This window comes from Bacteroidota bacterium, from assembly GCA_016699695.1.
Classification (GTDB): domain Bacteria; phylum Bacteroidota; class Bacteroidia; order Bacteroidales; family UBA10428; genus UBA10428.
The window spans coordinates 1,095,757-1,211,099 of the sequence record CP065006.1 but is presented as its reverse complement, the minus strand read 5'-3'; the positions used below and the strand labels follow the sequence as shown (position 1 = coordinate 1,211,099).

The 115,343-nt window shown below is 42.1% G+C and carries 113 protein-coding genes and 2 tRNA genes (2 of these 115 only partly in view); 83 read left to right on the top strand and 32 right to left on the bottom strand.

Annotation, left to right across the window (positions count from 1 at the left end; all coding sequences use genetic code 11):
• On the top strand, nt 1-303 hold the 3' portion of the coding sequence (locus IPM71_05150) for a YkgJ family cysteine cluster protein (GenBank protein QQS52784.1). Its footprint begins 165 nt before the window's first position; the window shows 303 of its 468 coding nt (coding positions 166-468); its start codon lies beyond the left edge, outside the window; it ends in the stop codon at nt 301-303.
• Here IPM71_05150 and IPM71_05145 read toward each other — a convergent pair.
• Nucleotides 300-1,211, bottom strand: a complete 912-nt coding sequence (locus tag IPM71_05145) for a diacylglycerol kinase family lipid kinase (GenBank protein QQS52120.1) — start codon at nt 1,209-1,211, stop codon at nt 300-302. The genes IPM71_05150 and IPM71_05145 overlap by 4 nt on opposite strands.
• A 113-nt stretch (nt 1,212-1,324) precedes the next feature.
• On the opposite strand from IPM71_05145, the gene porQ reads away from it, so the two are divergent.
• The 6 genes from porQ (at nt 1,325) to IPM71_05115 (ending at nt 8,514) form a co-directional block, all read left to right on the top strand.
• Nucleotides 1,325-2,392, top strand: a complete 1,068-nt coding sequence (gene porQ, locus IPM71_05140) for a type IX secretion system protein PorQ (protein QQS52119.1) — start codon at nt 1,325-1,327, stop codon at nt 2,390-2,392.
• A 74-nt stretch (nt 2,393-2,466) separates the two neighbouring features.
• A complete protein-coding gene (locus IPM71_05135) occupies nt 2,467-3,162 on the top strand; it encodes a (d)CMP kinase (GenBank protein QQS52118.1) in 696 nt (231 codons plus the stop codon).
• A gap of 9 nt (nt 3,163-3,171) precedes the next feature.
• Nucleotides 3,172-4,032: a 4-hydroxy-3-methylbut-2-enyl diphosphate reductase gene (locus IPM71_05130; GenBank protein QQS52117.1), complete on the top strand. Its 861-nt coding sequence runs from the start codon at nt 3,172-3,174 to the stop codon at nt 4,030-4,032.
• Nucleotides 4,029-6,521 carry a primosomal protein N' gene (priA, locus tag IPM71_05125; protein ID QQS52116.1) on the top strand — a complete coding sequence of 831 codons (2,493 nt, stop codon included), beginning with the start codon at nt 4,029-4,031 and terminating at the stop codon, nt 6,519-6,521. The genes IPM71_05130 and priA overlap by 4 nt, the downstream gene beginning before the upstream one ends.
• 84 nt (nt 6,522-6,605) lie before the next feature.
• Nucleotides 6,606-7,619, top strand: coding sequence for an agmatine deiminase family protein (locus tag IPM71_05120; protein QQS52115.1), 1,014 nt, complete (start codon nt 6,606-6,608; stop codon nt 7,617-7,619).
• Entirely contained in the window at nt 7,576-8,514 is a 939-nt protein-coding gene (locus IPM71_05115) for a carbon-nitrogen hydrolase (protein ID QQS52114.1), read from the top strand. Before IPM71_05120 ends, IPM71_05115 begins: the two co-directional genes overlap by 44 nt.
• A gap of 60 nt (nt 8,515-8,574) precedes the next feature.
• Here the strand turns inward: IPM71_05115 and IPM71_05110 are convergent, their stop codons facing one another.
• Entirely contained in the window at nt 8,575-9,807 is a 1,233-nt protein-coding gene (locus tag IPM71_05110) for a hypothetical protein (GenBank protein ID QQS52113.1), read from the bottom strand.
• Nucleotides 9,808-9,878: 71 nt separating this feature from the next.
• Here IPM71_05110 and IPM71_05105 point away from each other — a divergent pair, with 71 nt between their 5' ends.
• The 3 genes from IPM71_05105 to IPM71_05095 all read left to right on the top strand — a co-directional run bounded on the left by IPM71_05105 (nt 9,879) and on the right by IPM71_05095 (nt 14,777).
• Nucleotides 9,879-10,877, top strand: a complete 999-nt coding sequence (locus IPM71_05105; protein QQS52112.1) for a bifunctional hydroxymethylpyrimidine kinase/phosphomethylpyrimidine kinase — start codon at nt 9,879-9,881, stop codon at nt 10,875-10,877.
• Between the two features lie 23 nt (nt 10,878-10,900).
• Nucleotides 10,901-10,974: transfer RNA gene (locus IPM71_05100), tRNA-Pro, on the top strand.
• Nucleotides 10,975-11,252: 278 nt separating this feature from the next.
• Nucleotides 11,253-14,777, top strand: coding sequence for a CotH kinase family protein (locus IPM71_05095; GenBank protein QQS52111.1), 3,525 nt, complete (start codon nt 11,253-11,255; stop codon nt 14,775-14,777).
• 102 nt (nt 14,778-14,879) lie between these two features.
• Here IPM71_05095 and IPM71_05090 read toward each other — a convergent pair whose 3' ends face one another.
• On the bottom strand, nt 14,880-17,621 hold the full coding sequence (locus IPM71_05090) for a T9SS type A sorting domain-containing protein (GenBank protein ID QQS52110.1): 2,742 nt from the start codon (nt 17,619-17,621) through the stop codon (nt 14,880-14,882).
• Nucleotides 17,622-17,771: 150 nt separating this feature from the next.
• Here IPM71_05090 and feoB point away from each other — a divergent pair, with 150 nt between their 5' ends.
• The 5 genes from feoB to IPM71_05065 all read left to right on the top strand — a co-directional run bounded on the left by feoB (nt 17,772) and on the right by IPM71_05065 (nt 23,728).
• Complete coding sequence (gene feoB / locus IPM71_05085; protein QQS52109.1) at nt 17,772-20,261, top strand: ferrous iron transport protein B; 2,490 nt, start codon at nt 17,772-17,774, stop codon at nt 20,259-20,261.
• Between the two features lie 25 nt (nt 20,262-20,286).
• A complete protein-coding gene (locus IPM71_05080) occupies nt 20,287-20,520 on the top strand; it encodes a FeoB-associated Cys-rich membrane protein (protein QQS52108.1) in 234 nt (77 codons plus the stop codon).
• Nucleotides 20,521-20,608: 88 nt separating this feature from the next.
• The gene (locus IPM71_05075) at nt 20,609-20,854 is read left to right on the top strand and encodes a hypothetical protein (GenBank protein ID QQS52107.1); all 246 of its coding nucleotides are present in this window, start codon (nt 20,609-20,611) and stop codon (nt 20,852-20,854) included.
• A 128-nt stretch (nt 20,855-20,982) separates the two neighbouring features.
• Nucleotides 20,983-22,188, top strand: a complete 1,206-nt coding sequence (locus IPM71_05070; GenBank protein QQS52106.1) for an FprA family A-type flavoprotein — start codon at nt 20,983-20,985, stop codon at nt 22,186-22,188.
• 79 nt (nt 22,189-22,267) lie between these two features.
• Nucleotides 22,268-23,728 carry a M48 family metalloprotease gene (locus IPM71_05065; protein ID QQS52105.1) on the top strand — a complete coding sequence of 487 codons (1,461 nt, stop codon included), beginning with the start codon at nt 22,268-22,270 and terminating at the stop codon, nt 23,726-23,728.
• 18 nt (nt 23,729-23,746) lie between these two features.
• Here the strand turns inward: IPM71_05065 and IPM71_05060 are convergent, their stop codons facing one another.
• From IPM71_05060 to IPM71_05020, 9 genes are all read right to left on the bottom strand, one after another.
• Nucleotides 23,747-26,824 (bottom strand): hypothetical protein, encoded by a 3,078-nt coding sequence (locus IPM71_05060; protein ID QQS52104.1) that lies wholly within the window; start codon nt 26,822-26,824, stop codon nt 23,747-23,749.
• Between the two features lie 13 nt (nt 26,825-26,837).
• Nucleotides 26,838-28,226, bottom strand: coding sequence for a hypothetical protein (locus IPM71_05055; GenBank protein QQS52103.1), 1,389 nt, complete (start codon nt 28,224-28,226; stop codon nt 26,838-26,840).
• Between the two features lie 2 nt (nt 28,227-28,228).
• The gene (locus tag IPM71_05050; protein ID QQS52102.1) at nt 28,229-31,375 is read right to left on the bottom strand and encodes a hypothetical protein; all 3,147 of its coding nucleotides are present in this window, start codon (nt 31,373-31,375) and stop codon (nt 28,229-28,231) included.
• A 300-nt stretch (nt 31,376-31,675) separates the two neighbouring features.
• Nucleotides 31,676-32,197, bottom strand: a complete 522-nt coding sequence (locus tag IPM71_05045) for a shikimate kinase (protein QQS52101.1) — start codon at nt 32,195-32,197, stop codon at nt 31,676-31,678.
• A 15-nt stretch (nt 32,198-32,212) separates the two neighbouring features.
• Complete coding sequence (gene aroA, locus IPM71_05040; protein QQS52100.1) at nt 32,213-33,478, bottom strand: 3-phosphoshikimate 1-carboxyvinyltransferase; 1,266 nt, start codon at nt 33,476-33,478, stop codon at nt 32,213-32,215.
• A 214-nt stretch (nt 33,479-33,692) separates the two neighbouring features.
• Entirely contained in the window at nt 33,693-34,157 is a 465-nt protein-coding gene (gene bcp, locus IPM71_05035) for a thioredoxin-dependent thiol peroxidase (protein ID QQS52099.1), read from the bottom strand.
• Nucleotides 34,158-34,245: 88 nt separating this feature from the next.
• On the bottom strand, nt 34,246-34,899 hold the full coding sequence (gene mnmD, locus IPM71_05030; protein QQS52098.1) for a tRNA (5-methylaminomethyl-2-thiouridine)(34)-methyltransferase MnmD: 654 nt from the start codon (nt 34,897-34,899) through the stop codon (nt 34,246-34,248).
• Between the two features lie 68 nt (nt 34,900-34,967).
• Nucleotides 34,968-35,318, bottom strand: coding sequence for a DUF3127 domain-containing protein (locus IPM71_05025; protein QQS52097.1), 351 nt, complete (start codon nt 35,316-35,318; stop codon nt 34,968-34,970).
• 150 nt (nt 35,319-35,468) lie between these two features.
• On the bottom strand, nt 35,469-36,122 hold the full coding sequence (locus IPM71_05020; GenBank protein ID QQS52096.1) for an NAD(P)H-binding protein: 654 nt from the start codon (nt 36,120-36,122) through the stop codon (nt 35,469-35,471).
• Nucleotides 36,123-36,575: 453 nt separating this feature from the next.
• On the opposite strand from IPM71_05020, the gene IPM71_05015 reads away from it, so the two are divergent.
• From IPM71_05015 to IPM71_04980, 8 genes are all read left to right on the top strand, one after another.
• Nucleotides 36,576-37,481, top strand: a complete 906-nt coding sequence (locus tag IPM71_05015) for a UbiA prenyltransferase family protein (GenBank protein ID QQS52095.1) — start codon at nt 36,576-36,578, stop codon at nt 37,479-37,481.
• A 2-nt stretch (nt 37,482-37,483) separates the two neighbouring features.
• The gene (locus tag IPM71_05010; protein QQS52094.1) at nt 37,484-38,584 is read left to right on the top strand and encodes a type III polyketide synthase; all 1,101 of its coding nucleotides are present in this window, start codon (nt 37,484-37,486) and stop codon (nt 38,582-38,584) included.
• Nucleotides 38,574-39,278: a methyltransferase domain-containing protein gene (locus tag IPM71_05005; GenBank protein QQS52093.1), complete on the top strand. Its 705-nt coding sequence runs from the start codon at nt 38,574-38,576 to the stop codon at nt 39,276-39,278. Before IPM71_05010 ends, IPM71_05005 begins: the two co-directional genes overlap by 11 nt.
• Nucleotides 39,279-39,282: 4 nt before the next feature.
• Complete coding sequence (locus IPM71_05000; protein ID QQS52092.1) at nt 39,283-40,878, top strand: FAD-dependent monooxygenase; 1,596 nt, start codon at nt 39,283-39,285, stop codon at nt 40,876-40,878.
• A gap of 335 nt (nt 40,879-41,213) precedes the next feature.
• Complete coding sequence (locus IPM71_04995) at nt 41,214-42,266, top strand: T9SS type A sorting domain-containing protein (protein QQS52091.1); 1,053 nt, start codon at nt 41,214-41,216, stop codon at nt 42,264-42,266.
• 96 nt (nt 42,267-42,362) lie between these two features.
• Nucleotides 42,363-42,830: a MaoC family dehydratase gene (locus IPM71_04990; GenBank protein QQS52090.1), complete on the top strand. Its 468-nt coding sequence runs from the start codon at nt 42,363-42,365 to the stop codon at nt 42,828-42,830.
• A gap of 333 nt (nt 42,831-43,163) precedes the next feature.
• Nucleotides 43,164-43,949: an SDR family oxidoreductase gene (locus tag IPM71_04985; protein QQS52089.1), complete on the top strand. Its 786-nt coding sequence runs from the start codon at nt 43,164-43,166 to the stop codon at nt 43,947-43,949.
• A gap of 127 nt (nt 43,950-44,076) precedes the next feature.
• Nucleotides 44,077-44,319 (top strand): CDGSH iron-sulfur domain-containing protein, encoded by a 243-nt coding sequence (locus tag IPM71_04980; GenBank protein QQS52088.1) that lies wholly within the window; start codon nt 44,077-44,079, stop codon nt 44,317-44,319.
• A 36-nt stretch (nt 44,320-44,355) separates the two neighbouring features.
• Here the strand turns inward: IPM71_04980 and IPM71_04975 are convergent, their stop codons facing one another.
• Complete coding sequence (locus IPM71_04975) at nt 44,356-44,964, bottom strand: DUF502 domain-containing protein (GenBank protein QQS52087.1); 609 nt, start codon at nt 44,962-44,964, stop codon at nt 44,356-44,358.
• A gap of 171 nt (nt 44,965-45,135) precedes the next feature.
• Between IPM71_04975 and IPM71_04970 the strand changes: the two genes are divergently transcribed.
• Entirely contained in the window at nt 45,136-46,023 is an 888-nt protein-coding gene (locus tag IPM71_04970; protein QQS52086.1) for an EamA family transporter, read from the top strand.
• Between the two features lie 36 nt (nt 46,024-46,059).
• On the opposite strand, the gene IPM71_04965 is transcribed toward IPM71_04970, so the two are convergent.
• Nucleotides 46,060-46,848: a hypothetical protein gene (locus IPM71_04965; protein QQS52085.1), complete on the bottom strand. Its 789-nt coding sequence runs from the start codon at nt 46,846-46,848 to the stop codon at nt 46,060-46,062.
• Nucleotides 46,849-47,036: 188 nt separating this feature from the next.
• Here IPM71_04965 and IPM71_04960 point away from each other — a divergent pair, with 188 nt between their 5' ends.
• A complete protein-coding gene (locus IPM71_04960; GenBank protein QQS52084.1) occupies nt 47,037-47,603 on the top strand; it encodes a hypothetical protein in 567 nt (188 codons plus the stop codon).
• A 220-nt stretch (nt 47,604-47,823) separates the two neighbouring features.
• On the opposite strand, the gene IPM71_04955 is transcribed toward IPM71_04960, so the two are convergent.
• Nucleotides 47,824-48,168 (bottom strand): hypothetical protein, encoded by a 345-nt coding sequence (locus IPM71_04955; GenBank protein ID QQS52083.1) that lies wholly within the window; start codon nt 48,166-48,168, stop codon nt 47,824-47,826.
• 151 nt (nt 48,169-48,319) lie between these two features.
• Between IPM71_04955 and lysS the strand changes: the two genes are divergently transcribed.
• The 4 genes from lysS (at nt 48,320) to IPM71_04935 (ending at nt 55,651) form a co-directional block, all read left to right on the top strand.
• Nucleotides 48,320-50,041 carry a lysine--tRNA ligase gene (gene lysS / locus IPM71_04950; GenBank protein QQS52082.1) on the top strand — a complete coding sequence of 574 codons (1,722 nt, stop codon included), beginning with the start codon at nt 48,320-48,322 and terminating at the stop codon, nt 50,039-50,041.
• Between the two features lie 300 nt (nt 50,042-50,341).
• Nucleotides 50,342-52,183: a type IIA DNA topoisomerase subunit B gene (locus IPM71_04945; GenBank protein QQS52081.1), complete on the top strand. Its 1,842-nt coding sequence runs from the start codon at nt 50,342-50,344 to the stop codon at nt 52,181-52,183.
• Between the two features lie 36 nt (nt 52,184-52,219).
• Nucleotides 52,220-54,862, top strand: coding sequence for a DNA gyrase/topoisomerase IV subunit A (locus tag IPM71_04940; GenBank protein QQS52783.1), 2,643 nt, complete (start codon nt 52,220-52,222; stop codon nt 54,860-54,862).
• A gap of 318 nt (nt 54,863-55,180) precedes the next feature.
• Nucleotides 55,181-55,651, top strand: a complete 471-nt coding sequence (locus IPM71_04935; GenBank protein QQS52080.1) for a hypothetical protein — start codon at nt 55,181-55,183, stop codon at nt 55,649-55,651.
• 7 nt (nt 55,652-55,658) lie between these two features.
• On the opposite strand, the gene IPM71_04930 is transcribed toward IPM71_04935, so the two are convergent.
• The gene (locus IPM71_04930; GenBank protein QQS52079.1) at nt 55,659-56,522 is read right to left on the bottom strand and encodes a histidinol-phosphatase; all 864 of its coding nucleotides are present in this window, start codon (nt 56,520-56,522) and stop codon (nt 55,659-55,661) included.
• 125 nt (nt 56,523-56,647) lie between these two features.
• On the opposite strand from IPM71_04930, the gene IPM71_04925 reads away from it, so the two are divergent.
• The 14 genes from IPM71_04925 (at nt 56,648) to IPM71_04860 (ending at nt 71,128) form a co-directional block, all read left to right on the top strand.
• A tRNA-His gene (locus IPM71_04925) sits at nt 56,648-56,723 on the top strand.
• 198 nt (nt 56,724-56,921) lie between these two features.
• Nucleotides 56,922-59,054: a TonB-dependent receptor gene (locus IPM71_04920; protein QQS52078.1), complete on the top strand. Its 2,133-nt coding sequence runs from the start codon at nt 56,922-56,924 to the stop codon at nt 59,052-59,054.
• Nucleotides 59,055-59,072: 18 nt separating this feature from the next.
• The gene (locus tag IPM71_04915) at nt 59,073-59,723 is read left to right on the top strand and encodes a hypothetical protein (GenBank protein ID QQS52077.1); all 651 of its coding nucleotides are present in this window, start codon (nt 59,073-59,075) and stop codon (nt 59,721-59,723) included.
• 55 nt (nt 59,724-59,778) lie between these two features.
• Complete coding sequence (locus IPM71_04910; GenBank protein QQS52076.1) at nt 59,779-60,834, top strand: histidine kinase; 1,056 nt, start codon at nt 59,779-59,781, stop codon at nt 60,832-60,834.
• On the top strand, nt 60,831-61,586 hold the full coding sequence (locus IPM71_04905; GenBank protein QQS52075.1) for a response regulator transcription factor: 756 nt from the start codon (nt 60,831-60,833) through the stop codon (nt 61,584-61,586). Before IPM71_04910 ends, IPM71_04905 begins: the two co-directional genes overlap by 4 nt.
• Before the next feature lie 111 nt (nt 61,587-61,697).
• Nucleotides 61,698-62,879 carry a GNAT family N-acetyltransferase gene (locus tag IPM71_04900; GenBank protein ID QQS52074.1) on the top strand — a complete coding sequence of 394 codons (1,182 nt, stop codon included), beginning with the start codon at nt 61,698-61,700 and terminating at the stop codon, nt 62,877-62,879.
• 184 nt (nt 62,880-63,063) lie between these two features.
• A complete protein-coding gene (locus IPM71_04895) occupies nt 63,064-63,330 on the top strand; it encodes a type B 50S ribosomal protein L31 (protein ID QQS52073.1) in 267 nt (88 codons plus the stop codon).
• 130 nt (nt 63,331-63,460) lie between these two features.
• The gene (locus IPM71_04890) at nt 63,461-64,633 is read left to right on the top strand and encodes a GlmU family protein (GenBank protein QQS52072.1); all 1,173 of its coding nucleotides are present in this window, start codon (nt 63,461-63,463) and stop codon (nt 64,631-64,633) included.
• Nucleotides 64,634-64,735: 102 nt separating this feature from the next.
• Entirely contained in the window at nt 64,736-67,186 is a 2,451-nt protein-coding gene (gene lon / locus IPM71_04885) for an endopeptidase La (protein ID QQS52071.1), read from the top strand.
• 109 nt (nt 67,187-67,295) lie between these two features.
• Nucleotides 67,296-67,832, top strand: a complete 537-nt coding sequence (locus IPM71_04880; protein ID QQS52070.1) for a hypothetical protein — start codon at nt 67,296-67,298, stop codon at nt 67,830-67,832.
• Nucleotides 67,832-68,473 carry an HAD family hydrolase gene (locus IPM71_04875; GenBank protein ID QQS52069.1) on the top strand — a complete coding sequence of 214 codons (642 nt, stop codon included), beginning with the start codon at nt 67,832-67,834 and terminating at the stop codon, nt 68,471-68,473. The genes IPM71_04880 and IPM71_04875 overlap by 1 nt, the downstream gene beginning before the upstream one ends.
• A gap of 90 nt (nt 68,474-68,563) precedes the next feature.
• The gene (gene coaD / locus IPM71_04870) at nt 68,564-69,052 is read left to right on the top strand and encodes a pantetheine-phosphate adenylyltransferase (GenBank protein QQS52068.1); all 489 of its coding nucleotides are present in this window, start codon (nt 68,564-68,566) and stop codon (nt 69,050-69,052) included.
• A 46-nt stretch (nt 69,053-69,098) separates the two neighbouring features.
• The gene (locus tag IPM71_04865; GenBank protein ID QQS52067.1) at nt 69,099-70,448 is read left to right on the top strand and encodes a TlpA family protein disulfide reductase; all 1,350 of its coding nucleotides are present in this window, start codon (nt 69,099-69,101) and stop codon (nt 70,446-70,448) included.
• A gap of 107 nt (nt 70,449-70,555) precedes the next feature.
• Nucleotides 70,556-71,128, top strand: a complete 573-nt coding sequence (locus IPM71_04860; protein ID QQS52066.1) for a DUF4136 domain-containing protein — start codon at nt 70,556-70,558, stop codon at nt 71,126-71,128.
• 137 nt (nt 71,129-71,265) lie between these two features.
• On the opposite strand, the gene IPM71_04855 is transcribed toward IPM71_04860, so the two are convergent.
• The 6 genes from IPM71_04855 to IPM71_04830 all read right to left on the bottom strand — a co-directional run bounded on the left by IPM71_04855 (nt 71,266) and on the right by IPM71_04830 (nt 76,220).
• On the bottom strand, nt 71,266-73,413 hold the full coding sequence (locus tag IPM71_04855) for an elongation factor G (GenBank protein ID QQS52065.1): 2,148 nt from the start codon (nt 73,411-73,413) through the stop codon (nt 71,266-71,268).
• A gap of 192 nt (nt 73,414-73,605) precedes the next feature.
• The gene (locus tag IPM71_04850) at nt 73,606-74,085 is read right to left on the bottom strand and encodes an HIT domain-containing protein (protein ID QQS52064.1); all 480 of its coding nucleotides are present in this window, start codon (nt 74,083-74,085) and stop codon (nt 73,606-73,608) included.
• A 105-nt stretch (nt 74,086-74,190) separates the two neighbouring features.
• The gene (moaA, locus tag IPM71_04845; GenBank protein ID QQS52063.1) at nt 74,191-75,195 is read right to left on the bottom strand and encodes a GTP 3',8-cyclase MoaA; all 1,005 of its coding nucleotides are present in this window, start codon (nt 75,193-75,195) and stop codon (nt 74,191-74,193) included.
• The gene (locus tag IPM71_04840) at nt 75,170-75,586 is read right to left on the bottom strand and encodes a molybdenum cofactor biosynthesis protein MoaE (protein QQS52062.1); all 417 of its coding nucleotides are present in this window, start codon (nt 75,584-75,586) and stop codon (nt 75,170-75,172) included. The genes moaA and IPM71_04840 overlap by 26 nt, the downstream gene beginning before the upstream one ends.
• A gap of 47 nt (nt 75,587-75,633) precedes the next feature.
• A complete protein-coding gene (locus tag IPM71_04835) occupies nt 75,634-75,876 on the bottom strand; it encodes a MoaD/ThiS family protein (GenBank protein QQS52061.1) in 243 nt (80 codons plus the stop codon).
• Nucleotides 75,876-76,220: a winged helix-turn-helix domain-containing protein gene (locus IPM71_04830; protein QQS52060.1), complete on the bottom strand. Its 345-nt coding sequence runs from the start codon at nt 76,218-76,220 to the stop codon at nt 75,876-75,878. The genes IPM71_04835 and IPM71_04830 overlap by 1 nt, the downstream gene beginning before the upstream one ends.
• 175 nt (nt 76,221-76,395) lie before the next feature.
• On the opposite strand from IPM71_04830, the gene upp reads away from it, so the two are divergent.
• From upp to IPM71_04815, 3 genes are all read left to right on the top strand, one after another.
• Entirely contained in the window at nt 76,396-77,016 is a 621-nt protein-coding gene (upp, locus tag IPM71_04825) for a uracil phosphoribosyltransferase (GenBank protein ID QQS52059.1), read from the top strand.
• A gap of 67 nt (nt 77,017-77,083) precedes the next feature.
• Nucleotides 77,084-77,953, top strand: coding sequence for a nucleoside phosphorylase (locus tag IPM71_04820; GenBank protein QQS52058.1), 870 nt, complete (start codon nt 77,084-77,086; stop codon nt 77,951-77,953).
• A gap of 197 nt (nt 77,954-78,150) precedes the next feature.
• Nucleotides 78,151-78,447, top strand: coding sequence for a GIY-YIG nuclease family protein (locus IPM71_04815; GenBank protein QQS52057.1), 297 nt, complete (start codon nt 78,151-78,153; stop codon nt 78,445-78,447).
• A gap of 235 nt (nt 78,448-78,682) precedes the next feature.
• Here the strand turns inward: IPM71_04815 and IPM71_04810 are convergent, their stop codons facing one another.
• The 9 genes from IPM71_04810 to IPM71_04770 form a co-directional block, all read right to left on the bottom strand.
• Nucleotides 78,683-80,341, bottom strand: coding sequence for an MBOAT family protein (locus tag IPM71_04810; protein QQS52056.1), 1,659 nt, complete (start codon nt 80,339-80,341; stop codon nt 78,683-78,685).
• Between the two features lie 9 nt (nt 80,342-80,350).
• Entirely contained in the window at nt 80,351-81,628 is a 1,278-nt protein-coding gene (locus tag IPM71_04805; protein QQS52055.1) for a hypothetical protein, read from the bottom strand.
• Nucleotides 81,625-83,076 carry a hypothetical protein gene (locus tag IPM71_04800; protein ID QQS52054.1) on the bottom strand — a complete coding sequence of 484 codons (1,452 nt, stop codon included), beginning with the start codon at nt 83,074-83,076 and terminating at the stop codon, nt 81,625-81,627. Before IPM71_04800 ends, IPM71_04805 begins: the two co-directional genes overlap by 4 nt.
• A 54-nt stretch (nt 83,077-83,130) precedes the next feature.
• Nucleotides 83,131-84,702 carry a transglycosylase SLT domain-containing protein gene (locus IPM71_04795; GenBank protein ID QQS52053.1) on the bottom strand — a complete coding sequence of 524 codons (1,572 nt, stop codon included), beginning with the start codon at nt 84,700-84,702 and terminating at the stop codon, nt 83,131-83,133.
• 13 nt (nt 84,703-84,715) lie between these two features.
• Nucleotides 84,716-85,345 carry a hypothetical protein gene (locus IPM71_04790; protein ID QQS52052.1) on the bottom strand — a complete coding sequence of 210 codons (630 nt, stop codon included), beginning with the start codon at nt 85,343-85,345 and terminating at the stop codon, nt 84,716-84,718.
• Between the two features lie 12 nt (nt 85,346-85,357).
• On the bottom strand, nt 85,358-86,245 hold the full coding sequence (locus tag IPM71_04785; GenBank protein QQS52051.1) for a ParB/RepB/Spo0J family partition protein: 888 nt from the start codon (nt 86,243-86,245) through the stop codon (nt 85,358-85,360).
• Between the two features lie 13 nt (nt 86,246-86,258).
• The gene (locus IPM71_04780; protein ID QQS52050.1) at nt 86,259-87,035 is read right to left on the bottom strand and encodes a ParA family protein; all 777 of its coding nucleotides are present in this window, start codon (nt 87,033-87,035) and stop codon (nt 86,259-86,261) included.
• A gap of 202 nt (nt 87,036-87,237) precedes the next feature.
• On the bottom strand, nt 87,238-88,359 hold the full coding sequence (locus tag IPM71_04775) for a glutaminyl-peptide cyclotransferase (protein ID QQS52049.1): 1,122 nt from the start codon (nt 88,357-88,359) through the stop codon (nt 87,238-87,240).
• The gene (locus tag IPM71_04770; GenBank protein ID QQS52048.1) at nt 88,359-88,787 is read right to left on the bottom strand and encodes a hydrolase; all 429 of its coding nucleotides are present in this window, start codon (nt 88,785-88,787) and stop codon (nt 88,359-88,361) included. Before IPM71_04770 ends, IPM71_04775 begins: the two co-directional genes overlap by 1 nt.
• 168 nt (nt 88,788-88,955) lie before the next feature.
• Between IPM71_04770 and pssA the strand changes: the two genes are divergently transcribed.
• From pssA to IPM71_04585, 37 genes are all read left to right on the top strand, one after another.
• Nucleotides 88,956-89,717 (top strand): CDP-diacylglycerol--serine O-phosphatidyltransferase, encoded by a 762-nt coding sequence (gene pssA, locus IPM71_04765; protein ID QQS52047.1) that lies wholly within the window; start codon nt 88,956-88,958, stop codon nt 89,715-89,717.
• 365 nt (nt 89,718-90,082) lie between these two features.
• The gene (locus IPM71_04760) at nt 90,083-90,457 is read left to right on the top strand and encodes a 30S ribosomal protein S12 (protein ID QQS52046.1); all 375 of its coding nucleotides are present in this window, start codon (nt 90,083-90,085) and stop codon (nt 90,455-90,457) included.
• 24 nt (nt 90,458-90,481) lie between these two features.
• The gene (gene rpsG, locus IPM71_04755; protein QQS52045.1) at nt 90,482-90,961 is read left to right on the top strand and encodes a 30S ribosomal protein S7; all 480 of its coding nucleotides are present in this window, start codon (nt 90,482-90,484) and stop codon (nt 90,959-90,961) included.
• A 66-nt stretch (nt 90,962-91,027) separates the two neighbouring features.
• Nucleotides 91,028-93,127 (top strand): elongation factor G, encoded by a 2,100-nt coding sequence (fusA, locus tag IPM71_04750; protein QQS52044.1) that lies wholly within the window; start codon nt 91,028-91,030, stop codon nt 93,125-93,127.
• Between the two features lie 25 nt (nt 93,128-93,152).
• A complete protein-coding gene (gene rpsJ, locus IPM71_04745; protein QQS52043.1) occupies nt 93,153-93,458 on the top strand; it encodes a 30S ribosomal protein S10 in 306 nt (101 codons plus the stop codon).
• 21 nt (nt 93,459-93,479) lie between these two features.
• Nucleotides 93,480-94,097, top strand: coding sequence for a 50S ribosomal protein L3 (gene rplC, locus IPM71_04740; protein ID QQS52042.1), 618 nt, complete (start codon nt 93,480-93,482; stop codon nt 94,095-94,097).
• Nucleotides 94,097-94,720 carry a 50S ribosomal protein L4 gene (gene rplD / locus IPM71_04735; GenBank protein QQS52041.1) on the top strand — a complete coding sequence of 208 codons (624 nt, stop codon included), beginning with the start codon at nt 94,097-94,099 and terminating at the stop codon, nt 94,718-94,720. Before rplC ends, rplD begins: the two co-directional genes overlap by 1 nt.
• A gap of 27 nt (nt 94,721-94,747) precedes the next feature.
• Nucleotides 94,748-95,038 (top strand): 50S ribosomal protein L23, encoded by a 291-nt coding sequence (rplW, locus tag IPM71_04730; protein ID QQS52040.1) that lies wholly within the window; start codon nt 94,748-94,750, stop codon nt 95,036-95,038.
• A gap of 6 nt (nt 95,039-95,044) precedes the next feature.
• Complete coding sequence (gene rplB / locus IPM71_04725) at nt 95,045-95,875, top strand: 50S ribosomal protein L2 (GenBank protein ID QQS52039.1); 831 nt, start codon at nt 95,045-95,047, stop codon at nt 95,873-95,875.
• Between the two features lie 9 nt (nt 95,876-95,884).
• Nucleotides 95,885-96,151, top strand: coding sequence for a 30S ribosomal protein S19 (gene rpsS / locus IPM71_04720; GenBank protein QQS52038.1), 267 nt, complete (start codon nt 95,885-95,887; stop codon nt 96,149-96,151).
• A gap of 30 nt (nt 96,152-96,181) precedes the next feature.
• Nucleotides 96,182-96,631 (top strand): 50S ribosomal protein L22, encoded by a 450-nt coding sequence (gene rplV, locus IPM71_04715; protein QQS52037.1) that lies wholly within the window; start codon nt 96,182-96,184, stop codon nt 96,629-96,631.
• Nucleotides 96,632-96,635: 4 nt separating this feature from the next.
• The gene (gene rpsC / locus IPM71_04710; GenBank protein ID QQS52036.1) at nt 96,636-97,367 is read left to right on the top strand and encodes a 30S ribosomal protein S3; all 732 of its coding nucleotides are present in this window, start codon (nt 96,636-96,638) and stop codon (nt 97,365-97,367) included.
• A 29-nt stretch (nt 97,368-97,396) separates the two neighbouring features.
• Complete coding sequence (rplP, locus tag IPM71_04705) at nt 97,397-97,819, top strand: 50S ribosomal protein L16 (protein ID QQS52035.1); 423 nt, start codon at nt 97,397-97,399, stop codon at nt 97,817-97,819.
• Between the two features lie 19 nt (nt 97,820-97,838).
• Nucleotides 97,839-98,042 (top strand): 50S ribosomal protein L29, encoded by a 204-nt coding sequence (gene rpmC, locus IPM71_04700; GenBank protein QQS52034.1) that lies wholly within the window; start codon nt 97,839-97,841, stop codon nt 98,040-98,042.
• Between the two features lie 13 nt (nt 98,043-98,055).
• Entirely contained in the window at nt 98,056-98,313 is a 258-nt protein-coding gene (rpsQ, locus tag IPM71_04695) for a 30S ribosomal protein S17 (protein ID QQS52033.1), read from the top strand.
• A gap of 2 nt (nt 98,314-98,315) precedes the next feature.
• A complete protein-coding gene (gene rplN / locus IPM71_04690; GenBank protein QQS52032.1) occupies nt 98,316-98,681 on the top strand; it encodes a 50S ribosomal protein L14 in 366 nt (121 codons plus the stop codon).
• Between the two features lie 15 nt (nt 98,682-98,696).
• Entirely contained in the window at nt 98,697-99,020 is a 324-nt protein-coding gene (rplX, locus tag IPM71_04685; protein QQS52031.1) for a 50S ribosomal protein L24, read from the top strand.
• Nucleotides 99,020-99,577, top strand: a complete 558-nt coding sequence (gene rplE, locus IPM71_04680; protein ID QQS52030.1) for a 50S ribosomal protein L5 — start codon at nt 99,020-99,022, stop codon at nt 99,575-99,577. The genes rplX and rplE overlap by 1 nt, the downstream gene beginning before the upstream one ends.
• A 3-nt stretch (nt 99,578-99,580) precedes the next feature.
• Nucleotides 99,581-99,850 (top strand): 30S ribosomal protein S14, encoded by a 270-nt coding sequence (rpsN, locus tag IPM71_04675; GenBank protein QQS52029.1) that lies wholly within the window; start codon nt 99,581-99,583, stop codon nt 99,848-99,850.
• A gap of 31 nt (nt 99,851-99,881) precedes the next feature.
• On the top strand, nt 99,882-100,277 hold the full coding sequence (gene rpsH / locus IPM71_04670; protein QQS52782.1) for a 30S ribosomal protein S8: 396 nt from the start codon (nt 99,882-99,884) through the stop codon (nt 100,275-100,277).
• Nucleotides 100,278-100,292: 15 nt separating this feature from the next.
• A complete protein-coding gene (rplF, locus tag IPM71_04665; protein QQS52028.1) occupies nt 100,293-100,847 on the top strand; it encodes a 50S ribosomal protein L6 in 555 nt (184 codons plus the stop codon).
• Between the two features lie 19 nt (nt 100,848-100,866).
• The gene (locus IPM71_04660; protein QQS52027.1) at nt 100,867-101,223 is read left to right on the top strand and encodes a 50S ribosomal protein L18; all 357 of its coding nucleotides are present in this window, start codon (nt 100,867-100,869) and stop codon (nt 101,221-101,223) included.
• A 7-nt stretch (nt 101,224-101,230) separates the two neighbouring features.
• On the top strand, nt 101,231-101,746 hold the full coding sequence (gene rpsE / locus IPM71_04655) for a 30S ribosomal protein S5 (GenBank protein QQS52026.1): 516 nt from the start codon (nt 101,231-101,233) through the stop codon (nt 101,744-101,746).
• 12 nt (nt 101,747-101,758) lie between these two features.
• On the top strand, nt 101,759-101,938 hold the full coding sequence (rpmD, locus tag IPM71_04650; protein QQS52025.1) for a 50S ribosomal protein L30: 180 nt from the start codon (nt 101,759-101,761) through the stop codon (nt 101,936-101,938).
• 14 nt (nt 101,939-101,952) lie between these two features.
• Entirely contained in the window at nt 101,953-102,399 is a 447-nt protein-coding gene (gene rplO / locus IPM71_04645) for a 50S ribosomal protein L15 (protein QQS52024.1), read from the top strand.
• 4 nt (nt 102,400-102,403) lie between these two features.
• Nucleotides 102,404-103,735, top strand: coding sequence for a preprotein translocase subunit SecY (gene secY / locus IPM71_04640; GenBank protein QQS52023.1), 1,332 nt, complete (start codon nt 102,404-102,406; stop codon nt 103,733-103,735).
• 22 nt (nt 103,736-103,757) lie between these two features.
• Entirely contained in the window at nt 103,758-104,531 is a 774-nt protein-coding gene (gene map / locus IPM71_04635) for a type I methionyl aminopeptidase (GenBank protein QQS52022.1), read from the top strand.
• A gap of 8 nt (nt 104,532-104,539) precedes the next feature.
• Nucleotides 104,540-104,758: a translation initiation factor IF-1 gene (gene infA, locus IPM71_04630; protein QQS52021.1), complete on the top strand. Its 219-nt coding sequence runs from the start codon at nt 104,540-104,542 to the stop codon at nt 104,756-104,758.
• A gap of 11 nt (nt 104,759-104,769) precedes the next feature.
• Nucleotides 104,770-104,886, top strand: coding sequence for a 50S ribosomal protein L36 (gene rpmJ, locus IPM71_04625; GenBank protein QQS52020.1), 117 nt, complete (start codon nt 104,770-104,772; stop codon nt 104,884-104,886).
• A 34-nt stretch (nt 104,887-104,920) separates the two neighbouring features.
• On the top strand, nt 104,921-105,298 hold the full coding sequence (rpsM, locus tag IPM71_04620; GenBank protein QQS52019.1) for a 30S ribosomal protein S13: 378 nt from the start codon (nt 104,921-104,923) through the stop codon (nt 105,296-105,298).
• Between the two features lie 7 nt (nt 105,299-105,305).
• Nucleotides 105,306-105,695, top strand: a complete 390-nt coding sequence (gene rpsK / locus IPM71_04615) for a 30S ribosomal protein S11 (protein QQS52018.1) — start codon at nt 105,306-105,308, stop codon at nt 105,693-105,695.
• Between the two features lie 20 nt (nt 105,696-105,715).
• Nucleotides 105,716-106,321 carry a 30S ribosomal protein S4 gene (gene rpsD / locus IPM71_04610; protein QQS52017.1) on the top strand — a complete coding sequence of 202 codons (606 nt, stop codon included), beginning with the start codon at nt 105,716-105,718 and terminating at the stop codon, nt 106,319-106,321.
• Between the two features lie 17 nt (nt 106,322-106,338).
• Nucleotides 106,339-107,331: a DNA-directed RNA polymerase subunit alpha gene (locus tag IPM71_04605; protein ID QQS52016.1), complete on the top strand. Its 993-nt coding sequence runs from the start codon at nt 106,339-106,341 to the stop codon at nt 107,329-107,331.
• Between the two features lie 37 nt (nt 107,332-107,368).
• Nucleotides 107,369-107,941, top strand: coding sequence for a 50S ribosomal protein L17 (rplQ, locus tag IPM71_04600; protein ID QQS52015.1), 573 nt, complete (start codon nt 107,369-107,371; stop codon nt 107,939-107,941).
• A 113-nt stretch (nt 107,942-108,054) separates the two neighbouring features.
• On the top strand, nt 108,055-109,335 hold the full coding sequence (gene eno / locus IPM71_04595) for a phosphopyruvate hydratase (GenBank protein QQS52014.1): 1,281 nt from the start codon (nt 108,055-108,057) through the stop codon (nt 109,333-109,335).
• Between the two features lie 331 nt (nt 109,336-109,666).
• A complete protein-coding gene (locus tag IPM71_04590) occupies nt 109,667-110,980 on the top strand; it encodes a citrate (Si)-synthase (protein QQS52013.1) in 1,314 nt (437 codons plus the stop codon).
• Nucleotides 110,981-111,229: 249 nt separating this feature from the next.
• Complete coding sequence (locus IPM71_04585) at nt 111,230-114,286, top strand: SpoIIE family protein phosphatase (protein ID QQS52012.1); 3,057 nt, start codon at nt 111,230-111,232, stop codon at nt 114,284-114,286.
• Between the two features lie 41 nt (nt 114,287-114,327).
• Here the strand turns inward: IPM71_04585 and IPM71_04580 are convergent, their stop codons facing one another.
• Nucleotides 114,328-115,343, bottom strand: the 3' portion of a protein-coding gene (locus IPM71_04580) for a response regulator (GenBank protein QQS52011.1). It continues 715 nt past the right edge of the window; only the last 1,016 of its 1,731 coding nucleotides appear in the window; its start codon lies beyond the right edge, outside the window; its stop codon occupies nt 114,328-114,330.

Sequence of the window (115,343 nt, the reverse complement as noted above, 5' to 3'; positions counted from 1 at the left end):
CCACAGATATTTGAAAGTGATATTGAGCGCCTGGCATCTGCTCTTAAAATGAAGACCTCGATACTTAAGGATAGCTATATCCGGCTTGATGAAGAGGGCGATTATGTATTTAAGCAGAGTCCATGCCCTTTTCTTTGCGACGATAATCTCTGCTCGGTTTATGCCAGCAGACCCAAAGCCTGCCGTGAATATCCACACACCGACCGCAAAAGGTTTTACCAGGTAGCACGAAAAACCTACCACAATGCCATGGTTTGTCCCGCTGTGTATTCCATTCTCGAATCGCTGAAGAAAATGCTCTAATTCGTTGCTTCAGCTTGTTTTCCTTTTGGCATGGGAGTTATAACATTCAAGCTTTTTGGAATTACCTCTATACGAATTGGCCCAACCAGTTTAATCGGGTCACCGTCGATATGAAAGTTGAACATCTTTTTTTTGCAAAACACCAGCGACTTGCAACTTTGTATATCAAGGTATTTGCTTTTATCCATGTTGCGGGTAAACAGCTTCATACCCAGACCAAAAGAATGTCTGTGTGGAAATGGTTTTAAGATGCAAACTTCAAGTTTTCCGTCATCGATGAGCGCATTTGGGGCAATGTAAGCATTGTTTCCATATTGACCGGCATTGGCAATGGTAATAAGAAAAGCCCTTGTCCGAATCTTTTCGCCATCGACTTTGAGTGTGTATTTTTTCGGTTGGTAAGTCAGGTATTCGCGCAGCGTTGTTTTAATGTAGTTATGGAATCCCCGGGTTTTTGTTTTAGAAAACTTCTTGCCGATTTTTGCATCGAAACCTACCCCACAGGTACAAAAAAAATAGTTGCCATTGATTTGTCCGGCATCAATCTGGCGCGTAAAACCTTGTGAGATACACTGCAAGGCTTTATCTGTCTTCAGTGGTATTTTTAAACTACGGGCGAGTCCATTACCCGAACCACAGGGTACAATACCCATATTGGCCTTTGAACCTACCAGTGCCGAAGCAACTTCGTTCACTGTGCCATCGCCTCCAACTGCTATAAAGAACTTAGCGCCTTTTTTAAGTTTATTTTTCACGATTTGGGTGGCATGACCAGCATAATCTGTTCTGATAAACTGCGGCTTCCATTTATCGTCCAACAGTCTTATTGCCAAATCTTCCAAATGGGGAGCCTTTCGGGTACCTGCAATGGGATTTATAATGAATACAATTTTAGTTTTAGCTGCCATAATACCACAAAAATATTCTTTTGTTACACTAAAACCTGAAAAATCACGTTAGCTTTCGGTAAACTTTCTGGAAATTCACGGGTTTAATCCATTAGTTATTCCATGTAACACTTATGAAAATATTCTTTCAGCTTATTTTTGCATTTATTCTGGTGTTTTTTTTTCAGTTACCTCTTATTTCTCAATCCGGAGGAGATAATACCTACGATTTTCTGAGTATCACCAATTCGGCCCGTGTGGCTTCGTTGGGCGGACAAGTAGTTAGCCTGAAAGACGATGATTTAAACCTGGTTTATCATAACCCATCGTTGCTTACTCCAGCAATGAGTTCTCAACTGGCATTGAATTACATCAATTATTTTGCCGGCACCAATTTTGGCTATGTAGGATATGCCTGGCAACCGAAAAAAAAATATACCCTAGCAACGGGATTGCACTACCTCAATTACGGTGAATTTATTGCTGCTGAGCCTACAGGCATACAAACAGGTACTTTCAGGGCCGACGATTACGCACTTAACACCTATTGGTCGAGACCATTGGCTGATTCGAACTGGCGTGTGGGGGCAACGGCCAAAGCCATTTATTCGCAATACGAAAGTTACAATTCATTTGGACTGGCCATTGATGCGGGTATTACCTATTCGAACGAGGTGAAGCTCTTTTCAGCTGCCCTTGTAATGAAGAATGCCGGCTTTCAGTTGAAACGATACAATCCGAACGACAAACACGAGCCCCTGCCCTTTGAAATTCAGCTTGGATTAACCCAGCAACTAAGGCATGCCCCATTCCGGTTTTCCTTTACTGCTCATCAATTGCAGCAATTCAACCTGCTTTACAAAACCGAAAAAGACAAGGAAGAAGAGATCGACCCTCTTACAGGCGAACCAATACCCGAAACCCCTGGGGCCGACTTTGCCGATAACCTGATGCGCCATCTGATTTTTGGTCTGGAGTTTACCCCTTCGAAAAATTTTTATATAAGCCTGGGGTATAATTACAAACGCCGCCAGGAGCTTAAGATTGACGATATGGCCGGAATGGCCGGTTTTTCGTATGGGTTTGGATTAAAAATAAAGAAGTTAGGGATTAGTTATGGTCGGTCGACCTATCACCTGGCAGGTGCTTCCAATCACTTTTCGGTTACCCTTAACCTTTCTGAACTCAATCAGAAACTGTAAGGTTTTATTGACTCAACAGATTACTTGTCTGTATTTCCGCAGAGAAGTGCTATTTTTGAGTTTATTTACGTGACATGTCTAAAAGAAAGAAATTCATCGTAGCAGTCGACGGGCATTCTTCTTGTGGTAAAAGCACTTTTGCCAAGCAAATAGCCAAAAAACTTCAGTTTACCTATATCGACAGTGGAGCCATGTACCGCGCAGTGGCCTGTTATGTGCTTGAGAATAATATGGCAGTTGAAAAACAAATTCAGACCGATGCTCTGATTACAGCTTTGCCTTCGGTTCATATTCGTTTCGAAACCAATCAGCATGGAATCAGCGAGACTTTTTTAAATGGGAAAAGTGTGGAAGAAGCCATTCGTGGCGTAGCAGTATCGGAATTGGTAAGTGAGGTGAGCAAAATAAAAGAGGTTCGTAAATATCTTGTCAGCTTGCAGCAGGAGATGGGCAGCGAGGGTGGCATTGTGATGGATGGACGTGATATTGGCACTGTAGTATTTCCGCATGCCGAAGTAAAGCTTTTTATGACGGCTGATGCCGATGTAAGGGCACGCCGGCGATTTGATGAATTAACAGCCAAGGGCCTTTCGGTTTCTTACGAAGAGATCAGAAATAACGTAGTGGAGCGCGATTATCACGATATGAACCGGACAGAAAGTCCGCTTATTCAGGCCTCCGATGCGGTGGTCCTCGATAACAGTTTCATGACCATTGAGCAGCAAATGGAATGGTTTATTCACTTGTTGCAACAAAAAAAGCTTCTTTAACAAACAGGTATGCAGGTAATAATCGATCCAAAATCGGGCTTTTGTTTCGGAGTGCAAAAGGCCATTGCACTAGCCGAAGAAAACCTTACGGCTAATGGTAAGCTCTATTGCCTGGGCGATATTGTGCATAATGCAAAGGAGGTTGAACGATTGGAAAAACTCGGACTCGAAGTGATTTCACTCGAGCAATATTATCAGCTTGCATCCTGCACAGTATTATTGCGAGCGCATGGCGAACCTCCCGAAATTTATGAACATGCCCGGAAAAACCAAATTGAGCTTATCGACGGCACTTGTAAGGTTGTTACCAAACTGCAGAAAAGGGTTAAAAAAAGTTTCGAATCCATAGAAAGCAAGGGAAGCCTGGTAATTTTCGGAAAAACTGCACATCCTGAGGTGAACGGACTTTGTGGTCAGGTAAACTACAAGGCAATTGTGGTGGAAGACGAAGCGGGATTGGATCAGGTGAATTTATCTGAACCAATTGTTCTCTATGCTCAGACCACCATGAGCCGCGAAAAATACCAGCATCTCAAAGAGGCGCTTAAACAGAAAATGAAAAACCCGGAGTTGCTAGAATACCATGATACCATTTGCGGGCAGGTGGCTAATCGGGGACCATGGTTGCAGGAGTTTAGCCGGAGTGTCGAAACAGTAGTTTTTGTCGGTGGGCAAAAAAGCTCCAACAGCAAAGTCTTGTTTGGGCATTGCCTTATTGCAAATCCAAACACTTTTTTTGTTAGCGCGTCTGCGGAGCTTAAGGGTCTTCCGCTGAAAAACTCCAAAACTATCGGTGTGTGTGGTGCTACTTCTACCCCATATTGGCTGTTGGAGGAAGTGGCCGGGGAGCTAAAAAAGTTGTTTCCATGAGCAATCCGCAACAACTATTTGTGGATGTAATCCTGCCTCTTGCAGTGCCCAACCTTTATACCTACCACATTGACGCAGAATTGCAGCATGAGCCTTTGCAAAAAGGCATGCGGGTAGTGGTTCAGTTTGGTGCGCGTAAACTTTACACAGCCCTGGTAGCAGAGGTGCATACCAGGCCTGTAAATCATTACGAGACCAAAGCAGTGCTGGCTATACTCGACAATAGGCCCGTGGTGTTTGAATGGCAACTCGACTTTTGGCAATGGATGGCAGAATATTATCTATGCACAATGGGCGAAGTATATTCTGCAGCACTTCCCGGTGGCCTGCGCCCCGAAGGGCAAACCCGGGTTTACCCTGCTCATTTGCCCGAAACAGGGGTATCCCTCAACCCGGATGAAGAACAAGTTTACCATATACTAAAAAATAACCCGGGTATTCCTATCGGGAAATTACAAAGCCTTTTAGAGAAGAAACAAGCAATGCCTCTTTTAAAAAGAATGATGGACAAAGGCCTGCTCTGTTTCGAAGAAAATATTAACCGAACCTACAAACCCCGGCAGGTTGAATACATTCAACTTCACGAGTCTTTACAAAACGAAGAATCACTGGGTGAGATGATAAACCGCCTGGAACGCAGGGCACCTAAACAATCAGATGCCCTTCTGGGTTATCTTCAATTGAGCGGTCAGTTAAGCGAGAAAACGCTAAAAGCGGTTACCAAACAAGAGCTCATGGAGGCTGCTCAGGTAAGTGCTGCCATCATAGAATCTTTGTCGGCGAAAAACGTTTTTACCCTTAAAAGTGTTGAAACTACAAGGTTTTCTGCTGAAACAGAACCGGTTTCTGAACCCTATCGATTGAGTGTAAAACAAAGATTGGCCCTGGAAGAAATTGAAGCTGGGTTTCAGCGCGCAGGAGTAGCCTTGCTACATGGGGTTACCTCGAGTGGTAAAACAGAGATATATATTCATCTTATTCAGAAAGAACTGGAGAAGGGGAAACAGGTGCTTTATTTGCTGCCCGAAATAGCCTTGACTACCCAGATTATTACCCGTTTGCGCAATGTGTTTGGAGCCAGGGTGGGAGTATATCATTCGAAATACAGCGATAATGAGCGCATTGAGGTGTGGAATAACCTGCTTGGCCATATCGCTGAGGGTGCTCTACCCTACGAAGTTATTCTGGGTGTGCGTTCTTCGGTTTTTTTACCTTTCAGCAAACTCGGATTGGTAATTGTAGACGAAGAGCACGAGAATACCTATAAGCAGCAAGATCCGGCACCACGTTACCATGCCCGCGATGCAGCCATTGTATGCGCATCGGTGCATCAGGCAAAAGTCTTGTTGGGCAGCGCTACTCCATCGCTCGAAACATATTTCAATGCAAAAAATGGAAAATACGCATTGGTAGAATTGTTGGAACGACACCTTGACATTAAGTTGCCTGAGACTGAACTGGTAAACATGCAGCAAGCCAGAAAACGCAAGCAGGTAAATGGGCATTTTAGCAAAAAGCTTATTGATGAAATACAAGTGGCACTTGAAATGAGCGAACAGGTCATTTTATTTCAAAACCGACGTGGTTTTGCTCCCTATCTCGAATGTGCCGATTGTGGCTGGATACCCCAGTGCAGGCACTGCGATGTGAGTCTTACCTACCACAAGGGCATCGATAAGCTCAATTGCCATTATTGTGGGTTTAGCGTTCAATCCATAGTGCAGTGCCAAGCTTGCGGAAGCACCAACATGCAAACCAAAGGTTTTGGTACGGAAAAAATCGAAGACGACCTTTCACTCATTTTTCCTCAAGCAAGCATTGGCAGGCTGGATTTGGATAGCACCAGGCGTAAAGATTCCTTTGAAATCATACTCGATGAGTTTGCAAGTGGTAAACTTAATGTACTCATTGGCACACAAATGGTATCGAAGGGACTTGACTTCGACAATGTGAGTGTGGTGGGAATTATGAATGCCGACAGCATGCTACATTACCCTGATTTCAGAGCCTATGAACGTAGTTTTCAGCTGATGGCACAGGTGAGCGGCAGGGCAGGCAGAAAGAAAAAACAGGGAAAAGTAGTAATACAAACCTCCACGCCGGAAAACATTATCCTGCAACAAGTAGTGCAAAACAACTATAAAGCTTTTTTCGATATCCAACTCGAAGAAAGAAAAGTATTTAAGTATCCACCCTACTGCCGGCTCATTGGAATAACCCTAAAGCACCAGCAAAGAGAGACGGTGCAAAAGGCAGCACGCATGCTGGCCGAAGGACTCAGACAGGTATTTGGCGAGGCTTTGCTTGGTCCACAACCCCCCGTGGTAGGAAAGATTCAAAACTTGCATCTGCAACACATGCTGCTTAAACTTAGCAAGGGAACCGGCCTGGCACAGCAAAAATCCTTTCTGCTTGGTAAATGCAGGCAATTGAAGCAAGCATCAGGCTTTTCATCCCTGGTTGTAAGTCTCGATGTCGATCCGCAATGAGAAGAAATACAAAATCTGGCAACACCGGGGTTTAGCTTCAAAAAAGATGTTTATTTTTGCGCATAAGACTAAATACACAAACAATTGAAAAATAAGGTGTTGCCACCAGAGTGGGCCAAACAGTCATTTGTGCAGTTAACCTGGCCACATGCAGACAGCGATTGGGCTCCTTATCTGCAAGAAGCGGAGCACTGCTATCTGAACATAGCAGAAGAAGTGCTTAAAAGGCAGGACCTGATCATCGTGACCCCGGAAAAAAATGCAGTGCGTGCCAGATTAAAAGGGCTGGATTTAAAACGAATCCGCTTTGTGGAGTTGCCAACCAACGACACCTGGGCCCGCGACCACGGCGGTATTACGTTGTTGGAAAATGGGAATGGTGTGATTCACGATTTTAAGTTCAATGGCTGGGCACTGAAGTTTTCTGCCAATTACGACAACCTGATTACCCAAAAAGTGTTTTCGGAAGTGTTTGCAGGGAGCCATCAATATCGGAATTGCCTGAATTTTGTACTGGAGGGTGGTGCCATCGAATCAGACGGCCAGGGCACTTTGCTTACCACCACGGAGTGCCTGATGTCTCCAAACCGGAACGGAGGTTTTACACAAACCGAAATAGAGGCCTATTTGATCGAAGTATTTGGCTTAAAGCGTGTACTATGGTTGAACCACGGATACCTTGCCGGCGACGATACCGACAGCCATATCGATACTTTGGCGCGTTTTTGTTCCCCTGACACAATAGCCTATGTCAGATGCGACGATGAAAATGACGAACATTACATAGCCTTGAAGTCGATGGAGCGTGAATTAAAAACCTTTACCCAGATTAATGGAAAACCCTACAATCTTGTTGCCTTGCCTATGGCAGATAAAATTGAATACGCTGGAGAAAGGTTGCCTGCTACCTATGCCAATTTTTTAATTATCAATGGGGCAGTATTGGTGCCAACCTACGGTTCCCAAAAAGATCAAACAGCCCTCTCAGTTATAAACAGTTTATTTCCCGACCGCGAAGTAGTTGGGATTGATTGTTCGGTTTTAATTAAACAACATGGTTCTTTGCATTGCGTTACCATGCAGTACCCTCAAATTTAATATTATGACCACAAGCAGTTTTAAAGCAGGATTGATTCAGCTTTCGGTATCTGAAAATATAAAAGAGAATATTAGCCATATATCGGATTCTGTTCGTAAGCAGGCATCACTTGGAGCCAATCTTGTCGTTTTGCAGGAGTTGCATAATACTCTCTATTTCTGTCAGACAGAAAACACCAATAATTTCAATCTAGCCGAACCCATACCGGGGCCATCTACCGCACATTACGGAGCACTCGCCAAAGAATTTGGCATTGTTCTGGTTACCTCCTTGTTCGAAAAATGTGCTCCCGGACTTTATTACAATACCGCAGTGGTATTTGATACAGATGGAACTATTGCAGGCAAGTACCGGAAAATGCACATCCCCGACGATCCGGCGTATTACGAAAAATTCTACTTTACTCCAGGCGACCTGGGCTTTGAACCCATTCAAACCTCGCTGGGTAAGCTGGGTGTGCTGGTGTGCTGGGATCAATGGTACCCCGAGGCTGCCCGCCTGATGGCTATGAAAGGTGCCGAAGTCCTCATTTATCCCACCGCCATTGGTTGGGAGTCGACCGACAGTGAAGAGGAAAAGCAACGACAAAAAAATGCCTGGATGATAGCTCAACGTGCACATGCTGTGGCAAATGGAATTCATGTGATTTCGGTGAACCGTGTTGGTCATGAATCTGATCCGTCGGGTGTAACCAATGGTATACAATTTTGGGGCAATAGTTTTGTTGCCGGTCCTCAGGGCGAATTGCTTTTCGAAGCCGGAAACTACGACGAAGAACTCGCTATTGTGGATATTCAGCCCTCACGTACAGATGATGTACGTCGAATCTGGCCTTTCTTTCGCGACCGTCGTATTGATCATTTTTCTGATATCACCAAACGTTGGGTTGAATAAACAATTCGGATTTTTCAGAATACCCGGAAATTTTTTTAGAAGCCCAATTTGTAAGCAGGCTCAATTGCCATACACTTCTATAGCTTTGTTGCGGATGGCTACCGCATAATCATAAACAAATAATAGGTTTATCAGCGATTGAAGCTGTTCGCGGCTTATCGACGGAGTGAGAAACAGGATCTTTTGGTTGTATCGCGGATTGATAAGCGCAATCAGGATATCATCGGCATATACTTCCAGGCAGTTGAAGTAATCACTATAATCGAAACGGTAATCGCGGCCAATGTATTTACCCGAAAACCGGCTTACTCCATAATACGTGAAATAACCAATGTGTTTACCTGAAGCATCGAGCAATTGCAGGTCGATGTCGTCCATCGGGTCGGTCTTTTGTTGTAGCGACTGCACAGAGCCCTTTATCCGAACCAGGTATTCGGTTTGGTTAAGCCTGTTTATAAAGTGGTAACCATTTTCTAGGAACTCCAGGGTTACCAGATTCGAAAAATCGAAAGCTTGTCCGTAGTTTTCCCAATAAATTTGTGTAAACCGAACTATCTCAGCCCGTTCATCCATCGATTTGCCATAGCTGTAACCATCGCTTTCGGTTACAAGATAGAATTTTTCCGATTGACCGGTAAAATCGGAATATCTTTTAGCCGTAGGTTTTTCAATGTACCGCTTGTTGCTCACCTCATTTTTTCCTTCGAAGGCATATTGCAGACCATCGAAATAGAAGGCATAAAAATCTTCTTCGCCCATGTCTGCCAGGCCGGTGATTTCATCTCCAAAATAACTTACAAAAGGGATGTGGTTTTTGAAGCTGTAAATTTCTTTTCCTTTGGCATTGTAAACCGAAACCCTGGTTGTGAAACGAAAAAGCTGTTCGTTGTTCAGATAAGCATATTCCTGTAAAATTGTTTCGACAGCTACATACAACGACACCCTTACAGCCCCTGAGCGTGCATATTCTTTTGCGCTTGTTTTGGGTGCCAAAATCGATTCGAAATAGAAAATGCTGTCGTCTGAAGTAAAAAGTACTTCATTTACTCCGAATCTACTTTTTAGGTGTTTTTCAATGTCACTCTGCACATCAGCAGCAAATTCGGGATAATGAAAATAGAATGGAAAACTGCCTTCATTTACAAGTTCACCCGGACGACGCATGAAGTTCAGGTCGGTTACAAGGGCTTTATCAAAGTGTTGCGCATGCAGCTTTTGAGCTTGAGGCGAAAAGAAAAGCTCGAAAAGAATCCAAAGAAGAGCAGGTTTCGAAAGATTGCAAAAGGTTTTCATGACAATCCAAAAATGGAAATTTTTTGTGAGGAACGAAAATTATATCTTTGCGGCAATTAAAAAATTAATGCATGGCCGTTCAACACAATGTAAAGCAAATTCTCGAAACCTTTCGGGGTCGGAAAATAGTAATAGTGGGCGATGTAATGGTCGACGAATATCTTTGGGGCGAAGTGAACCGGATCAGTCCCGAAGCCCCGGTGCCAGTGGTAGCATGCGAGAAGCGCGAATTTCGCATGGGCGGGGCAGCCAATGTGGCCATCAACATCAAAAAGCTGGGAGCAGAGCCCATTATGTGCTCTGTAATCGGAAAGGATGAAACAGCACGTGTGTATCGATCCTTGTTAGGCCTTCGCGAGATGACAGACCAGGGAATTGTAGAATCTCAAACCCGGATTACTACTGTAAAAACAAGGGTCATAGGCAACCATCAGCAGTTGCTGCGCGTGGACCAGGAAATTACCGATTTTATCAGTCCTGAAGAAGAGGCACTTTTAATGGCACGAGTTGAATCGGTTTTAAAAAAAGAAAAAATCGATGCCCTTATTTTTCAGGATTACGACAAAGGAGTGCTTACCCCTAATATTATTTCACAGGTCACACAGCTGGCCAATCAGCAGCAGATTCCCATACTGGTCGATCCTAAAAAGCGCAGTTTTCACCGCTACGAAAAGGTGAGCCTTTTCAAACCCAATTTTAAGGAATTGGTAGAAGGCATGAATGTAAGCCTGAAAAAAAGCGATACCGAAGGCATTTTTCAGCAGGCGCTCAAGTTGCATGCAAAAGGAATTAAGTATGTCATGATTACCCTTTCGGAGAGGGGTGTATTTATCAGCAACGGAGAGAAGTATAAGATATTTCCGGCAGAAGTGCGAGACATTACCGATGTATCAGGCGCAGGCGATACCGTGGTGAGTGTGGCGGCACTAAGTCTGGCAATAGGACTTTCGGCATTTCAGGCGGCTTACCTGGCCAATATGGCCGGAGGCCTGGTGTGTGAAAAAGTAGGCGTAATACCGATTGAACCCGAAATGTTGTTACACGAAGATTTTCGTTTGCCGGAAGAATAATTTATATTTGAAACTACAAAAATCGGGGTATAGCGCAGCCCGGTAGCGCGCTTCGTTCGGGACGAAGAGGCCGTGGGTTCGAATCCCGCTACCCCGACAGATGGTCAACGAAAGTTGGCCTTTTTTGTTTTCAGGGAATTCATCCCAAGGCAATGTGTAATTGACTTAGCACCCTCATCCTGGTTCTTCATACATTAAAATCAACGTATTTTTTGTTTGCCACTTTTCAATGCTTTTTTCAAATTGAAAAGTATTCGGTAAGTTGTAATTTTTTGCTCCTGAAAGACTCGCGAATGATATGGCTGAGAATTACTGAAACTAAAAATGATCAGTAAACGTTAAATTAACATAAATTTAAGGATTAATTCACATAGAATGAAACTTCTAAAGTACAGCTTAATAGGCTTAATACTTATTTCTCAAATGGTTAGAGGGCAGATAGTGCTGAACGAAATACAATCGTCTAATACGAATGTTCTGGCTGATGAGTTTGGCGAATACCCCGATTGGATTGAATTGTTTAACCATTCAAATGATGCCATTAATCTGAAGGGGTGGCAAATATCCGACGATACTTCAAATACTTCAAAGTGGATATTCCCTGATTATACCCTTGAACCTAACGATTATTTGGTTCTATATGCATCAGGACGCGATTTAAAGCAACTGCCGGTTTATTGGAATTGCGCTGTTGATATGGGCGATTCATGCTTGTATTTTATCCCTTCAGAAAACCTGCAAGGGGACTGGAAAGGATTAAATTTCGATGATAGTGCCTGGCTGCCTGGTAAAACAAGCATTGGTTATGGCGATAACGATGATTCTGTTTTTGTACCGGATTTTACCTTAAGTGTTTATCTGCGTTTAGCATTCAATATAACCGACACATCTGCCATTACTGCTTTATTGCTTCATATGGATTATGACGATGGTTTTGTTGCCTACCTGAACGGAACCGAAATTAGCCGGTCAAATATTGGCACACCTAATTCAAATGTCGATTTTAATACACTTTCAGATATCGATCACGAAGCAATGATTTATCAGGGCGGAACTCCTGAAAATTTTGATATTACCGGATTTAAGAACTTACTTTCAAATGGCACCAACATTTTGGCTGTTGAAATACACAATGCAAGCACCGCATCTTCTGATTTGACGGTTATTCCCTTTTTAACGATTGGTTACAACAGATTTGTAGCGGGCAAGAAAATTAATCCCTTATTAAGGCTTGGCAATCTGTCCTTTCATGCCAATTTCAAAATCAGTTCAGAAGGAGAACCACTTATTTTGTCTGATAGCAATGGCGTAATTAAAGATGTCATGTCCCCCGTTTTTATTCCAACCAATGTGTCATATGGGCAACTTCCTGATAGCTTACACAAATGTTACTTCTTGCAGCCCACTCCAGGAAGCAGAAACAATGATACAGGATATGAGCTGTTCAATAATGATTCGGTTAATTTTAGCCTCAATGGCGGTTTTATACAATCTACTGTATCGTTAAATTTATCGAATACTTTAGAACAAACTATATACTATACCCTCGATGGCTCAGAACCAACTCAAGAGTCGCAGGTATACACAGGGCCCCTAACGATTGACACAACCCAACTTGTTCGTGCCAGAATAATTGAGCCTGGATTTATTCCTGGAAGGGTGTATGCACAGACATTTTTAAAATCGAGAAAACCTGATTTACCTGTCGCTTTTCTTTATACTGCTCCAGAAAATCTTTGGGATGTACAAACTGGAATGTATGTGATGGGATTAAATGCATCACCAGATTTTCCTCACTTTGGCGCCAATTTCTGGAATGACTGGGAATACCCATTTAGTTTTATCTATTTTGATAAAAGCGGCAACCAAGTCGTGAGCGAAAATGTGGGAGTGAAAATATTCGGTGGATGGTCTAGAGGGCAGGAACAGAAATCCTTCTCTTTTCAAGTCAAGAAAGAGTATGGAAGCACAGCGCTGAATTACAAATTCTTCGATAAGACCTCAATTAATTCCTTCTCTTCTCTGGTGCTTCGAAATTCAGGAAACGACTGGCCTTATTCAATGATGCGTGATGGCATGATGACCGGACTCGTTTCGGGACTGAATCTTGATTACCAGGCCTATCAGCCTACGGTTACCTATCTAAACGGAGAATATTGGGGAGTTTATAACCTGCGCGAGAAAGTAGGCGAAGATTTTTTGGCTGCCCATCATCAGCTCGATCCGGACGACATCATTATTTTAGAAAATGGCGGAGATGTAGTTGAAGGAGATAATGCCGAATACCTCCAGCTTATTTCTTATCTGGATATAACCCCTTCACTGGTATCGACGGAAAATTATTATGCAGTTTCGGATCAAATCGATGTTGACAATTATATAAAGTATCAACTCTCTCAAATATACTTTTCGAATCTCGATTGGCCGGGTAACAATATAAAATTCTGGAAAACAACCGATACCATTAGTAAGTGGAAATGGATTCTATATGATACAGATTTTGGGTTTGGATTGTTTACAGATGTTTATCACAATACTTTATCTTTTGCCCTTGATCCTTATGGACCAGGATGGCCTAACCCCTCATGGTCAACCCTTTTGTTCCGGCGTTTGATAACAAATCTCGAATTCAGAAATAATTTTATTAATCAGCTTGCCGATAATTTGAATACCACATTCGTTCCGCAACATGTATCGAGTTACATCGATTCCATAGCCGGTTTAATCGACGAAGAAATGCAGTATCACAGGCCTAGGTGGTATCAGGATTATGCTAATTGGCAATATAATGTTGATGTACTTAAAAATTTTGGGAACTTTCGCCAGGTAGTGATGAGAAATCACATTTTGCAACAATTCAATTTAACCAAAACCCAAACCATATTGTTAGATGTTTCAGACGAAAATGCCGGAAATATCAGGATTAACTCCATAATTCCACAAACCTATAGTTTCAGCGGAGTATATTTCGAAGGTGTACCAGTTACAGTTGAAGCTTTGCCGAAGGCGGGGTATAAGTTTGTGAAATGGGAAGGTAGCAATCTTACTTCCGATCGGATATTGACCCTTAGTCTTACCCAAACAACTTCATTAACAGCAGTTTTTGAGCAATTTAGCCAGGAAGAAGTTCATTTAGTTATCAATGAAATAAACTATAAATCAGCCGATAATTTTGATGCAGGAGACTGGATTGAGATATTCAACCCTCACGATGCAACACTCGATATTTCGGGTTACATTGTTTCTACCCTTGACACTGATTCGTCATATGTGTTTCCATCCGGCACAATATTACTTCCGCATGAATATATTGTAGTAGCGAGAGACCTTAACAAATTTAAAGAATATCACCCCGGCGTATTAAATGTAATAGGTGATTTGCCTTTTGGCTTGAGCAGTGATGGTGATGAAATCCGCTTGTATAATGATAGCCATGACAATTTAGATGCTGTTGATTATTTGCCTTACCAACCTTGGCCAACGCAGCCTAATGGATTAGGATTTACTTTGGAACTAAAGGAACCTGCTTTGGAGAATGGCATAGCTGACAGCTGGCAGGGTATTAAAATGTGGGGAACTCCCGGGGAAGAAAATTCAAAGGCAGTGCCAAGCGCATCTACATTTGCTAGCAACGAAGCGGAAAATTTTATTGTGTATCCAACCAAATTTTCTGATTATGTAAGCCTTACTATTAATTTGTCTGAAAATACTGATGTAATAATCGATATTATAGATATCCATGGGCGTACCGTTTTTAACACATCAGAAAGCGGGCTGGCAGCAGGCTCCTACGTTGTCGATTGGAGGCCAAATGCAGGTATTATTAGTGGTGTTTATCGGGTAAGTTTGAGAACAAACACAAGGGTTTATAACCAATCAATCATTTATTTAAGAAGGTAATTTTATAAATAGAATCTGTTATTTAATTATTCTTTTGCCAGGGTTAGCTTCTTGCCAAAGCGCGTCAGTGAGGATTATTATTAGAGAAATACAATCTTATCATTACTTTTTCACAACCCTTTTGCTAATCAACGTCGTTTCCGACTGAAGGGTCACAATGTACACACCCTTCTTCCATTTGCTGGTGGAAATTGTTGTTCTGTCGGTTCTGGAACGGAATAATTGACTATGCACAAGTTTCCCCGAAACCTCATATACTTTTAATTCTCCCTCTAAACCTGAAGCTGCATTTGTTTCGATGCATATTTCATTCTGAAAAGGGTTGGGGTAAACTGTAAAGTCTATCTCAGTGTTGCTTAGCGCACTCTCATCCAAGGCTGTAAAACCATCGAGTGTAGTTATAAACATACCTCGTCCATGCGTGGCGGCCAGCAGGCTATTGTCCGATTTGCGCACCCGTAGCATATCTACCCGTACATTCGGGAATCCGCCTGCCAGTTGCTGCCAGTTGACCTCACTTTGAGTTATGTCATCGCTGATCCAAACACCCAGTTCGGTGGCCAGGATAACCTGTTTCGGCAGGTAGGGGTTAAAAACCGCCCAGCGCACAGGAATATCGGGTAGGTTGCCTTCCTTGTTGTGCCAGCTTTCGCCCCCATCCTGGCTATACCAGACCGATTCAATCCCATAGTTCGAGAAAGTTACCAGCAATTCGTTGTTCGACTGCCCTTTTTCAATGCACGAAATGTTTGCGGTCGGGAAACTACTGCTGCCAATTTCGTTCGATTGTGGAGTTACATCGGCCCCAGAAATTCTAAACAACCTGCCCGATTGAGTGCCTGCAAGCAGCTCATCTGTAAGGGGGTCAATAAGCCTGATGGCTGAAAAGGGCACACCGGTACCGGTATTCAATGAAATTACACTTGCCGTATAATTCAGAGCAAGGATATTACTAATGCGCAAAAGGTGGTCGGTATAGTTGCCTGCAAACCCGGCAGCATTGGCATAAAGTGTATTGTTAACCGGGTTGTAATCGGCAGGGTTGATAAAGGTGCCTGTTGAGTTGTAATAATCGTTCGCCGTAAGCTGCAGGCTGTAGCGGCCATTTCTAAGCTGGTTGATGTAATAGAGATTATGGTAGACCGAAGTGATCAGATATTCCGGCTGGTCGGAGTCGAAAAAACAATATGCCCCATCGCCGCCGGAAACCATATCAGTCTGCACCGACAAGGGTTTATCTTTGCTAATCAGGGTACCATTGTCCTGCGATCCGGCGACATACCAGGTGGCACCGGCATCGGGGTGCAGGGCACAGGTATAAAACTGCAGGGAGTTAAAGCCTTTGTTCCGTTCGAATAATACCAGCGAATCATCTTCGGCGTTGTACGATCCAAATACGCCCCCATCGGTGCAGAACCAGGCTGTGTCGGCCGATTGCGGATGAAACACCACCCTATGCTGGTCGGCATGTACGTATGGGTAATTTGATGTGCTGTAGTAAGGGCCAAAATTGTACCACGACGAAAGTTGCCTCCAGGTGGTTCCTCCATTCGTAGTTTTGTGCAAATCAAGTCCTCCAGCGAAAATAGTGTTAGGGTCGGTGGGAGAAACGGCAAGGGTTAGCGCGTGCCAGGCCAGGGTCGACCAGGCACCATCGGGCGAAGGTTGATTAAGTTCATACCAGTTGGCTCCTTCATTGTCCGATCGGATCAGGTACTTTCCGCGGTAGTAGATAAAGTTTTCTTCGGTGTAACCTCCGGCAGCAATTACTGCATATATCGATGAAGGAGAGGCTGGAGTGGAAGCCATCAGCACACGGCCTGGAATCTGAAACCGAGGGTCGGTTTCCTGTTCAATCAATGTTTTATACTGGTCAATCAGAGTCCAGTTCAATCCGTTGTCGGACCAAAGAATGCATCCTCCGCCAGTACCCTGAAGGTTGCGGGTGGTGCCAACAAATATTCTTCCTGTGGGAGTTATTACTATGTCCGATGGCGTGTAAGGCATATCCATTCCTTCAATAAGAGGCAACACTTGCTTCCAGGTTTCGCCCTCGTCTTTCGATTGGTACAATCCATCGCTGGGCTGAGCGGAGTGATCAACCCCTTTGTAAGTTCCAGAAGATACAGCTGCATAAAGGGTGCTGGTATAATTTTCTATGCGCACCACCAGGTCGGTGACATAGCTAAATTTGCTGGTGGAAGGAATCAGGTTCCAGTTTTTACCTCCATTACTGCTTTTATAAATTCCTACACCTTTACCTGACGATTCGCGATAGATGTTTACGGCGGTCTGTGCTTCGCCGGTGCCAGCATACAATACCTCAGGGTTTTGTGGATCGAATGCCAGGCAGCCCACCGAGAGGCTTTCCCATAAGTCGTCTACTATTTGCCATGCCGAATCGGAGTGGGTAATATCGTTGTTAACCCACAATCCTCCTGTAACCGAACCTGCCCAGACCTTTTTATGCTGCCCATCGTTCGGATCGTACATCAGCGATCTTACTCTTCCGCCCATGTTGGAGGTCAGTTCGGTCCAGCTAAGGGAACTATTTTTAAGTGAAGGGTTGTTCTTCACTTTTACAAAAGCGGTATATAGTCGCTCCGAGGGAATAAGTTGAAGATGAGGGTCGAGGGTGGCATAATAATCCTGTTGGGCAGCCAGGTGGGGTTTATCGGGTTTTGGTTTTTCAGAATGAAGGGTTTCAGTCTGCAAAGGATAATCTTTCGCATAAAGTGAAAGAAGGTATTTTTCATATCTCTGATGCTTGTTTGGGAGCAACAATACTGTGCACAGCATAATTACTATTACAATGCCAGGAAGAATTAAATGGATTTTTTTCATTGAAGCAGCTTTCGGGATTAGCTTTTTAAAGGTAACGATTTTAGGAAGTAATATCAGTAAAGAAGTCTAAAATCACTACATGTTGGTATTGCAGAAACATTTGCTTGCAGCTACATTTGGGCTTTGGTTCCGACAAGAAATATTTTTCCTATGGCTGAAGTGGAGAGGGATTCCAGACTATTATCGGATTTACTTACGGGTGAAACAGGGATTATTGTGAAGATCAAGGGGCATGGTGCCTTCCGTAAGCGCATTACCGAAATGGGTTTTGTAAAAGGGCAACAAGTAAAGGTGATCAAAAATGCCCCCTTAAAGGATCCTGTCGAGTACGAGTTAATGGGATACAATGTATCGCTCAGACGAAACGAGGCACGCCTTCTCGAAGTAGTGCCTCTGGCAGGGTTTAAATCGGAACAAGGAGCCAGCTACCATGGTACTATTGATACCAGGCGTGTAAAAAAGACTGTTCGTGAAAATAGCCAGACCATCAACGTGGCTTTTGTCGGAAACCCCAACTCGGGTAAAACCACCTTGTTTAATTTTGCCTCCGGAGCCCGAGAACGAGTTGGTAATTACGGAGGTGTAACAGTAGAAGCAAAGGAAGCTGTATTTAAAAAGAATGGCTACACTTTTCAGGTTTCCGATTTACCTGGTACTTATTCAATTACCGAATACACCCCCGAAGAACTTTATGTGCGCAAGCATCTGGTAGAGCAAATGCCCGATGTGGTAGTGAATGTGATCGACTCATCGAACCTGGAGCGTAATCTTTTTCTCACCACTCAGCTTATCGACATGAATATTAAGGTGGTAATAGCACTGAATATGTATGACGAGCTGGAGCGAAGAGGAGCAAAATTGAATTTCCAGGTTTTTGGCACTATGTTAGGTATTCCTATGGTGCCAACTGTGGCTTCAAAAGGGCGTGGCATAGAACTGTTGCTGGATAAAATTATCGATGTATACGAAGACCGCGATCCACAGGTAAGGCATATTCATATCAACTACGGACAGGACCTTGAACATGCTATTGAACGTGTACAGCAAAAGATTAAGGAAGCCCCTAATATTACCGACAATTTCTCTTCGCGCTACCTGGCTATTAAGTTGCTTGAAAAAGATAAAACTGCTATGAGCAGGCTCGATGGCAATCCGATGCGACAGGAAATACTAGAAACAACCCAAAAATACATACAACGTCTCGAAAAAGACTTTGCAGAAAGTTCCGATACCGTTATTGCCGATGCTAAATATGGATTTATAGCCGGAGCACTCAAAGAAACCCTTTCGAATGGGGTAGAAGTTCGAAGGCGCAACACCAAAGCTATTGATCAGTGGCTTACACATAAATTCTGGGGCTTTCCCATTTTTATCTTTTTTATGTGGCTCATGTTTCAAACGACTTTTAGCCTTGGAAGTTACCCAATGGGCTGGATCGAGTCGGCCATTGGTTGGGTAAGCAGTCTTGGTTATAATTCATTACCTGAGGGTCCGTTGAGGGATCTTCTTGTCAATGGTATCATTGGCGGAGTAGGAGGAGTAATGGTATTCTTACCCAACATCCTTATTTTGTTTTTCTTTATTTCCCTGATGGAAGATACCGGATACATGGCCCGCACCTCGTTTATTATGGACAAGCTGATGCATAAGATTGGTCTTCATGGCAAATCATTTATTCCGCTTTTAATGGGTTTCGGTTGCAACGTGCCTGCCGTGATGGCCACCCGCACACTGGAAAGCAAAAAGGACAGGCTGCTTACCATGCTCATTACTCCCTTTATGTCCTGCAGTGCCCGTTTACCGGTTTATGTGCTGCTTATTTCTGCTTTTTTTCCTGCAAGGCAGGGACTGGTGCTGTTTTCGATCTACATGATTGGCATTGCACTGGCTGTGATAGTAGGTTTTGTGTTCAGAAAAACTTTCTTCAAAAAACAAGATATTCCTTTTGTGATGGAATTACCACCTTATCGCATTCCTACACTGCGCAATACAAGCGTACACATGTGGCATAAGGCTGTGCAATACATCAAGAAAATGGGAGGAGTTATTCTGGTGGCTTCCATACTGATATGGGCATTGGGGTACTACCCTCGTAACGTCGACTATAGTCATAATTATGAGGATCAGATAGCCTCTGTTACGAACGACAATCAACTTTCGGAGATTGAGAAGGAAGCTAGAATAGGCGAGTTAAAATTGGTCATGGCTGGGGAGCAGCAGGAAAACTCCTACATTGGCCGTATGGGGCATTTCATCGAACCACTGATTCAACCTCTTGGCTTCGATTGGAAAATAGGAGTTAGCATCATTACAGGATTGGCTGCCAAAGAAATTGTTATCAGCACCATGAGCGTGCTATATCATGTTGGTCCGGCAGAACAGGAGTCGACCGGCACCCTGGTGCACAAATTGCAGGAACAGAAATACAGCAAGGGTGAAAAAATAGGGCAGAAAGTGTTTTCACCCTTGGTAGCCTATTCTTTTATGTTGTTTGTGCTGATCTATTTTCCGTGTGTAGCTGTAATTGCAGCCATCAAGAAAGAGGGAAACTGGAAATGGGCACTATTTACTATGTTCTACACTACCGCAATGGCCTGGGTTATATCGTTTTTGGTTTTTCAGATAGGTTCTATGTTTTAATTGTATTTTTAATAAAAGGAAAAGAATGAATACTGCAGGGTTAATTTTTTCGGTAGAGCTGCAAAATGTGATTGTGCTTTCAATTGTGTTGGCAGCTTTAATTTATACCGTATGGTCGGTGATAAAAACTATTCGGGTAAAAGAAACCTCCGGATGTGGAGGGAATTGCAGTTGCAGTGCTAAATCGGATATCCATAAAGCCTTACTCAAACATTCAAAGGGTGCTATATCCAAACATCATAACTTATTGGTGCGTTAACAAGATTTAAAGAACCATTAACAGCCCATTAACAGGGGCTTGCAACCTTAAGTCTTAATTTTACTCCTGTACTTAAAATATTTACAATATGAAAAAATTCATTTTTGCTTTTGCCTTTGCTTTTATAGCAGCTTTCTCTTACACAGCTATTGCTTCCATCACAAATCAGCAACTTATAGTAGTTACTGCTGAAGAAGAACCCAAAAAAGAAGCCGCCAAAACTGATGAGAGCAAGGCTGAGAATAAAGAAGCCACTACAAGCACCGAAAAAAAATCAGAATGCACCAAAGAGAAAGAAAAAAGCTCGTGTGCTAAAACCTGTGGTGGAAAGTAATCATAGCTTCACATTCATTTTTAAACAAAGCTGTTTGCCTTATTTGGCAATCAGCTTTTGTTTTTTATAAGCATTTTCCTATCGAAATGTTTTTATTTTTGTAGCTCTTAATTCGAAATACAATCACCATGAGCTATACGATATTGGAAGTGAAAAAAGGAGTGCAATGGATTGGAGTTACAGACCGCGAGTTAGAAACCTTCGACATTGTAATGGAAACACGCTATGGCACAACCTATAACAGTTATTTTATCGATGCCGAAAAAAAGACCATTATCGATAGTGCCAAAGCTACGAAAAAAGACGAGTACCTCGCTAAAGTCCGCGCGGTGGTTGATCCTTCTACCATAGAAGTGATAGTAGTAAACCATACCGAACCCGATCATTCAGGCAACATAGCAGCTTTGCTGGAACTTGCTCCCAATGCCACAGTTTTTGGCAGCAAAGTGGCCATTAATTATTTGCAGGAGATTATCAACAAACCTTTTACAGCCTGTGCAGTAAAAGACGACGACATCATTTCATTAGGAAATAAAACTTTGCGGGTAATCAATGCACCTAACTTGCATTGGCCCGATTCGATCTATACATACCTGGTCGAAGACAAGGTGTTGTTTACATGCGACTCTTTTGGGGCCCACTATTGCGACGAAAAAATGTTCGACGACCTGGTCAGTCAACCCGAATACCTCGAAGCCTTCGATTACTATTTCGATGTCATTCTAAAACCCTTCAGCAGCTTTTTACTCAAGGCAATCGATAAAATATCCCTGCTCGACATTGAAGTGGTTTGTCCAGGCCATGGACCTATTTTGAGGTCGAACTGGAAAAAAATAGTGCAACGTTCGAAAGAAAAGTCAGAGGCTTATATGAAAGAGAGCTGCTGCGATGGACATCAGGTGTTGGTGACCTATGTATCGGCTTATGGCTATACCCGGCAGATGGCCGAAGATATTGCTAAGGGTTTGAAAGAGGCTGGAAACTGTCGGTATGAGTTGTTGGACATAGAAAACATTTTGCTGGGTGAGTTAGAATCGAAAATTGTGAAAAGCAATGCCATTCTTGTGGGTTCTCCTACCATTAATAAAAACACTGTGTTGCCAGTATATAAAATGTTTGCTTTGCTTTCGCCAATGCGCGATAAAAATAAGAAAGCGGCCGTTTTTGGTTCCTATGGCTGGAGCGGCGAGGCGGTGAACCTGATTGAAAATCATCTGAAAAACCTGGGGTTAAATATTGTCATGGAAGGTTTCCGCTCGAAATTTGCCCCTGCCAACGAAAAGGAAACTGAATTAATTGAATTTGGAAAGGACTTCGCTGCCCGGCTGAACTAAAATAATTAAGTATCCCTTGGAGAAACCTTTTCGCTTAGATTGTACCATTTTTGATTTAACCAATATTACCTCATAATATATGTTTCGCACTGTAAAATCAATCCGAAGTAATTTTCGATACATTTTTGTACCCTTGTTTACTCTGGTCGCACTTTTGGGTAATGCGCAAAATACCGACCTCGACAAGCAATTGGGAAAAGAAGGTGCACTTCAGGTGGAACAGCAGATTGGTATTTATGACCATGACCCTGCCACCGCCTACATACAGGAAATTGGCGCCCGACTGATGGCCCAGTTGAAGGCTCCGCTCTTCGAATATAAATTCTTATTGGTCGATATGCCTGAGCCCAATGCCTTTGCATTACCCGGGGGGCATGTATACATAAGTCGGGGTTTGATATGCCTGGCCAATAACGAGGCTCAGATAGCCACTGTGATGGGTCACGAGATTGTACATTCCGAGCAGCGCCATTCGGTTCAGCAAATGCAAAAAAGCATATTGCCTACCTTGTTACAATTGCCTGGCGCTATTGTTGGCACCGTGGTGAGCGAAGACCTGGGTCGAATCATTAATGCACCAATTGCCTCAACTAGCCAGGTTTTTCTTTCGAAATATAGCCGCAGTCACGAAACAGAAGCCGACAAATATGGGGTGATGATCGCCGGAAAAGCCGGGTATGATCCGGCTCAATTGGGCATCATACTGACTAACCTCTCGAAAGAAGTCGAGCTTCTTACCGGGCAGCAAGAAAAATTCAGCTATTTTGCAAGTCACCCATTTACTCCCAGCAGGGTTAAAAACATCGACAAACTAATTTCCAAAGGAAACTATACCCTGAAGCCTGATCTGGCTCAAGACAGGGAAACCTTTCTACAAAAATTCGATGGAATGTATTATGGCCAAAACCCAGCTAATGGTGTATTTGTGGACAACAATTTCATGCACCCTGTACTGGATCTTTTTGTGCAATTCCCGGACGGATGGGAACATACCAATACACCCACTTATTGTGGGGCTGTGGATACCAACCAGAAAGGGATGGTTTATCTCGGGCTGGCCAGCGAGAATGTGGATCCCGAGGTACTTGGCGAGAAGATGGCCGAAAAAATTCGCGCCGAGCATAAAACAGAACCTGAGCGGGCCGAAAAAATCAGCATGAATGGATTGGATGCTTATATTCTATCCCTTACCGACACTACAGGAGCCGAACCTGCAGGTATTCACTTGTTGTGGTTCAGATTAAACGGGGTTACCTACGAGATGGCCGGAGTGGCCTTCGACTCAGAGTTTTCGAAATTAAAAGAAACTGCCTTGAGCATACGCACCCTTACCGTAGAGGAAAAAAACAGTATCAGAGTGAAAGTGTTACACATTGTAAAAGCGCAGGAGGGAGAATCCATCGAAAGTCTAAGCCAGCGCACAAACAATGGTTGGAATATCGATATGACTTGTCTTATGAATGGAATCTCTCCGGAGAAAACATTCTCAGAAGGCGAGCCGGTAAAGATTTTACAGTTCGAAAATTATCGGAAGCAATAAGGTAACACAACAATTCATCTATTCGCACACTTTTCGGTAAGGTACATCGTTACCAATAAAACTGTTCCATTCGGCTTGCGAAAGCTGACGGGTCAGGTAGGTACACATTTCATCGGCCAGGCTTTCTGTTTTCACCGGCCAGATGTAGATAGTGTTCCGATCGTTGCTGGTCGAAAGCAGGTTTTTTCCATCGGGACTAAAGGCCACAGATTCTACCCACGATTCATGTTCGCGAATCTCTATTGGTAAGTCGTTCAGGTTCTCTACGTTCCAGATACGGATAAGTCCATCGAGACCTGAACTGGCCAGCATGCGGTTGTCGGGGCTGAATTGCAGATCAAGCACCCTGGAGCCGTGTGCATAAAAGCTTTTTATTTGCTTTCCTGTAAGTGCATTAAAAAGAATAACCTTACCTTCACGGTCACCCATCGCAATTTTCTCACTTTCGAAATCGTAGGCTACGGAGTGCAGCGAAGTGGAATGAGTAAAAATCAATTCGCTTGTTTTACTTTCAATATCCCAACGTATCAGCTTTCCATTTCCAGTAACGCAGATTATGCTTCGTCCGGATGGCGCTGCATCTATGTCTGTGAAGCCTGAATTGTCTCGCAGTATTACTTCTCCTTCGCCCGAAAGCAGATCCCAATATTTCACCGTATTATCGGCACCTAAGGTAATGATGGCATTTTTACCAGGAACAAATTGCACATTGATGACTTTCCCTTTATGTGCTCCCAGTGTTCGAGGGGTTTGGGAGGTCAACTGGGTATTTACCAATTGCAGTTCGCCAGTTTCAGTTCCAGTAGCCATCCACCGGCCATCGCCTGTAATATCGAGGCAGGTGTTGCCAAGCGGATTTTCAAGCATTTTTGTTGCCTGTTGGGGTGTTTTCTTAAAGCCCCATCGGTTCACTAAACCATCGGTATCGGCACTGTATAACAGGTTCCGGGGTGCATCGAACACCAGGCTTACAATGGGGCTGTTATGTCCCTGAAGCGTATTGTAACGTTGACCTTTTAGTTCGCGCAAGGCATTGTAGAGGCCACGGTAGATGTCGGGATGATTGCTTTGCCCACCATTTTCACGGTTGATGTAATAAGCCTGATAGGCGAGCAAACCTGCCAATTGTTTGTCGTCGAGCTGAGTCGATCTGACGGCAAGGGCACTCGAAAGCACAATCATTCTTTTGCGCAATTCTTCTTTACCAATCGATTCAGCCTTGGAGCGCTCTTCTTTGGCCGATTTGGCAAGTTGCTCGTTTTGTTTCTTTTCCACTTCAATCAACTGAGCTGTTTGTTCCAGTTCCTGGGTGCGACGGGTTACCTCGTCGATTAACAGCTGGTAGTTCTGATCTTCTTCGGGAGTAAGCAGCAATTGATCCTGCCGGGCTTTTGTTAGAGAATCGAGCCTCTCGCGTTCGCGTATCAACTGGTACTCAGTTGCACGGCCTTTTTCTACTACTTCATTTTTTTCACCCAATACCAAATTCGCATACGATTCGGCCCTTTCCTTCTGTGCTATTGCTTCCTGACTTTGCCGGTATGCATAAAACATAAGGGCAAAAAAGGCCACAGCGATAACTCCCAACAATATGGCCAACCGACGTGTACGGGATAGTTCGCGGCGTTGAGTTTTGACCTTACTTTCTTCGTCTTGCTGAAATTTTTTCTCGCTGGTGTTTAAAAATACCATGGCTTTTTCAAAAGCCGGGTTGTAACGCCTGGCCCAGGCACGGTTCGGGTTTTGTGTTTTTCGCCAGTTGAGTGCTACTTGTAAATCAGGTGAACGCATAAGGCCCGAACGTCCCGATTGATATTGCCCGGCCAGGTCTACCAAACGCAGGTACATGTGCGATGCCGAGGCTTCTTCGTCAACCCAAACCCGCAGCTTGTCCCATATTCGCATAAGGCTTTCGTGCGAGATATCGATTACAGAGTTCGAATTTAGCTCAATGGGTGTGGCAGGAGTTAAGAATGAGCGCCCTGGCTGTCGGAATAATTCTACTATCCGAATAATGTCTTCGGGTTGTGCTTGTCCGATTTCAGCTATTTCTGCCACCGTGGCTGGCCGGCGGATACCTTTTCCTTCGATTCCTTTATCGGTAAGGGCTTTAAAAAGCGTTTTGCACAATTCCCTTTCTTTTTCATTCAATTGGCTATATGCTTCGTTGGCGTGCAACGAAAGAGCGTTCTCCAGTTTCCCTGCGGCCAGGTAATCGCGCAGGCTAAGCGCATTTTTCTGCGATTGGGCTGCATTTTTTTTCCAGAAATCCCAGGTGCGCATAAGCACATGTTGCAGCACAGGGAGTTGATCGTGATTGTTTTCGATGGTATTGAGTACTTCCTGGAGCAGACGGGGTTCTATTTCTGAACCACTTACCTTTAGTGGGCCACAGATTACCTGTTCAAAATCTTCTCGGGTCATCTGGGGCACCAGGTAGTTGCTTTTATTGATCAGCGAAGTAAGGTCCTGGTAATCGGAGCAATCGCCAATAAAATCGGAACGCATGGTGAGGACTACATATACCGGCAGTTTCTTTTGTTCTACAATGTTCACCAACAATTTTATAAATGCTCTTGGATCGTCGATGTGTGCTTCAGTTTTTCCCCTGGCTTCTTTGTAACGAAACAATTCCTCAAACTGGTCGATGATAAGGAGGGTATTAGCCTCCTGGTCAGGAAAGGCCTGCTGAATGGCATCGGAAAGACCTAGCGAATGGCGGTTAAGTAAAGAATAGTAATACTCGTTTAACTCCGTAAGGTCAGTTGCTGCATTGTTTTGAGCTTCGAGGTTAGCAAAGGTTTTTGCCAGGTTCCAGATGGGGCTGCTTCCAGGCCTGGCGGCTAGTATGTTCCAGTTGGTACCTGCCTGGCTGATAAAACCTCCATAAAGTAGAGGAATGACACCACAATAAATAAGAGATGACTTTCCGCTTCCAGAAGCGCCGGTTACTGCTGCAAAACGATATTCTGACAGATAATTTACGATGGTTTCACTTTGTCCTTCGCGTCCGAAAAACAAGTGGCTTTCGTCGGAGGTAAATGGTCTGAGACCTGGAAAAGGATTAGGAAGTATTTGATTAGATTCGGGTTGCATAGTGATAGGGTCTTTAATCGTGGATTTTTTCCAGGAATTTATTTATTTCTTCATGATTCTCCTGTTGCATAATTTGTATATCAGGTAGCCATGACTTGTAGCCCTGGATATCGGGTTGTAGGCCATTGGTTATTATTCCTATGCTGGTAAAATTCTGTTTTTTGCCCATACCCGGAGCTTTTATAAGGTCGCTGAGTTTGCTGTTAAGCCACTGCCGGTCTTTCTTAACCCAATCGATAATTACATGGTTAGTACGCTTAAGTAACTCTAGGTGCTGTTGATACAAATTTTCTTTATCGTTTAAATCGAGTGTTTGCAACGAGAGGTTATGTTGAAGAATGTATTGCTTGAATGACTCGACTGCTTTTTGGTTACTGGTAATGTAGTATACTTCACCTTTTGAACTGGGTAATGGCGATTCTGCCGGCTTCACAGAAAGGCGCAATTTTAGAATTTCTTTAAACTCATCAACAGTCGATTCAATGATTTCGGTCGATTGGTCCGCTTCTTTTTGTTTAAGCCTGTTAATATACAACTCCTGTTTTTGTTCTTTGTTCCGCACTGAGTCCGGAATCCAGATCAAACGGGTTAGGTTATTATTGCTTTTTAGAAAATTACCAAACAAGTTATTCTCTCTTTCGAAAACAGAAATTTTTTGATCGGCAGGTATTTCGCCATATTTGGCTCCTACGAGTTGTAAAACATTAGAGCATACCTGGAGGTTCTCTGTGACAATTTCGTCGAAATCGCTGAAATTATGCATGAGGTCTATTTTGGGCAGCACATTATACCCCAGGTGTTGCAGTTCGCGTTTAATTTCGCTTCTAACGGCCAGAAGGTCTGATGTGCAAAGGCTTAGGTATATATTTTTTTGGTTTATTTCAATGCCCATCTCTTTGGTCGTGGGTGCCGAATATATTTCTTTGAAATCGAAAGCCATATCGAGCAATTGTTTCCAGGCTTTTACATTTTGATCCTGCTCGTCGAAGGAGAAAACTGACAGGTTGTCTTTTCGTCCGGTATACTCAAAAAAGTTGTACCCGCAAAGAGGTTGAAACAGCGCAGGCTGCCTGATATCTTTTGAGGGTGTAAGGCATATTTTAAAGATAAAATGAGCAGGCAATTCCTTGGCGGCTTTTTTCTGTACGTTGTCGCTGATGGCATACAGCTCATTCAAAAAGGCTTCGTTGTGGTTCTCGTGTGCATCGAGTATTACCATAAAGAAATCCGATTCAGCGATGTTTCTCGACCAGTCATCATTTTCATTGGATTTTACTACCCAATTGAAGGTTTGTCGGGTGGTACGGTCGAAAGCCATTTTTAGTTTTTCAACAAAAATACCCAGCCATTCCCCACCGCAAAGTGAGGATGGTGCTGTGAAGTATATTTGTTTTACTTTCATAGTTATTCTTTGATTACCTTCAGGTTTTCGATTGATAAAAAGTATTTGTTCGCAAAGTCAATATGATCGTGCAGCATGTTTTTAACCAACCATTCGGGGAACAACCACATTTCGGCAGCATTTTCGCATACAAGCTGATCTATTCCGTGTGCATGAAGCAAACTAATATCCAGAAAATTATCAGCCAGCAAAATTACACAATTCTTACCACCTTTAAAAACAGTAGATTGAGTCATTATCAGCCGCTCCTGTTTTGCTAACAGCGAGATATCGAAGGAGGCTCCTTTTTTTAATTCCACTTTGCGGGCATGTCTTGCCAATTGCAGTGCTACCTGCTCAGAGAGTTCTGCAAAATCAGAATAAGCCTTGAGTTCAATAAAGCGAAAAATAAAGAGCTCATCGATAGCCATACTTTTGGTTGATTTTATCAACCCAGTGAGGTGTTCGTGCATATCGTCCTGATGCATAAGGCTTTTTATCCTGTGTGGATGCAAATGAAGGAGAACATAGATGGCCGTTTCGCTTAAGAGAGGTTCCTGATGGTAAGCATTAAAAATGATTTCCTCCTCAAAGTCCCCAAGTTTGTTTTGCAGAATGTAGAGCATCACGCAAGCTCTGGGATAATAAGAGAGTACGTTAAAATCGCTTGTGAGGCTTGTACGGAGTAATTCTTCGCGCTTGAGGGTGGGTTGTATAAAAAAGTTCTCCAGCCTTTTAAGTCTTTCTGCATGACTGATGTTTTCAACCAGTGGAAAAAATATGGGTTTGATGTCTTCGTCGAAGTAAGTATCGACCAGTTCAATAGCATGGTTCACTTGCGAATGGCTTCCATCAAGCAACATGTGTTTAATCGAGGCAATTATTTGTGGGTTATAAATCAGCGATAGCAGTTTAAAGATGAGGTCGTAGTTTTTATCAATTTCCTGCCGGTATGCTTCAGCCACCATCTCCATTCCTTTTTTTCGGCAGGATGAATGGTATAGATTGAGGTTACTTGTGATGATTCCGGCTTGTTTGATAAAGAAACTTAATAATTTATATTTATTGGCACTGCTTGCCTGAAAGTGACAATCGATAAGTGTTTGCAGGTTTTGCATCAATACAAACTGTTCCTGGGTAGCAAGATTGGCAAGAATCTTATCCAAGGCTTCCAGGCTACCCATTTTCCCATAAACACGCGCAATACGTACTTTTACAATTTCGGGTGTATCCGGAAGCATCTGTTCTCTTTCGAGGTAATCCAGGGCTTTATGGCCCGTTTTGCATAAAGCTTCAATAGCATATGGATTGTATTTCGAAGGGTAAAGGTAGTCGAGCAGGATGTAATTAAACTCAATCTCATGGCTTCGTGCCAGGGAGCGTATGCCTGCATGTTGCACATCAGGATCAGGATCTTTAATCAGTTCGAAAAGTATTTCTTCTTTTATTTCCGGCAGTTCTTGTTGTAATGAATTTGCAAGCTTCAATCTTTGAGTCTTATTCCCATTTAATGTCAATTCGCGCATATCGGAAAGCTTTTTGGGTAGGAGCATTTCCAATTTCAATGTATTTTCAACCAGCCTGAGTAGCTCCATTTCATCCTCATCGCCTGTTTCTTCAAGTTTTTTGAGTTCTGGAAGGGCACTGAAAATATGGTGTTCCAATATTTTGCCAATCATCACTTGTCGAATTTCTTTTTGCGGATGTGCCAATAGCCTTATCAGGTATTTTTCAAAGTCCATCGGATGCAACTCCGACAAAGTATTCAGAATGCAATTAATTTTTACGGAATCATAATTTGCAAGAGATGACCAGATTCGCTCCTGGTAAAGGTCTTTGCTCAGAAGCATGGTTTGTTTGTAGCGCAACCGGTTCAGAGCTTTAACCTGATCGGCTTGGTATTGTTTTAAAAGTTTATAGCCCACAAAACCCCAACCCAGTGTAAGAAGGGTAATCCAATACATGATCAGATTAAGATTAAAGAACCTTAGAAAGGAAAGCGCCAGGATAAATGCTCCGCTCAAAGCGAGTCCCAGCATAATGGCAGAACCTTCAATGCGCGGGTGGGCTACCTGCTTAAACCGAATGTCGAGGGCTTGATAAAGGGTTCTGGATGAGGGAATCTGAACAATGGCTTTTAGGCTTTCGTAGCCCACTTTAGTGAGGGTGAGAAAAAGGAAAAACAGAGTAAAATTCTCGTGTGGATATAAGCCAGTGAAAAAGAGATTGGCCACCATGCTGGCTGCCAGGGTAAACAACATTACAGCAGGAATGAGGATAAGGCTATAAGGCGAATCGTATGAATACAGAATTTTTTTTATCAAAAACCGGTCTATTCCATAAATAAACACCATTAATGCAGCCAAGAACAATCCATAAAATTTTGATACCCCGATGATATTCTGAAAACCTGCTCCTGCCAGATTAATAAACACAAAATGGATGCTGAAGCCAATCATAGCTGAGAGGATGGTAAACAGAAGCAGGTACCTCGAAAGTGGAGAGGTAAGAAACAAAAAGATGTTGTTTGAAACTGGCACATATTTTTCTTTAGCCGTGCGAATTAACTTTCTTTTACGGAGAATCACTAAAACGGCTAAATGTATCATCCAGCTGCCGGTAAGGGCCATTAGCGAAAAAAGGGTTATAAACCGAAAATAGAAAAAATACAGACTTAATGTGGTAATGAGTCCTCCCAGTGCAAATCCGGCGAGGTAGGCCAGTCGTGCTTTTGGTGTAATATTGCGCGATTGGATAGGGGTTAGCATTTTTCTGCCAAATTGCCATACCGCAAGCATCATAAGCACATTTACAGGAAAGAGCAACACCATACCATAAAATGCCAGGTTGCGCGAGGTAAACAAGAAACTGCAAGTCAGATAAGTACCTGCCAATAGTAAAATAAGAGTGAATATTGAAAGGTTTAAATTTCTTGTGCTTATTCTTCGAAAAAGTACTGGATACAAGTAGGTGAATAATACCCCTGCAAATCCGCCGACAATGTAGGAAGCCGCCAGAGAGCGGTAACCAAACACCTCAATAAACCTGGCATGCACCAGCACATCGAAGGTAGAAAGAAAAATACCGGAAGCGAAAGTAAGCAAAGAATAGCCGGCAAGGAGTAAAAACTCTTTATTAATCTGCTCCTGTCGCCGGTAAATCTGATTCATAAATAGTAAATCCTTGTGTGATGAACGTTAAGTTACATAGATTTTCAATCTGCAGTCATTTATTTCATGCACTTCAAAACGAAAATCTGACGGTTATCAATGAAATCGGGCTAAAAGTATTAAAATATTGCCGTTTACAGGTACCTAAAGTACTGTATTTTGATTGGCATCTGTTTCACGCGGGTAAAAGGAATTAGTTGCGGGTTTGATTTTTAGGTTGCTTTGGCTTATTCTGAATCGGGCAGGTGTATTTCTGCCTTTTTTTGAGATAAAACCAAATATGGGATCGAAAATTGAACTTTAAGGCAGCAGTTCGTGAGTAGTGCTCAGAATGCGTGCGATCAATTCTTCCGGGGCAGTGTTTTTAGCATCGACTACATAGTGGGCCGAGAGATAGCAATGCTCAAATCGTTGAAGCAAATCACGGACGTATTCGTGCAATTCTTCGATCGTTTTTCCTTGCACAATGGGTCTGTTGTGTGTGGCATTTTTCAGACGCCCTACCAGGGTTTCCTCATCGAGTTTCAGGTAGATGGTAATCCCATGGCTATTCATAAATTGCATGTTGTCGAAGAACCTTGGCACCCCACCCCCGGTGCTGATGACAGCCTGGTCTAACGATTCTGTTTGATGCAGCGCTTTTTGTTCCTTTATTCGGAAAGCATCTTCGCCATCCTGAGAAAAAATTTCAGGTACTGTACGGCCATCGAGTTTTCCAATTAACTCATCGAGATCGACAAAGGTAAGCCCGAGTTTCTTGGCCAGTTTTCGTCCGGTAGTTGATTTACCGCTGTTTTTATATCCTATCAGGTATATTTTCACTCTTTTAAAAATCGGTTAATCTTGCAGTTGAAGGTTGCCGCCGAGGTTTTTAAAATCGTTAACAAAGCTGGGGTAGGTTACCGAAATTGCTTCGGGAGTATCGATGTGCGTGATACCAGAGGCACCCATGCCAGCCAATGCCAATGCCATTACCATCCGGTGATCGTGGTATCCGTGCACTTCTGCTCCTGTAAGAGGTCCTCCCACAATTACCAAACCATTGGGCAATTCCCGTATATTGGCACCCATTTTGGTAAGTTCGGTGGCAATGGCGGCAATCCGGTCGCATTCCTTTAGCCGGGCTTGCTTTACATTACCAAGAATGGTTTCGCCCTCTGCAAAACACGCAGCGACAGCAAGCGCAGGCAGTGCATCGGGTGTATCGTTCAGATCGAGGCTGGCACCTTTCAGTTGAGTACATTTTACGATTACTCCTTCGTTGGTATGGGTTACTGCCATTCCCATTTGAGCCATAAAATCGAAAATGGCCTTATCGCCCTGGTAATCGTCGAAATCGAGCCCTCTGATAAGTATTTCAGAGCGGGTGATGGCAGCCGCACAAACCGCAAAAGTAGCCGAGGAGAAATCGGCTGCAATGCGCGATTCGAAAGCCTGGTAACGCTGACCTCCTTTTACCGAAAACCAATCGAGCCCTTGGTTTTTATAGTGTATCTTTTGTTTGTTGAGCCAATCGAGGGTGATTTGCACATAGGGTTTTTCGTGCAGGTTATCGACGGTGATTTCTGAGTCACCTTCGATAAGGGGTGTAGCAAAAAGCAAGGCGGTAAGAAACTGCGAACTTATGCCATCGACATTGGCTTTTCCTCCCTGGATAGGTCCGGTAATGGTGAAGGGGCATTTGTCGTTTGTCGATTCTATCGTGGCACCCATGCTGCGCAGTGCTTTGAACAAAGGAGTCATAAGCCTTTGCCGCACCGAATGATCGCCATCGAAAGTAGTGGTTTTGCCAAAGGTAGCAGCAAGGGCAGTGAATATGCGCAGGGTGGTTCCTGAGTTTCCCACATCGATAAATAGCTTATCTGGTATTTCATTGTGGCCTATCCCTTCAATCACCAGTTTGTCGTCAATGTGCTTCACTTTTGCGCCAAAAGTCTCGGCTGCTTTCATGGCCGCATAGGTATCGTCAGACATTAACGGAGAATGGAGTACAGAAATGCCCTCGGCCATGGTGGCGATGGCAATTGCACGTATGGTATGCGATTTCGATCCGGGAATCTCTATGGTACCCGAAAGGTGCGAACCTTGTGAGATGAGTTTCAAGGGAGGTAGTTTTTTATTCAGCTTGCAAAAATAATAAAAAGCTTACCAGATAAAAATTAAGACAAACATTTCGACAGAATTGAAGGGAATAAAAAAACGCAGAAGCTATTTTCTTTCGAAAAATTTTTGGAAAGCTTGTTTATACAGCCAGTATACCTTAGAATTTTAAGGGAATCTTTCCGAAAGCTTCTGCGTTAAATTGAGGCTATTTGTTTTATAAGCCCAGCTCTTGAAGTATCTGGGCACTATGGTTTTGGGTATCAACTTTTGTGATAAGTTTTTCTACCAGGCTTTGCTCGTTGATGACATAAGTGGTTCTCAATACACCTTCATATTCTTTTCCATACATTTTTTTAAGTCCCCAGGCACCGTATTGCTTCAGAATCTTCTGGTCGGTATCGGCAATGAGGTGAAATGGCAGTTCGTATTTCGAGGCGAAACCGGCATGCGACTTTTCACTGTCGGGGCTTACACCAATTACCTCAAAACCTTTCTGGAGCAGGTTGCTGTAATTGTCGCGCAGGTTACATGATTCGGCAGTACAGCCCGGTGTGTTGTCTTTTGGATAAAAGTAAAGAATTACTTTTTTTCCCCGGAATGAGGACAATGTTATTCGTTCACCCTTCTGGTTGGTTCCGCTGAATTCGGGAGCTGTTTTTCCTTCTTCGATAAATGCCATTTCTTTTGGTAATTGTAGTTTGAAAAGAAACAGCACTTTAAGAGAAATTGTTCGGAAGTAAAAGAAAAAAATGATAGTTGGCTACCGGCTATGGATGACTGGCACGAAGCATTTCAAATTTTCCGGGCGGTCCGGGCAGCCTTTCGGTAACAAAACCCGCAGCCTGCATGTTGCGTCGTACCTGTCCTTTGGCACAATAGGTGGTAAGAATCCCGCCGGGGTTTAGTATGGCAAACAGTTTCTCAAACACCTCAATAGTCCAGAGTTCGGGTTGAATGGCAGGCGCAAAGGCATCGAAATAGATGAGGTCGAATTTTACCTGAGCTTCGTAGTTTTCCAGCGTACATTTACTTTTATGCCAGCTGAAACATTCGTGGTGCAGCACCCTTCCTTCCGATTGATGAAAACGTTCGAAAAGTTCAGCTTCCTCCGGTTTAAGTGAAAGGTTTTGAACGTAGTTTAACTTTTTTATCACAGCATCTTTCAGTGGAAAGGCATCGATGGCATGATAATCAATGGAATGTATGCCCCGGTTCAGGTAGGTCAGCAGAAAATTTAAGCCCGTGCCGTAACCCATTTCAAAAATACGAATGGAGTTTTTGGATATGCTTTGCAGTCCGGCTGCAATAAACACATGCATCGATTCCTGCACTGCGCCGTGAACACTATGGTAGCACTCGTTAAGGCCGGGAACAAATAACGACGAGGAACCGTCTGCGGTTTCGATAATTTTTACTTCCATCCGTCAGAAACAGTAGGTTGATCTGCGAATTGCAGGAATTGAAACAAGATGCTGAGGAGATTTCTCACTTAAAAAGGAAGATCGTCTTCTCCTGGCAGAGGAGGGTTATCGAAAGCATTCTCATCGGGCAGGGGTGGGAGATTGCTGGGCGCTGTACCCTGGTTTTCAATTTTCCAGGCTTTTACATCGGTATACCAGCGGCCGTTAAATTCCCGGCTTTCCAGGTCGAAATGCACCTTTACTTTGTCGCCCTCTTTTACAGGAAATTGGTCAATTTTTTCGCTCCAGAGATTGAAAATCACTTTTTTGGGATATTGATCCTGTGTTTCGAGCACATATTCTTTTTTGCGCCATTGTCCGTTGCGGCCTTCGCCTTTTTGTTCCGGAAGCAGCTGCACTATTTTACCTTGAATTTCCATGTGTGTTAGTTTAGGAATACAAAAAAACTACAAATAAAACGAAAATGCTACCCTTCTGTCTAAAAAAATACAGACAGATGGGTGTACTAAATTAAATTGGAATTGAAAGTATCTGGAGTGATTTTGGTTTGTGTTTTCTCCTCAAAGGCTTTATTGTCCTAAAACCTGCAGTGTGTCTGACTCAAACACTATTTTTTGATTGTTTTGCTCTAAAATGTGTATCATGGCACGGGCAATGGTGCGTGCATGGATAGCTTTGTATTTACGTAATTTGCCGACGAAAAGAAAGCCTGCAGCTCGCATCATCACTTTTGCGAAGCTTTCTCCAAAGCGTTTTTCGTTTCTGTCTCCCAAAATAAGGGAGGGTCTTACAAGAGCAAGATTCTCGAAACCAATTTTTTGAATGCCTTGTTCCATTTCACCTTTAATGCGCAGGTAGTAATTGCCCGATTTCGCATTAGCCCCGACAGAAGACACTGCTGCCAGTTGTTTCACACCATTCTGGCTTGCAAAGCTGGCTATTTGTATGGGTAAATCGCGGTCGATGGCTTCCATTGCTTGTATGCTGCCGGCTTTTATAATGGTAGTGCCCAGGCAGATAAAAACTGCTGAAATCCCTTGCATGGCCTCAGACAAAGATTCTTTTGAGAAATCGCTTACAATTACTTCGGTTTTTTTGCCAGCGGCAACACCGGATTTTCTTACCAGAAGGCGAATGGTTTCGACGCCGGCATGGGCTTCCAGTTCGCGAACCAGGTGGCTTCCTACCAATCCGGTGCTTCCAATAACGAGTGTGTTTTTCATGGGTTAATAAAAATTTGTGGGCCGGGAAACTGATCTATTTCTACATACACTTTATTTGCAGAATGCCGTAGTTGATTTGTTGTAAAAAGAACAGAATACAAGACCGAATGTTTAAGACTTAGGTTTTTAGTTGCTAAATTCGGAAATTGTCTAAGTAAAAAAACACCAGCCTAACATGATTATTTTATTACAGGCATGTATAAAACAATATAGCATTTAACATGTTGTGGTTTTAAGAAATAATGATTAACTATTATCATAACAGTAAGATACATAAATCTTGGTTTCATATTAATTTCAAGCTTCTGTTTATTTTGCTAAAAAGCACATTTTAAGTCACTTCATGGAACAGCGCGGGGGTCATCCCCTTAAGGGGAAAGAGGGGTGAGCGTGGGCAAAATTAAAATTTGTAACAGGCATAATAGAGGCTAATCATTTAACAAATTCTCTGAAATGGCTAAATTCATTATCAATCCCTATTTGTTTGATTGTAGCACCGTAAAACACCTTCGTTTTCCGTTTTCTTTTTTTTTAATGCCTGTGTTTCTTTTTGCCTTAAGTCAGGCAAACAGTGTGAACTGGCTATCCACTGCCATTGCATTTTTTATTCTCCACCTCTTGGTTTTTCCCTCCAGCAATGGGTATAATAGTTACCAGGATCGAGATGAGAGTAGTATAGGCGGGCTAAAGCATCCTCCAAAGGTTTCTGAAAACTTATTTTATGTAACCCTCATGTTTGATATTGCGGCTGTGCTTTTGGCTTTATTGGTTTCAATTTTCTTTTCGCTTTTTGTGTTGATTTTTATAAGCATGTCCAGGGCTTATAGCTACAGAAGAATCCGATTAAAGAAATATCCCATCGTTGGGTTTCTAACCGTATTTATTTTTCAGGGTGCCTTTGTATACCTGATGGCGTTTACGGCAATTTCCGGCTTTTCAGTTGAAGTTTTGTCGCTTAATCACATTATTTGTATGAGTGTATCCAGTTTATTTATTGGCAGTGTTTATCCCCTGACCCAAATTTATCAGCACGAGGCCGATAAAAAGGATGGGGTAATCAGCATAAGCTATAAACTTGGATATAAAGGAACCTTTATTTTTTCAGCCATCTTGTTTTCAATTGCCACGCTAATCCTTTTTTATTATTTCAGTTTAACAAGCAAACCGGGCCAATGGGTCGTTTTTATTATCATGATGCTTCCTGTAATTATTAAATTGAACATCTGGTTTAATAAGGTTCGCAAGGACACGCGGTATGCTAATTTCGAAAATACCATGACTATGAACCTCTTGACATCCGCTTGTATGAATTCATATTTCCTGATTTTGATTTTGAATAAATCCTTTACCTGGTTTTAAAAATGAGTAGAATAATTTCAATCGGAACTGCTTTACCAAAATATTGCACCCCACAAGAGGATATCTTAAAATTCATGCAGACGGCCTATAAAAATAATACTGCATCGCGGAAGCTAAAATTGCTGTTTCATCAAAGTGGTATTAAAAAGCGCTATTCCGTTGTTCCAGACTTTAATCCTGATTGTTCGGACAGAATTATTTTTGCTACCGGTAAAACAGCACCAAATGTGGAAGAAAGATTACTCGTGTATAAAGAGCATGCTGCTTCTTTGGCAATTGATGCCATACACAAGGCTATTAAAAAGTTGAATAGCACCCCTGCGGAAATTAAAATTAGCCATTTAATTACCGTCACTTGCACCGGATTGTATTCACCCGGCATCGATACCGAGATTATGGAGCGGTTACAGCTTCCCAACGATATCTTCCGAACATCGGTAAATTTTATGGGTTGTAATGCTGCATTCCCGGCCCTGAAAATTGCAGATATGATTGTCAAAACCGATGAAAATGCAAAAGTGCTGGTAGTGTGTGTGGAGTTGTGCACCCTACATTTTCAACCTAAGGACAATACCGATAATTTGTTGTCGAACACCATTTTCGGCGATGGGGCTGCGGCTGTTTTGGTTGTTTCGAATAAGGCTGCCAAACAGAATAGCCAAAAAGGATTGGAAATGAATGGTTTTTACTCGCTGTTGCTGGACAAAGGAAAAAACTTTATGGCGTGGAACATTAAGTCTTTAAATTTCGAAATGGTTTTAGATCCTGCAATACCTGATTTTATAGGCAGTCATTCAAAGGAAATTGTTTCAAAAGCGAGCTTAAACCTGAATATCGACCCTTTAAAAATAAATAAGTGGGCTGTGCACCCTGGTGGTAAAAGAATACTGGATGCCCTAAAAAAGCAACTGGAACTTAGCACCGAAGATTTGCAACATTCCTACAAGGTATTTGAGGAAAATGGAAATATGTCTTCTCCCACCATTTTATTTGTACTGAATGAGATGATGCATTCAAGTCATAAACCCGAAGAAACCATACTTGCCATTGGGTTTGGACCGGGATTAAGCATCGAAACAGCAAAGTTTACCTATGCCGAATAAGTTTAAACACCGTTCCTTACAGAAGGAAATGCTTGATGAACCAAACATTGATGCCAACCTACTTCGAAAAAACCTGAAAGAACTCGATTTCCTAAACAAGTTTACAGGAGGATATAGAATTTCCATGAAAGGGATAAAACAATTGGTTTACATTCATAACAAAACATATCACATCGTGGATCTGGGCTGTGGAAGTGGCGATTTCTTAGTAAATATTGCCAATTGGGCAAGGAAGAATAATCTTAAAGTACAATTAACAGGCGTAGATTTCAATCCTGATGCCATTGCTTATTTAAACACGCATTGTGCCGAATATCCTGAGATTAATGGAGTTTGCATGAATTACTCCGATTTCCTTTCGGAAAACAAAAATATAGACATTGTGCATTGCTCTTTATTTTGTCATCATTTAAGCCACGAAGAGCTGGTTGACTTATTTGTGTATTTCAAACAAAACCTTCAATGTGGTTTTGTTATCAACGATTTGAAAAGAAATTGGATGGCATATAGTGCAGCCTGGCTGTTCCCAAGGTTATTGAATGGATCTGAATTGGCAAAAAATGATGGCCCGATCTCCGTTCTCAGGGGCTTTAGGTTTAACGAAATAGGGCAACTCATGGCTACAGCAAACATAAAAAACTATTCCATTTATAAAGCATGGCCTTTTCGTTTTCTAGTGGTGGGATACATTTAAAAATATGGAAAGTACTGATAAACCCATCGAAGTTTTAATTGCCGGGGCTGGACCAACAGGCCTGATGATGGCTTGCCAACTGGCCATTCACCAGATTCCTTTTCGTATTATTGATAAGAAGTCACACCCTTCTACTTATTCTGGTGCATTAATAATCCATGCCCGAACAATGGAGATTTTTGACCAAATGGGCATAGCCGAAAAAGCTTTGCAGGAAACAATTCTTGCCAATGACCTTAGTGTTGTTTTTAACGGGGTAAAAAAAGCACATGTTTCCTTAAGAGATATAGGACAGGGTCTTTCAAAATTTCCAAATCTGCATCTGATTGAACAATCGAAAACCGAACAATTGTTAATCGATTTTATTCTTTCGAAGGGTCGCACAATTGAGTGGAAAACAGAATTGAAAAGTTTTTCGAAAGGGGAGGTGCCAATTGCTTCAGTGGTGCAAAAAGAAGGTGAAAAAGAAGAAATAATCAAGTCGAACTATTTGGTTGCAGCCGATGGAGGAAACAGCTTTGTGCGCGAACAATTGAAAATTCCATTTATTGGAAAACGGCACCCAATTTCTTTGTTTATAATCGATTGCAAGGCTGAAACTGATTTGCCGGCTGATGAAATGTGCTTTTCATTCTCAAACTATTCCACCTCCGGATTTTTCCCGCTTAAGGAGGGCAGAAAGCGGATTGACGGCATTATTCCAAAAAACTTGGAAGGGAAGGACAGAATTACTTTTGAGGATGTGGAAGTAAAATTTGCCGAGAGGCTTCGGACAAAAATACGCCTATACAATCCAGAATGGTTTTCGGTTTCACACTCCCATCAGCGATATGCAAAGGTGTACCAAAAAACCAACATCTTCCTGGCTGGCGATGCTGCTCATACATTTACCCCGGTGGGCGCACAGGGAATGAATACCGGAATACAAGATGCCTATAACCTGGCATGGAAACTTTCCTTTGTAATAAAGCAAAAAGCACATCCTGCACTTTTACAAAGTTATGCCACGGAAAGAATAGGCATTGCAAAGCGGACAGCCCATTTTACAGGATTATTTTACAGTTTGGTAACAAGCCCAAATGTGTTGATTAAAACAATTCGTTTACAAGCGCTTCCCTTTATATTGAATAGGATATTTGTGCAGGTAGAGAAGCGAAAGAAGCTTTCCAACTCTTTTTTCAAGGCACTTTCAGGAACCGGCATAAATTATCGGAAAAATACATTGAAGAAACCTTCATCATTTGGAAGTTTTCCAAGGCATTCCCCAAAGCCTGGAGATCGATTTCCTTATTTAGTTTACACTGACAAAGAGAATGTAATAAACATCCAGGACAGAATCGACAGAATAAATTTTACACTCTTTGTGTTTACCGATGAACGCAACTCGTTTAATATAGATGCCATTGCTCAGAAATATCATTCTATACTGAACATAGAGGAACTATATCTCTCTGGAGAAAAAAAACACTTATTTGATCAATTCGGCATTAAAAAAAGCGGTTTCTATCTTGTGCGACCAGACATGTATGTGGCTTATCGCTCGTCTGCTTTCGATTATAACCACCTGGAAAGATACCTTTATCATTACCTTAAGCGATAGCGTGCAAAATCTTCACTCTAACGAAAAATTTGCTTTGTTTTTTTAACACTCCCCCGCATTTATATTTCATGTCCAATAGACGCTAGTGCCAATAAACCATCGGTAAATCCGGGCATATAAAACTAAAATATAAAAGGTATAACAAAGGCTAATCAATAGCTTTTGTTTTGAAAAAAATACTAGCTGTAATTGAAATATTCTACGATTCTCATCTTTCAATAAAGAAAGGCTAAGTTCTGAAACTGCATAATCGAGAGGATGGTTAATTTCTTTGAGTAAAAAATCGCTTATAAAAAGCTTATTTTTGATTTTCAGTTACCTAAACCCTATCCAAAATGAAAAAATTATTCTTTACAATTCTTGGCATGAGCCTGGCAATACTATCGAATGCTCAGGAGAATCACGCTGTTTTTCTGCATCACTCAACCGGAGGCAATGTGTATTCCGAAGGTAATGTGCCAGAGTGGATTAGTGATTATAACCTCGGAAACGGAACCGACTTCAGCATCGAAGAACGCAGTTATCCCGATTCACCCTGGGGCTGGTCGAACTATGCTTATGACTATTGGAAACTATGGATCGATGGCTCGTGCGACAACGTTCAGCCTGGCATTGAGTGCATCGGAAGTATTGCCGAAGGTTGTGAACTGGTTATTTTCAAACACTGTTTTCCGGGAGCCTCTATTGGTGCCAATACGGGAAATCCCGATGTGAGTTCCTCTTCGCAAACAATCGAAAACTACCAGGCACAATACAGGGCACTGCGCCAGATGATGGATACCATGCCCGAAACTAAATTCATGCTATGGACCCTTGCCCCCTTGCACCGGCTTTCTACCAGTGCCGATGTGGCTGCCCGCGCAGGAGAATTTGTCGATTGGGTGAAGAACGATTTCCTCACAGAAGATAGCCAGGATCACCCGAACATTTATATCTTCGATTTTTTTGGTCTTGTGGCCGAACAAAGCGCTTCACCAACCAATGGTGTTCAATACTGTTTAAAGTATGAGTATGAACGCAGCCACGATGGCGACGATTCGCATCCAAATACAGCTGCCAACGAATATGCTGGCCCTCATTTTGCCCGCGCCGTAGTGAACGCCTTGGGCGGCGATGCCGGAACAGCAATTAATGAACCAGACTTCGAAAATGAATTACAGCTATTTCCCAATCCAGTGGGGCAAAATTTGTCGGTGCTTGCTCCTGGCGTCTCGCCACTTCAAAACTTTCAGGTATTTACCCTCGATGGCAGACTGATAAAACAGTTCGAACCAAATGCAGAGGGCGTATACGATGTAAGTTTCCTCGGCGAGGGTATGTACCTGCTTAAGGTTGTTAGTAACGGAAAGCTTGTAAGTAAGCCTTTTATCAGAGCGAACAACCAATAAAGCACGAATGTATTTTAAACTAATTTGAATTAATAAGTACCTGTTTAGACATAATTTCTATTTTTGTGTCCTTAACCCGCTAACAAGCATAGCCGAATGAGCAAAAAAATAATCAATGGTTACGATGAGTTTGCCTCTTACCTGGGCAAGGAAATTGGCGTGTCCGACTATCATCAGATAACCCAGGAGCAAATTAACAAGTTTGCCGAAGCTACCATCGACCACCAATGGATTCATACCGACCCTGAGCGTTGCAAAACCGAGTCGCAATACGGAACAACCATTGCCCATGGATATTTAACTTTATCGCTGTTGCCCTATTTGTGGGAGCAAATTGTGGAGTTTAAAAATGTGAAGATGATGGTTAACTATGGCATCGAGAATCTTCGTTTTAACCAGGCTGTTCCGGTAAACGGAAAAGTCCGCTTGCGCTGTACCCTTCAGTCGATTAAAGATTTACGTGGAACAACCAAAACCGAAATGAGCTGTTCGCTGGAAGTGGAGGGCGCCAAAAAGCCAGCTTTCGAAGCTACAGTCGTATTTCTTTACCATTTTAATAAGTAAGATTTTTCAATTATACTTTCGGGCCTGTGAGAAATCATCGGCCTTTTTTTTATTCGTGAGACTTAAGTTTTATTTCTTAAACTCGTATATTTTAAATCTCACGATTAAGAATATGAAGCATTTGTTCTTTATTCGCTAGCATGCATCATTCTTCCCTAAACGGAATAGTACGCGGGTCATCCCCTTCAGGGGAATGAGGGGTGAGCGTGGGCTAGGCTTAAAAATAAAGCTTTTAAGAGGCAGAATTGCAACTGATTATAAGAAAATAGAACTATCGAACGAACTTTCTTCATCTTGAATTGCTACTTTTAAGTAAGAACGAGCTAAAAAAACATGAAAAACAAAACAGCACTTATTACTGGAGCATCCAGCGGAATAGGTTACGAGTTGGCCCTTGTTCATGCCGCCACGGGAGGTAATTTGGTATTGGTAGCAAGACGAGAGGATAGACTACTTGAAATTCAAAAGGAAATAGAGCAAACTTTCAAAGTAAAGGTAAGTGTAATTGCACTGGATCTTTCAAAACCCGATGCCGCAGCGAAGCTTTACCAGACCACCAAACAACAAGGAATTTCGGTCGACTACCTGATTAACAATGCAGGCTTTGGCGATGTGGGTCCCTTTTCGGAAACCAGTTGGGAGAAGGAAGCTTCTATGATCGATTTGAACATAAAAGCCTTAACACATTTGACTAAAGTCTACCTTCCCGAAATGCTTGAGCGGAAAAACGGACGGATAATAAATGTAGCCTCCACGGCAGCTTTTCTCCCCGGGCCACTCATGGCCATTTACTATGCCACCAAACATTATGTGCTTGCTTTCTCCGAGGCTTTGGCGAGCGAACTTCAAGGAACAGGGGTCACTGTTACCGCACTCTGTCCGGGTATTACACAATCAGAGTTTCAGGAAGTGGCCAACCTGAATACTTCGAGAATGGGCCGCTTTTTGAAAGTAGCTACATCAAAAGAAGTTGCTGTTTATGGATACAAGAAAATGCTTAAAGGTAAGGTAGTTGCCATTCATGGTGCCATGAATAAACTGGTTGTGTTGTCAGTTCGGTTTACTCCACGCAGCATTGCCCGTGCAATGGTTAAGAAATTGCACCTGAAAACGGAATAAGGAGTTTTAGGTTTTTGTTGAACCAGAAAGCGGTTCATTTTGTTAGTGCAGAAATGTTTAGATCAAGGCAGACGATTTTCATTTTTGAAAAGCCTGCCTGATTTACCGATAATTTAAACAATTTGCCATGGAAACGCCTAAAATAGCTGCTGCAGAACCTGTATTAATTGACCTTGAGAGTGGGAAAACTTATGCCTGGTGTTCATGCGGAAAATCGCCCAACCAGCCCTGGTGCAGCGGAGCGCACAAAGGCGGCTCATACACGCCTTTAATTTTTAAACCAGAGAAGTCAATTACCGAAGCCTTGTGCCAGTGCAAGCACACCAAAACACCACCCTATTGCGATGGCTCGCACATGGAATTTCTCTAAATGGCAGAGTTTAAGTAGATTCTAATTCGTGTAGGATTATTTTTGTACAATGCTTTTAAACACTTCGTTCGAACCAGCTCCACACCCAATAATGCTCTTAATACCCACATCGGCTGGGGTTGAAGTAAAAATAACCTTTTCGCGTTTTACATGAAAAATATTTCCTGAGGTAGGATTTGGGCCGGTAGGTACGAACACTGTAATATATTCTCCATGCTTATCGGTAATAAAACCGGTCATCAGTGTTCCGGTGTTAAATGGATCAACCAGTACAACCTCTGAAAAAAAAGAGCTGTTTTTGCTGAAAATCTGCAGAATGGTTCCCCGCACTACCTTGTATCCCGGTATTTTCATCAGGTACTTGTCTTCCAGAATGCGGTTAAATATCCGACCTATTCGGGTACGAATAATTAACCCTGCAAGGAAAAAGGTTCCGGTAATAGCCACAATAGTGAGAACATAAACCAAGGCTTCCTGCCAATCGGTGCGCGTTGGTATGAGCGATACAATCGGGCGCAAAAAACCAATCACTATGCCTATCACCCATTTAAATACCAGCACAAGAAGTGTTAACGGCAGAATTGCAATTAAACCCCCAATGAGGGTGGTGATTGCAAAATCCTTTAGCTTCGTTGAAAATGTCATTTAGTTATATTTTATTTCAAAGGTATGGCAAAAGCCGTAAATAGCGTACAGCCAACCCTAACAAAAAAATTAACTTCAGCAGTTGAAATTAAACCGTGCAGCGAACTGTATTTTTGACAATGATTTTTCATCTTTACAAGCTCATTGAATCATGCCGAATAACCAAAAACATTGCTGAAAAAAAGCACCATCTTAGCCATTATTGCCTGTTTGGTATGGTCTACAGCCTTTGCAGTAATCAAATTAGGTCTTACCTGCATGCCTCCCCTGCATCTTGCAGGCTTACGTTTTACCCTTGCCGGACTAGTTATCTTGCCCTTTTGCCGCAATATTGGTGCAAATTTAAAAGCAATATGGCCCTATCGGGTTTATGTGATTAAGCTGGCATTCTTTTCCACTTTTTTAATTTACAGCCTGTTTCATGTGGGCATCAACATGGTGCCTGCTTCGGTCACTGCTCTGGTAGTGGGTTCGGGGCCTTTATTTATTGCGCTTTTTGCAAGGTGGTTTAAAAACGAACCTCTTACAAAACGTAAGTCATTGGCCATTGTTACCGGCTTGTCGGGTATTGGAATTATTGCGTTGGGGCGATTTGGAGGATTTTTAAGTGTAGAATTAAGTTGGCTTGGCTTAGGTATTCTAATTGTCTCGAACCTATCGGGAAGTTTTGGTAACATCTTAATCTCGAACAACAGGGTGCCTTTGAATCCGGTATTTATTAATGCTGTGCAGCTAATACTGGGCGGTTTGGCCATTCTACTACTGGCCTTGCTTGTTGAAGATTATCAATACACCCCCTTGCCACTTGTTTTTTACCTTTCGATGGCTTGGTTGGTGCTCATTGCAACCATTGGTTTTTCGCTTTGGTTTATTGTGCTTACCATGCCTGGAGTAAAAGTATCGGAAATAACAGTTTGGAAATTTATCATTCCCGTGGTGGGAGCCATACTAAGCTGGCTGATATTGCCCGACGAAAAGCCTGAATGGGTAGTGGTGGCAGGCATAATTCTGGTAGGCATGTCGCTGGTTGTAATGTATTACAGACCTTCTAAGAAATAGCTAGTAGTGCTTCTTTCCTTTTACTCATGATAACACTTAAATCTGAATAGCTTTCACTTTTAAATGAGTAATCCGGTTAGGGTGGTAAGTCATATGGTTATCAAACTTCCATCCCCATTCCATCGAAAAGTTCCCTTCAGGAAAATCCACAAAAAGCAGGGGATGGGTCGATTTGAGTTCTCCTGTCCGGTCGTAGCGTTGCTCTTCATAATCGCTGATCAGGACAGATCTGTCCGCAGGAAGGCTATTTAAATGGTTTTGTTGAATTTTTTTTCTTAGTTCGATCAATGCAGTTTCTTTTAGGCTGTATCGACTCTTCAGGTAATCAGCAATCAGGCAATCGAGTTGGTTGAGAATATTGAGCGAAACAATCAAATCGACTTGTTTGACAGGTGAGAACAGAATTTCTGGAAAGTTGCCATTTGGTATCTCACCGGAAGTGCGTACCCGGGAATATATATATTCAATCATTCCACCCGTGATATCCATTTCAAATAGTTCTACATTCCTATATTGCTTCATTTTATGCGCTACAGGTCGCGGATGACGGATATCGTAAAGGTGTACTTCTTTGCAGTGCTGGCTTAAAAACTCCAGCGGAACATCCAACAGCCATCCGCTTCCGAGCACAGCTACTCTGGCAGGACTAAGTCGGGATACAGCTTGTTCAATAAAATGTGTGCAAAAATCCAAATGCTGCTTCCAATTTTCCTGCTCCACAATATACCGGCGCATAATACCATCCTGATCGTGGAAAAGACCCATGCGGCGCAAAATACGTTTAGCTGGAAAGGCATTGAAGGAGTATTTTTTTAAACTGTTCATGTGGAACAAATATAAAACTATTGTGAAAATTCATGCTGGTTTTGTATGTTTGCGAACCGATATCTTGCAAGCACGAAATATTTTTTGGCAGGTTTAAAACCCCAAGGACATCTTTTCGTATATGCAAGCGAAATTGACCACTTGTATGAGTGGCACATAATTTGTTAAAAAGGAGAAAAATCTGTTCTATGAAGCAAATTGCAATAATATCCCTGTTTGTGCTCACAGGGTTTTTCTTTTCACCAGCATCTTTTGCGCAAAACGAAGCGCTCGACACCATTATTAAAGTAGAAGGCAAAGTTTTACTTGCCAACGTAACCAAGGTAACAACAACCTATATTCGTTTTATGTTTCCCGACAATGATGAGCTCTTTACCCTGCCGCGTAAAGAAATTCATAAAATAGTCTACAGAAACGGACGTGTAGAAGATTTTAATCCGATGGTTGCCATTATGGTCGACGACATGTCATGGGAAGCCATATGGCTAACAGAAGATCCTCAGGATGTGGCTTATTTACACCGCCGGGGAGTTGTAAAATCTCAATCCTCGCCAAGTGCACGTAGTCCGAAAGCAGCAAAAACCAATGCTACTATCCGCTTGCAGAAAAAAGCTGCCTCTATGAGTGGCACAGTAGTACTGGTCACTAAACGGCAGGCTACAGGAGGGTATGGTGAGTTTCCGGGTTACTATATCGAAGGGGTAGTTTATGGCACTGAACCTCTGGATGTGGAAGAAGGCACCGAAGAATTATAAACTTCTGACTAAAGAATAAAAAATAGCCTTTGCATTTCAAATTGCAAAGGCTTTTTTTATTCGTGAGACTTAAATTTCATGAGTTCACGAAATGAAATTTTATAGTCGAATCCCGATTTAAATCGGGACTGAAAGCGGGTGCGCGGGTAAATACCCCGCCTCTTGAGGCGAATAAAATAAAATCCTTTGTAGATACCCCGTCAGCTTGCTGCGAGGAGCTTCATTTACTGGCATTGCCACGGGCCATAAAGAAAACCCCCAATGCAAACAATGGAAAAAGCTTAATGGTATGTGGAATACTGAATTGAATTCCAAAAATGAGGTCGGTCACGCAAATAATGGCAAGTAACATACCCGTAATTACCGATAGGTTTTCCGATTTCTGAAATCCGCCAATAACAAGCAATACGGCAAGCGTGGAATATACCAGGCTGAAAAAGTAAGCAAGGTTGTTAAATCCAAAACGCACGGCAGTTTCGATGTATTCATAGGAATAAATAATCGAGAATGCCGAAATTCTCAACAACCAACTGGTTACAGGAATGAAAGATTTTACTGGGTTCATGCGATAAGTATTAGATTGATATAACCAAGGTATAAAAAAGTTTTGAGTAACAAATGGAACCAATCAAATTCGACCCGGACCAAGGCAAGATTTCTTACAGGCCATAAGCCGTTTTTTATATATTTGTCCAAAATTTTTAATAAGCCATTCAATGAGTCAGCTACAACTAAGCGAGCAGGAAATAATCCGGCGCAATTCGCTCGAAACTTTAAGGCAAATGGGTATCGATCCCTATCCGGCAGCTTTGTTTCCAGTGAATGTAAATGCCCAAGAAATAAAAGAACAGTATTCCGATGAGCTGAAGAATTTACAGGAGGTGGTGCTGGCAGGCCGTCTGATGAGCCAGCGTATTATGGGCAAAGCTTCCTTTGCCGAAATACAGGACCAGTCGGGGCGCATTCAATTGTACATTAACCGCGACGAAATATGTCCGGGCGACGACAAAGAGCTCTACAATACTGTTTTTAAGAAGCTGCTCGATATAGGCGATTTTATTGGCATAAAGGGTTTTGTATTTTTAACCCAAATGGGAGAAATCACCGTGCATGTAAAAGAATTGCTGGTACTTTCGAAATCGCTTCGTCCACTGCCCATTGTAAAAGAAAAAGACGGTGTTCTTTTCGATGCCGTTACCGATGCCGAGTTTCGCTATCGCCAGCGCTATGTCGACCTGGTTGTGAACCCCGAAGTGAGAAAAGTATTTGTTCAACGCACACGGATAATTCAATCTTTACGCGAACTATTCAACAGTTGTGGGTACCTCGAAGTAGAAACACCTATTCTGCAACCTATTCCCGGAGGAGCTGCTGCACGGCCATTTATCACACACCACAATGCACTGGATATACCCTTGTACCTTCGTATTGCCAACGAGTTATACCTTAAACGGCTTATTGTTGGTGGCTTTGATGGCGTGTACGAGTTTGCCAAAGATTTTCGCAACGAAGGAATGGACCGCACCCATAATCCGGAATTTACGGTAATGGAAATCTATGTGGCGTATAAGGACTATTTCTGGATGATGGATTTTACAGCCCGGATGATTCAGAAAGTAGCCATGGATTTGCATGGTACCACAAAAATTCAGGTGGGTGAAAAAACCATCGACTTTGGACATTTCGACCGAATGACCATGTTCGAAGCCATTCAGAAATACACTGGAATTGATATTGCAGGCATGGATGAACTTGCCTTGCGCAGAGTATGCAAAGAACTGCATGTGGAAGTTGACGATTCGATGGGCAAAGGCAAGCTGATCGATGAAATTTTTGGCGAAAAGGTCGAAGATCATCTCGTTCAGCCAACTTTTATTTACGACTACCCGGTTGAAATGTCGCCCTTGTGTAAAAAACACCGCAGTAACCCCCAACTTACTGAGCGTTTTGAGCTGATCGTAAATGGCAAGGAACTGTGCAATGCGTATTCCGAGCTGAACGATCCCATTGATCAACTAGATCGGTTTCAGGATCAGCTAAAACTCTCTGAAAAAGGCGATGACGAAGCCATGTTTATCGACATGGATTTTGTCCGTGCACTCGAATACGGCATGCCCCCAACCTCAGGTATGGGAATTGGTATCGACCGCCTTACCATGCTCATGACCAATCAACATTCGATACAGGATGTGCTTTTCTTCCCTCAAATGAGGCCTGAGAAAAAAGATACGATGGATCCGGCAGAAAAATATGTGGCCGAAGGTGTTCCGGTTGAATGGGTAGAGGTGCTGCATGCCCTGGGTTACAAAAAAGTTTCGGCACTTAAATCGGTAGAGAAAGCAACCAAACTGCACCAGGAAATTTGCGGGTATAACAAAAAGAACAAACTAGGCTTCGCAAATCCCTCACAGGACGAAGTGGCCCGATGGATTGAATAAAAATAAAAGCTCTTCCAAAGAAGTGGAAATTATCTACTTGATAGAAACTTATTTGCACTTTGCTGCAAAAGAACCTACCTTTAATCAATAGCTTTTTAAGTTATTGATTGATTGACACACAAAGCAGGGATCCAGAAGGGTTCCTGCTTTTTTTTGCTCAAGCTGCATGCGTAGTTTTACTAAGAATCAACGCTACAACGAATTAACACACGAAAACCTTCCCTGTTAATTACGGGTTGATAAACAAATTTAGCACCCCGCCCTTTAAATTATATATTTGCAGCAAACCATAAGAAAGTTATGTCAGTAGCGAATTATTCTGAAGATGCCATACGCACCCTCGACTGGAAAGAACACATACGCAAGCGGCCGGGAATGTACATTGGCAAACTGGGCGATGGATCCTCGCGCGACGATGGTATTTATATATTGCTGAAAGAAGTAATCGACAACTCGATTGACGAGTTTATGATGGGCTTTGGAAAAAACATCGACATCACCATAGAGGAACAAATTGTAACCGTGCGCGATTTTGGAAGAGGTATTCCGCTTGGAAAAGTAAAGGAAGTAGTTTCGACCATGAACACCGGAGCAAAGTATGATTCGACTGTGTTTAAAAAGTCTGTAGGTTTAAACGGAGTAGGTGTAAAGGCGGTCAATGCCCTTTCGAAAGCATTTACAGTAAAGGCCGTGCGCGAAGGCGTAGCAAAAGAAGTAAGCTTTTCCGAGGGTGGGTTGATTGAAGATAAGCCTGAAATCCAGACCAAAGAACAGAATGGTACTTTCATCTCTTTTGCACCCGACACCGAGCTTTTTGGTAATTTCCGCTTTATTGAGGAATATGTCGAAGCACTCATCCGTAACTATACTTATCTGAATGCCGGCCTTACAATTACCTTTAATGGCAATAAGTATCATTCGAAAAATGGTTTACGCGATTTGCTCGAGGAAAACATGGACAGCGAACCCATGTACCCGATTATTTACCTGAAAAACGGAGATATTGAAGTGGCCATTACCCATGGTCAACAATACGGAGAAAACGTCTATACCTTTGTTAACGGACAGAATACAACCCAGGGTGGCACACACTTGCAGGCTTTTCGCGAGGCCTATGTAAAAACCATTCGCGAGTTTTACAACAAGAATTTCGACCCCTCTGATATACGTACTTCCATTATAGCAGCCCTTAGTATTAAGGTCGAAGAGCCGGTGTTTGAATCGCAAACCAAAACAAAGCTGGGTTCGCGCGATATGGGGCCCAATGGTCCGTCTGTGAGCAAGTACATCAACGATTTTTTAAAGAAAGAATTAGACGATTACCTTCATAAACACCCGCAAACCGCCGATATTCTGAATAAAAAAATTCAGGAGAGCGAAAAGGAACGAAAGGCGATATCTGGTATTCAGAAACTGGCACGTGAGCGGGCAAAAAAAGTGAGTTTGCATAACAAAAAACTTCGCGACTGCCGTATTCACCTCGATTCGAAGCACGAAAGGAGACTCGAATCGACAATTTTCATCACCGAAGGTGACTCGGCCAGTGGATCCATCACCAAATCGCGCGATGTAGGTTCACAGGCTGTGTTTAGTTTAAAAGGGAAACCACTTAACTGCTTTGGGCTCACCAAGAAAATTGTCTACGAGAACGAAGAGTTTAACCTGCTTCAGGCAGCCCTGAATATAGAAGACGATATAGAAAATCTCCGTTACCATAGTGTAGTAATTGCTACCGATGCCGACGTAGATGGTATGCACATTCGTTTGTTGCTGCTTACATTTTTTCTTCAGTTTTTTCCAGAGTTGGTGCGTCGCGGGCATGTGTTTATACTTCAAACCCCCTTGTTTAGGGTTCGAAACAAGCAAAAAACTTTCTATTGCTATAGCGAAGAAGAGAAGCAGGACGCCATGCGTCAGCTGGGAACTAACCCTGAGATAACACGTTTTAAAGGTTTAGGTGAGATTTCGCCCGATGAGTTTAGAAATTTCATTGGCGAAGACATGCGCCTGGATCCTGTTTCGCTTAAGAAAGACGACCTGATTAACCAGCTTCTTCCTTTTTACATGGGCAAAAACACGCCCGAGCGGCAAGAGTTTATTATTGAAAATTTAAGGGTTGAATTAGACCTGATTGAAGTTTAGAATATAGATGCTATGATAAATCCGGAAGAGATGGAAATGGATGAGCTGCTGCCCAACGAGCAGAACAAGGCAGACTTAGAGCCGGGCGATCAGCATAAACCCACTCACGTAACCAAGCTGTCGGGCATGTACCGCGATTGGTTTCTCGATTATGCCTCTTATGTAATCCTTGAGCGTGCTGTACCTCATATCGACGACGGCTTGAAACCTGTTCAGCGTCGTATTTTGCATACCATGCGCCTGATGGACGATGGGCGCTACAACAAAGTGGCCAACCTGATTGGCCACACCATGCAGTTTCACCCCCATGGCGACGCCTCCATTGGCGATGCCCTTGTTCAACTAGGGCAGAAAGACCTTCTGATCGATACACAGGGCAACTGGGGTAATATTCTTACCGGCGATGGGGCTGCTGCACCAAGGTATATCGAGGCACGACTTACCAAATTTGGACTCGAAGTAGTATTTAATCCGAAAACCACCCTTTGGAAAGCTTCTTACGACGGACGTAACCGCGAACCAATTGCACTGCCTGTGAAGTTCCCGCTCTTGCTGGCTCAAGGGGTAGAGGGAATTGCGGTGGGTTTGGCTTCGAAAATTTTGCCGCACAATTTTAACGAGCTTATCGATGCCTGTGTGGCGCACTTCGAAGGCAGGAAGTTTGAGTTGTATCCCGATTTTCCTACAGGCGGGATGGTCGACGTTTCGAAATACAACGATGGTCTGAGAGGGGGGAACATTCGTGTACGAGCCAAAATAAACAAAGTAGATAGCAAAACACTCTGTATCACCGAAGTTCCTTTTGGCCGCACCACATCGTCGGTAATCGAGTCCATTATCAAAGCCAACGATAAGGGAAAAATCAAAATAAAAAAAATCGATGACAATACTTCTGCCAATGTAGAAATTATGATTCAACTGGCTCCCGGTATTTCGCCAGACCTTACTATTGATGCTTTGTATGCTTTTACCGACTGCGAAGTTCCAATTTCGCCAAATGCATGTGTGGTAAAGGAAAACAAGCCGTTATTTCTCACAGTAACCGACATACTAAAACATTCTGCTGAGCAGACGCGCATACTGCTATTCCGCGAACTGGAAATCAGACTCTCGGAACTGGAAGACCAATGGCATAAATCTTCGCTCGAGCGTATTTTTATCGAGGAGCGCATGTACAAGCAAAAAGGTTATGAGGATGCTGAAAGCAGAGAAGCAGCTTTGAGTTTTCTCGACGGTTGTTTTAAACCCTATAAACCAAAATTCCGCCGCGAAATTACCTTCGATGATCTGGCCACGCTGTTGGAAATTAAAATGGGCCGGATTTTAAAGTACAATGTGCTTAAAGCGGATGAGTTTATCAAAGGGCTAGAAGCCGAGATGGAAGAGGTAAAGAGCCACATGGCTAATATCATACCCTACACCATTAATTACTTTAAACAGATAAAGAAAAAATACGGCAAAGGCCGAGAAAGAAAAACCGAATTGCGCAATTTCGATAACATTGCAGCTACGCAGGTGGCAGTGGCCAACGAAAAACTTTATGTGAACCGCGAAGATGGTTTTATAGGTACAGGTCTGAAAAAAGAAGAATACATCTGCGATTGTTCCGACATCGACGACATTATCAGCATTCGCCGCGATGGCAAATATGTCATCACTAAAGTTTCTGAAAAGGCTTTTGTAGGTAAGAACCTCATTCATGTTGGAGTGTTTAAGCGCAACGACAACCGTACCATTTACAATGTTGTATACCGCGATGGCCTTAACGGAAGTATTATGGCCAAGCGTTGCGCCATTACCGGTATTACCCGCGACAAGGAATATGACCTAACCCGTGGCGAGCCAGACTCGAAAATACTCTACTTATCAGTCAACACCAATGGTGAAGCGGAAATTCTCAAGGTAACCCTTAAGCCCAGACCGCGTTTACGAAGCTTGCATGTGGAGTTTTCTTTTAGCGAACTGGCCATTAAGGGCCGTAATTCGCAGGGAAATATTTTAACCCGCTATGCCATTCATAAGATTGATGTAAAAAGCGAAGGCGAATCGACCCTTGGCGGACTTAAAATCTGGTTCGACGACGATGTAAAAAGACTCAACACCGATGGACGGGGCACTTATCTGGGTGAGTATAGAAGCAAAGACCGTATCATTGCTTTTTATTCCGATGGTAATTATTGTACTTACAAGCCTGATATGGCTACCCATTTCGAAGACGGGCTTCAGCGTATTGAACATTTCGATGCCAACAGAGTGTATACGGTAGTTTATTTCGACAAAGAGCAAAAGTATCATTACATAAAAAGATTTACCGCCGAACAGGCCGACAAGCTTTTGCCTTATCTTTCTGAGGAAGGCGAAGATGAGTTGGTATTGATTACCAGTGAGTTATTCCCGCGTTTAAAACTCGAGTTTGGTGGTAAACACAAAGATCGCCCTGATGAAGAAGTCGACGGCGAGAGTTTTATTGCTGTAAAGGGTTTCAGGGCCAAAGGGAAAAGGCTTTCGAATTACACAGTAAAAAAAATAGCAGAGCTAGAACCCATCCGTCAGCCCGATGATCCGGACCAGGATTTATTGCCCGAAGAAACTGAAGATATGGGCCCTGACGATAATCCGGATGACTTTAAGCCTGCCGGTGGGTATACTGGCGAGCAAATGTCTTTGAATTTGGGTTAAAGTTCTGTTGGTTATAAGAATTAAAGTGTCTCCTGGATGTTTGATATCAGGAGGCATTTTTCTTTTCATACTAATTTATGGACGGTTAACAAGGGACAGTTACAACCTATTTTAATTTCTTATTCATCCATAGCATAGCTCCTGAAATAGGGTTGTTTTGTCATTGGCACTGGGCGCACTCACTCGAACCATTCAAGAGGTTAATCGGCCATTATTTCTATTTCGTAAAAAAAAAGGCTTCGTTAACCAACTTATTTCAACCTATACCCTAAGTGGTCGTTAAACCGAATAGATTTAAAAGAAATAGATTCACAATCAATGAAGATTACAACCATAATATTATCGATAACAACAGTTTTTACCCTGTCGTGTACCAACAAAACCGTGGTGTTGAATGAAAATGAGCTCCCCGAGGATATTTTCTACCTGAAAGATCGCGTGGAGCCTTTTTCCGGCACCTGCCACATTTATTACAACAAGAGTGAGATTCTGAAGGAAGTAATGCATTTTAAGGATGGCGTTTTGAATGGTCAGCGTTTGTCATACTATAAAAACGGACAGATTAAGCACGAAGGGGAGATTAAAAACGGGAAATTCGCAGGAACCTGGAAGGGTTATACCGAAAATGGTAAACCACTTTATGAGGTGAACTATACCAACGACCAACTCGACGGTCAGTACCTGAGCTGTTATTCCAGCGGGGTAATCAAAGCAAAAGGTGTTTATCGCAACAACAAACCAACCGGCGAATGGCAACGTTATGACGAATCGGGAATGTTAAGGAAGTAAGTTTTTATCAAAGTACGATTCCCTGGGCAGTATACTTTTTTGCTTGCCAACGGCCATCGAGCAGAACCCACAAGTATTGTAATCCGCATTTTTGCAATATCGCTGCAGCATAATCAAATCCGGCACACACATCGTCGGGATGATGCGCGTCAGAGTTTAGTACTAAAGGAATATCCATTCTGGCCATTTTCTCAATCATACAGTAGCCCGGATAAAGGTCAGCCTGCTGGTATCGGTAATATCCGCGGGTATTTACTTCAACATAACAACCTGAATTTTTAATTATCTGAAGGGTCTTATCCTGCAAGGTGCGATACCAGGAATCGGTTTCGGAAAAGAAACCGAAATTTGCATTATACATTTTTACTTTATCGAGGTGGCCTATTATATCGGGGCATTCAGTCTGAAGCATCTGCCAGGTGAGTTCGTAAAAACGGGTAGCTGCTTTCCGGTAGTTATTCCGAAATATTTCTTTTAAGCCCTTCAGAAACAACTCCGGCGATGTATCGATGTTCCAAGGTGTACCATCGGCAAAGCAATCGACGAAATGAATGGATCCTATGTAAAAATCCAGTTCATGTTCTTTATTTAAGTATAGTTTCCTGCCGGCCAGGTTGGGAATAAAATCTATCTCAAGACCACAATATACTTGCAGTTGATGGGTATATTGTTTTTTAAGTTGCTCAATTTCGGTAAGATAAACTGGAAGATTTTCAGGAGAAACACTCCAATTGCTTTCGAAAGGAACCGGCGCGTGGGCTGAGAAACCCCAGGCATACATGCCTTTGCTTATAGCCTTTTTAAGGTAGTCTTCAGGCCTAAGTTGGCCATCGCAATAATTCGAGTGACTATGATAATTGCACCAGGGCATATAGATATTTTTTGCAAGGTATTATACGTAAAGATAGCCTGAAAGAAATTTATGACGGGGATTGAAAAAAAATCGCCGCCTTATTTGTATTTAAAAAAGATAATTATCTTTGCAGTCCTTAAAATGGTGGATGTAGCTCAGTTGGTTAGAGCGCTGGATTGTGGTTCCAGAGGTCGGCGGTTCAAACCCGCTCTTCCACCCGAAAGCCGGTTTTGCCGGCTTTTTTCATTTTAGTCCCCAGGCAACAATCTCCAAAAACGATTGGTCGGAAAAAAACGCAATTCATCTGCCACATTCTACGGCCTGTCTTCATTTATTTTATTTGCCCGCTATAAAGTATGAATTTCGATTCGGAAATCACACAGTCAAACAAGCTGCCTGTTGTAAAAACCTCCGAACATGAAGCATATTTTAATTTTGTCCGGTATTTTTCTTTCAGGGTTTTTAAATGCCCAGCAGTGCATCAGCGGTATTGTTACCGATGATAGCAACCAACCTCAAGTGGGGGCCAATGTATATTTGAAAGGTACCTATGAGGGTACCACCACTGCTGTCGATGGAAGCTTTAAGATTTTATGCCCCGACCACGATGCAATACTGGTAGTTAGTTTTATAGGATATCAAATACACGAGCAGAAAATTGATGTCGAAACAGCGTTACAAGCCTTACAAATTGTGTTAGTCCCCGAAGCGGAAGTGCTTGATGAGGTAGTAATTAGTGCCGGTTCCTTTGAAGCGGGCGATAAAAAAAGGGCAGTAGTTCTAAATGCCATCGAAGTGGCTACAACAGCCGGCTCCGAAGGTGATATCTATTCAGCTTTGAGTTCATTTCCCGGCTCTCAGCAACAAGGCGAAACAGGTAAAATTATTGTTCGTGGCGGAGAAAGCAATGAAACCAGCACCTACATCGATGGCTTGCTGGTATCATCGCCCTATTATTCTTCTATGCCCGATTTGCCAGCACGCGGCCGGTTTATGCCTTTTATGTTTAATGGCATTATGTTTAGCACAGGCGGATATTCTGCCGAATACGGGCAAGCTTTATCGGGTATATTGGAACTTAAAACACCCGGCTTGTTCGACGAGAACTTAACCAGTTTATCGCTGCTCAATCTCGGAGCCGGATTGTCGCATACGATTCGCAGGCCTCGGTCGGCTTTTAGTGCCGAGGGATTTTATACCAACATGGCTCCCTATTTTTTAATGGCGCAGCACAATTTAGATTGGGAAGCCTACCCCGAAACCATCAACGGAAGTTTTAGTCACCGCCAGAAGACAGGAAAAACAGGCATGATTAAAACCTATGGCAGTTATTCCAATTCGCAAAGCAGCCTTCATTATCCTTCCGGTTTTAATGGAAGCCAATTAGTGAGCCTTTCGAATTCAAATCTTCTGGTTAATTCGGTTTACAATACCGAGATAAATCCGAAGTGGCTGTTAAAGTCGGGGGTAGCCTACAACACCAACCACGATAAAACAGGAGTGAATGCTTTAAAAATGGACGAAACCCTTTCGACACTTTATGCCCGCTTAGGTTTTGTGAACTATACTACCGAAGACTTTACCTTAAAATTTGGTTCTGAGCTTACCTCCCTTTCTACCGATTTTGGTTTTAAAGAAAACGATACAGCAATGCACATAACAATGGGTATCCTGGATCATTTGGTTTCGACCTATGTTGAAAGCGACATAAAAGCTTCGGATCGCCTGGCTGTTCGAATTGGAGCAAGGGGGGAATTCTCTTCGTATACCAACAAAAACAATCTGGCCCCGAGGGCTTCTTTAGCCTTCAAACTAAACAAATACAACCAGGTTTCTTTCGCTACAGGTACATATTACCAGCAACCCGCCCCCGGATATTTAAAGTATACAAACCAATTAGATTTCGAGCGGGCCTATCATTTTATATTGAACTATCAGTATCAGCCACTGAACAGAGTCTTTCGTAGCGAAATTTACCTAAAAAAATACGAGAACTTAGTAAGTTATCAACCCGGAGAATTTGCCGAATACGAGCAGCTGGCAAACCTTGGATATGGATATGCGCGTGGCATTGACTTGTTTTGGCGCGACAATCAAACTTTCCGGCACACAGATTATTGGATATCATATTCCCTGATCGATAGCAAGCGGATGTACAGAGATTATCCGGAGTCGGTTACTCCCGATTTTATTTCGCGCCACAACCTCACCATGGCCTATAAACGATGGTTAGACCCCATCGACACTCAGCTAAGTTTTTCGTACAGTGTATCCAGCGGCCGACCTTACAATAATCCGAACGACAATGCTTTTATGTCGGGACGTGCACAAACGAATCACGATTTGAGTGGAAACCTGAGTTACCTTACACACATCTTTGGGAATTTCACCGTGGTTCATTTATCGGTAAGTAACCTGTTGGGGTTAAATCAGATTTATTCCTACACCTATTCCGAAACTCCCTCGGAGGATGGGGTTTACCAATCCACACCGCTTTCTTCGGCTACACGCCGGACAATCATAATCGGACTTTTTATTTCATTTAAATAACCATTAAATTTTTGTATCATGAAAACACTATTATTTATTGCATTGATTAGTTTTTCAGGCATCAGCCTGCATGCCCAGAAAAACCTTGACGAGGCTATTCTTAAAGGCCTCAAAGACCTTACTGCTGTTCAGTCGGCAGAAGATTTTATAAGCGTATCCAATTACTTCGAGCGCCTTTCGGCAGCAGAACCTCAGCAGTGGTTGCCAGCTTACTATTCGGCCTACTTGCAAATTATTTCTGCTTTTAATTCGGCTGATCCGGTTCAGAAGGAAGCTATTCTTCAAAAAGCCCAAAACGAGATTGCCAAGGCCTTGAAAATAGCCCCGGAAGAATCGGAGCTTCACACACTGCAAGGCCTGCTTTATCAGGCCTACATTGGCATTGATCCAGCCCGTTATGGACAGGAATATTCCGGCAAGGCAGCAGCTTGTTTCAATGACGCGCAGGCTTATGATGCCAGCAACCCGAGACCAGTTTACCTGCAGGCTCTTTCGGTGTTCAATACACCCAAACAATACGGCGGAGGTCTGGAAGCAGCCTGCCCTGTATTTGGAATGGCAGCTGAATTGTTTAAGAATTTTCACCCAAAAGGTTCAATTTATCCAAACTGGGGAGCAGAGGATTGTCAAACTTACATTAACAATTGTGCTTCGCTGGCAACAAATTAATTTATCGAAGCGAAAAATCTGCAAAACAGCAGATTTTTCGCTTATTTTGAAAACCATGAAAGATTTTAAACAAGAGCGTAAACGACTCAATACAATTCTGGTAATTACTGGAGTATTTTTATCGATTATAGCAGCCCCAACCCTTATCAGTTTACTTTTTTCGGGGAGCGAAATATTTTCCAGTCTTCGTTACTATTTATCAAGCGTGGTCTACGGCTTTAGCTATGGAGTGGTTTTTTGGCTTGGCAACTGGGCCATTGGCTATCAAACCGGCAAACGGTTGAACTGGGAAAAGAATCCGAACAAAGCAAATACCCTTTCATTGCTTGCGTTTATTTTTTTCGGAATTCTTGCCAGCATTGCCGTTCCTTTGATTATTTACAAATACCTTCTTCATTACGAAGGGCAACAGATGTTTAATAATACTGTATTCAGTGCATTCATTGCCTTTTCCATCGATATGATTGTAGTTTCTGTTTATTATTCGCGTTATTTGGTTTTTTTCTGGAAAAAATCAATCGAAAAGGCCGAAACTCTTGAGCGTGAGAGTCTATTGGCTCAATATGAAGCTTTAAAAAACCAGGTAAACCCACACTTTTTATTCAATAGTCTGAATACCCTTGCCGGCCTGGTGGAGCAGGATCAGAAAAAAGCCGTAGAGTTTATAAGCCATCTTTCCAACACCTACCGTTATGTGTTGGAGCAGAGAAATAAGGAGTTGGTTGCTGTGGAAGAAGAACTGAAGTTTGTGAACGATTTTATTTTTTTGGCAAAACTTCGTTATGGCAATGGACTGATTGTGAATACACATATTTCAAAGAAAAGAAATCTTTTAGTTCCAATGGGCGTTCAAATCTTAATTGAGAATTGCATTAAGCATAACATCATTGACGATGAACAGCCTTTGGTAATTGAGCTTGTTGAAGAGGGACCGTATCTTACAGTAAGAAACAACCTTCAAAAAAAGAGCAGTGTTTCCGGCAATGAACCAATAGGTCTCGAAAACTTAAAGAGCCGCTATTCTTTTGTTACTTCGCTGCCAGTGATAATTGAAGAACCCTCTGATGAATTCATTGTTAGAATACCACTTATACCAGAAGCCAACCAATGAATTGTTTAATTATCGAAGATGAAAAAATTGCAGCCTCCCGGCTTGCCGATATGCTGCTTAAATACGATAAAAATATCTGCATAATCGACACTCTCCAATCGGTTCGAAAAGCGGTAGCATTTTTTAACGAATCAAACCAGGCACCCGATTTAATTTTTCTGGATATTCAGCTTTCAGACGGTCTAAGCTTTGAGATTTTCGAACAAGCTCAGGTGACATCGCCTATTATTTTCACCACAGCTTTCGACGAATATGCCCTTAAGGCATTTAAGCTAAACAGCATCGATTATTTGCTTAAGCCCATCGATTTCAATGAACTGGTAGCTGCAATTGAAAAATTTAAAAGTAGCCATAAATCAATGGCCTACCCGGCGCACCTGTTCGACACGGTATTAAAAACCCTTACCAATAGTTACAAGAATAAATTTGTTGTGAAAGTGGGTGAGCATATTAAAGTATTTACTACCGACGAGATACAATGCTTCTATTGCATGGAAAAGGTAAGTTTTCTTCAAAATCTTCAGGGGCGCGATTATGATATAAATTATTCGCTCGATCAGCTCACCGAACTGCTCGATCCTGCAAAATTTTTCAGAATAAACCGAAAATATATTATTGCATCCGGCGCCATCAAAGATATTATCTCTTATTCGAGTAGCAGGCTGCGTGTAATTCTTACCAACAATTCCAGCGAGGAATTGATCATTAGCCGCGAGCGTGTGGCTCTTTTTAAAGATTGGCTGGGTAAGTAGGTTATTTATTGTGGTATGAAAATGGGCTTAATGGATCTAAAAGCAAATACAGTCAGACAGGTTTTTAAAAGTCAATCATTGTTGTATTTTTGTGCGATCTATTGAAAAAGCATGAGACTAGTTGAAGTTACAAGCAAAAAATTGCAGCAGGTTTTTCTCGATGTGCCCAAACGATTGTATCGTTACGATATAAACTGGGTGTGTCCGCTTGATGTGGAGATCGAAGGTATTTTCGACCCGAAGCGGAATAAAAAATTTCGTTATGGCGAGGCTATACGCTGGGTGCTTTACGACGATGCAAGCGACCAGCCCATAGGTCGCATTGCTGCTTTTTACGACAATAACCTCATTCACCATTTTAAGTATCCGACCGGGGCTTGTGGTTTTTTCGAATGTATAAACAACCAACAGGCAGCCAACCTGCTTTTTGACTCGGCTCGTAACTGGCTGGCTGCACGTGGCATGCAGGCTATGCAGGGCCCTGTTAATTTTGGCGAGAATTACAACCACTGGGGCTTACTGGTAATGGGTTTTAAACAGCAATGCTATGCCATGCCCTATAACTTTCCTTATTATCAAAACCTCTTTGAGTCCTATGGGTTTAAAAACTATTTCGAACAAATTTCTTACGAAAAGGACGTACACAGTGGCTGGCCCGAGCGTATGGTGAAGTTTGCCGAATACGTATCTACGCGTCCCGATTACCGTTTCGAACACCTTACCTGGGATAAGCTCGATGAATTTGTGGATCATTTTGTGGAAATTTACAACGCAATCTGGTCGGTTTTCCACGACAACTATATGCCTCTGGAGGCCAATGATGTGCGCCAGATGCTATTGGAGTCAAAACCCATACTCGATCCTAAACTGATGTGGTTTGCCTTTGATAAAGGGAAGGTAGCAGGTTTTTTGGGTGTGATGCCCGATTTAAACCAAGTACTTGTAAAGCTTGGCAATGGCAAACTCAATATTATCAATAAACTAAAGTTTCTTTACTATAAAAAGCGTGCAATTACCTGTGTGCGCGTTTTTGTGGGTGGGGTAGCACCCGATCAGCAAAACAGTGGCATTGCAGGTGCTTTGTTTTACCAATTATTGAATACTCTTCAGAAACAGCAGCAAATTCAGAAACTTGAATTAAGCTGGGTAGGCGATTACAACAAAAAAATGCGCGGAACCTATACTTCAAGTGGGGCAACACATGCAAAAACTCACGTAACCTACCTAAAGCTTTTCGACGATAGCTTACCATTCGAGCGCTTTACAAATGAATTTGAAGGAAAGCAATATTGAGTAAAAAAAAGTGAGATATTCTTTGGATAAAAGAAAAAATAGTTAATTTTGCACTCCAGTTTTAGATATTTAAACCGATCTGTTAAACAATAAGCGATGAAACGCCAAGTGTTATGTAAACATGAATGTTTGCAAAAACAGTAACTTGAATGTTCCATCAGTCCAAAAAATTAAATTTATTCTGATGAAAAAAGGAATTCACCCCGAAAATTTTAGACTAGTAGTCTTCAGAGATATGTCCAACGGAGAAACATTTCTTACCCGTTCAACGGTTAATGCAAGAGAAACCGTAAAACATACCGATGGTAACGAATATCCTCTGGTAAAAGTGGAAATTTCAAATACTTCGCATCCTTTCTTTACAGGTAAGATGAAATTTGTCGATACTGCCGGACGTGTAGATAAATTCAACACCAAATACAAAAAGCATATCGACAACAAAACCAAGTAATATCTTTTTGGTTCAACACCATATAGCCCTGCCTTATACGCAGGGCTTTTTTTTTATGCACCCGCCTTTTAGCTATGGTTTTTCATACCTCGTGCTTTCTTACTAAATTGCTGTTTCAAATAATATCGAAATGATACTAAATAACCTCATTCTGTTTGATGGACCCCAATGGCAAGCACTGCTTCCCTTAAGCTTTACCCGACCAGTGGCCGAACTTAGAGTAGGAATTACAACACTGCGCGAGAAGTGGGAGAGGGTGGCCAACCAGGTTAGCTGGCAAACTCAGGATTACCTGGCTTCGAAATATCCGGCAATAACCGAAGCAGAAAATATTTTTGTGGCAGCTAGCGTATTGCCCGACCACGATTTCGTTAAAGCAATTTCTGCATTGAAATTCAAGCAAGGCCTCACTTTTAGCGGAAATCTTGTGGCCTTTAAATACTCAACCTACCTTCCAGGGGACATTGCCGACACAATCGAATTTACGAGCCATTTAGTAACCATTGAGCACCCCTGGGATATTTTTGAAAAAAATGATGTTGCACTGCGATTCGATTTCGAACAGATTGCTGCAGGAAGTAAAACAGCAGCTATAAGCAAAACAAACAACATACTTGCACCAGAGAACATATTTGTTGAACAAGGCGCTAAACTTGAGTTTGTTACCATCGATGCTACCGAAGGGCCTGTTTATATTGGCGAGGGAGCCGAAATTATGCCCGGAGCCCTTATCAAAGGACCCCTTGCACTTTGCGAACACGCTACCATTAAAATGGGCGCTAAAATTTATGGGGCTACTACCATAGGCCCATGGTGTAAAGTGGGCGGGGAGATACAAAACTCGGTGTTGCAGGCTTATTCCAACAAAGGGCACGATGGCTACCTGGGCAACGCTGTATTGGGCGAATGGTGCAACCTGGGTGCCGATACCAACAATTCGAACCTGAAGAATAACTACGACAAAGTGAAAATGTGGGATTATGCCACGGAGAAATTTGCCCCAACCGGTTTGCAATTTTGTGGTTTGATTATGGGCGACCATTCGAAATGCGGTATCAATACCATGTTTAATACCGGAACGGTGGTGGGTTTTAGTGCCAACATTTTTGGTAGTGGTTTTCCGCGCAATTTTGTACCCTCTTTTTCGTGGGGCGGGGCATCTGGTTTTTCAGTCTATCCTTTTGAAAAAGCACTTGAAACAGCGCGCATTGTGATGGGGCGCCGTAAACTTTCACTCGATGAACAGGATCTTAAAATACTGCAATATATTTTTAATTACACCGATAAATACCGTCGTTTTTAATGCTGGCACAGCAATTGCCTATGAGCCTTTTCCGTGGTAAAACCGCCTGTGCCTGACAGCTTGTCGGTTTATGGCATATTGAATGACGAATAGAAAACAGAGATGATTGATAAAAGCAATAAAAATAGTTTCTATATAGCAACCTCCATGTCTGAAGACTCGGAGTTTATTCCATTGATTTCTGAGGAAGACGAGGAGTTTATACTGAATTCGGAGGTGCCAGAATTACTGCCAATTTTACCGTTGCGTAATACGGTACTTTTTCCGGGTGTAGTGTTACCGATTTCGGTTAGCCGGCAAAAATCGATTCAACTCATTCGTGAAATTTATGGCGATAATAAGCTCATCGGAGCTGTGTCGCAGGTAGATCCGGCTATTGACGAACCACAGGGCAAGGATTTAAACGAAATTGGCACGGTTGCCCAGATTCTACGCATTCTGGAAATGCCCGATAGCTCGATTTCAGTGATAATTCAGGGTAAAAAACGTTTCAAAATAAATGAGATTGTAAATTCAACCCCTTACCTAAAAGCTAATGTTAGTCCACTTGAAGATATAAAACCCCGGGGAAAGGATGCAGAATACGAGGCCATTGTAGGTTCTCTGAAAGACCTTTCGCTTCGGATTATCAATCTATCAAGCAATATACCCCCTGAGGCTTCCTTTGCGGTTAAAAATATAGGTAGTTCGGCCTTCTTAATTAATTTCATTAGTTCAAACAGCGATATCGCACTAAAAGACAAGCAAAAATTACTTTCAATCGATCAACTGAAAGATAGGGGGATAACTCTTCTGGAATATCTCGTGAAAGAGGTACAACTGCTCGAATTAAAGAACGATATACAATCGAAGGTTAAATTCGACATAGACCAACAGCAGCGCGAATACATGCTGCATCAACAAATGAAAACCATTCAGAACGAACTGGGTGGAAACCCCATTGAGCAGGAAATTAAGGATTTGCTTGAGCAGGGGAGCAAGAAAAAATGGAGCGATCCGATAAAAGCGACTTTCGAAAAAGAAGTACAAAAGCTTAACCGGCTTAATCCTGCAACTGGCGAATATTCTGTACAGCTTAATTACGTTCAGACCTTGCTGGAATTGCCATGGAACGAATACACAAAAGATAATTTCAACCTTAAGCGGGCAAAAACCATACTCGATAAGGATCACTTTGGGCTCGACAAGGTAAAAGACCGTATTCTCGAGCATCTTGCAGTGCTTAAGCTCAAAGGCGATCTGAAATCGCCCATACTATGCCTGGTAGGCCCTCCGGGGGTAGGAAAAACCTCGCTGGGTAAATCGGTTGCCAAGGCACTCGGAAGGCAATACGTGCGCATGTCGCTGGGTGGTTTGCGCGATGAAGCCGAGATACGCGGGCACAGGAAAACCTACATTGGCGCCATGCCAGGACGTATAATTCAGAATTTGAAAAAGATTAAATCTGCAAATCCTGTGTTTATGCTAGACGAGATTGACAAGCTTGGGCGCGATGCTCATGGAGATCCTTCATCGGCAATGCTCGAAGTTCTTGATCCGGAGCAGAACAGTACTTTTCATGATAATTTTATTGAGCTTGATTTCGATTTGTCGAAAGTATTGTTTATAGCAACTGCCAACACAGTTTCAAGTATTCATCCTGCCTTACTCGACCGCATGGAATTAATCGATATTAGTGGTTATATCATCGAAGAAAAGGCTGAGATTGCTAAAAGGCATTTAATACCTAAAAACATAGAAGCTCATGGTTTAAAAAAGAATCACTATGGTTTCAATAAAAAGAGTCTTGAGTTTCTGATCGAAAACTACACACGCGAGTCAGGGGTCAGGCAGCTCGACAAAGCTCTTGCAAAAATATCACGCGTAGTGGCCAGAAAAGTGGCTATGAACGAGGTATACAACCACGAGCTTTTGCTTGAACAAATAACTGAGATTATGGGTAAGCCCCGGTATCAGAAAGAAAAATCGCAGGGGAATGATTATGCAGGTGTGGTTACAGGACTTGCCTGGACAGCAGCCGGCGGAGATATTTTATTTATCGAAACCAGCCTGAGCCGTGGCAAAGGAACACTCACCCTCACAGGAAATCTGGGCGATGTAATGAAAGAATCGGCTTTTATTGCCCTCGAATACCTTAAGGCACATAGTCATCTATTAAACCTGGAGCCTGATTTGTTTGAAAAGTGGAATGTGCACATTCATGTTCCCGAAGGAGCTATACCTAAGGATGGACCCTCGGCCGGTATAACCATGGCAACCTCACTGGCATCGGCCTTTACACAAAGAAAAGTGAAGCAGGATATTGCTATGACTGGCGAAATTACCCTTAGGGGCAAGGTTTTGCCAGTGGGCGGCATAAAAGAGAAAATTCTCGCTGCAAAAAGAGCAGGAATCAAAGAGATTTTCCTTTCGGCCGAAAACAGAAAAGATGTAGAGGAAATCAACGAAATATATATTAAAGGGCTTCATTTTGTATATGTCCACAATGTGGTGGATGTATTAAAGGGAGCCTTGCTACAACAAAAAGTGAAAGACGCATCTGTGATTAATTAACCTATCTTATACTCATTTTATCGACAGAAAGAGGTTTTTTACCGATTCTGTTCTTGCATCTGGGTAAGTAATGCTTATTTTCGGTGCATAAAACTAAAACACTATGAAAATGGGACCAGGATTTTTTTGGGGAGTGCTTCTGATTGTAATTGGTCTTAGCATCATTTTTAAGGTAGTATTTGGCATTAGCATCATGCGTGTAGTAATTGCCATTGTTTTTATTTTTATTGGCATCCGAATACTAATTGGAAAACCTTCTATGTCAAGTCATATGGGAGATTCACAAGTGGTTTTCAATAATAGGATATATACTGAGTTTCCGACCAGCAATACGGAATACAGTACGGTATTTGGAAAAAGTGTATATAATTTTGGCGATGCTGCCATTCCTACCGACAAAGGCTTGAAGCTGGAGTTTAATACTGTTTTTGGCGATTCACAGGTTATTTTACCCGAAGGATTACCTGTGCGGATTAAAGCAGAGGCAGTATTCGGCGCAGTGAAACTGCCCAATGGAAATACTGCAGCATTTGGCTCGTCCGATTTCGTCTCGGACCACGACTCAGCACTTACCCATTTTGTTCAGATTGAAGCCAACGCAGTGTTTGGAAACATCGATATTACTCAAAAGAAACAGGGATTTTAATGAAGCCATTGCCCAAGCTTATTTTCTGGGATTGGAACGGAACACTGCTCAATGATACAGGCGTCTGCGTGCAGGCTATGAATGACATGCTTTCGAAACGTAAAATGCCAACCATCGAAGAAGGATATTACAAATCGGTATTTGGTTTTCCGGTGAAGCATTATTATCAGCATTTGGGTTTTAGATTTGAACAGGAGAATTTCGAAGACCTTTCGGTGGAATTCATCGAAAATTATCAGCAACATTTTCATCGCGCCAGCATTCAACCATACACAGTGGAGACGCTCACCCATTTTAAGAATAAGGGAGTAAGGCAGGTAATTGTTTCGGCTATGGAACAAGGCATGCTGAACAAGCAGGTTGAGGAAGCTAAGCTGAATGTATTTTTTGAAGAGGTACTTGGCATTCAGAATATTTTTGCAGAAAGCAAAACCCATTTGGCATTGGAGTTTCTGGCAAATAACTCTATTGAATCTGAAAGCATGTTGTTTGTGGGCGACACTCTTCACGACAAGGAAGTTTCTGATGCCTTGGGCATTCAGGCAGTGCTGGTATCAAACGGGCATCAATCGGCAAGCCGCTTACGTGTGAACGGAAACCTGGTTATTAATAACCTGAAAAGCTTGCTCGATATCAGATAATCTTACTAATTTTAGGGCAATCGCAGTATGCCGACAGATGCATAAAGGCATTTTTACCGGCAAACCGATAGAATTCAAAATTCCCACCAGATGGAAAAAAACCGCATTGCTCTTTTCCCCGGATCCTTTGATCCATTCACCGTTGGTCACGAATCGGTTGTACGCCGCGCCATGCCCTTGTTCGATAAAATAGTTATCTCCATTGGTTTTAATATCAATAAAAGCGGATATTTTCCCTTAGAGAAGAGAATGCAGTGGATACGCGATGTCTTCGAAAACGAGAGCAAGATTATGGTATCGAGCTACAGCAAACTAACCATTGATTATTGCAAAGAGGTAGGTGCTCAATATATCCTGCGGGGGTTACGCACATCGGCCGATTTCGAATACGAAAGGGCCATTGGCCAAACAAACCGCTTGCTTGAAAAAGGAATCGAAACAGTTTTTTTACTTACCGAATCACATCATACTTTTATCAATTCTACCATTGTGCGCGATATTATACGCTATGGAGGCGATGCCTCTTCCTTCTTGCCAAGCCGGCTTAAAATCGACAAAGATTTGTTAAAGAATGAATAAAATCCCAGTTAGCTTTTTTCTTTTGTTTTTTTGGTCATCAAGGCTAATGGCGTCTACAATTTCAGGTACCGACACCAATTATGCCGGTACGGAGATAATCTGGCTTCATTCTGCCGATCCGATTACCGGAACTGAGACAGAAATATCGAGGGCTGTAGTTGGTACTGATGGAAAATTCGTTTTCGATCTGCCGGTTTCAGAAATTACTTATGTGTTTGCATACCTTGGAACCGACAAAGTATTTCTTTTTGTGGAACCAGAGAAGCATTACGAGGTGGTATTGCCACTGCTCCGACCAAAAACCAGAAGCGATAAGCTTAATCCTTTTTTTCGCTATACCGAAGCACATCTGGGGATCATCAATGCTAAGAGCGATGATTTGAATATACAGATACGGATGTTCGACGATGGGTTCTATCCTTTTTATTTGAAGCATACCGAAAAGGTTTTTAGTAACGATGTAGAGTTTTTGCAACTCGACAAAGACATAGAGCAACTCGATAAACCTTTTGCAAAATCTACCCATCCTTTTTTTAACGATTATCGCCGCTATAAATATGGAATGCTTCGTTTTGTTGCCTACCAGCATAAATCGAAAAGCATTTCCGATGCTTATTTCAAAAACCAACCCTTTCTGGCTAATAATCCTGCTTACATCGAGTTGTTTAACCTGGTGTACGATAGTTATTTCGATTATTTCAGCCGCACCGAGGAAGGAAAACAACTGGCTCCTGCCATTCAGTCGAAAAGCTATTCTGCAGTAATTGAAGTTCTTGAAAAGGATGAGGTGCTTCAACCCGCCGTGTTGCTGAACATGGTGCTTCTGAAGTCGTTGCACAGTGAGTTTTACGACGATAACTTCTCACGCAGCGGCATGCTTATTTTGCTCGACAGCCTTATTGTTTTAACCGATAATGAAACAATTAAATTCACCGCCAGGCAAGTATACAACAAAGTAACCCGGCTGATGGCAGGTTATACCCCACCTGCATTTGCCTTATATGACACGGATAGCAATCTGGTCACTCTCGAAAAGTGGAAAGGAAAGTTTGTATACCTCAATTTTTGTTCGTGCTTTAGTTACACTTGTTTAAACGAGTTTGTAATGCTGCAGAACTTATACAATAAGCATCAGCAATACCTCGAAATTGTTACCATTGTGATTGACGACGATGTTCAGGTTGTAAAAGATTTTCTTAACCGAAGTGGTTATCAATGGACTTTTTTGCATTTCGACAATCAACCAGACATACTTCAGCAATATGATATACGTGCTTTTCCAACATATTATTTAGTCGACAACGAAGGAAAGCTTTCCATTTCTCCCGCTCCGGCCCCAGCTGATGAGTTTGAAGGCCGACTTTTTAAGATACTCCAGGCAAAGGGCATCTTATAAATTAACCTTTCAATTATTGCACGATAAACGGCGTAATTTTCAAGTGCGTATTAAAATCTTTCACTACTTTTACCTTATTGCAAATAATCACTAATAAAAGAATATCAATGAAAAGCTTATCCTTTCTGTTTTTAGGTAGCCTGTTATTTTTTGGCTGCAGTGGTATAAAAGTCGTTTCGGATTACGACAAAACCATAGATTTTTCGAAATACAAAACCGTAGAGTATTATGGGTGGGTTGAAGAAAGCGATGCTATTTTGAGCCGCTTTGACAAAGAGCGCATCGAAGCATCCTTTGCGCAGGAATTTAAAAGCCGTGGTATGGAAATAGTGAAAGAGGGTGGCGACCTTGTGGTAGCGCTTTATATTGTAGCTCAGCAAAAAACCGAAACTACCGCTAGTTCATACAATTATGGCGGATATGGTTATGGCGGGTACTATGGTTATGGTCCTGGTTATGGCTGGGGTGGTGGATATACCACTACTACCTATGACACCTACGAGTACATGGAAGGAACCCTTGTATGCAGCGTATTTGACAAGCAAGCAGAAACGCTTATCTGGGAAGGTGTGGGAACGAAAACCATTGCCGAAGACCCGAAAGACCGCGAACGTAACATTCCGTATGCTATAAAGTCGATAATGGCTCAGTATCCAGTTAAACCCGTTTCAACGAAATAATCAAACCTCTTTTTCTGGAAATTATTAAGGTATGCATGCCCTGAAAGTCCCGATTTATCGGGATTTTTTGTTGAGTATCCTGCACAAACGAAAAAGGCTGCCTTTTTGGGCAGCCTTTCTTTATTAAAGTCTACTTGTTATTCGTCTTTGTCGTCGGCTACGTATGCTTTCAGCAGTTCATCCTGAACATCGCCGGGTACAGCACCGTATTCGGCAAATTTCATCGAATACCAGGCCCTGCCACCAGTAATGGAACTGAGGGTAGTCTGGTATTTGTTCATTTCGGCCAAAGGTACTTTGGCAAGGATTTTTTCTACTCCTTTTTCACTGGTCATACCCTGAACAATGGCCCTGCGTCCCTGCAGGTCGCTCATTACATCGCCCATACGCTCAGAGGGCACATACACTTCGAGGTCGTTAATGGGTTCGAGAATTTTTGGTCCTGCATTTTTAAAGGCAATGCTAAAGGCGTTTCGGCCAGCGAGTTTAAAAGAAATCTCGTTCGAATCAACCGGGTGCATCTTACCATCGTACACATACACGCAAATGTCGCGGGCATACGATCCTGTAAGTGGGCCTTCTTCCATTTTTTCCATGATTCCTTTCAGAATGGCTGGCATAAAGCGGGCATCGATAGAACCACCGACTATACAGTTAAAGTACATTAGTTTGCCGCCCCAATTGAGTTTTATTTCTTCCTGGTTACGCACCGAAAGCTTTTGTTCTTTGCCATTTATTTTGAACATATCCTTTGGTTTGGAACCTTCGATGTAAGGTTCAATAATCATATGTACCTCACCAAATTGACCGGCACCACCCGATTGTTTTTTGTGGCGGTAATCGGCCTGAGCTGCTTTGGTAATTGTTTCGCGATAGGGGATGCGCGGTTTAACATATTCGGTTTCGATTTTAAACTGGTGATCGAGGTGCCATTTTAAAATATTAAGGTGGTATTCGCCTTGTCCCGAAATAATTATCTGCTTCAGCTCTTTGGAATATTCGATAAGAATTGTGGGGTCCTCGTCGTGCATGCGGTTGAGGGCTTCTCCAAGTTTTTCCTCATCGCCCTCACTGTGTGGTTTAATGGCTGCACGGAATTTGGGTTCCGGGAACTTCATCGGATCAAATGCAATCCCTTTTGTGGATAAAGTATGGTTAAATTTGGTAGCTTTAAGCTTTACGGTCACGCCTATATCGCCAGCCACCATGCTTTCAACTTTCTGGCGGTTTTTGCCGGCTGAAGCAAAAATTTGCGAAATGCGCTCCTTGTTTTGCGTCTTGGAGTTGATCAAATCCATGCCTTCTTTAACGGTACCCGACATGACTTTAAAAAAGTTTACTTCTCCGATGTGGGGCTCTATACTGGTTTTGAAAACAAAAAGACTGGTATCGCCTTCGGATTTGCATTCTACGGGTTTACCTGCTGAATCTTTCGGTGCAGGTAACAGGTGTGGTGAAGGAGCTACATTGGTGATAAATTCCAGCAGACGACCAACACCCATATCTTTTTTTGCTGAACAGCAAAATACCGGATAAATCGCACGGTGAAGCAACCCGGCTGTAATTCCTTTGCGCATCTCATCTTCGGAGAGCTCTCCTTTTTCGAAGAATAGTTCCATGAGCGAATCATCGTTCTCAGCACACTTTTCAACCAAAATATTATGTAGTTCGGCTGCTTTTTCAGCTTCTGATTCAGGAATGGGAACAGCCTCGCGACCACCACCTTCTTTAAGTATGTATTGCTTCATCAGCAGCACATCGATAATCGCTTTAAAACCCGATCCAACTTCTACAGGGTATTGTACGATAGTAACATTTTTCCCGAACCGTTCTTTGGCCATTTCTATGGTGCGGTCAAAATTCGATTTTTCATGATCGAGGTGACTGGCTACCAAAATGGCGGGTTTGCCATAGTTTTGCAGGTTACGGAAGTTAATTTCTGTACCTACTTCTATGCCGTTTTGGGTATTCAAAAGCAATACGGCTGTATCGGCTGCATAAAGCGATGATACAACACCACCTACAAAGTCGTCAAGGCCTGGGGCATCGATGATGTTTACTTTTTTGTTGTTGTACTCGGTGTACAATACCGACGAGAATACAGAGTTGCCATTGGCATGCTCAATATCGCGGTAATCAGAAGCTGTATTTTTCGATTGAACGTCACCACGTCTGTCGATAACTTTACCCTCGTAAAGCATGGCCTCGGCAAGCGTGGTTTTACCTGCCCCTGAACTGCCGACCAGCACAATGTTTTTGATTTGATCTGTTGTGTATGTCTTCATGTTTTCAAATAGTGGTTAGAATTAAACTTTGGTTCTATTACAATAGAGTATTCGTTTCACTTTTAATGAGAGCCTAACAAATGTAACAATTTTTTAATATTGACCAAGAACAGCGACCTTAAATGTAGCGGCTGTTGATAAATCATGCAGAGCTGATAACCAACACTAAAAAGTTTAAATTTTCTGCGGAGTTTATAAGGACTTTGGGTTTTGTAACTGGTAGATCTCCTTTAAATGTGCTGCAATTTTGGCCAGTTCATCAGATGAATGGCGAGGACGCGAAAAACTATCAAGTAAGTTGGATTGGCTAGCCTCCAGTTTAGGGTACCAGTCTCCTGGCTCTGGCAGGTCGTTCAGGTTGCGCGGAATAATGTGAATGTGCAGGTGGGCGATGGTTTGCCCGGCAGCCTCACCTTCTTGCAGTGTCCAATCGAAGGCATTAGTTTGGAAGGCTGTCTGAAGGGTTTTTATTACCCTGCGGCAAAATGAGACCAGTTCGGTGAGTACTGATTCCTCCAGATTCATTATTGATTCCCAATGCTCCTTTGGAACGATGAGGCAATGCCCGGGCAGAATGGGTGCGAGGTTATAAAGAGCATTGAAGTGCATGCTTTGGGCAAAACATGCCTCGTTGGAGGCTGGGGAACAAAAGGGGCAAAAGGTGGCAGTCATAGTTTAGAACAGGTATTAATACCCTCAGTTTACTTGATATATTATACTTAACTCGGTTATTTTTCTAGAATTGAATTTTTCCAATAGAATTTTAGTAATACTTACCTAACCGCCAATGGCAAACATATTCCGGTTATCCTTTTTCGAATTGGCTTGATAAGCCATCAGGTGTTGACCTCCGTGCTCCAATTCTTTCTGGCAAAGGGCTTTGTGGATGATGGTCTGCAAATCCTGCCCCTGCCGGTAAGGACCGATGAGGTCGTATTCTTCGGTTCCAAACAGGCAATTTTTAATTTTACCATCGGCCATGATACGGATGCGGTTACAATTTTCGCAAAAGGGGTGGCTTAGCGTTCCAATCATTCCAATTTTACCCTTGGCTCCTTCGACTTTGTAATATACCGACGTTTGACCAACAGGAGTTTCTTCCTCTTGCAGGGTAAATTCCGATAGAAGCACTTTGAGTATTTTTTCCTGGGTAAGGGTCTTTCCAAAACTCCAGTTATTGTCTCTAAACGGCATGAACTCAATGAATCGCACTGCAATAGGGTATTTCATTGCTAAACGGGCAAAATCAATAAGCTCATCATCGTTGACCCCTCGAATGATAACTGCATTTACTTTTACATCGAATCGAAGTTTTATGGCAAGTAAAAGGTTGGCATACACCCTTTCGAAGGCATTTCGTCCTGTAATGTTTTTAAAGCGATCGGGTTTAAGGCTGTCGAGGCTGATGTTGATTTTTTTCACACCTGCAGCCTGAAGAGTACTAAAATGTCGGTCGAGCAGGTATCCATTGGTTGTGAGGGCTAGTTCTGCCCCACAATCTTTTAGCGCTTTTATAAGGTATTCGAATTGAGGATATACAAGTGGCTCGCCACCTGTGAAGCGGATTTTCTTTATACCCAACAGAATAAATTCCTTTGCCAGCTGAATAATCTCTTCGGGCAACATTAACCCTCTTTTATTTTCGCAGGTTTTATTTTCTGGTTTACAATAGCTGCAAGAAAAATTGCAGTCATCGGTGATGGATAGACGCAGGTAGCTGTGTGCCCTTCCAAAGCTATCGATGAGCTCTTTTTTCTTAATCCCGGTTTCGCTTCCAGCCATAAGTGTGGTCATTAAAAATTTCTTTACCAAAAACCGGAACCTCTCGTTTAAAGGCATCCACAATTTCGGGCAGGGCGCCAAATACTTCTTTACGATGGGCACCATGGATTTCCACTCTGAAGCAGCAATCATTCGCCTGAACCAAGCCCTGGCTGTGCCAGATTATGGCTAAATGAAGATAATAATTGGCAACCAGCTTATTCAACAAATCGATGGCAATGGGTTTGGCCATTAAGGGTTCGAGTGTAAAATCAATGGCTTCAACTCTTTTATTCTGCAGAACATCAGCCCGTACATGACCTTCGAAAATGGCAATTGCACCGGTATCGTTCTGTCTAATACCTATACTTGATTTGGAAATTGGTCCCCGGATAAAATAACAATCGATCATTTCCTATTCTTACTCTTTTCGAATTACAGGTTCGCTTTATTATGCACTCAACCACCCGCAAAAGGGGGCAAGAGGCTTATTTTGTCTTGTGAAATAAGCTTGTATGCAAGGTCTGTGTTTTTTTTGTTATTGATAAAAACCGCAAACAATTCTAGCTGCAGTTGTGGCCATTGATCGTACAAATCGTTCAGTAGCTCGTGGAGTGAGCTTCTTTCAGTACGGAGAGTTTCTTTTTCTACACCTCTAATCTCAGCCAATTGGCCGTAATATTTCAAATGAATTTCTTTCATTAATTAAAACAACACTTTTCAAATTCGTTGAGTAAAAAGTTCCGGCTTTTTTCTTCCAGTTCCCTAAACTGTGTCACTACTTTTAGTCCTGCCTCAGTAAGCAGGGTGCCACCACCATTTTTACCGCCGCTTTCTTTTTTCACCAATGGGGTATGCGACTGTTCGTTCATCGATTTCACCAGTTCCCAGGCTTTTTTGTAAGACATACCAAGTTTTTTGGCAGCCTGTGCAATAGATCCTGTTTCGTGAATGTATTCGAGTAGGCTGATTCGGCCGCTACCAATAAAGGGGAAGCCATTCTTTTCGATCCAGATACGGTTTTCGATTTTAATTTCAGGCATCATAGCGTTAGGTTTTGGTGTACATAACGAAAGTACAAAAAGAATTATCCAAAATCAATTGATAAAATTGAAAACTGCTTGTCTCATATTGTTAATTCCTATGCAAGCCGCTCAATCATTGCTTCCTATACATATAAAAAACTGATACTTTTTTTTACCTTTAAAAAAACAGAATTTCATGCACACCATCCTCAATCATCCGCTCATTACGCATAAATTGGCTCAGATCCGTCGCAAAGAGACAGGCACCAAAGATTTCAGGCAAAATCTCGACGAAATTGCCGGACTAATGGCTTATGAGATTACCCGAAACCTTCCGCTAAAGCCTATCGATCTTGAGACTCCTGTTGGGGCTTGTTCTACCTTTGAACTTTCGAAAGAAATTGTATTAATTCCTGTTCTGCGAGCCGGGCTTGGAATGGTCGATGGCATAACTCGTTTGATACCTACTGCAAAGGTTGGGCATATTGGTCTTTACCGCGACCACGATACCCTTGAGCCCCATGAATATTATGCCAAGTTCCCCGAAAACCTCCCGCGGGCTGTGGTGATGGTGTTGGATCCCATGCTGGCCACCGGAGGTAGCGCTGCAGCAGCGATTACTGCCTTGAAAAAAAGAGGGGCCAATATAATAAAACTGGTTAGCATTGTCGGTGCTCCGGAAGGATTGAGCCGGGTTGAGAAGCAACATCCCGATGTGGAAATTTGGTTGGCTGCCCTCGACGAAAGACTCAACGAACACGGATACATTGTTCCTGGCTTGGGCGATGCAGGTGACCGTATTTTTGGCACAGTGTAATTGCTCAAACAAGCCGAATGAGACTTCTTTTTAATAATTGAAAAAAACGAATTAAAATATTATCAGTATGATACCAGCATCCGAATTACTCTTAACTTCCGATGGTTCCATTTATCACCTTCGGCTTAAACCTCATCAACTGGCCGAAGATATTATTCTGGTTGGTGACCCCGATCGGGTTGAAGTGGTAGCAAGCTTTTTCGACTCGATTGAATTTGCACAAAAAAACCGCGAGTTTAACACCATCACCGGCTTTTACAAAGGTCAGGCTATTTCAGTAATTTCAACTGGTATTGGAATTGGCAATGTCGACATTGTGCTCAACGAACTTGATGCACTTGCAAACATCGACTTTGAGAAGCGGTATGTGCGTGAAGATAAAAAAGCACTTAACCTGGTGCGCATTGGTACCTCAGGAGCATTGCAAAGCGATATTCCTATAGGAAGCTATATACTTTCGAACCAGGCGATTGGCTTCGATGGCCTGATGAATTTTCTTGAGAATCGGAATGCAGTATGCGACCTGGAAATGGAAGAAGATTTTTTAAATCACTTTCCGGAATTAAGAAAGATAGTATTACCCTATGCTGTAGATGGGTCCTCCCTTTTGTTGGAGAAATTAAAAAATCCGGACATCCATCAGGGAATTACTGTTACAGCACCCGGTTTTTATGGCAGCCAGGGTCGGGTTTTGCGTATGGATCTGGCCATGCCAGGCTTCAACGATAAATTGGAACACTATGCTTATCGCGGGCAGAAAATTACCAACTACGAGATGGAAACCTCAGCCCTTTATGGTTATTCGAAATTACTCGGACATGAAGCTGCCACTATTTGTCTGGCGCTTGCCAACCGTGTGGGTAAAGAAGTGCTTAAAGAGTATAAAAACAAGATGATGCAATTAATTGAGTATACCCTCAATGGGCTGGTTCGATAGTGTCTTTGTGGATAATTTTTAAATATTCAATTTACTCGGTCTTTAACAGATTGCTTCGTCGTACCTCTTCGCAATAACGTTGCTATGTCCCGTCATTGCGAGGCAATGCTCAAACTTCGTTGACTAATAATAGGTAGGTTGCCGAAGCAATCTTTACCAAATTAGTTTCATTTACACGATCTAAGTATTACAATATTATGCAGCGAGGTGGCTATGTATATATAATGACAAATAGAAACAATACAGTGCTTTATGTTGGGGTTACAAGTCAATTGCGTAATAGAATTATGGAGCATAGGATGAATAGGTATTCTAACTCATTTACTTCAAGATATAACATTGCAAAGTTGGTTTATTTCGAAGGATATACCTCAATTGTAGAGGCCATTGCAAGAGAAAAGCAGATCAAAGGTGGTTCAAGAGCAAAAAAAATTGAATTAATTATTGGATTCAACCCCGATTGGAATGATTTGTTTAACGAGGACCTTGAATGATTTAGTAGCTTACCTTTACTAAGATATACAGATTGCTTCGTACCTCCTCGCAATGACGCTGCTATGGTTTGTCGTACCTCCTGGCAATAACGTTGCTATGTTCCGTCATTGCGAGGCAACGCACAATTACCATGGACTAAAAATGCGTATTTTGCCGAAGCAATCTTTATTAATGGTTTGAATAAACCGAATTTTGATTTACAACAAGAGGGATATTCAGAAAAAGAGAAGTCGCTTAAAACTGAAAATAAATAAAGGGTGTTAAACTGGCCGACACAGATTGGTAAATAATAAATACAATCAGAAAACTCACTATTATTTTTTGATAGAGCGGACAACGGATAAACCAATTGCGACCTATATTTTTTATAGGCTCGGGCAGCCAATGCAGTACCAGTCCGAAAGCCAGCATCGAGAGTGATTTCCAATAGTTTGTTACCATTTCCGGCAAAGCCTCCCATCCAAAATTGGTACCTATCTGCCTCAACAAATCGAAAGTACCCTGCATCGATTCTCCCCTAAACCAGATACGTGTAAAGGTGATAAAGGTAAAAGTAAGTGCAATACGCCATGCGTTGACCAGCCAATGGGTACTGTGTTCATAGGGGCTTATTTTCTTCCAGCCTTTGTATACCAATAAGCCCAAACCATTGAGTCCTCCCCAGACCACAAACATCCAGCTCGAGCCATGCCAAAGTCCACCTAACAGCATGGTCATCATCAGGTTAATGTTGGTTGTGACACCTGTTTTGATGGAGGGGAACACACGGGTAAGAAGCCACACCCCAGCTACAGCAACAAGGATAATCGGGATCACGATTAGCTTAGCAGTAAGCAAAATCACGAACATAAGAACCACCGTCAGGCTGATGTAAGTAAACCCGGTGGCCGAACGATTTCCCCCCATGGGAATATATAGGTAATCTTTTAGCCATGAGGAGAGCGACATGTGCCAATGTTTCCAGAAATCGCCGACATTTCTGGCCTTGTAGGGCGAGTTGAAGTTTACCGGCAGATGAAAGCCCATCAGCAGGGCTACACCAATTGCGATATCGGTATAGCCCGAGAAATCGCAATAAACCTGCATGGAATAACCAAATAAGGCCGACAGGTTTTCGAAGCCTGAATACGATGCCGGATTAGAAAATACCCTGTCAATTAGGTTCACAGCCAGATAATCACCAATCAGCATTTTCTTGGTAAGGCCTTTTAATATGAAATAGAAAGCCAAGCCAAATTCATAATAAGTAAGCTTGTAATCCTTATAAAGTTGAGGAATAAACTCTGCGGCTCTTACAATGGGTCCTGCCACCAGTTGTGGAAAGAACGAAACGTAGAAACCAAAATCGGCCAGGTTTTTCACAGGTTTAACTAATCCGCGATACACATCAACAGAATAGCTGATGGTTTGAAATGTAAAGAATGAAATACCAACCGGAGGAAGCATTTTTCCCAGATCGAAATGAGTACCGAACAAGGCATTTGACCAACTGGCAGCATGGTTTACTACTTCGAGGTTGGTTTTAAAAACAGAGTTAAAGGTTTCGGTAAAAAAGTAATCGTATTTAAAAAAGACCAGTACGCCCAAATTTAAAAAGATGCTCAATGCCAGCCATAATTTTTTATTGACTTCTCTGGCAGAACTGCCAATGGCTATTCCAATTCCGTAATCGGTTAGGGTAGAAAAAATAAGAATAAATAAGAAAAATCCCCCGGTTTTGTAATAAAAGAAAAGACTTATGGCAAATAAATAGACATTACGCAGGCTTTTGTTTTTATATATCAGGGAATAAAAAACCAACACCACCGCAAAAAAACCCCAGAAGAAAAACCGCGTAAAGATTAGCGGATTAGCGGGATCGAAGAGAAAGACAGATTGAAGAAACTCTTTCATTGCTTTGGTTTATGGCTTTATTTTTACTGCCAGCGGGGCAGTACTTTGCAAATTGTTTTCGTGATATCTCGTTTCTAGATTTTTTTCCCATCCATTGAGCAAGGCAGAAGTAAGTAGGTTGCCTTTCAGATAGTAACCCTCTTTTGTGAAATGAACACGATCGTAGCGCATCAATTGCTGGTTATACCAGACTTGAGAAGAACCAATTCCACCCATGATAGCAAAGAAATCCCAAACCCCATAATTGTTGGATGTAGCTAACCTGTATATTTCCTTCCTTAGCAAAGGCACATTCTGATTCACATAACGTGCATGGTAAAAGGCATCGTTTGGTACCGTAAGCAGGATGCTGGCTCCGGGACAGGCTTCCATGCACTTACTTAGAAGTTGAGAATATTCAAGGTAATATTTTTCACCATCGAAACTACGTGTATTGGCATCGTTGGTGCCAATTGAAAAAATAATCAGGTCGGGGTTGAGACTTGCAAGGTTTAGAGCAAACAAATCGCAAGCAAGGTAAGAACTCAAACTGGCACCGTTGACCCCAACTGCATGGTATACCAATCCGGGGCCATCGGTTTCGGGCCAGAGGCCCAGTAATGTAAAATTGTGCACAGTACTGTCTGGCCGCTCAATTACTAACTTTATTTTATCAGAGTTTGGGGCATAAAACAGCGAATATCCCTGTTCGGGTATGTATTGACCTGAAAGCAAAGAATCGCCCGATTGGAGGTACAGCCTAAAATCGCTTGGCAGGTGATACACCCTTAGTCTGTCGAAACGATAAGCAATACTTGAATCTGCATTAATATCAATTTGTATCGTAGCATTCCCTTCTGTGATCACAGACATACCTGTCAGTCCTAGTGGGCATCCCAGCATAATTTTAGTGCTTTTACAAAACCGCCAGCTGCCAGTATAGCTTACCTTGTAATTCGAAGGATTGTTGGTTTGCGCCATTGAAAATGGGAAGATAAGTCCCCGGCCGCCATTCATGTCGTACTGAATCGACTGCAGGCTTTTGCGCACCTGGTGGGTATAAATATCGGCCTGAATGTGCGAACCTCCCACATGCACAATGTTGATTTTTCCGCTGCCAAAACATACCAGGCTATCGAGTTTTCTGAAAAACGGCTCGAAATAGACACTGTCTGCAGGAGATACCAGTCGATTTTGGTTTAATTGAACAATAGGGTTTGCAGCAGGGTCCATGAAATAGCCTGTCTGCTGAGTCTGGGCTTTTGTGTTAAGAATGAAAAGCAATATTACTATCAGGTACTGTTTCATTGCGTGGAGGCTTTCATCTTTCTACTATAGAGTTGATATTCGTAAAGGAGGGCATTGTAAAACATAGTAGCAATGATGTTAGCACCCCTGGGTGTAAAATGAACAAAATCGCTCGAAGCCAGTGCTGGTTTTGCAAACACCCAGCTTGGCATAGAGTTTTTTCCGCCCATGGCTTCGTACATATCCCAATAGGCAGCACCTGCCCTGAAACTGGCTTTTTTCATTGCGTCGCGTATGGCTTCGATATTAGGATACGATTCGTAGCGGTTGTTAACCTTTTGCGACATATCGGAAAGCCCGATTACAATAATCTCCACTCCGGGAGCATTCTCTCGGATAAACCTTAGTTGCGCGTAGAACCAACGCTCGTAATAGCTGTAATCCTTTCGTATGTTAGGCACAATGTTGCCTCCAAATTGTAAAATAATGAGTTTTACATCAAGTTTTTCGACCATCGCTCTGAACAACTCTCCGTTGTTGTTTGAAAAAACAAGTCCTGCTGAACCGCGCATGGAAATGTTGTCGACGGCAACACCGCTTTTTGCATCGAGGGCTATGCCATATACTTCAGGACTGCTCGATCCACTTAGTTCGATGTATAGGTTATTTACAGGGCTATTGAAGTACCACTGTATTTGCTTAAGTCCATCGGAAGGAGGGTAGGTACCTGTATCGGCTACTTCCTTGTTTACTATAACTTTTACCGAGAATGCCTCTTCTCCATGGCCATACAATAGTCGGCACTGCTCAAATTCTGTGGTATTCCTATAAGCATAGGGCGATTTTTGTATGGAAATCCAGGCAGATTCTTTTGAGGTTTTGTTTTTCTTAAGGACAGCAGGTTGGGGTGTAAAACTACTGAAGCCAGCCAGTATACCATAACGGTTATGTTTTATCAGAGTATCGCGTATGCCGTAAAGTGTATAACGGTTCCAATTTTCGCTTGACCGGTGAAATACCGAAAAACTAAAGTCATATGGCTGGCTTGCAGGCAGTAATCCCACGCCGGAACCTCCAAATTTATTTTGCATCTTGTTGCGCAGCAGAGCGGTCATTCTGTCTCCTTCGATTTGCGAATCGCCAAAATGCATAATGCGCACAACTTTTTCTTGCTCAATAGCCTTTTCGAGGGCATCGAATACAGGATAAAGTATAGACCTGTCGTGGTTTGGGAATTGGATTTTATGCACCGATTCATTCAAACTGTCGGCATTGGCCCTTAGCGTGTCAATAGCTACTTGCATGCTGTCGGTGCTGATTTTCACGAGCAGGGAATCTTCTTGCACAAGGTTTTGCTCAATTATTTTACTGATATCGGCATATTCTTCCTGTTTGGCAAAAAGGTCTTTGGCCGGATAAAACCGTATAGTAAAATCTTCGCTAAGGTGTATTCCATCCTCAGGAATTAGAACTGAGGCTACCAGCATTAAGGTAAATACAGTGAGCAAAAACAAGAGGGTTATATGGGGTCTGACAAGCATGAAAAACTGGAAATGGTCAGTTTATGATTTGGGCTTTATGCGAAGTTTTTGTCCCGGTTTCAGCGAACTGGCATTGCTGATGTTGTTCCAGCGCATAATGTCGGTATCGCTTACCCCCGGATACTGCTTGGCAATATCCCAAAGAGTATCGCCTGATCGGACGGTGTAAATTTCATAGTCTCCCTTATCGTCATTCGCTGGCTGGCTAACAGCAGCAGTTGAAGGACTAACTGTTTTACCTATTCTGGCTTGTTTCTGCGCATAGGTCATATCGTTCAGATCGGCATAATTGCCAGCACTGTTTTTGTGTTTGTATATGGCAAGCTTTTGTCCGGCACGAATGACATTCCCTCTGATATTGTTCCAATAGGCAATGTCGGAAGTACGCACATTGTACCATTGTGCAATCAGGCCAATAGCATCGCCGGATTTCACGGTATAGTTAAGTTTTATATAATCTGGTCCCGGAGCCTGCGGGGCGTGAGCAGTATATTGTTGTGGTTCCGCAGTTTGCTTCGAGTTAAAATAGACCGAATCTTTGTAATGAAAAATAGAATCCTGCAGGTCGATAAAGACCAAAGCCTGTTCGTTGGGTAGTCTTAAAGCATATGGCTTTATCTGCCCCGGAATAATATTGTAGCGATACTGTGGGTTCAAGTCTTGCAATTGTTTCAGCGGAAGCCCCATTACTTCTGATACCTGCGAAAGATGGAGTTTTTCGGATACCATAATTGTATCAGTATTGTGCGGAAAATCGATATTCTTAGGTTCCAGATCGTGTTCGTGGTAGTAGTTCATGGTATAAGTGGCAGCAATAAAAGCCGGCACATGACCTCTGGTTTCGCGGGGCAGGTAATAATATATCTCCCAAAATGTTTTCTTTCCACCCGATCGGCGTATAGCCTTGTTGACATTGCCAGGCCCACAATTATAGGCTGCAATGGCCATCAGCCAGTCGCCATACATCCCATACAAATCGCGGATAAAGCGGGCTGCTGCATGTGTCGATTTAATCGGATCCATACGTTCATCGACCAGCGAATTGATTTCGAGCCCATAAACCCGGCCGGTTCCATACATAAACTGCCAAAGCCCTACGGCTCTTGCCCTTGAATAGGCTCTTGGATTGAGCGCAGATTCAATAATCGCCATGTATTTCAGTTCGTTGGGTACCCCGTAATAATCGAAAATTTCATCGAATAGCGGAAAATAGTGTTCCGAGAGACCCAGCATTACTTCCACGGAGCTCCGCTTTTTTACGGTATACACATCAATGTACCGGCGTACTATGTTGTTGTAAGTCATTTCGGCCATTACTGGAAGTTTTTCCAAACGTTCAGCATACACACTGTCAGGAAACACAGGGATAGTTTTTGACTCTGAGAGCAGATCATTTTCTTTCAGGCTTTCATCTACATAATAGAGGTTTAGCATGGTATCGACATTGGCATCGAAGGCAGCATCGAATTCTGCTGTATCGGGCATTTCGAGGTAGTAAAGGGCAGAGTCAGGATCTACCTGTGTTGTATCGTTGCTGGCCTGGGCAAAGGTAAATGCAGAAAAAATCAGTAAAGTGGTTAGTAGTGTTCTCATGTTTTGTGTTTTGCTAAAATCTGATTTGAAAGTTTACACCCCATACACCCTGTGTATAAGTTTCAGGATCGAGAGGTATGTAAGCAGGCTGCCATTGCATCGACAAGTCTTTGCTAATATCGTAGCTGAGCAGATGTGCATCAACCAAAGCATCTACCACGTTCGCAGTATAGAGCAGCCCCGCAAAAATTAAGGCTCGGTCGCGATGCCGGCGAAAGGAGTTTTTATATTGTTCAATTGCATCGGGGTTATCCTCTAATTTTTGTATGTCTGGGTCGGTTACCGGAAGGCCTTCAGCCACTTGCTCGTCGGCTAATTTAAACCGATGGTAATAAGCATTGTTGTAATCGTAATAAGAATAAAGTGCTAATCCGCCACCCCATATAATTGGTATTTTCCAATATTTCTGGTTGTATGCTTGCCCCAGACCGGGTACCAGCATGGAAGAAAATGTAGCTATTTTGGGTGAGTGTTTGCGGGGCTTTTTTGCCGTATCGTCCTCAGCAGTAGTAGTTTCTTGTGTCAGCAGGGTTTCATTCTTCTGGAGAGTATCACTTTGCGCTTTTGCCTCTGAACAAAAAACAAAGAAAGCACCCATAAGGATGCTTAAAATGAAGTATGTTTTTAGCGTACCGCTGTACATTTAAGTCTATTCTCAGGTATTAAGCTTGTCAAAAATAGCAATAATTCGCTCCAAATCCTCGTCTGATTGAAATGGGATAACGATTTTACCTGTGCCATTATTGTCGCGTTTAAACTCTACTCGCGAATTAAAGTACCGAACCAGATCCTGCTTCAGGCTTTCGTATTCCTTTACCACCTGGGCTTTCGGCTTTGGATCTTCGGTAGGCATGTTATGTAACCTTACCAGTTCTTCTACCTTGCGCACCGAAAGTTCCTGCTCTATAATTTTGTTGAAAATTCGTAATTGGTCTTGTGGTTTTTCAATATTTACCAGGGCACGTGCATGGCCCATGGTGACCTTTCTTTCTTTAATACCCAACTGAATGTCGGCAGGTAATTTTAACAGACGAAGGTAATTACTTACAGTAGCTCTCTTTTTTCCTACGCGCTGGCTCATGAGTTCTTGCGTTAGGCTACACTCATCGATTAAGCGTTGGTAACTGATAGCTATTTCGATGGCATCGAGGTCTTCGCGTTGTATGTTTTCCACCAGTGCCATTTCTAGCATGTTCTGGTCGTTGGCCTTGCGAATGTATGCGGGTATTTTTTTCAGACCAGCCATTTTTGAGGCGCGCAGGCGGCGTTCACCAGAAATAAGCTGGTATCTGCCATCGCTTTTCTCGCGCACTGTAACGGGCTGGATAATACCAATTTCTATTATGGAAGAGGCTAGTTCCTGTAAGGCTTCTTCGTCGAATATAGTACGCGGCTGGTATGGGTTGGCATCTATTTCATCCAAATCAATTTCGGCCACTCCACTGGGTTTGTTATAACTTGTATGGTTTAGCGGACGTGGTGCCGTTTCCTGACTTTCAATCAAAGCCCCTAATCCTCTTCCTAATGAATTCTTTTTCGCCATCTCCATAGTTTAATTAAACTTCAACTTGTTCATTTTTAGTAATAAGCTCACGGGCCAGGTTCAGATAATTTACCGACCCTTTCGATTCGGCATCGTAAAGCACCACAGGTTTTCCAAAACTTGGAGCTTCGCTTAGCTTGATGTTGCGGTGCACCAATGTTTCAAAAACCATTTGCTGAAAGTGTTTTTTCACTTCGTCTACTACCTGGTTCGAGAGGCGAAGTCTGGGATCGTGCATGGTAAGCACAAAGCCTTCGATTTCAAGTTCGGTATTGAGCTTGCTTTGAATAATTTTAATGGTATTCAGCAGCTTACCTAAACCTTCCAGTGCAAAATATTCGCATTGAACAGGGATCATTACCGAATTGGCTGCTGTAAGTGCATTTACGGTAATTAAACCCAGAGAAGGTGAACAGTCGATTAATATGTAGTCGTATTCTTGAGCCAGTGGCTGACAGATTTTTTTCAGCATATACTCGCGGCTTTCCATATTGAGCATCTCGATTTCGGCACCCACCAGGTCAATGTGCGAAGGAATAATGTCGAGCCCATCAATTTCGGACTTAATGATCAACTCCTTTGGATTGGCACCGTCTATGAGGCATTCATAAATACTGCCTTCTATGTTGCGCACATCCAGTCCAATACCTGATGTAGCATTGGCTTGAGGATCGGCATCGACAATAAGCACCTTCCTCTCCAGCACGGCAAGGCTTGCTGCCAGGTTAATGGCTGTAGTGGTTTTGCCAACCCCACCTTTTTGATTGGCTAATGCAATTATTTTTCCCATGGAAATATTCTTTATCAGATTTGATTTAATGCTTTTCGTGCCAAAAATAGTTACTTAAAACCATGCTCAAGCTTACACTGGTTTTATGTTTGTAAACATTTTAAGGCTACTTTATAAACAAGTTATTAACAATAAACTTCGGAATGCTTACTGCGCTAGCATAAGAGCCTGTTGGTGTTATTAACAATTTGGTAAGTATCTGTTATTCAATCAGTATTTGTATTTCATGCATAACAGGCCATTGTTTTCCAGTGACATAGTATGTATTGCTGGTTTGGTTATAGGCGATACCGTTTAATACATAGTCGTAAGTTTCCGGAACATTCGGTGGGAAAAGATTGGAAAGGTCTACTTTCCCTTTTAAAATTCCGGTTTCAGGATCAATGAGCACTATAAAGTTTTCGCCATAGACATTGGCAAAAATCCCATGCTGTGTATATTCCAACTCATTTAAATTGGTAACTCTGCCTCTCTGGTCGCATACTTCTACCTGACGCATCAGACTAAAATAAGACGGATCGTAAAAATACAAGTTGGCACTACCATCGCTTAGCACCAATTGCCTGTTCATGCTTGTAAGTCCCCAACCTTCGCGGGTTTGCAAGTTGAATTTGCGGATTAGGTCGAAACTACTTGCATCGAACACAAATCCTATTTGCGACACGTATGTTAGCATGAATAGTTCATTGTCTATTATCGCTATTCCTTCGCCAAAATATTCAGGTTCGATTAATTTCTTCTTTAAAACATCGCCTGTTTTTGGGTCTATTTTCCGAACCGATGATTGGGTTTTTCTACCCGTGCTCTCATAAAGAATATTGTTATGGTAGATTAGTCCTTGTGTATAGGCTGCTGCATCATGAGGAAAGCTGCGGATCAGTTTGTATTTATACTGCACGGGAGCGGTCTGGGATACCACAAGCAATTTAATAAAATGTGTTTCCGAAAGGCTGTCGGAATAATGAACTTTTAACTGGAATTCGCGAGTTCCGACAAGCTTGTCTGTAATCTGGGCTTTAAAGCTCATGGTTCCGGTTTCATTTAACTTTTGCCTGCGCTGATTTACCATTATTATAACACTATCAGGTTGAGCACCCCCATCAAGGTTTATAGAAAAGTCTTCATCTGGTTTTACAATCTGTCCCTGAGTAGGAGAATTAATTTTGTAAATCTTTTGCTCAATCAAAGCAGTTGCTGGTTTTGTTTTTTCTTTTGGAGTTTTATTTCCAGAGCAACAAGAAAACATTAAGATAAAGCCAAGTAAAACGGCCATTATTTGGGCTGGTAAAACCGCTGGTTTGAAATTTGAAAAGGTATGATTCATTATTTAAAGAGTTTTTTTAACCGGCTACCCACATTCTTCTGACTTTTATTTAAAAGGCCACTAATTTCGTTGTATTCCGAATCGACCGAGTCGGGGTTTAGTATCTGCCAAATTTCGCTCCAGCCAATGAATCCGCCAATGTTGCGGTCGTCGATAAACACATCTGCATCAATCTTTCGGCTCATCTTGTCAAAATCAAACTCTTCTTCCGGATAGCTTTTGTTGACAGCATAAAATTCTACGCCATGCTTCCGGCAATACTCTACAGCCTCGTCCAATTCCGATCCATGCCGAAAAGTCCACAGCAGAAGCTGATGCCCTAATTTCTGAAGTTGTTTGAGTGTTTCGAAAGCAAAGAGTTTCTCTTCTCCGATAAGCGGATATCTGTGTTCCACAATGGTACCGTCAAAATCAACAGCAATTTTCATAAGTCACATTTATTATGTCCGATAAAGGCTGGCGCCATCTTTTGAGGGGCAAATATACAAACACCAAATTACATTCTAAGGGTATCTAAAAAATGCAAGGCGAATAATTATCGTTTTTTTTTATAATTCGTTAATTGTATTTTTACATCTCCTACACATCCAAACTATATGAGCATTTCGCGATACCTATGGCCGAACAGTATTACCCTTCTTAATTTATTATGTGGATCGTTAGCCATAATTACAATGTTCGAGGGTCAGCTGGAACATCCCTTCAGGCCTGTTGTGCTGTTAGCCTTGGCGGCTATTTTCGATTTGGCCGACGGACTGGTAGCCCGCCTTTTGAAAGCGACATCTGATTTTGGCAAACAACTCGATTCGCTTTCGGATTTGGTAAGCTTTGGGCTGGCACCTTCTATTATGATGTATAAGCTTTTGTTTCTGTCTTTTGTCGATCAGTCAGAATCTTCGACTTTTGCATTGGATCAGGCAGGTATTGGAGAAATTTTATTACTGGGTGCCTCTTTGTCACTGGTCTTGTTTGCAGCCTTGCGTTTGGCACGATTCAACATCACCAGTCATTCTGGCAATTTTTTTATTGGCTTGCCTGTTCCGGCTGCTGCGCTTTCAGTGGTTTCGGTGTGGATTGAATTTCACCAGACCGACAATGAAATTATGCTTGACCTCATCTTAAATCCATGGGTGTTGGTTTTCATACTGGTATTATTGTCATATTTAATGATCAGTAAAATTCCGATGCTCTCCTTAAAATTCAAGGGGCTTGGCTTTGCCGAAAACCGATGGAGTTACCTTTTAATACTTGGAAGCCTTGTATTTTATATTTTGTTTGGTTCATCGTCGCTTATATTTATAATGGGCTATTACTTATTATTGTCCTTTATATGGGCTTTCTTCAAAACCACCCAATAGGTTGCACTTTATTAAAGGTAGGCGGTTATTTACAACACATTTTTTTAAATAAGACCAGGCGGGTATATTACTGTTTTGTCGGCAGACAAATTCCTAATAAATTAACATACAGTAGTTTTTACTGCTTGTATTGGCAGCAACACAACCTTTAAAAGCACTCCCCATACAATTATTCAGAAAAACCCGAAACAAATTAATTCTGATAGGATGGAAATTAATTTAGATTTCGTATGTTTGCGCGCCCAAAAGGTAGGGGGATAAAAAACTCCGGAAAATCGTATAAAAAATTTTCGATGGATGTTGTTTTTGAAAAAATAAACTCTACCTTTGCAAGCCGAATTTGAAAAAACACTAAAGAATATAGTATGCCAACTATACAACAGTTAGTTAGAAAGGGAAGAAAAAAGATACTTGATAAAAGTAAAGCACCCGCACTTGATTCCTGTCCACAACGCAGGGGAGTATGTGTGCGTGTATACACCACCACACCTAAAAAACCTAATTCAGCAATGCGTAAGGTTGCCAGGGTAAGATTAACCAACCAAAAAGAGGTTAATGCTTATATTCCAGGCGAAGGTCATAACCTTCAGGAGCACTCAATTGTGCTTATTCGTGGTGGCAGGGTAAAGGATCTTCCTGGTGTTCGTTACCACCTTATTCGTGGTGCGCTCGATGCAGCTGGTGTAAATGGCCGTTCGCAAAGACGTTCGAAATACGGAACAAAAAGACCTAAGAAGTAATAATTGAAGTATTATTAGATAAGGATGAGAAAAGCAAAACCAAAACGGCGAATTCTTTTACCGGATCCAAAGTTTAATGACCCATTTGTAACCAGGTTTGTAAACAATATGATGCAAAACGGAAAGAAAAGTATTGCATACGATATTTTCTACGAAGCACTGGATAAAGTGGCCGTAAAAGGAAAAAACATCGAAGGTGCTACTCCGCTGGAAGTATGGAAAAAAGCATTGGAAAATATTACCCCTCAGGTAGAGGTAAAAAGCCGTCGGGTCGGCGGTGCAACCTTCCAGGTGCCAATGGAAATTCGTCCGGAACGTAAAGTATCTTATGGCATGAAAAATCTTATTCTTTTTGCCAAAAAGCGCAGCGGTCGTTCAATGTCCGATAAACTTGCCGACGAAATTTTAGCTGCTTTCAACGAAGAAGGTGGTGCCTACAAGAAAAAAGAGGATACTCACAGAATGGCCGAAGCTAACAAGGCCTTCGCACACTTCCGCTTCTAAACTAAGCGGTTAGGTTTTTTGACATTAAGGGTTAAATTAAATTATAGTTACTAGCTGATAATTAGTATGAGTTCAATTCTTAACAATACAAGAAATATAGGGATCATGGCCCACATAGATGCCGGTAAGACCACCACTACCGAACGCATCTTGTTTTATACAGGCCTTACCCACCGCATCGGAGAGGTACACGACGGTGCTGCTACCATGGACTGGATGGTTCAGGAGCAGGAGCGTGGAATTACCATCACCTCTGCTGCCACTACTACCTTTTGGAAATACCACGATCAGGAATACAAAATCAATATAATCGACACCCCTGGCCACGTTGACTTTACCGTTGAGGTAGAGCGTTCGTTACGTGTGCTTGATGGTGCAGTTGCAGTGTTTTGCGCTGTAGGCGGCGTGGAACCCCAATCTGAAACTGTTTGGCGTCAGGCCGACAAATACGAAGTTCCCCGTATTGCCTTTATCAACAAAATGGACCGTACAGGTGCCGATTTCTTCAGCGTATTGCATCAAATGCAAGAACGCCTGGGAGCAAATGCTATCCCTATGCAAATTCCTATTGGTGCAGAAGAAAAATTCGAAGGCGTAATTGATCTTATTGAACGCCGTGCTATTGTATGGATAGAAGATCCGGAAATGGGTATGAAGTATGTTTATACCGAAATACCTGCCGAATATATCGATACAGTTGAAGAATGGCGCGAAAAACTCATCGAGTCTGTTTGCGAAACGAACGATGATTTACTTGAAAGATTCCTCGAAGACCGTTCATCAATCTCGGTCGAAGAGTTTATGGAATACACCCGCAAGGCTGTTGTACATCGTAAAATTGTGCCGGTAATGTGTGGTGCTGCCTTCAAAAATAAAGGTATTCAGCGCCTGCTCGATGCAGTATGTGCATTATTGCCAAGCCCACTGGATATTGGCGATGTAAAAGGTACCCATCCGCATACTGGCGAAGAAATAACACGCAAGCCCGATCCAAAAGAACCTTTATCGGCACTTGCCTTTAAAATTGCAACAGATCCCTTTGTTGGTCGTCTTGTATTTTTACGCATCTATTCAGGAACTCTTAATGGTGGCGATCAGGTATACAATACACGTACCGATAAAAAAGAGCGCATCAACAGGCTCTATCAGATGCATGCCAACAAACAAAATCCAAAAGAAAAAATTGAAGCGGGTGATATCTGTGCCGGTGTAGGATTTAAAGATCTGATTACCGGAGATACGCTTTGCGATTTAAAACACCCCATTGCTCTCGAATCGATGACTTTCCCAGAGCCTGTTATTGGTATAGCTATTGAGCCTAAAACGAAGGGTGATATTGAAAAGATGGGTAATGCCCTTCAGAAATTAGCAGAAGAAGATCCTACTTTCCGCATAAAAACAGACGAAGATTCAGGACAAACCATTATAAGTGGTATGGGTGAATTGCACCTCGAAATCCTGATAGACCGTATGAAACGTGAGTTCAAAGTAGAATGTAACGTTGGAGCACCACAGGTAGCATACAAAGAGCGCTTTGTTTCTACCGTTCTTCACCGCGAAGTGTTCAAAAAGCAATCGGGTGGTCGTGGTAAGTTTGCCGACATACAAGTGGAAGTTGGCCCAGCTGATGAGGGTGTAATAGGTCTGCAGTTTATAGACGAAATTAAAGGCGGTAACATACCCCGCGAATACATACCATCAGTACAAAAAGGATTTGAGGGTGCACTTAAAAATGGTGTGTTGGCAGGATATCCTCTAGAAAGCCTTAAAGTGAAACTCAAAGACGGATCATACCACGCTGTTGACTCTGATCAATTATCATTCGAGATATGCGCCCGTCAGGCCTTTAAAACAGCTCTTCGTAAAGGAAAGAACGTATTACTCGAGCCCATTATGTCAGTAGAAGTAGTGACCCCTGAAGAGTATATGGGTGATATTATAGGCGATTTTAACCGTCGTCGTGGACAGGTAGAAGGCATGGAAAGCCGCGCCGGAGCAAGGGTAATTAAAGCTAAAGTACCTCTTTCAGAACAATTTGGATACGTAACCGTGTTACGTACCATTTCATCAGGAAGAGCAACCTCTACTATGGAATTTTCGCACTACGATGTTGTATCGGAGGGCCTTGCGAAAGACATAATTGAAAATTTAAAAGGAACGAAATAAGTTAACACATATATCGGGTTTAGTAATGAGCCAGAAAATCAGAATAAAACTAAAATCATACGATCACAACTTGGTTGACAAGTCGGCCGAGAAGATCGTAAAAACTGTAAAGACAACAGGTGCTGTAGTGAGCGGACCAATTCCACTGCCTACCCATAAACGCATCTATACAGTATTGCGGGCTACTTTTGTAAACAAAAAGTCGCGCGAGCAATTCGAGTTGTCATCGTACAAGCGTTTGCTTGACATTTACAGTTCGACACCCAAAACTATCGATGCGTTGATGAAGCTGGAGTTGCCGAGCGGTGTGGAAGTAGAAATCAAAGTGTGAACGAAGTAAAAACTTTATACAATGCCTGGATTAATAGGAAAAAAAGTTGGAATGACTTCTGTTTTCGATGAAAACGGTAACAATATACCTTGTACGGTAATTGAAGTAGGACCTTGTGTTGTTACCCAAATCAAGACTATCGAAACCGATGGTTACAATGCGGTGCAACTTGCATACGACGATAAAAAGGAGAAAAATACTCCTAAGGCTATGTTAGGCCATTTCAAAAAAGCCGGAACAACGCCTAAACGTAAAGTAGTAGAGCTAAAAGGTTTTGTGCGCGACTGGAAACCTGGTGATATAATCACTGTAGATTATTTTAAAGATGATACCTGGCTCGATGTTAAAGCCAATTCGAAAGGAAAAGGATTTCAGGGTGTGGTAAAACGTCATGGATTTTCCGGAGTAAACGATGCTACTCACGGTCAGCACAACAGAGGTCGTGCTCCCGGATCATTGGGTGCATCTTCTTATCCTTCAAGGGTATTCAAAGGAATGCGCATGGCAGGCCAGACAGGTAACACGGCAGTAAAGGTGATTAACCTTAAAGTGGTGAAAATTCTGTCCGAACAAAATTTATTAATGTTGAAAGGTTCTATTCCGGGAGCAACCGGATCGTACGTAATAATTGAGAAGTAATGGAACTAGCAGTATTAAATACCGCAGGAAAAGAAACCGGTAAAAAAGTATCGCTTGAGGCTGAAATATTTGGCATCGAACCAAATGATCATGCTATCTACCTCGATGTGAAACAATACCTGGCAGCTAACCGTCAGGGAACCCACAAATCGAAAGAGCGTGGAGAAGTATCAGGCAGTACACGCAAAATTAAACGTCAGAAAGGTACTGGTACAGCACGTGCCGGTAGCATCAAATCGCCTGTTTTTCGCGGAGGAGGCCGTATGTTTGGTCCACGTCCCCGTAACTACGATTTTAAGTTGAACAAAAAAGTAAAGCAACTGGCCCGTAAATCGGCACTTGCCTATAAAGCAAAAGACAATGCTATTCTGGTAATCGAAGATTTTAATTTCGAAACTCCAAAAACAAAGAACTATTTTGCTATTCTTAACAGCTTAAAAATCAGCGAAAAGAAATCACTTGTGGTTCTCGATGGCACCGATAGCAACGTATATCTTTCATCACGTAACCTGCAAAATCACATGGTAGTGCCTGTGAACGAGCTGAATACATACGATATTATGAAGTGCAACAGTATCGTATTTTCTGAAGGAGCACTTAAGAAATTGCAAACAGTAGAATAATTAGTCGAATAATAGATATACGAACAGATGGATATCTTACTTAAGCCCATAGTAACGGAAAAAATGACTGCCCTTGGCGACAAGCTGAATCAGTATGGATTTCTGGTAGAAAGGAAAGCCAACAAAATTCAGATTAAAAAAGCCATTGAGGAAATGTACGGAGTTACAGTCGAAACCGTCAACACCATGATTTATGCTGGAAAGAATAAATCACGTTTTACTAAAACAGGTGTCATTTCCGGACGTAAAAATTCTTTTAAAAAGGCTTTGGTTACATTAGCCGAAGGCGATTCAATCGATTTCTATAGTAACATCTAAGAAATTATGGCAGTTAAAAAATTTAAACCTGTAACACCAGGTCAGAGACATAAAATTATCAGTACATACGACGAAATTACGTCTAGTACTCCAGAGAAGTCATTGTTAACGCCGATCAAAAGAAGCGGTGGACGTAACAATACCGGAAAAATGACCATGCGCTACATTGGTGGTGGTCACAAGCGCAAATACCGTGCGATTGACTTTTTCCGTTCAAAAGATGGAATTTCTGCCACAGTAGAATCCATTCAGTATGATCCAAACCGCACTGCTCTTATTGCTTTGGTTGTGTATGAAGATGGTGAAAGAAACTACATACTCGCTCCAAACGGAATTAAAGTAGGACAAGTAATTCGCTCTGGAAAAGGAGTTGCTCCAGAAGTAGGTAACGCTCTTACCCTTGGTGAAATACCACTGGGTACCCTGGTGCACAACATTGAACTTTATCCGGGACAAGGTGGAGTATTAGCCCGTAGTGCTGGATCCTACGCTCAACTTACTTCAAGAGATGGAAAGTTTGCAGTGGTGAAATTGCCTTCCGGTGAATCGCGCATGATACTTACTACTTGTCGTGCCACTGTTGGAACGCTTTCGAACTCAGACCATGGCCTTGAAAAATCAGGTAAAGCTGGTCGAAGCCGTTGGATGGGTCGTCGTCCACGTGTAAGAGGTGTGGTTATGAACCCTGTTGATCACCCCATGGGTGGTGGTGAGGGCCGAGCTTCTGGAGGTCATCCGCGCAGCAGAAATGGTATTCCTGCAAAGGGTTACAAAACACGTGCTCCTAAAAAGGCATCGGATAAGTATATTATTGAAAGAAGGAAAACGAAAAATTAAGAATAGCATATGAGTCGTTCGCTAAAAAAAGGACCATTCATCGATTCAAAACTCGAGAAAAGAGTGTTAGCGATGAACGAATCAGGAAAAAAGCAAGTGATGAAAACCTGGTCTCGCAGGTCAGTCATATCGCCTGATTTTGTTGGTAATACAATTGCAGTACATAACGGAAATAAATTTATTCCTGTTTATGTAACCGAGAATATGGTGGGCCATAAACTTGGAGAATTTTCTCCTACCCGCGTATTCAGAGGTCATGGAGGTAAACAGAAATAATAGCCGCAAACACGGATAAAGTATTCAGAAATGGGAGCTAGAAAAAGAAATAGAGCAGAAGAGCTCAAAGAGGAAAGGAAAAACAAGGCATTTGCTATTTTAAGGAATTGCCCTACCTCTCCACGAAAAATGCGTCTGGTAGCCGACATGGTACGTGGACAAGAATTAAACCACGCTTTGGATATGCTGCGTTTTAGTCCGAAAGATGCTTCTCGCAGGCTCGAGAAACTTGTTCTTTCGGCAGTAGCAAACTGGAGAGTTAAAAACGAAGGCCAGCGTTTAGAAGACAACAGCCTGATCATCAAAGAAATATTTGTTGATTCAGCCCGTCAGCTCAAACGTGTAAGACCTGCCCCGCAAGGTAGAGCATACCGGGTACGCAAGCGGTCGAACCATGTAACCGTGGTAATTGGTAGCCCTGCTGAAGTAAAAGAAAAAGTAGAAACAGCTGCAGTAGCTGAAAAAACTCAAACAAAATAGATTAATGGGACAAAAAGTTAATCCGATAAGCAACCGACTTGGAATTATCAAAGGTTGGGATTCGAACTGGTACGGAGGAAGAAATTACGCCGATAAGATTGTCGAAGACTATCAGATACGTAAATACTTGAACGCACGTCTGGCAAAAGCCAGCATCGCAAAGATTATTATCGAGCGTACCTTAAAGCTCATTACAGTTACTGTTAGCACAGCAAGACCAGGTATTATCATTGGTAAAGGGGGTCAGGAAGTTGATAAGCTAAAAGAAGAGCTGAAAAAGGTGACTAATAAAGATGTTCAGATCAACATCTTCGAAGTAAAACGCCCTGAACTGGATGCCACCATTGTAGCCAATAACATTGCACGTCAGGTCGAAGGCCGTATATCTTACCGCCGAGCCACAAAAATGTCTATTGCTGCTACCATGCGCATGGGTGCAGAAGGAATAAAAGTTATGGTTTCTGGTAGGTTAGGAGGCGCTGAGATGGCACGTTCTGAAATGTACAAAGAAGGACGTACCCCACTTCACACACTCCGGTCTGACATAGATTATGCACTTGCCGAGGCTAATACCAAAGTAGGTCTCATTGGCATTAAAGTATGGATTTGCAAAGGAGAGGTTTATGGAAAGCGCGATCTTTCTCCCAATCTCGAGGCAAAATCTCCACGTCCAATGGGTGGTGGTAATCCGTCGCCAAAGCCTTCTGCCGGAAAGCAACAACGTAGAAAGAAATAAATTAAGATCACTGCTTAAAACGAAATAAAATGTTACAGCCTAAAAGAGTTAAATTCAGAAGAAGGCAGAAAGGACGCATGAAGGGCAACGCTCAACGCGGTCATCAGTTAGCTTTTGGTTCCTTCGGCATCAAAGCCCTCGAAAACCATTGGTTAACAGGTCGTCAGATTGAAGCTGCGCGTCAGGCAGTAACCCGTTACATGAAAAGGGAAGGTCAAATCTGGATTCGTGTATTTCCCGATAAACCTATTACTAAGAAACCTGCAGAGGTTCGGATGGGTAAAGGTAAAGGAGCACCAGAAGGCTTTGTATTCCCGGTAACACCAGGCCGCATTATCATCGAGGCTGAAGGAGTACCCTATGAAGTAGCCAAAGAAGCATTGCGTCTGGCAGCCCAAAAATTGCCGGTTACAACCAAGTTTGTTGTACGTCGCGATTATGTTGAAAATTAAACGATTGAATAATTGAACAATGAAAGCATCTGAACTTCGTGAGCTTACAATAAAGGAACTGCAGGAAAAGCTGGATACTGAAAAAGGTTTTCTTGCCAAACAGAGGTTGAATCATGCTGTATCGCAGCTCGACAATCCTTTAAAAATTAAGGAAGCACGTAAAAATATAGCACGTATCAGCACCGCATTACGCGCCAAAGAGATACAAGAAGAAAATAAGTAAAGCACTGCACAGGATGGAAAACAGGAATTTAAGAAAAGAACGTGTGGGAGTGGTAGTTAGCAACAAAATGCAAAAAACTATTACCATTGCCGTAAAGCACAAAGAAAAACACCCTATATACCATAAGTTCGTTAATAAAACAACGAAACTTGCAGCTCACGACGAGAAAAATGAATGCAACATTGGTGACTTGGTGCGTATTATGGAAACTCGTCCACTGAGTAAAAACAAATGTTGGAGATTAGTAGAAATTATTGAAAGAGCGAAATAGTCATGATACAACAAGAATCAAGATTATCTGTGGCCGATAACAGCGGTGCCAAAGAAGTACTCTGTATCAGGGTATTGGGCGGCACCAGAAAAAAATATGCGAGTATTGGCGATAAAATTGTGGTAGCCGTAAAAAGTGCTATCCCATCTGGCGACGTAAAAAAGGGAGCTGTAAGCAAAGCGGTAATTGTGCGCACCAAGAAAGAAATTCGTCGTGCCGACGGTTCTTATATCCGGTTCGATGACAATGCAGTAGTATTGCTTAACCAGGCAGGTGAAATTCGCGGAACACGGATCTTCGGTCCTGTGGCAAAAGAACTTCGCGAAGAGTACATGAAAATTGTTTCCCTGGCACCCGAGGTATTATAATAAACATTAAGTCCGATGCAAAAGAAATTAAAAATTAAAAAGGGCGATACAGTCTTTGTGAACGCCGGTGAGTACAAAGGACAGAAAGGTCGCGTGCTCGAGGTAAACAGAGATACTGAAAGGATTTTTGTAGAGGGTATCAATCTGATTAAAAAGCATACCAAACCCAATGCTAAAAGTCCGAATGGTGGAATCATTGAAAAAGAAGCCCCCATCCATATTTCAAACCTTATGCTGGTCGATCCATCTACCGGAACTCCAACGCGAGTTGGACGAAAAATCAGCGAAAAAGGCAAACTAGTCAGGTATTCTAAAAAGTCTGGAGAGGAGATTAAGTAATGGCTTACGAAGTAACACTTAAGAAAAAATACAAGGAAGAGATTATTCCTACCTTGACAAAAGAGTTTAGTTATAAATCTGTAATGCAGGTGCCTAAACTCCAAAAAATTGTTATCAATCAGGGTATTGGTGCTGCTGTTGCTGACAAGAAAATTATCGACCAGGCCTCACTCGAGTTAACAACCATTACCGGTCAGAAAGCAATTCAAACACTTTCGAAAAAGGATATCTCGAATTTCAAATTGAGGAAAAAAGTTCCGATTGGAACCAAAGTTACCCTTCGTCGCGACAAAATGTACGAGTTTCTCGAAAGGCTGATTTGTATTGCTCTTCCCCGTATCCGCGATTTTAAAGGTGTTGAACCTAAATTAGACGGTCGTGGAAATTATACGCTCGGTATTACAGAGCAGATTATCTTTCCGGAAATAGACATCGACAAGATCAACAAAATTCTTGGAATGGAGATTACCTTTGTAACCTCAGCCAATAGCGACCAGGAAGCATTTGCTCTGTTAAGAGAATTCGGATTACCATTTAAAAATATTAAAAAGAACTAAGATATGGCAAAGGAATCAATGAAGGCACGCGAAGTAAAGCGAGCCAAACTTGTAGCCAAATATGCCGATAAAAGGGCAAAACTTAAAGCTGAAGGCGATTATCAGGCCTTGGCACTATTGCCCAGGAACTCGAACCCAATTCGTATGCACAACCGGTGTAAACTTACAGGTAGACCAAAAGGTTACATGCGTCAGTTTGGAATAAGCCGTATTACTTTCAGAGAAATGGCCTCTTCAGGATTAATACCGGGAGTTAAAAAAGCCAGCTGGTAAAAAATTGATAAAGAAAAATTAAGAAATTATGATTACCGATTCAATAGCAGATTATCTTACCAGAATTCGCAATGCGGTGAGTGCACGTCATAAAGTGGTTGAAATACCAGCATCAAGCGTGAAAAAAGACATTACCCGGATTCTTCACGACAAAGGGTATATTCTCAACTATAAATTTGTTTCAGAAGGGCCTCAGGGAATTATTAAAATTGCATTGAAGTACCATCCCGAAACAAAGCTGTCAGCCATCAAGAGTATACAACGGGCAAGTCGTCCGGGTTTGCGCAAATATGCTGGCTCGAAAGAAATTCCAAGGGTATTGAATGGCCTTGGTATAGCAGTGGTTTCCACTTCGCAGGGAATCATGACAGATAAAGAAGCCCGTGCCAAAAACATTGGCGGTGAAGTATTGTGTTACGTTTATTAATCAGGAGGCAAAAGCATGTCACGTATAGGAAAATTGCCCATAGAAATACCCAAAGGTGTTACAATTACAATTGAAAAAGACAATACTGTAATTGTAAAAGGACCTCAGGGAGAATTGAGTCGCAAGGTTGATCCCGATCTGAAAGTAGTAATGAATGATACCACACTTACAGTGGAGCGTCCTACTGACCAGAAGCGCCATAAAGCCATGCACGGATTGTACCGTTCATTGCTGGCAGGTATGGTAGAAGGTGTTTCAACTGGGTTCACCATCAAGCAGGAGTTGGTTGGTGTGGGTTACAAAGCTGAAGTGAAGGGGCAGGTACTGGAACTAAGTTTAGGTTATTCGCACGATATACACTTTAAACTTCCAAAAGAAGTTAAAGTAGAGGCTCTTACAGAACGTCGTAGCAATCCTATTGTTACCCTAAAAAGTGCCGACAAACAACTTATCGGTCACGTAGCAGCAAAAATTCGGTCCATGCGGGCACCGGAGCCTTACAAAGGTAAAGGTATCAAGTTTGTGAACGAAGAATTAAGAAGGAAAGCAGGTAAGTCTGCATCGAAATAATCGCTAAACAGGAATTAAAATGGCATTGACTAAAACAGACCGTAGACTTCGTATTAAAAGAAGAATACGTAAAAAAATATCGGGAAACCAGGAGTTGCCACGCTTATCGGTTTTTCGCAGCAACAAACAATTTTACGCCCAATTCATTAACGACCTGACTGGTGCTACTTTGGCTTATGTTTCTTCGCGAGACAAAGCCCTTGAAGGCAAAAAGATGACTAAAATCGATCAGGCCAAAGAAGTAGGTAAACTTGCTGCCGAAGCATCGAAAGCAGCAGGCATTTCACAGGTAGTATTTGACAGAAACGGATATCTTTATCACGGTAGAGTGAAAGCATTTGCAGATGCTGCGCGTGAAGGAGGATTAAAATTCTAAGCATATTATGGCAAGCACAATCAGAAAGGTTAAGACGACAGATCTTGAATTAAAGGATAGATTAGTTAGCATACAACGTGTTACCAAGGTTACAAAAGGGGGTCGCACATTTAGCTTCTCAGCTATTGTAGTGGTTGGAAACGAAAATGGAGTAGTTGGATACGGACTGGGAAAGGCCAGCGAGGTTACCACCGCTATTTCAAAGGGTGTGGAAGATGCTAAGAAAAACCTGATTAAAGTACCCATCCTCAGAGGAACCATTCCCCACGAGCAGGTAGCCAAATATGGGGGAGCTTCAGTATTTCTGAAACCAGCCTCAAGTGGTACAGGAGTTAAAGCAGGTGGTGCGATGCGTGCCGTATTAGAAAGTGTTGGAATACACGATGTGCTTGCTAAATCAAAAGGATCTTCAAACCCGCACAACCTTGTTAAGGCTACTTTCGAAGCACTTCTTGAACTTCGCGATGCCTATGCTGTGGCACAGCAGCGTTCGGTAAGTCTTGACAAAGTATTTAACGGATAAAATATTGCATACATGAGCAAATTGAAAATTACCCAGATACGTAGCAAAATTGGTAGTCCACAGCGTCAAAAAGCTACATTAGAGGCTCTTGGCCTTGGCAAAGTAAACAGCAGTGTTACACTCGAGGCCACTCCCCAGGTAAAGGGAATGATTGTAAAGGTGAATCATTTAGTAAAAGTAGAAGAAATATAAAATATCGATACGAGATGGATTTAAGTAATTTAAAACCCGCCGAAGGTTCAGTTCATTCCGAAAAAAGAATTGCCAGAGGACAAGGCTCCGGACATGGCGGTACTAGTACACGTGGTCATAAGGGGGCTCAATCTCGTTCGGGTTATTCCAGAAAAATCGGATTCGAAGGAGGCCAAATGCCATTGCAACGCCGCATACCTAAAAACGGCTTCAATAATTTTAACCGCGTCGAATACAAAGGCATTAATCTTTCAACATTGCAACGTCTTTCTGAAAAGAAAAGCCTCAGCGAAATTGATATAAAAGTGCTTATTGATGCTGGGTTAGCTTCGAAAAACGACTTGGTGAAGATTTTGGCTAAAGGCGAATTAAAAGCCAAATTAAATGTGAAAGCCCACGCTTTTTCAAAAAAGGCCATCGAAGCAATCGAATCTGTAAAAGGAACTGCCGAAAAAATCTAATTGAATGAAGAGGTTAATAGAAACGCTAAAGAATATATACAAGATCGACGAGCTGCGTACCAGGATACTTTATACTCTTGGTATACTGCTCATTTACCGACTTGGATCTACCATTGTATTACCTGGTGTGAATCCCAACATGTTGGGCGCTCTTCAGGCTAAAACTGCCAGCGGTGTGTTAGGCATTCTCGATATGTTTTCGGGTGGTGCTTTCTCCTCTGCCTCAGTTTTTGCCTTGGGTATCATGCCATACATCTCAGCCTCAATTGTAATACAGCTGTTGGGAATCGCCGTGCCATACTTTCAGCGTTTACAGCGCGAAGGCGAAAGTGGACGTAGAAAAATTAACCAGCTGACAAGGTATCTCACTTTAGCGATTTTAGTTTTTCAGGCACCAAGTTACCTTACCCAGATTCCTCTCGAAGCAAGGGTATTGCCAGGTACATTCTTTATCATAAGCTCCATGATTATCCTTGCAACAGGAACTATGTTTGTGATGTGGCTTGGTGAGCGCATTACCGACAAAGGTATTGGCAATGGAATCTCACTGATTATTATGGTTGGCATCATTGCCAGAATGCCCTTTTCCTTATTTGGTGAGGTTACCGCACGTTTTGAACGTGGTGCCGGTGGGCCTATAATGGTAATCATTGAGCTGGTTTTCCTTTTCCTTGTTTTTGTATTGACAATCTTACTCGTACAAGGTACCCGAAAAATACCGGTGCAATATGCCAAACGAATAGTAGGAAACAAGCAATATGGTGGTGTAAGACAATATATACCGCTTAAAGTGAATTCAGCAGGGGTTATGCCTATCATTTTTGCCCAGGCCATTATGTTCCTTCCGCTTACTTTTGCTGGTTTTAGTCAGGGCGAAGAAGTGCCAGGATGGATTATTGCTATGTCGAACTATACCGGATTCTGGTATAACTTTGTGTTTGCTTTACTTATTGTTGCGTTTACATACTTTTATACGGCTATCACCATCAATCCGCAACGATTGGCAGAAGATATCCGTAAGAACGGAGGTTTTATACCTGGCATTAAACCTGGCAAAAAAACAGTTGAATATTTCGACAATATCTTATCGAAAATAACACTGCCCGGTTCATTGTTCCTGGCATTGGTTGCCATTCTGCCTGCATTTGCCATGCTGGCGGGTGTTACCAGTGGATTTGCACAGTTTTACGGTGGCACATCCCTGCTCATTCTTGTTGGAGTGATCATGGATACACTGCAGCAAATAGAAAGTCACCTTTTAATGCGTCATTACGATGGGCTGATGAAATCAGGCAAAGTAAAAGGGCGTATTGGAAGTGGAGTGGCTTCCATTTAATTGAATATTATAAGGTTCTTTGATGGTTTATATACGTACAGCTGAAGAAATTGAACTCATAAGGGAAAGCAATATGCTGGTTTCCAAAGCGCTTGCAGAAGTAGCGAAAGAAATTAAACCCGGAGTTTCAACCAACAAGCTGGACAAGATCGCAGAAATGTTCATCCGCGACCACCAGGCAGTTCCAGGGTTTCTTGGATACCAGGGTTATCCGAAAACATTGTGCACCTCGGTCAATAGCCAGGTTGTGCATGGGATACCTTCAGACGAACCGCTTAAAGAAGGTGATATTGTTTCGGTCGATTGCGGAGTGCTTAAAAATGGATATTATGGCGATACCGCCTATACATTTCCAGTGGGCAGGATAGACAGCGAAGTAGAAAAGCTTTTAAGTGTAACAAAAATGTCACTCTTCGAAGGAATAAAAGAAGCTTTGCACGGAAGACGAACTGGTGATATAGGTTCATCGATTCAAACCTATTGTGAAAAGGCAGGTTATTCGGTAGTACGAGAACTGGTAGGGCACGGTTTAGGGAAAAGCCTTCACGAAGCACCTGAAGTTCCTAACTATGGAAAACCCGGAAAAGGAACCAAATTGGTGGAAGGAATGGTGATCTGTATTGAGCCTATGATCAACCTGGGAAGAAAAGAGATTTCGCAGGATAACGATGGATGGACAATACGAACACGCGACAATAAACCATCGGCACACTTTGAATTGGCAATAGCAATACGCAAAGGAGAAGCTGACATATTGTCGACATTTAGATTTATTGAAGAGGTATTAAACAGATAAAATAGTACATGGCAAAACAACCTTCCATAGAGCAGGATGGAGTAATAAAAGAAGCCCTTTCGAACGCAATGTTTCGCGTGGAACTGGAAAACGGGCATATCATTACCGCTCATATCTCTGGAAAAATGCGGATGCACTATATTAAAATATTGCCCGGCGATAAAGTAAAAGTTGAAATGTCGCCTTACGATTTAACAAAAGGTAGAATATCATTCAGGTATAAATAAAGAGATTAACGATGAAAGTTAGAGCATCTTTAAAGAAGCGGACAGAAGACGATAAGATCGTAAAGCGTAAAGGTCGTCTTTACATTATTAACAAAAAGAACCCTAAGCATAAAACGCGTCAGGGTTAAACAAAACAGTAATTAATTAAATAGTTATTACTATATGGCTAGGATTGTAGGTGTCGATTTACCTAAAAACAAGAGAGGCGAAATAGGGTTAACCTATATATACGGCATTGGTCGTAGTACCGCCCGTGAAATTTTAACCAGGTCCGGAATCTCTTTAGATAAGAAGGTACAGGATTGGGATGATAAAGATATTGCTTCCATCCGTAAGATTGTTAACGAAGAGATCAAGACAGAGGGTGAACTTCGCTCACAGGTGCAACTAAACATTAAACGATTGATGGATATCGGTTGTTATCGTGGAGTTCGACATCGTATTGGTCTTCCTGTAAGGGGTCAGAGCACAAAAAACAATGCTCGTACCCGTAAGGGAAGAAGAAAAACAGTTGCGAATAAGAAGAAAGCTACAAAATAATTAGAAAATGGCTAAGAAAACAGGTACAGCAAAGAAAAAGGTTGTTAAGGTTGAACCAGTGGGTCAGGCGCATATTCATGCTTCTTTCAACAATATCATTATTTCTTTGACAAATGCTCAGGGTCAGGTAATTTCCTGGGCCTCAGCCGGAAAAATGGGTTTTAGAGGTTCGAAAAAGAACACCCCTTATGCAGCCCAACAAGCAGCTGAAAATGCTGCTAAAGTTGCCCACGAAATGGGTTTACGCAAAGTAAAAGCCTTTGTGAAGGGACCCGGTGCCGGACGCGAATCAGCAATGCGTTCAATACACAATTCAGGTATTGAGGTCACAGAAATTGTAGATGTTACTCCATTGCCACACAATGGATGTCGTCCACCTAAGAGAAGAAGAGTATAACCGACAACTTTAATTGAAAAATGGCTAGATATACAGGACCAAAAACAAAAATTGCCAGGAAGTTTGGTGATGCAATTTTCGGAGCAGACAAAAGTTTCGAAAGAAAAAATTATCCTCCAGGATTTCATGGCGCCACTAAAAAGAGAAGAAAAACCTCTGAATACGGTCTGCAATTGAAAGAAAAGCAAAAAGCTAAATATACCTATGGTGTTTTAGAAAGACAGTTTTCGAATCTTTTCAGAACTGCAGTATCGAAAAAAGGAGTTACCGGTGAAGTCTTGCTGCAATTGCTTGAGCTTCGTCTCGACAATGTGGTGTATCGCTTAGGAATTGCCCCTTCTCGCGATGGTGGCCGTCAGCTCGTATCGCACCGTCATATTACCGTAAACGGTGAAGTAGTAAGCATACCTTCCTATACCACCAAGCCTGGAGATATTATTGGTGTACGCGAGAAATCAAAATCGTTGCAAACCATTACCGATTCACTTGAATCACGCGGTGTGAATGTTTCCTGGATGGAATGGGATCGTTCGTTGATGCGTGGACGCGTGATGAGCGCACCACAGCGCGATGAGATTCCTGAAAACATCAAGGAACAGCTTATAGTTGAATTGTACTCTAAATAATTTTTATATACTTTATTATGGCAATTTTAGCGTTTCAGAAACCCGATAAAGTTATAATGCTTGAAGCGGACGATAAATTCGGAAGATTTGAATTTCGTCCCTTAGAGCCAGGATATGGAATTACCGTGGGTAATTCAATCCGTCGGATTTTATTGTCGTCACTTGAAGGTTATGCCATTACTACTATCAAAGTAGAAGGCGTAGAACACGAATTTAGTTCCATAACCGGCGTTATCGAGGATGTTACTGAAATCATTCTGAATTTTAAACAAGTAAGATTTAAGCAACTTATTGACGATGTAGATCATGAAAAGATCACCATCAATATCAGTGGTCAGGAAGTTTTTAAAGCTGGAGACCTTAATCGTTACCTGAGTGGTTTTGAAGTACTCAATCCTGATATTCAAATCTGTCACATGGAACCCAGCGTGGAACTTCAGATGGAATTGACTATTAACAAAGGTCGTGGTTATGTTCCGGCAGAAGAAAATAAACCCCTTGATGCTGAATTCGGACTAATTCCAATCGATGCCATTTTTACTCCGGTTAAGAACGTAAAATATGCGGTAGAAAATTACCGGGTTGAACAAAAGACCGATTATGAAAAACTGGTACTCGAAATAACCACCGATGGGTCTATTCATCCGAAAGAAGCTCTGAAAGAAGCAGCAAAAATTCTGATTTATCACTTTATGCTGTTTTCTGACGAAAAAATTACTTTGGATGCCGAAGGGGAAGCCTCGAACGAAGAATTTGACGAGGAGATCCTGCACATGCGCCAGCTTTTAAAAACCAAACTGGTTGATCTGGATCTTTCAGTGCGTGCTTTGAATTGCTTGAAAGCTGCAGAGGTGGAAACACTTGGCGACTTGGTAAAATTCAACAAAAACGACCTTTTAAAGTTCCGTAATTTTGGTAAAAAGTCACTTACCGAACTCGATGAGTTGCTTGAAAATATGAGCCTTAATTTCGGTATGGACATTCTTAAATACAAGTTAGACAAAGAATAAGTATTCTCTTTTACAGGGAGCAAAATATTGATGAACGATGCGACACAGGAAGACAATTAATCATTTAGGAAGAACCGCCAGTCACCGTAAAGCGATGCTGGCCAATATGGCTGCTTCTTTAATTCTGCATAAAAGAATTAGCACCACTACTGCAAAAGCCAAAGAACTACGCATGTACGTGGAGCCATTGATTACCAAATCGAAAGACGATTCAACACATTCACGCCGTATGGTTTTCAGCTACCTGCAAAGCAAAGAGGCTGTTTCTGAATTGTTTCGTGAAATTTCACCAAAGATTGCTGAGCGTCCCGGCGGCTATACCCGTATTCTAAAAACAGGGGCACGACTTGGAGACAATGCCGACATGTGCATCATTGAATTGGTAGATTATAACGAAAATATGCTTTCCACTAAAGGCGAAGCAGCAGGTAAATCTACTCGCCGCAGAAGAAAAACCACCGGAAAAGCCAAAGAAGAAACAGCTGCCGCAGCAGTAGCTCCTAAAGCCAAAGCTGTAAAGGAAGTGAAGGAGGAAGAAGTGGTTGATGTAATAGAAGAAACCAAAGCAGAGAGCGAAGTTAGTTTGGATGAAAACAAAAAAAATGAGTAGTCTGCAGTTTTTGAATTTATTATGATATTTCCAGGGGGGATTAGTGCTTGTTTACTAAATCCCTTTTTTTATTTTAAGAATAAGTTTAATTAACCCTCAAAATATATTTACTAATGGGACAAATAGCTAATGTACATGCACGCGAGATCATCGATTCTCGTGGTAACCCAACCATAGAGGTTGAAGTTACACTTGCCAGCGGTTTTGTAGGTCGTGCCGCAGTGCCTTCCGGAGCTTCGACTGGCGAACACGAAGCCCTTGAGTTGCGCGATGGCGATAAAAGCCGCTACCTCGGTAAAGGGGTTCTGAAGGCGGTGAAGAATGTCAACGATATTATTGCTCCAGAACTTATTGGAATGAATGCCCTGGATCAGGTAGCAGTTGACAAGAAAATGCTTGCACTCGATGGTACCAAAACAAAGGCAAAACTTGGAGCTAACGCTATTTTAGGCGTTTCACTGGCCACTGCCAAGGCTGCTGCCGATTATCATGGTATGCCATTGTATCGTTACATAGGCGGCACCAACGCTAAAACCCTTCCTGTGCCTATGATGAACATCATCAATGGTGGTTCTCACTCCGATGCCCCTATTGCATTTCAGGAGTTTATGATTCGCCCTGTGGGTGCAACCAGTTTCCGCGAAGGCTTGCGTATGGGTGCTGAGGTTTTTCACTCCCTCAAAGCAATACTTAAATCAAAAGGCTTAAGCACTGCCGTTGGCGACGAAGGCGGTTTTGCCCCTAATTTTGCAGGTGGTACAGAAGAAGCGCTTGACAGCATTCTTGCTGCCATCGAAAAAGCAGGTTACAAAGCCGGTAAAGATGTTACCATCGCTCTTGACTGCGCTGCATCTGAGTTCTTTAAAGATGGTGTGTACGATTATACCAAATTTGAAGGTGCTAAAGGTGCAAAACGTAATTCAGCACAACAAGCCGATTACCTGGCCGAATTAAGCACCAAATATCCCATCGATTCAATCGAAGACGGATGCGACGAAAACGACTGGGATGGTTGGAAAATACTGACCGATAAATTGGGTAAAAAAATACAATTGGTAGGCGACGATTTGTTCGTGACCAATGTTGATTTCCTTAGCAAAGGTATCAAACTGGGCTGTGCCAACTCAATACTAATAAAAGTAAACCAGATTGGTACATTAACCGAAACCCTGGATGCCATTGAAATGGCTCACCGTGCAGGTTATACCTCTGTAACATCGCACCGTTCAGGCGAAACCGAAGATGCAACCATTGCAGACATTGCGGTAGCTACCAACTCAGGTCAAATTAAAACAGGCTCTATGTCGAGGTCTGACAGGATCGCTAAATACAACCAATTGCTTCGTATCGAAGAAGAATTAGGAAATTTGGCCATCTATGGTTATAAAAAGTAATTCGAATCAGATACCATTTAAAAAAGCCATTCGTGCAAACGAATGGCTTTTTTGTTTCATAGTATTCTAGAAGAGAACATTGAGCTGCGCTACACTTGGTATGGTTGCTCGAGAGTTAAAATATTTTATTTGCTTTTTCCGGCTTAGTTTTGCCATCTTTTTTAGTTAGTGAATAAACCAAACTTATCATTGGCTGTTACTCAGCTAAACTATTGTAAAATCATATTTAAAGATTCACTATTTTCTTTCTGACAATTGGAGTAGAATACTAGTGATAAAATATTAAATTCATATATTTAGAAAACGGCTAATAACTAAATACAGAAAATAAATGTCAAGTTTAAAGAATAGGTTAATTCAAAAAATCGAAGAATGGCGTCCGCGAATTAAGGATTTGCAGGAAAATTATGGTGATGTCGTTGTCGATCAGGTAACCGTATCGCAAATAATAGGTGGTATGCGGGGTATTAAAAGTCTTGTTACCGACATTTCTTACCTCGATCCAAACGAGGGGATACGTTATAGAGGCTATACCCTCGAAGAAGTGTTCAGACTCCTGCCCAAGGCAGAAAATAGTGAGATGCCACTTGTGGAAGGTTTGCTTTTCCTGCTTCTTACTGGCGATGTGCCCACAGTGGACGAAGTCAATGAATTAACCGACGAATTTCGAAAAAGGCGCATACTTCCAAAATATGTTTACGAGGTAATCGATGCTTTTCCGCCCAACAGTCATCCCATGACAATTTTCTCTACCGCAATCCTTACCATGTCAAGGGAGTCGTTTTTTAATATGAAATACCGCAATGGCATTGCCAAACAGAATTACTGGGACCCAACTTTTGAAGACTCCCTTAATATGCTTGCCAAACTGCCCACCATTGCAGCGTATATTTATGCTAAATTATACAAGAATGGCAATTTTATCCACAACAACCCTAACCTGGATATGGCCGGTAACTTTGCCAATATGATGGGAATTGCTAAACCCTATGACGATGTAGCCCGGCTTCATTTTATAATTCATGCCGATCACGAGAGTGGAAACCTTAGTGCCCATGCGGGTCACCTTGTTGCAAGTTCACTTTCCGATATTTATCTTTCTACCTCTGCCATGATTAACGCCCTGGCGGGTCCCTTGCACGGTTTGGCCAATCAGGAAGTATTGCGCTGGTTGCAAGCACTCAAAGAGCGCATGGGCGATAAAGAACCTACCGAAGAGTCAATGAAACAGTTTGTTTGGGACACGCTTAATTCCGGACAGGTTATACCCGGGTTTGGCCATGCCGTTTTACGCAAGACCGACCCAAGGTACATGCTTCAGCGCGATTTTAGTTTAAAGTACCTTACCGACGATCTTCTTTTCAAATATGTCGACATGTTGTATCATATCGTGCCACCCATTCTGCAGGAGCATGGGAAAGCAAAAAACCCATGGCCAAACGTAGATGCGCATTCAGGAATAATACAATGGCATTATGGCGTGCGTGAGTATGAGTTTTATACAGTATTGTTTGGAATTGGACGTGCCATAGGAGTGTGTGCCAATATTATATGGGGCAGGGCGCTTGGATTTCCAATCGAAAGACCCAAGTCGATTACAACAGATATGCTTGAGGCTATGGCTCGAAAAGGAAAAGTTAATTAAGCAAATTGAAAAAAAAACTATTCTCATGCCTGTTCATTGCGGACAGGCTTTTTTATTATATTTCGATTCGAACAAAATTCTCCGGATCTTCTTCGCTAACCTGCCCCAGGCAGCAAACAAAAGAATCTTGTTGCAATTGTTTGTTACGTTTTTGTTCATTAACTTTAAAGTAGATACTAGACCCATAATAGATGCATGATTAAAAGTTTTCTGACGTTAACTTTCTGCTTGGTATTTTTATTCTCTTCCATGGCGCAACAAGAAATCACATCCGGGCAGATTCTTGTAAGTGCCAATATACCTCTTTCCGGAATTTCAAAAATTTTCTTTGACCAGGCTGGCTTAATGTGGATTGGAACCAATAACGGATTGTACTATTTTAATGGATACAAATATCAGAAGATCAGTACAGCTTTTTTTGGTCAGAACAGCCTTCACGACGACAGGATACTCGATATAAGCCAGGATAGTAAGGGTAATATCTATGTGATTAACCAATATGGAATTGAACGCATCGAATTAGCAACCGGAATTATTGGTAGCATACTCGAAATATCAGATGCGCATCAAATAATTGGTTTCGAAAATCAAAACGACACAGAAATTCTTCTTTTTGTAGCAGGTGAATCGATCTACAGCTTGAAGACAGCAACAGGAGATTATAAATTATTGTACAAGAATTCTGTAGTTACTACCCCACTTGCTTGCAGAATTGGCAGAACGATTTATTTTGCCAATTCCAAATCGATTGTTGAAATTGATATTCATTCAGGCAGTATACAAAAGGAAATACCAATACCGGGTGCAAATGCTAAAATATCTCACTTAAAAGTACTGGATAATAACAACCTCCTTGTTGTGAATGGAGGAAGAATCTTACGCTATTATTTACCATCCGGACAGTTTAATGATGTTCTTAATCAGTCCTTCCCGATCTCAAGCCTGGCCGTTAGCATTAAGGGTACTCTTGCATTTACCGCCAACAACCAGCTTTACTTTTTCGAATCTCCCACCTTAGGTTTATCTACCCGACCAAACCTTGTTGGAAAAATTCAGGATATTGCCGTTCAAAACATATTGTTCGATCGCAACCAAATGATTTGGATTGCTTCCAGCCAGTCGATAATTCAATTTAATCCATTTATCCGTGGGTTTGAACAGAAAAAGCTTGATGCACTTAATGGTAATGTTTTTAAGCAATACGTGCACTTAGAATCGTCGCGAAATGGATTTATCTACCGCACTGAAAACAACAGATTGTTTTATTACCATGCCGTAAATGAAAAATCGATCAGCATCCCTTTTGATTCTTGCAAGGCATCATGTCTGGTTGATGACAGGCTATTAACAGCAAACGAAAATCAGCTTTTATTGCTCAATGTTTCGGTATCTGAACCCCCAAAAATTATCAAGAAAGGTATTCACGTCAACAGCATACGGCAATTTAATCAAAAGATTTATGTAGCTGCACAGGAAGGCTTGTTTCTATTCGGGTCCGACAGCCTTTTGCAGATTTCCAACCGAGCTGTTCGCGATTTTTTGGTGAAAGAGAACGGTGTCTATCTGCTGTTAGAAGAAGGCTTTGGTATTTTAAAGTCCGGCACCCAGGAGATAGAATTTTTAGTTAGGGATAGAAGTTTGTATGCGAAATCTAAAATCAACGACATGCTGCTATCTTTTGATGGGAAAATATGGATAGCCACTGACAATGGCCTATACCTTTACAATCAGGATAGTGATTCCAGTCAGGAAAAGAAGTTTACAAACTATTACCAAAATAGGGTTTATGCAATCATCGAAGCCGAAGAACTACCCGAAATTTGGTTTAGCACGGACGAAGGTTTAGGCGCCATCAACTACCGAACCGAACATCAAATGATTATTAGCAGGGAAGATGGGTTGACGCAACTTAACTTTCTGAAAGGTATCGTGTTTTTCAATAAAGACGGCGGACTATGTTTTGGCACCCAAGAGGGATATCTGAGTTTTCGTCCAGAATTAGTTTATAGAGACCGAAAAGTACCAGAAGTAAAAATTTCCCAGGCAGAGTATATTTCAAGCAGACAGATAAAGAAGTTTTTGTTTATTTCCGACACGATTGTCATTCATCCAGACATCAGTCTTTTACGGCTCGATTTATCAACCTATGATTTTTTTTCGCCACGCAATACACGCTACGAATATTCGCTCGAACCTGCGTCGAAACCAGCGAGTTGGCAAAAGATCGAAGAAGGGAACCGATTGCTGATTGGCCGTCTTAATTCGGGTAATTATTTACTGAGTATCAAGGCAATTAACAGTCATGGAGTGATAAGCAACCCAGCCAATTATGTGGTACTTGTAAAGGCTCCCTGGTATCAAACCAAATGGGCTTTCGGGCTTTATTTACTGATATTGGTATTTATGGTGTTACTGATTATACGTTTTCGCACCAGCTCACTGCTGCAAATGAACCGTGAGTATAAAGAAAAGGAGCGTATAGCAAAAAAAATTGAGGGGCAAAAGGAAGAACTGGCGCTAAAAAATAAGAGTATTACCGACAGTATTAATTATGCACGACGAATTCAGCTGGCAATGATGCCTACTGTAAAACTGTTTTCGAATTACTTCCCCGACTCTTTTATTCTGCATATGCCTAAGGATATTGTGAGTGGCGATTTTTATTGGGTTAATAAAGTAGGGAAGAAAATATTTTTCTCGGCAGTAGATTGTACCGGACACGGCGTACCAGGAGCCTTTATGTCTATTATCGGGGTAGAATTATTCCGACGTATTACCGAAATTGAAGGCATCTCTGAGCCTGCAGAGATACTAAACCGATTGAGTCGAAATTTCGAAAGAGTCTTTGGCGATGTAAACGAAATGAAACTCCGTGATGGGATGGATCTCTCGTTCTGCGCCATTGACGAATCGCACACGAAACTTGAATTTGCAGGGGCTTTCAACCCCTTGTATATCATTCGCAACAATTCCATAATGGAGGTGAAGGGAGACCGGCATTCGGTGGGTGTTTATGACGAAGATGACAATGTGCCCTCTTTTAATCCACATTTATTGAATTTACAGGAAGGGGATATGCTTTATATTTTTACCGATGGGTTTGTTGACCAGTTTGGTGGACCTGAGCAAAAAAAATACAAATATCGCAGGTTCCGCTTACTTTTACTGGCATTGCATCAATTGCCTGTTGAAATGCAAATGGAATACTTACGCAAGAGTATTCTCGAATGGAAAGGTGACCTGGAACAGGTCGATGATATTCTGGTGATGGGAATCAGAATTCACCCCAAAATAGCCGCTGAGTAATCATTGTTGTTTCGCAAAATATTGTCAGAAAAGAGCTGGGATCAGATTTCTTCAGCCTTCAGTAGATTTTCCATTTTCTTTAACAATACTTCAACCTGAAATGGTTTGCTGATATAGTCGTTCATTCCGGCTGCAATACATGCCTCCTTATCGCCCGATAGGGCATTGGCTGTAATGGCAATAATGGGCGTATGCATGTTGGTGCTCGTCTCCAGTCCGCGAATCTTTTTTGTTGCTACAATTCCATTCATCACAGGCATTTGAATATCCATTAGCACCAAATCATAGCGTGTAGAACCAAATTTATCGAGAGCCTCTTTGCCATTGCTGGCAAGGTCTATATTCCTGACTTTTCCTTTCAAGCTCAACAGTACAATTTTTTGGTTAATCGAATTATCTTCCACCAATAGAATGTTGGCATCGCTTAACGATACAGCTTTGTGTTTATGCACCACTTCTACCACCTCGGCTTCAGATACAGCTGTTTTTTTTGAGGCCTTTTGAAGGGTGAGCTTGAATTCAAATAGTAAATCGTCGGTATTGATACTAAGTGAGCCCGAATGGAGTCGAATAATTTTTTCTGCAATAGCAAAATCAAAAACAAGTGCAGGGTTTTCTTTTAATTCATCAGGCGATTGAAATGCATCGAGGGCATAATAAGAATTATTGTGATCTATAAGCTTCATGTCGGGGCAAGTAAAACTAAAAGAGATGGTGGCAGCTTGTGCGTCCTTGTGAACCAAAGTCATTGCGATATCCAGATCACGTTTTTGGTTGTTGATGTTTGTTTTAATGAAATTTTCAATTAGTGTAAGGAATAACTGTTTTATCAGCACCGGATCACCTATAAAGTCTTCCTTGATGGGATTGTTGAGGCTGATTTTTAATAAATCTTTGTTCTGGTTTTCAAACAGTTTTATAGTATTTTCAACAGCGTTGTTCAGGTTAAAACCGACAGAGGCTCTCTGTTTTTCGTCAAAATCAGTAGTCGAAACTTTTACAATGTTATTCACTACATTCACCAGGTTGTTGGTTGAAGTAATAATGGTTTCGAATA

Coding starts and splice junctions, on each gene's coding strand:
- rpmD (QQS52025.1), top strand. CDS start 101,759: ATGAGCAAATTGAAAATTACCCAGATACGTAGCAAAATTGGTAGTCCA.
- IPM71_05080 (QQS52108.1), top strand. CDS start 20,287: ATGAATACTGCAGGGTTAATTTTTTCGGTAGAGCTGCAAAATGTGATT.
- IPM71_04810 (QQS52056.1), bottom strand. CDS start 80,341: ATGAAAGAGTTTCTTCAATCTGTCTTTCTCTTCGATCCCGCTAATCCG.
- IPM71_05000 (QQS52092.1), top strand. CDS start 39,283: ATGGAAAGTACTGATAAACCCATCGAAGTTTTAATTGCCGGGGCTGGA.
- IPM71_05095 (QQS52111.1), top strand. CDS start 11,253: ATGAAACTTCTAAAGTACAGCTTAATAGGCTTAATACTTATTTCTCAA.
- IPM71_04590 (QQS52013.1), top strand. CDS start 109,667: ATGTCAAGTTTAAAGAATAGGTTAATTCAAAAAATCGAAGAATGGCGT.
- IPM71_04850 (QQS52064.1), bottom strand. CDS start 74,085: ATGACTGCCACCTTTTGCCCCTTTTGTTCCCCAGCCTCCAACGAGGCA.
- porQ (QQS52119.1), top strand. CDS start 1,325: ATGAAAATATTCTTTCAGCTTATTTTTGCATTTATTCTGGTGTTTTTT.
- infA (QQS52021.1), top strand. CDS start 104,540: ATGGCAAAACAACCTTCCATAGAGCAGGATGGAGTAATAAAAGAAGCC.
- IPM71_05070 (QQS52106.1), top strand. CDS start 20,983: ATGAGCTATACGATATTGGAAGTGAAAAAAGGAGTGCAATGGATTGGA.
- IPM71_04935 (QQS52080.1), top strand. CDS start 55,181: ATGAAGATTACAACCATAATATTATCGATAACAACAGTTTTTACCCTG.
- IPM71_04865 (QQS52067.1), top strand. CDS start 69,099: ATGGCGTCTACAATTTCAGGTACCGACACCAATTATGCCGGTACGGAG.
- IPM71_05130 (QQS52117.1), top strand. CDS start 3,172: ATGCAGGTAATAATCGATCCAAAATCGGGCTTTTGTTTCGGAGTGCAA.
- IPM71_04920 (QQS52078.1), top strand. CDS start 56,922: ATGAAGCATATTTTAATTTTGTCCGGTATTTTTCTTTCAGGGTTTTTA.
- IPM71_04985 (QQS52089.1), top strand. CDS start 43,164: ATGAAAAACAAAACAGCACTTATTACTGGAGCATCCAGCGGAATAGGT.
- IPM71_05075 (QQS52107.1), top strand. CDS start 20,609: ATGAAAAAATTCATTTTTGCTTTTGCCTTTGCTTTTATAGCAGCTTTC.
- IPM71_05060 (QQS52104.1), bottom strand. CDS start 26,824: ATGCAACCCGAATCTAATCAAATACTTCCTAATCCTTTTCCAGGTCTC.
- lon (QQS52071.1), top strand. CDS start 64,736: ATGATTGATAAAAGCAATAAAAATAGTTTCTATATAGCAACCTCCATG.
- fusA (QQS52044.1), top strand. CDS start 91,028: ATGAGTTCAATTCTTAACAATACAAGAAATATAGGGATCATGGCCCAC.
- IPM71_04960 (QQS52084.1), top strand. CDS start 47,037: ATGAAGCAAATTGCAATAATATCCCTGTTTGTGCTCACAGGGTTTTTC.
- rpsM (QQS52019.1), top strand. CDS start 104,921: ATGGCTAGGATTGTAGGTGTCGATTTACCTAAAAACAAGAGAGGCGAA.
- IPM71_04660 (QQS52027.1), top strand. CDS start 100,867: ATGGCATTGACTAAAACAGACCGTAGACTTCGTATTAAAAGAAGAATA.
- IPM71_04975 (QQS52087.1), bottom strand. CDS start 44,964: ATGACATTTTCAACGAAGCTAAAGGATTTTGCAATCACCACCCTCATT.
- moaA (QQS52063.1), bottom strand. CDS start 75,195: ATGGCTGGAAGCGAAACCGGGATTAAGAAAAAAGAGCTCATCGATAGC.
- pssA (QQS52047.1), top strand. CDS start 88,956: ATGAGCATTTCGCGATACCTATGGCCGAACAGTATTACCCTTCTTAAT.
- rplO (QQS52024.1), top strand. CDS start 101,953: ATGGATTTAAGTAATTTAAAACCCGCCGAAGGTTCAGTTCATTCCGAA.
- rpsC (QQS52036.1), top strand. CDS start 96,636: ATGGGACAAAAAGTTAATCCGATAAGCAACCGACTTGGAATTATCAAA.
- IPM71_04795 (QQS52053.1), bottom strand. CDS start 84,702: ATGAGAACACTACTAACCACTTTACTGATTTTTTCTGCATTTACCTTT.
- rpmJ (QQS52020.1), top strand. CDS start 104,770: ATGAAAGTTAGAGCATCTTTAAAGAAGCGGACAGAAGACGATAAGATC.
- IPM71_04770 (QQS52048.1), bottom strand. CDS start 88,787: ATGAAAATTGCTGTTGATTTTGACGGTACCATTGTGGAACACAGATAT.
- IPM71_04900 (QQS52074.1), top strand. CDS start 61,698: ATGAGACTAGTTGAAGTTACAAGCAAAAAATTGCAGCAGGTTTTTCTC.
- IPM71_04990 (QQS52090.1), top strand. CDS start 42,363: ATGAGCAAAAAAATAATCAATGGTTACGATGAGTTTGCCTCTTACCTG.
- IPM71_05005 (QQS52093.1), top strand. CDS start 38,574: ATGCCGAATAAGTTTAAACACCGTTCCTTACAGAAGGAAATGCTTGAT.
- IPM71_04605 (QQS52016.1), top strand. CDS start 106,339: ATGGCAATTTTAGCGTTTCAGAAACCCGATAAAGTTATAATGCTTGAA.
- IPM71_04840 (QQS52062.1), bottom strand. CDS start 75,586: ATGATCGATTGTTATTTTATCCGGGGACCAATTTCCAAATCAAGTATA.
- IPM71_04790 (QQS52052.1), bottom strand. CDS start 85,345: ATGTACAGCGGTACGCTAAAAACATACTTCATTTTAAGCATCCTTATG.
- IPM71_04905 (QQS52075.1), top strand. CDS start 60,831: ATGAATTGTTTAATTATCGAAGATGAAAAAATTGCAGCCTCCCGGCTT.
- rpsJ (QQS52043.1), top strand. CDS start 93,153: ATGAGCCAGAAAATCAGAATAAAACTAAAATCATACGATCACAACTTG.
- feoB (QQS52109.1), top strand. CDS start 17,772: ATGGCTGAAGTGGAGAGGGATTCCAGACTATTATCGGATTTACTTACG.
- IPM71_04805 (QQS52055.1), bottom strand. CDS start 81,628: ATGAAACAGTACCTGATAGTAATATTGCTTTTCATTCTTAACACAAAA.
- IPM71_05010 (QQS52094.1), top strand. CDS start 37,484: ATGAGTAGAATAATTTCAATCGGAACTGCTTTACCAAAATATTGCACC.
- IPM71_04815 (QQS52057.1), top strand. CDS start 78,151: ATGCAGCGAGGTGGCTATGTATATATAATGACAAATAGAAACAATACA.
- rplC (QQS52042.1), top strand. CDS start 93,480: ATGCCTGGATTAATAGGAAAAAAAGTTGGAATGACTTCTGTTTTCGAT.
- rpsS (QQS52038.1), top strand. CDS start 95,885: ATGAGTCGTTCGCTAAAAAAAGGACCATTCATCGATTCAAAACTCGAG.
- IPM71_04915 (QQS52077.1), top strand. CDS start 59,073: ATGAAAACACTATTATTTATTGCATTGATTAGTTTTTCAGGCATCAGC.
- IPM71_04760 (QQS52046.1), top strand. CDS start 90,083: ATGCCAACTATACAACAGTTAGTTAGAAAGGGAAGAAAAAAGATACTT.
- priA (QQS52116.1), top strand. CDS start 4,029: ATGAGCAATCCGCAACAACTATTTGTGGATGTAATCCTGCCTCTTGCA.
- IPM71_05135 (QQS52118.1), top strand. CDS start 2,467: ATGTCTAAAAGAAAGAAATTCATCGTAGCAGTCGACGGGCATTCTTCT.
- IPM71_04855 (QQS52065.1), bottom strand. CDS start 73,413: ATGAAGACATACACAACAGATCAAATCAAAAACATTGTGCTGGTCGGC.
- IPM71_04895 (QQS52073.1), top strand. CDS start 63,064: ATGAAAAAAGGAATTCACCCCGAAAATTTTAGACTAGTAGTCTTCAGA.
- IPM71_04890 (QQS52072.1), top strand. CDS start 63,461: ATGATACTAAATAACCTCATTCTGTTTGATGGACCCCAATGGCAAGCA.
- IPM71_04820 (QQS52058.1), top strand. CDS start 77,084: ATGATACCAGCATCCGAATTACTCTTAACTTCCGATGGTTCCATTTAT.
- rplF (QQS52028.1), top strand. CDS start 100,293: ATGTCACGTATAGGAAAATTGCCCATAGAAATACCCAAAGGTGTTACA.
- IPM71_04780 (QQS52050.1), bottom strand. CDS start 87,035: ATGGGAAAAATAATTGCATTAGCCAATCAAAAAGGTGGGGTTGGCAAA.
- mnmD (QQS52098.1), bottom strand. CDS start 34,899: ATGGAAGTAAAAATTATCGAAACCGCAGACGGTTCCTCGTCGTTATTT.
- IPM71_05065 (QQS52105.1), top strand. CDS start 22,268: ATGTTTCGCACTGTAAAATCAATCCGAAGTAATTTTCGATACATTTTT.
- IPM71_04785 (QQS52051.1), bottom strand. CDS start 86,245: ATGGCGAAAAAGAATTCATTAGGAAGAGGATTAGGGGCTTTGATTGAA.
- upp (QQS52059.1), top strand. CDS start 76,396: ATGCACACCATCCTCAATCATCCGCTCATTACGCATAAATTGGCTCAG.
- coaD (QQS52068.1), top strand. CDS start 68,564: ATGGAAAAAAACCGCATTGCTCTTTTCCCCGGATCCTTTGATCCATTC.
- IPM71_05105 (QQS52112.1), top strand. CDS start 9,879: ATGGCCGTTCAACACAATGTAAAGCAAATTCTCGAAACCTTTCGGGGT.
- IPM71_04585 (QQS52012.1), top strand. CDS start 111,230: ATGGCGCAACAAGAAATCACATCCGGGCAGATTCTTGTAAGTGCCAAT.
- IPM71_04930 (QQS52079.1), bottom strand. CDS start 56,522: ATGCCCTGGTGCAATTATCATAGTCACTCGAATTATTGCGATGGCCAA.
- IPM71_04880 (QQS52070.1), top strand. CDS start 67,296: ATGGGACCAGGATTTTTTTGGGGAGTGCTTCTGATTGTAATTGGTCTT.
- rpsG (QQS52045.1), top strand. CDS start 90,482: ATGAGAAAAGCAAAACCAAAACGGCGAATTCTTTTACCGGATCCAAAG.
- IPM71_04830 (QQS52060.1), bottom strand. CDS start 76,220: ATGATGCCTGAAATTAAAATCGAAAACCGTATCTGGATCGAAAAGAAT.
- IPM71_05025 (QQS52097.1), bottom strand. CDS start 35,318: ATGGAAATTCAAGGTAAAATAGTGCAGCTGCTTCCGGAACAAAAAGGC.
- IPM71_04945 (QQS52081.1), top strand. CDS start 50,342: ATGTCAGTAGCGAATTATTCTGAAGATGCCATACGCACCCTCGACTGG.
- secY (QQS52023.1), top strand. CDS start 102,404: ATGAAGAGGTTAATAGAAACGCTAAAGAATATATACAAGATCGACGAG.
- rplV (QQS52037.1), top strand. CDS start 96,182: ATGGGAGCTAGAAAAAGAAATAGAGCAGAAGAGCTCAAAGAGGAAAGG.
- rplW (QQS52040.1), top strand. CDS start 94,748: ATGGATATCTTACTTAAGCCCATAGTAACGGAAAAAATGACTGCCCTT.
- IPM71_04995 (QQS52091.1), top strand. CDS start 41,214: ATGAAAAAATTATTCTTTACAATTCTTGGCATGAGCCTGGCAATACTA.
- rplN (QQS52032.1), top strand. CDS start 98,316: ATGATACAACAAGAATCAAGATTATCTGTGGCCGATAACAGCGGTGCC.
- IPM71_05110 (QQS52113.1), bottom strand. CDS start 9,807: ATGAAAACCTTTTGCAATCTTTCGAAACCTGCTCTTCTTTGGATTCTT.
- IPM71_05145 (QQS52120.1), bottom strand. CDS start 1,211: ATGGCAGCTAAAACTAAAATTGTATTCATTATAAATCCCATTGCAGGT.
- IPM71_04875 (QQS52069.1), top strand. CDS start 67,832: ATGAAGCCATTGCCCAAGCTTATTTTCTGGGATTGGAACGGAACACTG.
- bcp (QQS52099.1), bottom strand. CDS start 34,157: ATGGCATTTATCGAAGAAGGAAAAACAGCTCCCGAATTCAGCGGAACC.
- lysS (QQS52082.1), top strand. CDS start 48,320: ATGAGTCAGCTACAACTAAGCGAGCAGGAAATAATCCGGCGCAATTCG.
- eno (QQS52014.1), top strand. CDS start 108,055: ATGGGACAAATAGCTAATGTACATGCACGCGAGATCATCGATTCTCGT.
- IPM71_04955 (QQS52083.1), bottom strand. CDS start 48,168: ATGAACCCAGTAAAATCTTTCATTCCTGTAACCAGTTGGTTGTTGAGA.
- rpsK (QQS52018.1), top strand. CDS start 105,306: ATGGCTAAGAAAACAGGTACAGCAAAGAAAAAGGTTGTTAAGGTTGAA.
- rpmC (QQS52034.1), top strand. CDS start 97,839: ATGAAAGCATCTGAACTTCGTGAGCTTACAATAAAGGAACTGCAGGAA.
- IPM71_04910 (QQS52076.1), top strand. CDS start 59,779: ATGAAAGATTTTAAACAAGAGCGTAAACGACTCAATACAATTCTGGTA.
- rplQ (QQS52015.1), top strand. CDS start 107,369: ATGCGACACAGGAAGACAATTAATCATTTAGGAAGAACCGCCAGTCAC.
- IPM71_04940 (QQS52783.1), top strand. CDS start 52,220: ATGGATGAGCTGCTGCCCAACGAGCAGAACAAGGCAGACTTAGAGCCG.
- IPM71_05055 (QQS52103.1), bottom strand. CDS start 28,226: ATGAAAGTAAAACAAATATACTTCACAGCACCATCCTCACTTTGCGGT.
- rpsE (QQS52026.1), top strand. CDS start 101,231: ATGGCAAGCACAATCAGAAAGGTTAAGACGACAGATCTTGAATTAAAG.
- IPM71_04835 (QQS52061.1), bottom strand. CDS start 75,876: ATGAAAGAAATTCATTTGAAATATTACGGCCAATTGGCTGAGATTAGA.
- rplD (QQS52041.1), top strand. CDS start 94,097: ATGGAACTAGCAGTATTAAATACCGCAGGAAAAGAAACCGGTAAAAAA.
- IPM71_05115 (QQS52114.1), top strand. CDS start 7,576: ATGGTTCTTTGCATTGCGTTACCATGCAGTACCCTCAAATTTAATATT.
- map (QQS52022.1), top strand. CDS start 103,758: ATGGTTTATATACGTACAGCTGAAGAAATTGAACTCATAAGGGAAAGC.
- IPM71_04965 (QQS52085.1), bottom strand. CDS start 46,848: ATGAACAGTTTAAAAAAATACTCCTTCAATGCCTTTCCAGCTAAACGT.
- IPM71_04775 (QQS52049.1), bottom strand. CDS start 88,359: ATGAATCATACCTTTTCAAATTTCAAACCAGCGGTTTTACCAGCCCAA.
- rpsN (QQS52029.1), top strand. CDS start 99,581: ATGGCAAAGGAATCAATGAAGGCACGCGAAGTAAAGCGAGCCAAACTT.
- rplB (QQS52039.1), top strand. CDS start 95,045: ATGGCAGTTAAAAAATTTAAACCTGTAACACCAGGTCAGAGACATAAA.
- IPM71_04860 (QQS52066.1), top strand. CDS start 70,556: ATGAAAAGCTTATCCTTTCTGTTTTTAGGTAGCCTGTTATTTTTTGGC.
- rpsD (QQS52017.1), top strand. CDS start 105,716: ATGGCTAGATATACAGGACCAAAAACAAAAATTGCCAGGAAGTTTGGT.
- IPM71_05090 (QQS52110.1), bottom strand. CDS start 17,621: ATGAAAAAAATCCATTTAATTCTTCCTGGCATTGTAATAGTAATTATG.
- rplE (QQS52030.1), top strand. CDS start 99,020: ATGGCTTACGAAGTAACACTTAAGAAAAAATACAAGGAAGAGATTATT.
- IPM71_05020 (QQS52096.1), bottom strand. CDS start 36,122: ATGAAAAACACACTCGTTATTGGAAGCACCGGATTGGTAGGAAGCCAC.
- IPM71_05050 (QQS52102.1), bottom strand. CDS start 31,375: ATGAATCAGATTTACCGGCGACAGGAGCAGATTAATAAAGAGTTTTTA.
- rpsQ (QQS52033.1), top strand. CDS start 98,056: ATGGAAAACAGGAATTTAAGAAAAGAACGTGTGGGAGTGGTAGTTAGC.
- IPM71_05015 (QQS52095.1), top strand. CDS start 36,576: ATGGCTAAATTCATTATCAATCCCTATTTGTTTGATTGTAGCACCGTA.
- rplX (QQS52031.1), top strand. CDS start 98,697: ATGCAAAAGAAATTAAAAATTAAAAAGGGCGATACAGTCTTTGTGAAC.
- rplP (QQS52035.1), top strand. CDS start 97,397: ATGTTACAGCCTAAAAGAGTTAAATTCAGAAGAAGGCAGAAAGGACGC.
- IPM71_04980 (QQS52088.1), top strand. CDS start 44,077: ATGGAAACGCCTAAAATAGCTGCTGCAGAACCTGTATTAATTGACCTT.